This is a genomic window from Pseudomonas lutea (assembly GCF_000759445.1).
Classification (GTDB): domain Bacteria; phylum Pseudomonadota; class Gammaproteobacteria; order Pseudomonadales; family Pseudomonadaceae; genus Aquipseudomonas; species Aquipseudomonas lutea.
Genome location: NZ_JRMB01000001.1, coordinates 1,324,102 through 1,439,444, shown reverse-complemented (window position 1 = coordinate 1,439,444; position 115,343 = coordinate 1,324,102). Strand labels below are relative to the sequence as shown.

Here is a 115,343-nt window from a genome sequence, read left to right as displayed (position 1 = left end):
GTGGCGATCACCGACCATCCGGCCGGCAATCCGGGCAGCGCGGTGCACAGCTTTTGCCACGCCTTGCCGCAGCGCTGGTACACCATGGGCGCGATGCTGACGGGGGCGAGCGCCCTGCGGTGGGTGACGCGTTTGTTGGGCCAGCCCAGCGAGCAAGCGCTGCTCGATCAGGTCGGTGCCGCGCTGCCGGTGGATCAGCCGGTCAGCATCGGCAATCCGTTGTTTCTGCCCTATCTGGCCGGTGAGCGCACGCCGCACAATGATCCACTGCTGCGCGGCGGTTTCATGAACCTGGGGCATGACAGCACGCCGGCGATGCTGGGTTACGCGGTGCTCGAAGGCGTCGGCTTTGGCTTGCTGGACGCGATGAACGCAACCCTGTCGGCTGGCGCCACGATCAACGCGTGTGCGCTGGTGGGTGGCGGCGCGCGCAGCGAATACTGGGCGCAGTTGCTGGCCAACATCCTCAACCGCGAGGTTTACACCCTGCACGGCAGTGAGCTCAGTGCCTGCATCGGCGCGGCGAAGCTGGGATTCATGGCGATCGGGCAGGGCGCTGACTTGCTGGCGCAAGGGATGCCGGTGAAGACCCGCTATCAACCGATGCCGGCGGTGCAGGAAGTGCTGAGAGCGCGTTATGGCAAGTTCAAAGGATTGCTGGCAGCCGCGCAGGGACTGCGCGAGTGAGGTTCACGCGTGCTGGTGATCATTCCCACGGACTGCATGCGGTACCTTAGTAGGACCGGCTTTAGCCGGGAAGAGGCCAGTCAGGGCACCTGTGATTTCTGCTGATCGTGATGATCGTTCCCACGCTCAGCGTGGGAATGCATCCCCTGACGCTCTGCGTCAACCATGAGACGCGGAGCGTCCAGTCCGGTGTTCCCACGCAGAGCGTGCGAACGATCAGAGTCAAAAGCTTCCCGGCTGAAGCCGGTCCTACTGACTGCATGCGGTGCTGCCGATTTCCTGGGGGCCCACTGACTGCATGTGGTGCTGCTGATTGCCAAAGCTTCCCGGCTGAAGCCGGTCCCACTGACTGCATGCAGTGCTTAGTGGGACCGGCTTTAGCCGGGAAGGGGCCAGTTGGAGCACCTGTGATTTCTGTTGATTATGATGATCGTTCCCACGCTCCGCGTGGGCATGCATCCCCTGACGCTCTGCGTCAACCATGAGACGCGGAGCGTCCAGTCCGGCATTCCCACGCAGAGCGTGGGAACGATCAGAGTCAACAGCTTCCCGGCTGAAGCCGGTCCCACTGAATGCATACGGTGCTTAGTGGGACCGGCTTTAGCCGGGAAGAGGACGATGGGGGCGCTGTGATTTCCGGTGATGACTCCCGCTGACCACATGCGCTGCTCCAGTGGGAACAATTACAACGAAGGGATCAAACCTTCATCGTCGGCGGCAACTCCATCAGTTTGTCCAGCGTGATGGGCAGGTCGCGAATGCGTTTGCCCGTGGCGTGGGAAACGGCGTTGGCCACCGCTGCGGCAAGGCCGGTAATGCCAATCTCGCCGATGCCGCGTGCGCCGAACTCGTTGAGTTCCAGATCAGGGTAATCCAGCAGGATCACGTCAATCTCCGGTTGGTCGGCGTGCACCGGCACCACGTACTCGGCGTAGTTGTTGTTGACCGGCATGCCGTTGCGTTCGTCGTAATCGGTGGCCTCGAACAGCGCCATCCCTACACCCATCACAATCGCGCCTTCGACCTGATTAAGCGCGGTCTTCTGGTTGATCACCTTGCCGACGTCAATGGCGCTGACGACGCGAGCCACGCGCAGCCGCGAGATGCCCGGGTCCCAGCGCACCTCGACAAAATGCACGCCAAACGAGCGAAACGAGTGCTTGCTGGTGTCGTTCATGCCGGTCTTCGCCTCACCGAAGGCGTTGGCCTGTTTCTGTGCCTTGAGCACGTCGGCAATGGCGAACACCTTGTCGCCGCTTTTCAGCTGACCCTGCTCGAAGCTCACTTGATCCGGCTTGATCCCGGCAAAGACACCCTTGGGTGCGGTCGCAAAGGCCTTCAACTGCTCCACTGCCTGACGGGTGGCCTCGGCGATCGCCGGCAGCACGCTGGCCGTCGCCCATGATCCGCCCGAGACCGGCGCAGGCGGAAAGGACGAATTGCCGAGCTCGACCTCGATCTTGTCCATCGCAATGCCGGTAATGCTGCTGACCACCTGGGCAACGATGGTGTAAGTGCCGGTACCGATGTCCTGCACCCCGCAAATCGCCCAGGCCGTGCCGTCGGCGCGCAACGACACCTGGGCTTCTGCCGGCGTGCGGTAAGCGTCCCAGTTGCAGGCCGCCATGCCATAACCGATGACTTCCGTGCCGTCTTTCATCGAGCCCGGCGTCGGGTTGCGCTTGCTCCAGCCAAAGCGCTCGGCGGCCTGATCAATGCACTCCTGCAGGTGATTGCTCGACCACGGCAGGTTCTGGCTTTCGTCGCGCTCGGACACGTTCAGCTTGCGGAACGCCAGCGGGTCCATGCCCACCTTGTCGGCCATCTCGTCCATTGCCGATTCCAGCGCGAACAGCCCCGGGGCCGCCCCCGGTGCGCGCATGGAGGTCGGCGTGCCGCGGTTGACCTCGATGATCTTGTGGCTGACCAGCACGTTGGCGCAGCTGTACAGGCTCTTGGTCGAGGTACCGCAGTTTTCCTTGTACGGGTCGGTGAACGACGTGGTGTTAATGGATTCGTGGCGCACCGATACCAGCTTGCCCTTGTCATCGGTGGCCAGGCGCATGCGCTGGCGGGTTTCCGGACGATGTCCGGTGGTGGTGAACATCTGCTGACGCGGGACCACCAGCTGCACCGGGCGATTGAGCACTTTGGCAGCGGCGCAGGCGGCGACTGAATGCGGCCAGATCCATAATTTGCTGCCAAAGCCGGAACCGATAAACGGCGCCCGCACCTCGACCTTCTCCGGGATCATCCCGAAAATCTTCGCCAGCGAGTTGCGGTGCGCGACCACCCCTTGAGTGGCTTCGTAAACGATCAGCCGGCCATCTTCCCAACTCGCGACGGTGGCGTGCATTTCCATCGGGTTGTGGGTTTCGACCGGCGTCGAATAGGTGGCATCGATGCTGTGCGGCGCGGTATCGAAGGCGGCGGCTGCGTCACCGCGCGCGTGGCCCGGGCTACCGTCCTGCAGCTTGCCAGCCTTTAAGCCCTGTTCGAGATTGGCCACCGCGTCGGCCTTGCTGTAGCTGACCTTGATCTTGTAGGCCGCGGCCCGAGCGTGTTCAAACGTGTCGGCCACCACCAGCGCAACGAACTGGCCGGCGTAATGCACCGTGTCATCCTCGAACGGCAGTCGGCTTTCGTCGGACTTCGCCGCTTTGAGGATCTGCGCGAAGGACATCGGCAGCGTCGAGTTGTGGTACAGCGCCGGGAAATTACCGTGGTGCAGGATGTCCAGCACGCCCGGCGACTGGCGTGCAGCGTCCAGCTCAAGGCCGGTGATCTTGCCGCTGGCAACGGTGCTGAACACGCCGTAGCCGTATGCCATGTTGTTCAAGTGATGGTCGGAGGCGTACATCGCAGTGCCGGTGACCTTACGTTGGCCGTCGATGCGACGCGGTGCCGAGCCAATGATTGCGTCAGTCATGGGTGAATTCTCCGTCAGGCGGTCAGGGTGCTGAGGTTGCGCACGATCGCCTGTTGCCCCAGGGCAATCTTGTAAGCGTTATGCCGATAGGCCTTGGCGCCCTTGAGCGCGATGGCGGCGACCTTGTCGAGGGTCTGCGGCGTCAGTGGCTGGCCCTTGAGCGCCTGCTCGGCTTCCACCGAACGCCAGGGTTTGGTGCCGACGCCGCCCAGCGCCACTCGCGCATCGCGGACGGTAGTGCCCTCCATGACGACGATGATCGCGCTGGACGCCAGAGCGAACTGGTAAGACGCACGATCGCGCAGCTTCAGATAGGCCGATTGGCTCCCCGCCAATGGCTTGTCCAGCACCACGTGGGTGATCAGCTCATCGTCCAGCAGTGCGTGCTCTTTCCAGGGTGTTGCGCCGGGCAGCAAGTGGAAATCGGCGAAATCAATGCTGCGATTGCCTTTGGGGCCTTGCACCTCGACCGTCGCGCCAATCGCGACCATGGCCACGCACATGTCCGAAGGGTGAGTGGCGATGCACTGATCGCTGGTGCCCAGCACTGCATGGACGCTGCGATTGTGCCCGTCGATGGCAGCACATCCCGATCCTGGCTCGCGTTTGTTGCACGGCGAATAGCCGTCGCGAAAGTAATTGCAGCGCACCCGCTGCATGACATTGCCGGCCGTCGTCGCCTTGTTGCGCAGCTGGGTGGTCGCACCCGACAGCAGCGCCTGGGACAGCACCGCGTAGTGCTCGACGATGTACGGGTGATGGGCCAGCTCGGTATTGCTCACCAGTGCACCGATGCGCACGCTGCCGTCCTTTTGCACCTCGATCTGCTTGAGCGAGAGGTGGTTGACGTCGATGACCTGATCGGCCGGCATGATGTCGAGCTTGACCAGATCCAGCAGCGTAGTGCCGCCCGCCAGAAAGAACGCGGTCTGGCTTTTCGCGTGGGTCGCCACAGCTTGTTCGACGCTGTTGGCGCGCACGTAATCAAAGGCTCTCATCAGCTCACCTCCTGCACTTTGATCCGCGCCGACTGGATCGCCGCGAGGATGTTCTTGTAAGCGCCGCAACGGCAGATATTTCCGCTCATGGCTTCGCGCACGCTGTGATCGTCGGTGCCGATGTTTTTGTCCTGCAGCAGCGCCGCCGCGCTCATGATCTGCCCGGAGGTGCAATAGCCGCACTGGTAAGCATCGTGCTCCCAGAACGCTTCTTGCACCGGGTGCAGTTTGCCGTTGCGCGCCAGGCCTTCGATGGTGGTGATGTCGTCGCCTTCGTGCATCGCGGCAAGCGAGAGACACGAGTTGATCGCTACCCCATTGACGTGCACGGTGCAGGCGCCGCACTGGCCATGGTCGCAGCCTTTCTTGGTGCCGGTGAGCTGCAATCGGTCGCGTAGCACGTCGAGCAGCGCTGCATTGGCTGGGAGGTTCAAGGTGTGCGCCTGGCCGTTGACCTTCAGGGTCATGCGCCTTTCGTCGGCCCTCGGCGGGTCGAGGTCATCGGCGACAGCGGCCTGGGCCTCCAGCGCCTGGGTCCAGATCGGCGCGGTTGCGGCCGCGAGGCTGGAGACGCCGATGGATTTCAGAAAATTGCGGCGTGAGGGCACGGTGAACGCCTTGAGGTCACAAGACGCTTGTTCTTTATCGGGGCGATCAGGCTGATCGGTCATGAACGGGTTCCTCGTCAGCAGTGGGTCAGACCTGGCGGCCGACGGTGGGCGGACGCACGGGCAGGGACGGCAGGTGGAGCGGCAGGCGGTACGGCTGGGGGTAAACACAGTGTTTTACGTGACTGCGGCCATCAACAATAACCAATGTGCAGGCTCGGCATTCAGCCGAATCAGTGCATGCACTTGTGAGTCGTTTTCATCAATCCGTGGCGCTTATGTCAGCAGCGAGGGCTGGCGCTTTGAGGGATCAGTAAAAGCAGGCGGTGCTGGCCTTGGCACACAGTTGTGACCGAAGCGCCGGGGGATGGTTGCGGATATTTATGAAGCGAAAAAAACACCGAATGTTACGGCTGAACCGGGCCAGCCAAACCGACCCGGTTGCCTGGCGCGTCAGGCGGCGGACGCTTGCTCTTTCAAAGTCGCCATGTCGATGACGAAACGGTACTTCACGTCACCTTTGAGCATGCGCTCGTAGGCTTCGTTGATGTCCTTCATGTGGATCATCTCGATGTCTGAAACGATGCCGTGCTTAGCGCAGAAGTCGAGCATTTCCTGGGTTTCCTGGATGCCGCCAATCAGCGAGCCCGCTAGGCTGCGACGCTTGAAAATCAGGTTGAACACGGTGGGCGAGGGGTGCGGTTGATCCGGCGCACCGACCAGAGTCATGGTGCCGTCGCGCTTGAGCAGGTTCAGAAACGCGTCAAGGTTGTGAGGCGCGGCAACGGTATTAAGGATGAAGTCGAGCTGGTTGGTCTGCGTGGCCATCTCATCGGCGTTTTTCGAGACGATGACTTCATCCGCACCCAGACGCAGGCCGTCTTCACGCTTGTTCGGCGAGGTGGTAAACAGCACTACGTGCGCGCCCATCGCGTGAGCGATTTTGACTGCCATGTGACCCAGCCCGCCCAGGCCGACGACGCCGACCTTTTTGCCGGGACCGACTTTCCAGTGGTGCAGCGGCGAATAGGTGGTGATCCCGGCGCACAACAAGGGGGCGACGGCCGCCAGATTGTCGGTGTGGGAAATCTTCAGGACGAATTTCTCATTCACCACGATCTTGTCGGAGTAGCCACCGAAGGTGTTTTCGCCACCAAAGACCGGGCCGTTGTAAGTGCCGGTGAAGCCGTTCTCGCAATATTGCTCTTCGCCTTCTGCGCAGGAGGCGCAGTGCTGGCAGCTGTCGACCATGCAACCCACGCCGGCGAGGTCGCCGACCTTGAAGTGGGTGACATTGGCGCCGACTGCCGTCACCTTGCCGACGATTTCGTGGCCAGGCACTGACGGGTAAAGCGTGTTGTTCCATTCGTTGCGCGCGGTGTGAAGGTCCGAGTGGCAGACGCCGCAGAACAGAATGTCGATCTGCACGTCATCGGCGCCAGGGTCACGGCGCTCAATCTGAAAGGGTGCCAGTTTGTCCGTAGCTTTTTGCGCGGCGTAGCTGTAAGTCTTGATCATGGGGTGATCGTCTCCAGTGGGGCAAAAATTCGGGTAACCGCATTGAGTGACAGGCGAGCGCGTTCAAAGGTCAATGGCAAACGATGAAACACAGTCAAAGGGGGCGTCTGTGCATCTGTCGATCGACGACAGGGGTTGACAACGGGTGAAAGTGGCATTTTGGCATCTAGCTGCGGAGCCGCTCGGCGGATTTTCACCAAATGTCGTGGAAAGCCTTTTTTTTCGTCGCGAATGGATAGCAAATGCGAATATGGCGCTTGCAACCTTTAGTCACACCCCTTGAAGATAGCGCAGTCCGACGCTGGCAATGGAGCGCCTATGAATTCCCCACTTTTGACCCCCGCCGGGTGCACGCTGATGGCCGACGAGCGCATGCCTGCGCCCGGCATCGCGCGCGTGGTGGAGGGCGGAATTCCAACAGGCGAAAGTTCGCTTGACGGGCTGCTTCGGGCGGCGCGCCAGACGGCGCCCGGACTCAGCTGGGGCGCTTACCGCGCCGGTCAGCAAATGCACCTGCTGGGGCAGGGCACCCCGACCACCCCATGGCCCGCCCTGATTCCGCGTGAGGATTTCGACGGTTACTGCCGCAGGCACCAGTTGCAGCGTTGGGTCACCGGTCATGGCGAGTCGGCGCTGGGCTGGTTACTGACGCCCGAGGCGGATTCGGATAACGAATTTTTCGCCGAGCTGGCCAGCCGTCTTGGCCTGCGCCTGCAGACCGATGCCCTGGCGCGGGCGCAGGCCACTCAGCGCGTGCTGTATGAAATCACCTACCTGGCCAGTTCGACCCGCGACCGCTCGGCATTTTTGCAGGGTGTTCACCGGCAGCTCTCGACCCTGATCGACGCCGAAAACTTCTACCTGGCGCTGTACGAAAGCCACAGCGGCAAGATTACTTATCCGTATTACATCGACATCACCGACGTCGACGCGCTGGAAGCCGAGACCTACGAGTTTCTCGATCCCCATAGGTTGTCCATGACCGGCTATGTGCTGACCACCGAGCAGCCGCTGTTCGTCGACGGTGCAGCCATCGAGCGGGCGCAGAGCCTGGACCGTTTTCACTGTGTGGGGCATCGCCCGGAATTCTGGATGGGCGCCCCGCTGAAAAACGCCTCCGACGACGTCTTTGGCATGCTGGCGATGCAGGTCTACGACGTCGCCCGGGTGTACAGCGTTGAAGACCAGGAGCTGTTTCTGGTGGTGGCTCGCCATGTCGCGATGGCGTTGGACCGCATTCTTCATCGCGCGCAACTGGAAGAGACCGTTGCCCGCCGCACCCTTGAACTGTCCCGCCTCAACGACGCCCTGCGCAACGAAGTCGCCGATCGCGAGCGCGCCGAGCACCTGCAAAGTGCGCTGTTTCAGATCACCGAGCTGTCCAGTCAGCCCGGCGACATGGCCGATTTGTTCAAAAGCCTGCACGGCATCGTCGGCGAGCTGCTGTTCGCGCTCAACTTTTACATCGCGCTGTTCGACGACGCCACCGGCGAGGTGACCTTCCCCTATTACGTGGACGAGCGGCTGACCCGTCGACCTGACCCGCGCCGTGGCGAGCGTGGCTTTACCGAGTACGTGATCCGCCAGCGTCGGCCTTGCCTGATCGACAGCGACGAGGCCCGCTGGCTGGAGAGCATCGGCGAAATCACCTTGCAGAATGAGGTCAATCGTTCAAGCTCCTGGCTGGGCATCCCGTTGTTCGACGGCGAGGTGGTGCGCGGCGTGCTGGCGGTGCAGAGCTATACGTCCCACGTCAGTTATTCGCTGCGCGATCAGGAATTGCTGACCTTTGTGTCGCGCCATATCGACACCGCATTGTCAAGGCGCAGCGCCGCCGAAGCCATTCACACCGCCAACCTGCGGCTGGAAGCGCGCGTGCAGGACCGCACCCGGGAGCTGGACTACGCCAACGCCAAGTTGCAGCACGAAAACGCCCACGATGCGCTGACCGGGCTGCCCAACCGCAGCCATCTGCAGCAACGGCTCAAGGAAGCCTGGCAGGACTTCTGCGCACAAGGTTCAGACCTGGCGGTGATGTTCATCGACCTCGACCGTTTCAAGATGGTCAACGACAGCCTCGGCCATCACTCGGGAGACCAATTGCTGATCCAGGCCGCCGACCGTCTGCGCCAGTGCATGCGCGACAGCGATCTGTTGGCCAGACTGGGCGGTGATGAGTTCGCAGTGCTGGCCTACGCCGCGCCGCCCGACGTCACCGTGGCGATTGCCGAACGCATCCTGCTGGCCTTCGATGTGCCGTTCTACATCGACGGCCATGCCGTGTTTTCCTCTTGCAGCATCGGCGTGGTCGGCGCCGATCTGCAGTTTCACAGCGAGCCGGCTGACCTGCTGCGTGACGCCGACACCGCCATGTACCGGGTCAAACACGCCGGGCGCGACAGCTACGCAGTGTTCAACCAGGAAGTGCGCCGTGAAGTCTCCGACCAGATGGACCAGGAGACGGCCCTGCGCAATGCACTCAAGCGCACCGACGAGCTGCTGCCGTACTTCCAGCCGATCATCGATGTGGCCAGCGGACGCATTCTGGCGCTGGAGGCGCTGATTCGCTGGCGGCAGGCGGACGGCCGGATCATCGCGCCGGGCCAGTTTCTCCCGGCACTGGAAGGGCTCCGGCTGATCGGCCGCCTGGACTTCTACATGCTGCAGCAGGTGGTGGCGATACTCGCCCACCCGGATCACGCGCACTGGCCGACCGTTCACGTCAACTGCTCCAGTTACAGCATCACCCGGCCCGAGTTCTCCAGCGAGGTGCTCGGCCTGCTCAGCGAGCATGGCGTGGCGCCGTCGCGCATTTGTCTGGAGCTCACCGAAGGCGCGCTGGTGGCCGAGCCGGAACTGGCACGCCAAGCCATGAAGCACCTGGCCGACAACGGCGTATCGGTGGTGCTGGATGATTTCGGCGCGGGTTTTTCTTCACTCAGCTACGTGCATCAGTACCATTTCAGCGGATTGAAAATCGACAAGTCGTTCACCCTGGAACTCACCACCAGTTCGCGCAGCCGGGCCATCGTCCGCGCGATCGTGCGCATGGCCGAGTCCCTCGGCCTGACCGTAGTGGCCGAGGGCGTGGAAGATGCCGCGACCTTGCAGCTGCTGCGCGAGATGGGCGCAGGTCAGGCCCAGGGCTACTACTTTTCGATGCCGGTTCCCCAGGACAGGCTGGACCTCAGCACGCTGTTGTAGAAAAAACCTGGCTCATCGTTCTTGCCCGACAGTGCGTGGCGCTGGAAAAAATCACGGCAGATCCTCCAAAAACCGCCGATGACGCTTGAAGTGCTCGGTTGCCTGGATGAGCGCGCTCATGTTCCCCGGCTCGGTCGGCGCGTGGCCCGCCTTCGGGACCTGGCGCAAGATCGAGCCGGGCCACACCTCGTGTAAGCGATAGGCGGAGTTGGGCGTGGCGATCATGTCGTGCTCGCCCTGGATCAGCAGACAGGGCAGGTGGCTGATACGCTCAATGTCGCGGACCAGCTGGTCAGGTTCAAGAAAAAATCCGTGGCTGAAATACCACGCGTCCAGACGTCCCATGCCCAGCGCCAGCGCCTCATCCGCGGCCTGGCTCTCCACCGACTCGGGGTTGTGCTCAAGCAGCGCGCAGCTGCCGGAGTATTTCGTCCAGCGCCGCGCCGCATCCAGTCGGCACTCCGGGTCATCGCTGGTCAGGCGCTTCAGGTAGCCCTTGAGCAAATCACCGCGCTCGGCCTCTGGTAGCCATTCGGCGAAATCCTTGTGGACCTGTGGCAGAAAGCGCCGCATGCCATAGAGAAACCAGTCGATCTCGTCCGGCGTGCCCAGCATGATCCCGCGAAGAATGAACCCCAGGCACGCTTGCGGGTGCGCTTCACCGTACGCCAGAGCGAGTGTTGTACCCCAGGACCCGCCGAGTACCAGCCATTGCTCGAGACCGAGCATCTTGCGCAACGTTTCAATATCGTTGATGAGATGCTGGGTGGTGTTGTCCTTGAGTTCGGCAAGGGGCGTCGAGCGCAGCGCGCCGCGCTGATCGAAGAGCACAATGCGATAGGCGTCCGGGTCCCAGAAGCAGCGTTTCGAAGGGTCTGCACCTTCTCCGGGGCCGCCGTGAAAGTACACGGCCGGGATCCCGTCCGGGTTGCCGCATTCCTCCCAATAAAGCTCGTGAAGGCCATCGACCTTGAGCCGTCCGCTGGTGCGCGGTTCGGCGATGGAAGGGAACGCTGAATAAGTGATGGTAAATGATGCGTCCATGATTCTCTCCTCTCGACACACTCAACTGGGACTGAGAGGGGGACGCAGGTTTCCGCCTTCGAAGTGAAGGTCCCGCCGAGTGGCCAGGGCTTGCGATGTCGTACTCCATTGATGCTTACATCGGCAGGCAACAGCCCCCTGCACGCGCCACACAGCGGTCAATCGAGAGCTTTTAGAAACATTCCGCAACATTTCTCTTTGCAGCGAGTCAACGCATTACCTCTCTGTAAAGAATCGTTCATGAAGACGCCTCGACCCTCCGCTCGCATTAAACCGCTCAACGAGCTCCGCAACCTGAAAATGGCCCGTTCTGCCCACGCCTACGTGCGCGGCAGTACGGTGCAATTCTATGAATGGCTGCACAGCCAGTCGGGCCGGCGTTTGCCCAGCGGTCCGCCGGTGTGGATCTGCGGCGACTGTCACGCGGGCAACCTCGGCCCCACTGGCGACTCCAGAGGGCGCATCGATATTCACATCCGCGACCTTGACCAGACGGTGATCGGCAATCCCGCCCATGACCTGGTGCGGCTGGCGCTGTCATTGGCCACCGCTGCCCGGGGCTCCGATCTGCCTGGCGTCGCCACCGCCCGAATGCTCGAAGAAATGATGCAGGGGTATGAGCTGGCGTTCGAGAGTGGTGAGGATGAGGAACCCGCGCGTCCGGCGCAGGTCAAGGCCGGCATGCGCAGCGCGGTGCAACGGACCTGGAAGCACCTGGCTCAGGAGCGCATCGAAGACACCCGCCCGACCATCCCGCTGGGCAAGCATTTCTGGTCGCTGTCCCGCGCCGAGCGTGACGCCTTGAAGACGCTGTGCCTGACGCCGGAGATTCATGCGCTGGTGACGTCGCTCAAAGGCCGGTCGAAAGACGATCGCGTCGAGATGCTCGATTGCGCGTACTGGGTGAAGGGTTGCAGTTCGCTGGGCCTGCTGCGTTACGCGGTGCTGTTGAGCGTGGGTGACGACGAAGATCAGGAGTATTGCCTGCTCGACATCAAGGAGGCCGTCGCCGCCGCTGCCCCGCGCACGCCGCGTGCAGGAATGCCCCGGGACAATGGCAAACGTGTGGTCGAAGGCGCCAGGCACCTGTCGCCGGGGTTGGGCAACCGCATGATCGCCACGCGCATGCTGGATCATGGTTTCTTCGTGCGCGAGCTGCTGCCCCAGGACATGAAGCTTGAGCTCGATCAGCTGAGTGAGCGCGAAGCCATGAAAGCGGCCGGTTACCTGGCCCGGGTCGTGGGTCTGGCCCATGCCCGCCAGATGGACCTCGCCACACGCTCGTCATGGATGCGTGAATTGCAGCTCAATCGCTCGCAGACGCTGGACGCGCCGTCGTGGCTGTGGAGCAACGTCGTGAGTCTGGTGGGCAGTCATGAGCAGGGCTATCTGGAGCATTGCCGGCGGTATGCGCTGGAAAATTGATGCACTGCCGAGCGTGTCCCTTGACCTCCATCTAGGTGGAGGTTCGAGACTGGACGTCCACACGTTCAGGAACGGCTCATGACTTCTTCAACTTTTGACTTGCTTAACCCCGCTGGCTTGTACGATCCCACTCCAAACGCCTATTCCCAACTCGCGGATGTGCAGCCAGGCGCCCGATGGTTGTTCGTCGCGGGGCAGGGTGGGGAAGATCCTCGCGGTGAGTTGTCTAGCGTGTTCGCCGAGCAGGCAGCGCAAGCGATTGCCAATGTACGAACAGCCCTGCAGTCGAAAGGTGCCGATCTTCGCGACGTCTTCAAATTAACGCTACTGATTGCCGACCACTCCGAGCAGCGGCTGCGAATCTGGGTGGAGCAAGCGGACCGGGCATGGGCAGGCTGCAACAAGCCGGTCTGCACCCTGATCCCGGTGCCCCGGCTGGCGCTGGACGGCATGATGATTGAAATCGAAGCTGTGGCAGCGATTGCACCGCCAAGGGACGGGCAAGACGGAGCGTAGGAGCTTGCCCGCGAAGACGTCGGCAGGCGTGACGGGACTTCGGCGATGCACCGCAGACGGGGTACGGGCGACAGAGATGCGGCGGATTCACCGCAAGGGTACGGGCGACAGGGATGTGGCGGATTCACGCAAGGGTACGGGCGACAGAGATGTGGCGGATTCACCGCAGACTTCGGGACGGACGACAGAGATGCGGCGGATTCGCCACCGATTTCGCGGGCAAGCGCGCTCCTACAGTTGATCTGCGTTCCGCCGGCATAATTCGTAGCGGTGGCCGGGACGCCGCCTTTCGCATCTGCACCACCCTCACGCCGGAATGCATGCATCGTCAGACGTCGCGCCGGAATGCACGCATCACTCCATCGCGACCACGATCCATTGTAGGAGCGCGCTTGCCCGCGAAGACGTCGGCACGGGCGACAGAGATGCGGCGAATTCAGGACCGATTTCGCGGGCAAGCGCGCTCCTACAGTTGATCTGCGTTCCGCCGGCATAATTCGCGGCGGTGGCCGGGACGCTGTTGTTCACAGCTGCCGCAATCGTCACGCCGGAATGTATGCATCGTCAGACGTCGCGCCGGAATGCACGCATCACTCCATCGCGACCACGATCCATTGTAGGAGCGCGCTTGCCCGCGAAGACGTCGGCACGGGCGATAGAGATTCGGCGAATTCACCGCAGAATTCAGTAAGGGCGACAGGGCTTCGGCGGGCTCACCGCAGACTTCGGGACCGACGACAGAGATGCGGCGGATTTGTCGCAGACATCGGTACGCGCGATAAAGATGCGGCGAATTCACCATCGAGTTCGCGGGCAAGCGCGCTCCTGCAGGGGTTTTGCGTTTCATCGACATTGATCGGTACAACCCTGTTGCGGACAACGTTCGATGGCGCGTTGATCAGCGCTTGCTGGTAAATTGGCGCACGTTTCGCTTGTTGATCCACAATGGCCATACTCAAGGACCAGGCGTGGCGTACCCCGTCACTGCTTCGACGCCTGACGCTTATTCAATCTTCCTGCTAAAGGGATGTAAACCATGCGGCAATTTGCGGCTCTCGCCTTGTTTCTCAGTCTCAATGCGTTCGCTCAGGACACGCCCCAGCCCATCGCCAAATGGACGCTCCTGGATCAGTTCGACAAGGCGTATACGCTGGATGACCAGGCTCAAGTGCTGTTGATCGCGCGCAGCATGTCCGCGGCGAAGATGGTCAATGCCGCACTTGAAGACGGCCCCGAGGGTTATCTCGAACAGCGTCATGTGGTTTATGTGGCCGACATCGAGAAAATGCCGTCGCTGGTGAAGATGGTCGCGGTGCCGGCCATGCGCTCGGCCAAATACCGAATTTTGCTGGACCGCGATGCCCGCGTGGCGTCTGCCTATGACGGCGATCGCGACACCGTCCAGTGGCTGACCCTGAATAATGGCGCGGTCGTCCGTCAGGAGCGCTTTTCAGACGGCGAACAACTCAAGCAGGCCATCGCCCGACTCGGTTCGCAGTCCGCTAGCCGGTAAGCGCGGCCTTCTCGAAAATCTGCCGCATGTAGCCGGCGATCATCGAAGCATCGCCGTAGACTTCACGCAAATAGTGCTCAGCGCTGGACAGGTGCGAGGCCAGTTGCCGTTTGACCTTGTCTTCTCCATACAGCGACACAAAGGTCGACTTGCCGTCGTCCTTGCCCTGATCCTTGTCACTGTCGGCGCAGCGGTCGCGCAGGTCATCGTACATTTGGAAGGCCTGGCCCAACTCCATGGCGAAGTTCTGCAGCAGCGGCCGCTGTGATTGCGCAGCGCCGCTGATCAGCCAGGCCATGTCCATGATGGCGCCGAACAGCACTCCGGTTTTCAGGTTATTGGTCAGGGCGATTTCGTCGGCGTCGCGACTGCGCTGGCCGTCGCGCAGGTCCTGGAACTGCCCGCGCACCAACCCTTGCATGCCCACCGTATTGGCCAACACTTCGACCAGCTCGGTGCGAGTGGTCGCTGCCAGGTCGCTGATGGTGGCGACCACCCCGAAGGCGCGGCTGAGCAGGGCGATGGCGGTCAGGATCGCTACATCTTCACCGAACTTGAGGTGCACCGTGGGCTGGCCACGGCGCAGTGCTGCGTTGTCCATGCACGGCATGTCGTCGAGCACCAGCGAAGCCGCATGAATCATCTCGACAGCACAGCCCAGGTCGACCGCCTGCCGTGAAGCCTGGTTGTCATGGTCTCGGTTGTTTTCTGCCAGCCCTTCAGCGGCAAGGACCAGCAGTACCGGGCGCATGCGCTTGCCCGGCGCCAGCGTCGATTCGCGCATGGCCAACGCGACCAGATCGCGCTCGTTGCCAGACTCGGGCAACAGCTCGGACAGCCGCGTTTCGATGGCCGCCCGGACGTCTCCCAGTCGTCCGGCAAAGCCCGGTTTGATTGTTGTGTCGACGTTACCTGCCATCGGTCTTTCCCTATGCTTTAGCGGTAAAACTGTTCGTCGCGGAGCGGTTCGGCGTGCGAGACCGCTCATCACGGAACGACTGCTGTTTCTTAATGCCTCAAGATACGGCAAAGTTGTACATGAAAATCGGGTTTGTACAAGATTGCGTGTGCAGAAGACCGCATCGCCGGCTAAATAATTCAGAGGCATGGAGCGAGTATGACTCACACCGAGACGGGTCGTCGCAAAGACGATCATCTTGATATCGTGCTGGACAGGCGCGCCAGCGTGCGTTCTTCCTTCTCCGGGCTGGATGACATCCGGTTCGAACATTGTGCGCTGCCCGAACTTGATCTGGACGATATCAACCTGAGCAGCTCATTGCTCGGCGTCGCGTTGCGTGCGCCGCTGCTCATCAGCTCCATGACCGGCGGAGCCGATCGGGCCACTGCCATCAATCGTCATCTGGCAGAAGCGGCCCAGGAATTGGGCATCGCCATGGGCGTGGGGTCCCAGCGGGTGGCGTTGCAGCGCGGCGGCGATCAAGGGCTGACGCGTGAACTGCGGCGCCTGGCCCCGGATATCGCGCTGCTGGGCAACATCGGCGCTGCACAGTTGATAGAACCCGATGGGCTGGACATGGCCCGGCGTGCGGTCGACATGCTTGAAGCCAATGCCCTGATCATTCACCTGAACCCCTTGCAGGAAGCGGTTCAGGTGGGCGGTGACCGGCAATGGCAAGGCATCCTGGAGGCCATCCAACGCGTAGTGCGCGGCCTCGGCGTGCCCGTGGTGGTCAAGGAAGTGGGCGCGGGGCTGTCGGCGCAAGTGGCAGTGGCGCTGGTGGAAGCCGGCGTGCAGGTCCTGGACGTCGCTGGCCTCGGTGGTACCAGTTGGGCGGCGGTGGAGGGTGAGCGTGCGCAGCACCCGGCCGACCGTGAAGTGGCCATGGCTTTTGCTCAATGGGGCATTCCCACCGCCCTAAGCCTGGCGATGGTGCGGCAGGCATTGCCCGAGACGCCGCTGATTGCTTCAGGCGGCATCCGTAACGGTGTCGATGTGGCCAGGGCCATTCGCCTGGGTGCAGACATCGTCGGCCAGGCCGCTGGCGTACTGCGCGACGCGACCCTGTCTACGGCTGCGGTCATCGAGCACTTCGACATCGTCATTCGCCAGCTGCGCATCGCCTGTTTCTGCACCGGGTCTGCGGACCTGCAGGCGCTGCGCCGCGCTCGACTGCTGGCTCCCGATGCTTTGCAGTCGTTGCTGTCATGACCCATTTTGCGGTGGTTGCTCCGGCGTTCTACAGCCACTTTCAGGCGTTTCAGGCCGTGGCCGCGACGCTGATTGACCGAGGGCATCAGGTCACGTTTTTCCAGCAGGCCGATGCGCGGCGCTGGCTGACCGACCCGCGCATCGGTTTTCATGCACTGGGCGCCCTCAGTCATCCGCCGGGCAGCCTGGACGCTGCGCTGCAACGGGCCGCCTGCTCAAACAACCCGCTGCGCCTGCGGCGAGTGATTCGTGACCTGTGCGACACCACTCAAATGCTCTGCACCGAACTGCCCGCCGCGCTGGCGTCTCGGCAGATCGAGGCGTTGCTCTGTGATCAGATGGAAGCGGCAGGCGGGCTGGTCGCCGAAGGGCTGGGTCTGCCTTATGTTTCCGTGGCCTGCGCCTTGCCGGTGAACCGCGAAGCCCAGCTGCCACTCGCGGTGATGCCCTTTGCTTATGCCACCGATGAACGCAGTCAGCAGATTTTCGAGGGCAGCCGCAAAGTCTATGACTGGCTGATGCGCCCACTGGGCAAGGTCCTGCGTGAGGCTTCCCGACGCCTGGCCATCGAGCCCCGTACCGGGTTGCATGAATGCCTCTCGCCTTACGCGCAAATCAGCCAGACCATCCCCGGTTTCGATTTCCCCCGTCAGCATCCACCCGCGAGTTTCCATGCGGTTGGCCCGCTGCGCATGCCGCCTTCCGGTCGAGTCGGCGAATGGGCCATTGACCCGGCGCGGCCATTTATATTTGCCAGCCTGGGCACCTTGCAGGGCAGCCGTTACGCCATGTTCAAACGCATCGCAGCCGCCAGCCGCCAGCTGAACGCGCAACTGCTGGTGGCGCACTGCGGCGGGCTGGATACGCGACAGGAAAAGCGCTTGATCAACGCCGGAGCAACGTGGGTGACCGATTTTGCTCCTCAGGAATGGGCGCTGCAAAACGCCGACGCCGTCGTGACACATGGCGGGCTGAACACGGTGATGGACGCCATCGTCACGCGCACACCGATGCTGGTCATGCCGATTGCCTTCGACCAGCCAGGCGTCGCGTCACGCGTAACGCATGCGGGCATCGGTCTGCAGTTGCGGCGCGGCGCGGGGACGAGTCAGATCCGCGACCGGTTGGTGCAACTGCGCGGGCTGTCGGCCGAGCCATTCGAGCGTCTGGCGAGCGAGCTGTCACAAGCCGGCGGGACCGCCCGCGCCGCCGACATCATCGAAGCCGTGGTGCGCACGGGCCAGCCCGTGCTGGCGGGGCAGCTCTCATGACCTACGACCTGATCCTGGCCGGTGGCGGGCTGGCCAACGGGCTCATCGCATGGCGCCTCAAGCAGCTCAGGCCCGAATTGCGCGTGCTGTGCATTGAGGAACAGTCGCATATGGGCGGCAACCATACCTGGTCTTTCCATGAGGGCGATCTCAGCGCTGAGCAACATCGTTGGCTGCAGCCTTTGGTGGTGCAGCGTTGGGCCGCGTATGACGTGCACTTTCCGCAGCGCTCGCGACGACTGAACAGCGGCTACGCCAGCATCACCTCCGAGCGATTTGCGGACGTCATTCAGGCTGACCTGGGGGACGCGCTGCGCACCGGGCAGCGCATCACCCGCCTCACGCCGAGCGCCGTGGTGATGGAGAGCGGTGAGCAGCTTCAGGCGCTTGCGGTGATCGACGGCCGGGGCGTGCAGCCCACGGTGAACATGGTGTTGGGCCAGCAGGCATTTCTCGGGCAGCTGCTGCGCTTGCGAGCGCCGCATGGCCTGACGGCGCCGATCATCATGGATGCGCGTGTCGCCCAGTACCAGGGCTACCGGTTCGTCTACGTGCTGCCGTTCACAGCCGACACCCTGTTGATCGAAGACACCCATTACGTCGACCAGCATTCCTTTTCTGCCGCGCAACTGCGTCAGCACGTCGCCGAATACGCCGCTGCCCAAGGCTGGGAAATCGCCGAGTGCCTGCGCGAAGAGCAGGGCGTGTTACCGATCACCCTGGCCGGTGATTTTGCCGGTTTCTGGCGCGAGGCGGCGGGCCAGCCCCGGTCAGGTCTGCGCGCCGGTCTGTTTCATTGCACCACCGGTTATTCACTGCCGCATGCGGTCAGGTTGGCGGACTGGATCGCCGCTCAGCCGAGCCTGAATGCCGAGGCCCTCGACCGCGGCATCCGCGCCATGGCGCAACAGGCCTGGAACAGCCAGCGCTTCTACCGATTGCTCAACCGCATGCTGTTTCTGGCAGGACGCCCCGCCAATCGCTGGCAGGTCATGCAGCGCTTCTACGGGCTGTCCGAAGGCCTGATCAGCCGTTTCTATGCAGGCCGCAGCACGCTGGCCGACAAGCTCCGCGTGCTGACCGGCAAACCTCCGGTGCCGATCAACGAGGCGGTCAAAGCCGCTGTTCGCTACCTGCCCAAGCATTATGAGAAATTGAAATGACCCCAGCAAAAAGCGCAATTGTGATTGGTGCCGGCTTTGGTGGCCTGGCCCTGGCCATCCGCCTGCAAGCGGCAGGTGTGCAAACGACCCTGCTGGAAAAACGCGACAAGCCCGGCGGACGTGCCTACGTTTACGAGGACCAGGGCTTTACCTTCGACGCCGGGCCGACAGTGATCACCGACCCGACGGCAATCGAGGAGCTGTTCACCGCCGCCGGCAAGTCGATCAAGGATTACGTCGAGCTGCTGCCGGTCGCGCCGTTCTACCGCCTGTGCTGGGAAGACGGCACGAAGTTCGATTACGCCAACGACCAGGCCTCGCTGGACGCGCAGATCGCTGCGCTGAATCCCAAGGACGTTGCCGGTTATCAGCGCTTTCTGGCGTACTCCAAAGCGGTGTTTCAGGAGGGTTATCTGAAACTGGGGGCGGTGCCGTTTCTGTCGTTCCGCGACATGGTTCAGGCCGGGCCGCAGCTGGCGAAACTGCAGGCGTGGCGCAGCGTGTATTCGATGGTGGCGGAATTCATCGAGGACGACAAACTGCGTCAGGCGTTTTCCTTTCACTCGCTCCTGGTCGGCGGCAACCCGTTCGCAACCTCGTCCATTTACACGCTGATTCACGCCCTGGAGCGTCAATGGGGCGTGTGGTTTCCGAAAGGCGGCACCGGTGCGCTGGTGCAGGGCATGGTCAAGCTGTTCGAAGACATCGGCGGGCGTTTCGAGCTCAACGCCGACGTCGCCAGCATCGAAACCCGTGCGGCCCGCGTGACCGGCGTGCGGCTCAAGGACGGTCGGCAGATCGACGCCGACTGCGTGGCTTCCAATGCCGATGTGATGCACACCTATGCCGAGTTGCTGGGCGGGCATCCGCGTGGGGTGCAGGAAGGGGCGAGACTCAAGGGCAAGCGCTTCAGCAACTCGCTGTTCGTGATCCATTTCGGCCTCAAACGACCGCAGCCGCAACTGCAACACCACACGGTCTGCTTCGGGCCTCGCTACAAGGCGCTGATTCAGGAAATCTTCAAAGGCGCGGCATTGGCTGAAGACTTTTCACTGTACCTGCACGCACCGTGCATCACCGATCCGAGCCTGGCGCCGCCGGGGTGTTCGAGCCACTACGTGCTGTCGCCGGTGCCGCATCTGGGCAACGCCGAGATCGACTGGGAGGTGGAAGGGCCGCGCTATCGCGATCGCATTTTTGCCTACCTGGAGAAGCACTACATGCCCGGGCTGCGCGAGGACCTGGTCACCAGCCGTATTTTCACGCCGCTGGATTTTCAGGGCGAACTCAATGCGCACCTTGGGTCGGCGTTCTCCCTTGAGCCGATCCTGCGTCAGAGCGCGTGGTTCCGCCCGCACAACCGTGACGCCAAGCTCGGCAACCTGTATCTGGTCGGAGCGGGTACGCATCCGGGCGCTGGCGTACCGGGGGTAATAGGCTCGGCCAAGGCCACTGCTGGCCTGATGCTGGAGGACCTGCATTCATGAGTGCTGCCGACCAAGCGCTGCTTGACCACGCCACGCAGAGCATCGCGGTCGGCTCGAAAAGCTTCGCCGCGGCCTCGCGCCTATTCGACCCATTGACGCGTCGCAGCGCGGTGATGCTGTACGCCTGGTGCCGCCACTGCGACGACGTGATCGACGGCCAGGAAGCGGGGCATTCGGCGACCGTGATCAGTCAGCAGGAAGTCACCGCTCGGCTGGAGCGGCTGATCGCCCAGACCCACGCCGTCTACGCTGGAGCGCCGACGGACAGCCCGGCATTCGAAGCATTCAGCGAAGTGGTGCAGCGCCACGGCATCAAGCAGCGCTATGCGCTTGAGCACTTGGCCGGCTTTGCGATGGACGTCAGCCAGCGCGAATACCACAGTGTCGAAGACACGCTCGAATATTGCTACCACGTGGCCGGCGTGGTCGGCTTGATGATGGCGCAGATCATGGGCGCTCGTGACGAGCCGACGCTTGATCGCGCCTGCGACCTGGGCCTGGCGTTTCAGTTGACCAACATTGCGCGGGACATCATCGAGGACGCGTCGGTGGGGCGTTGCTACTTGCCCGAGCAGTGGCTGGATGAGGTGGGCATTCCGGCTGATCGTCTCGCCGAACCTCAGTACCGGCCAGCCGTAGCGGTGCTTGCCCAGCGCTTGGTGGACATGGCCGAACCCTATTACGAAAGCGCCAATGCCGGCCTGACTGCGCTGCCATGGCGGTCGGCCTGGGCCGTGGCGACCGCCGGGTGCGTTTACCGCGAGATTGGCGTGAAGGTCAGGCAGCGTGGGGCGCAGGCCTGGGACGAGCGTGTCTCTACCAGCAAGCTGGACAAGCTGCGCCTGGTGGCGCTGGGTGCGTGGAAGGCTACTGCGTCTCGTGGTCGGCAGTGGCCGGCACGCCCTGCGCACCTCTGGCAACGTCCGGGTCAGTCTTTTGCAGCGGACCGTCATGCAGCCGTCGAAGCTGGGCGCGCAGGCGACTGACGCTCGGCGCGTAGAGAAAACCGAATGACACGCAGCGCTCCTTGCCCGACACGGCGTGGTGCATCAGGTGCGCCTGATACAGGCGTTTGAGGTAGCCGTTGCGCGGCACGTACTTGAAAGGCCAGCGTTTGTGCACCAAGCCATCATGGGCGACGAAGTACAGGAAGCCGTAAGCGGTCATGCCCGCGCCGATCCATTCCAGCGGATGTGCGCCCTGGGTGCCCAGAGCAATCAGCACGATGGCGAAGCCGGCAAAGACCACGGCGAACAAATCGTTTTTCTCGAACCAGCCGGTTCTCGGCTCATGGTGCGAGCGATGCCAGCCCCACCCCCAACCGTGCATGATGTATTTGTGCGCAAACACGGCAAAGCCCTCCATGCCAATCACGGTCGCGAGAAATACAAGGGCGTTGGTCATTGTGTTCATCCGCAGGGAAGGTCTCAGCGTCAGACCCTTAAAAGGCCGACGGTGTTCGGTGCGTGATTGTCGCACGCCGCTGGCCCGCACGGAGCCCGGCTTGTCGCTTTGGGCGGGACCCGCTTGGCACATGCAGCGTGGCGCCCGGAGCCTTCCCGGCTAAAGCCGGTCTCACAATACCAACCGCGTTCCAATGCCGGTCCCAAAGAATCCACGCGATTGCTTTTCAGTGGGACCGGCTTCAGCCGGGAAGAGGCCCTTGGACGCACCGTCAGTTTTGCAGCGTGACGACCGACGCCTTCCCGGCTAAAGCCGGTCCTACAGAATGCACGCGATTGCTGTCAGTAGGACCGGCTTCAGCCGGGAAGAGGCCCTTGGAAGCACCATAAAATTTCGCAGCGTGACACTCAATGCCTTCCCGGCTGAAGCCGGTCCCACAGGATCCACGCGATTGCCTTTCAGTAGGACCGGCTTCAGCCGGGAAGAGGCCCTTGGACGCACCGTCAGTTTCGCAGCGTGACAACCGACGCCTTCCCGGCTAAAGCCGGTCCTACAGAATGCACGCGATTGCTGTCAGTAGGACCGGCTTCAGCCGGGAAGAGGCCCTTGGAAGCACCATAAAATTTCGCAGCGTGACACTCAATGCCTTCCCGGCTGAAGCCGGTCCCACAGGATGCACACCATTGCTGTTGGTGGGACCGGCTTCAGCCGGGAAGAGGGCATCGGCAACACCATAGATTTCGCAGCGTGACACCCCACGCCTCCCCGGCTAAAGCCGGTCCTACAGAATGCACGCGATTGCTGTCAGTAGGACCGGCTTCAGCCGGGAAGAGGCCCTTGGAAGCACCATAAAATTTCGCAGCGTGACACTCAATGCCTTCCCGGCTGAAGCCGGTCCTACAGGATGCACACCATTGCTGTTGGTGGGACCGGCTTCAGCCGGGAAGAGGCCCTTGGACGCACCGTCAGTTTCGCAGCGTGACACCCCACGCCTTCCCGGCTGAAGCAGGGCCTTCGCGTGTTCATATTGCCTTCGTCGGGTAGCGCATCGGGATGTGCGGCGGTATCTTCACGCGTCTTTTTGCCTTTCAAGGATGATTTCTCTTGCCCGCTTGCCCATCGTTTCGTCTCCCTCGTCTTCTCCCCACGTCCTTCTGCGGCCGACTCCTGATCAGCGCCGTCATGGCTGCTGCCGTTACAGGCTGCCAGTCACACCAGGTCGCCTCGCCTTCTGCGGCGTCCGCAGCTGCCGAGTCCGCGCCCAGCGCCGAAGCCACCAAAAAGCAGCGCTTCGATCAATTCGTCAGGCGTTTCCAGTCAGCTATCGGTAATGCGGCGATGGACGCCAACAGCGATGGGTTGACCGGAGAAGTGCGGCTCGTCGTGCAGATTGATCGCAGCAATGCGGTCGTCAGTTGCGACACCCACGCCACCGGCTTGTTCTCGGCGAATCCGCGGCTTGCCGAGCTTTCAAAGGCGGCCTGTTGGAGCGCCGTGTTCCCGCCGGTGCCTCCGGAACGGCTCGACCAGGACGGTTTGAAAGTCGTTGCGCCCTTGATCTTTCTTTCGATGAACGAGCGCCAGCGACTCTCCATGCAGGGCCGATATCAACAATCCGCACAGGCACGCTATTTCGCCGAGCGCACGTTGATGAAGTCACCGCCCGACAGCATGGGTGTCGTCACCTTCGAGTACCTGGCGGACAAGCAAGGCAAGGTCCAGGAGTGCGTCGTCAATCTGGAGCGTCACCTCGACAGGCTGGACGCGTTCAAATACGACAATGCGCTGCAGGCGAGGCTGACTGAACAGTGCAAGCACTTGGATCTCGCTCAAATGCCGGGGTTTGAGGTGGATGCCTCCGGCGTTGCCAGGGGCACCGTGTTCTTCAACTACAGCCCCTGGATGGGCGGCGGCCTGCGCGGTAGTCAGGCCCAGTAGTCAGGCGCAGTAGTTCGGCGCCAGCTGCGATGCGCAACGCCGTGCGTCTTCAGGGAGTGAACTGTGCCGGCCTGCTGCGGCCTGACAGTTACACTCGCTTAAGGAAGCCAACGTCATGAACAACGACGAATTCAACCAATACGACGCAGAACGGTTCCATGGTCAGGTTGCCGAGCAACTGGGCATCAGCGTCGACGAACTCAAAACCTGGATGATCAACGACATTGAGCGGGTCACCGAGGGCGGCAAGGAAGTCGGGCACATGGTGGTGTTTCGTGAATCCACGCCGGAAGAGGTCCTGGAAAAACTCAAGAATCGCCAGACCCACTTCACTGCAATGACGGGCGTCATCGAAAGCGCCTGAGACAGCCGCAATCGGCGTGCGCAGATGTCACTGCACGCCTGGAACAACGATGGTGATGCCTGCCATGGACGTGTTCAGAATCGAAGCAGACGGGCCGCAATGGAAATTGCTCAAGGCCCATGGCTACAAGGTAATCAGGGTGGCAGAGGATCAGGCCACCCTGATTGAGCATGTGCTGACCCTCACCCAGGGCCACGGCGCCGTCATCCGCTTTGAGTCCGACAGCGGTGTGCGTGAACTGCGTGTAGGAGATGTCGACACGGATGAGTACATGCCTTAGCGGCCTTAAGCCGACCCGGCTGCGCTCGACCCGTCCGATGCAAGACCTTCAAAAACAGCAGACAAAAAGAAGCCCGATCACTCGGGCTTCTTTTTTTCGCTCAACCGCCGATCATTTCGACGGCAGCGCGTAGGCGATCAGCGAATCGCCCATTTTCGTGCCGAACGAGCCGTGCCCGCCGGCCATGATCACAATGTACTGTTTGCCATTGCTCTCGTAGGTCATTGGCGTTGCCTGACCACCTGCCGGCAGGCGTGCTTCCCACAGCAAATCGCCATTGGTCACGTTGAAGGCGCGCAGGTAGTTGTCCTGCGTACCGGCGATGAACATCAGGTTGCCCGCAGTCGAGATAGGGCCGCCGAGCATGGGCACACCGATTTTCAGCGGCGGCAGTTGAATGCCTTTCAGGCTGTCGCGGATGGTACCGATGCGCTTGCGCCAGACCACGTCGTGGGTCTTCATGTCAACGCCGGCAACGTAGCCCCAGGCCGGCTCTTTGCACGGCAGGCCCAACGGCGACAGGAAGGCATTGATTTCCACGCCGTACGGAACGCCATATTGCGGCTGGATACCCATTTCGGTCCCGGTGCCGGTACCGGTCAGGCCTTCTTTAGGCCAGAGGGGATTGTTCGGACCACGAGGAATCAGCTTGGACACGAACGGCAGCGCCATCGGGTTCATCAACGCGACCTGACGATCGGCGTTCACCGAAATGCCGCCCCATTCGAACACGCCCAGGTTGCCCGGGAACACCAGCGTGCCTTGCTCCGACGGCGGTGTGTACTGGCCGTTGTAGGACAGCTGCTTGAAAATCACGCGGCAGACCAGTTGGTCGAACATGGTCGCGCCCCACATTTCCTTGTCGGACAGCGTCTGGATCGACGTCAGGTTAAGGTCCGAGCGCGGCTGAGTAGGACTGACACGATCACCCGGCGCGGCTTCACCGGCAGGCACCGGCATCTCGTGTACCGGCACGATTGGCTTGCCATCGCGACGGTCAAGGACGAACAGGTTGCCGGCCTTGGTCGGCACATACACCGCAGGCACCGCCTCGCCGGTCCCGGTCTTGACGTCAGCGAGGGTAGGCTGAGCCGGCACGTCCATGTCCCACAGGTCGTGGTGAGTGGTCTGGAAGCTCCACACCAGCTTGCCGGTGGAGCCGTTCATTGCAACGATCGAACTGGCATAGCGCTCCATCACCGGCGTGCGGTTGCCACCCCAGATGTCTGGCGTCGGATTGCCGGTCGGTACGTAAACCACGTCGGTTTTAGCGTCGTAAGCGAGCGGCGCCCAAGCGTTAGGCGAGTTGTTGACCAGTGTCTGGCCGTCGCCTGGAATGGCATTGGGGTCTTCTGCGCCCGTGTCGAAAATCCACTTCAACTTGCCGGTGTGGACGTCGTAACCGCGGATGGCGCCGGAAGGCTCATGCACCGACAGGTTGTCGGTCACCGAACCACCGATGATCACCGTAGTGCCGGTCACCACAGGCGGGGAGGTAGGTTCGAGGCCACCCGGATACGGGTAAGGCTGCAAGTGCAGCAGATCCAGCTCGCCGTTATTGGCGAAGTCGGCGCAAGGGGTGCCGTTGTCGGCATTGATCGCGAACAGACGCCCATCGTTGACCGGCAGGAACACTTTGCGCGGGCAGCTGGTGGTGGCCGGCTGCGCGCCTTCCAGGCTCTTGGCGAATTGCGCGGTGTCGGCCTGATCAAAGTAGGCAACGCCACGGCAGGTCAAGTGCTGGAAGGAGGGATCGGATTTGAGCTTGGGATCGAATCTCCACTTCTCTTTACCCGTGGCCGGGTCCAGCGCCACCAGAATCTGGTGGGTGGTGCAGATGTACATGTTGTCGCCGATCTTGATCGGCGTCAGCTCGTTGGTGGTTTCACCGGAATCGTTGGCGGTTTTCGATTCGCCGCTGTTGAAGGTCCAGGCCACCTGCAGGTCTTTGACGTTGCCTTCGTTGATCTGGGTCAGCGGAGAGTAACGCGTTCCTGACTGCGAACGGCCATAGGCCGGCCAGTCACCGTTGGCGATCCCTTCAACCGGCTGATGCTGCGCGGGTTGCGCGGTGGCCATGCTGCCGTTGATTTCCTGCGGATCGTTGAAGATCGAGTAAACCAGCACAGCAATTGCCAGGGCCAGTGTTGCAGAAAGAAAGGTCTTGCCGGGCTTCAGGCGCGCCGGAATGTCCCGCGTCACCGCCGGAATCAGCAGCCACAGGCCCAGCACCCCAAGGATGTCGAAGCGCGGCACCAACGCCCAGAAATCTGTACTTGCTTCCCACAAGCCCCAGACCACAGTGATCAGCATCAGCGCGCCGTACAGCCATAGCGAAGCAGGCGAGCGTCGCCACAACAGCGCAGCGAATACCAACAGCGCAACGCCCATAAACAGGTAATAAAAAGAGCCGCCCAACGTGAGCAGCCAGATACCGCCTACCAACAGAAACAGAGCGAAGATGCCTGCAATGATGGATGTGAAACGCCTCAGCCCTGAAGCTTTTGATAAGTCGTTCATCGATGATCCCCCCTAGGTGTAGTGCATGGACTGTGCGCCGTAATTGGGGTTCAACAATCCACCGCGTCGGAAGATGAAATGTTTCGGCGTCACTGACCACGCGCTTTTTTCAAGCATAGGTCGGATTTGCGATCTGATAGCGCGCAAAAACCATTCAGATCGGGAATCGCAAAATGCATCCCGTCAGTGCGGTTTGCGACGGGCAGGGCAGCGTACTAAAGTCATCTTCAGCATGAAGCGGCAGACAGGTCTGCAAGCACTGGCTGCTGCCGCCCTACGAAACACGGGAAGTTCACGTTCTTATGGATATGAGATTCAAACGAGCCGAAGCCGCGCTGATGCTGCTGTTGGCGGTGGGCTTGTCGAGCGCAGCGGGCTGCACATCCCCGAAGGCCAGCGGGTTGTCGCTGGTGGATTACGCCTCGGTGAGCGCCACGCCGCCGCCTGAAGACCTCACGGGTCTGTGGGCCGGGCCTCACGCTGGCGGGACCTTCTTCGTCGAGATTTTTGATGACGGTGGCTTGCGCACCTGTCTCAGCGCGCCGCCTTATTATCAGGCGCTGGACGGGAAGTATTCAGACGAGGCGCTGCACCTTGAGGATGGCGCCCGCATCGAGTTTGAGACCAGGGGCGCGCATCACATCACGATCTACTCGCCGCCCGGTAAACCCGTGACGACGCTTGCCCGCAGCGCGTTGTCGGTGTCTGCAGAAAAGTGCCTGGCGGGCGCCGCAGACGTTCAGCGCAAAGTTGCGCATTGGGCTTCGCACTAAATCAGGCTTTTCACTTGACCAGGCTTTTCACCGCTCAACACCCGGGCCTGGCGCCTGGCGCTTGGCGTATCTGCGGCCGGTGATTCGGGACACAGCGCCGGGCAGCAAGGGGCCCCACTCCAGGGCAAGGCGGGTATGATGCACCTCGCGATGCGATGCGAAGCGCCTTGCGCAGTCCAGCCACAGACTCAGGATCACCATGCTCAGCCCCACGTTCACCGTCACCCGTCTTGACACAACCCCGCCCGAATTCATCAAAAGCCAAATCATGCAAATGGTGATCGACTATGTCACCGACATCAGCATGGTCGCGATCGCGCCGAGCAACCCCCTGTACTCGCTCTATCAATACGGCGTCGGTCACGAGGTGCACCAGTACCTGCAGGCAATGGACGGTTCGCTCGGGCTCGCAGTGGAGTTGATCGTGGCGCTCGACGCCGAGGACCCTTCGGTGGTCATCGGCTTCCTGCTCTGCCTGCCGGTGACGGAAGCGGCCGCACAAGATGCCCCCTCACAGGACCGGCTGAACGAGCATCCAACCCATCAGCAGCCTGCGGTGCTCCAAGACGTTGAGCGGGCCTGCTCCGTGGCGTACATGGCGGTCCAGACGGCGCGCCGCCGTCAGGGTGTCGCGCGGGCCATGCTGAAGCTGATGACCGACCGATATCCACACGCCGAGCTCGCGTGCTTCGTCCCCAAAGTGCCGGTGTTCGAAGCGCTGGGCTTTAATGTGTTGGGCGCGCGCGGCCCACAGGTACTGATGAACACCCGGACGCGGCAGAGCGAAGGCTTGCTGGCCGTCCTGGACGTGGCGCCGATTTACAGTTCGCTGGAAGTACGCCAGATCCACAGCTACCTGCTCAAGCAGCACGGCAAGCGTGCCATGACGGATGCGGAGAAGCAGCGTGATCGCCACATCGACCACCTGACCCGTCAGGCGCGGCTGTTCGCCAACGATCGTCTGGGCGAGGCGGGCGGGCAAAAGCTAAACGGACCGCGGCTGGTGTGAGTCAAAGCACGGCTTCGGCGAGGTCGATCCCGCGGGGGTCCTTGCTCCACACCTCCAGCAGAATGTCGCGCTCCTCGTGCCGAATCGTGCGCTCCATTGCCAGGTGTCGCGCCAGCACTTGATGCACGTCGCGGCCGTCCATCGGGCAACCTTCGATGGGGTGCAGCCAATGGCAGGCCAGCACCGTGCCGTCCGGTGTCAGGCTTTCGCGGACGCGCTCGATGATTTCGGCGAAAGCCTCGGGCGTGAGGTAGTAAGCCCATTCGCTGATAACCACCAGGTCGAATGCGCCGGCCGGCCAGTCCTGCGGCAGGCAGCCCTCCAGCACCTCGACGTGGGGATGTGCGCTCAGCCGTTCACGGGCCAGCGTCACGGCCCGGGCGCTCATGTCCATGCACAGCAAGGCGTCACACCGTTGCGCCAGGCGCAGGCTCAGTTCGCCGTTGGCGCAACCCGGTTCGAAAGCTCGCGCGTAGCGCTGACGAGGGAGCATTGCCAGGGTCAGGTCACGTTTGCGGTGTTCGTACCAGCGGGTGCGAAACGCCCAGGGATCGTCGCTGTTGGCGAACAGATCGTCGAAATACTCACCAGTAATGCTCATAGAAATACCAGTTCGAATGGCTGCAGGAGACGCTCCAGCGTTACCGGGCTCAGGACCGGGGGGGCGCCGGTGCTGGGGTCGCTTTCAAGCTGGCTCAGATGAGCGCCGACTGCTTTTCGCTTGCGTTGCAGTTGCTCGTCGCTGAGCCAGAATTTACGCGCCTGCTCCCATGGAATGCGCGGGTCGTTGGGCTCGGCCCAGTGCCATGCCCAGACCGGGATTTCCACCAGCGTCGCGCCGCTGTTGGCGGCCGCCTGGGCAGCGCAGTGGCCAACCGCTTCGTGATCACAGTGGCCGTCGTGGCGCCAGGTGGTGACCAGGACATCCGAAGGGCGCAGGTCTTCGCTGAGCAGCGCTATCAGTGATTCGGCCTGCTCGGCGACCTGCCCGTCGCGCAGGCCGAGCCGTTGCCAGGACAACCGCATGACGTCGAGGCCCAGGTGTGCCACCGCGTGCTCGCTTTCCCGGGGACGCTCGGCTTGCAGGCGCTGTACGGGCCACAGCGGCGAGCCCGGATGGCTGCCCTCGCCATCAGTGACGGCGATCAGCTGCACCTCATCCTGGCGTCGAGCCATCGCGGCAAGCAGCCCGCCGCAGGTCAGCACTTCATCGTCGGGGTGCGGCGCAAGCACTACCAGGCGCGCCCCGGGCGGTACCAGTTCTTCGAGGGTAACGGGGCGCACACCGCGTAGCGCGACACTGTCTTGCCAGGCGCTCAAGGAGGTTCCGCTGACGCCAAAAGGGGATGCTTCATTCATAGAGACCAGTCCTCGGTTGCGCTCGCGGCGACTCGCTGGCCCAGGTGCGCCAGGTCCCGTTCAGCGTGACTTTGTCGGATAAACACGGGCAGGTCAGCGGCCAGCCGGGCGAAGTGCGGATCGCGGCAGAAAGGCGTCGCGCCCAGCGCCCGGCCGACATGCCGACACACCTGCTCGACGGCCATTTCAACCTGCGCACGCAGGCGCTGCACGGGCAGACTTGCATCCTGCTGCGGGTGCGCATCGATCCATCCGGCGCATTCACGCAAGGACGCTGCAGCGCCAGCCAGCGCTGCATCAACGGCCCCTAGATGGGCATCGGCGTGGGGTTCGGCACGTCCTTCTTGTCGATGCCTGCGCAGGACGTTCGCCAGCGCCACTGCCGCGCCATACCAGGCCGCAGCGATGCCGCCGCCGCCCTGCCAGAACCCGGGGCGGGAGAGGTAGCCACCACTGTCGCCGACACAAAAGCCGACTGCCCGTTCAAAATGCACATCGACGCTGGCGGTACTCGCCATGCCCACGGCCTGCCAGTGCTGACTGACAAAGCTGACGCTCTGTTGTTTGAGGTCAACAGCCACCAGGTGCGGCGTGCCATCGCTCGCCCACGCAGTCAGCAAGGCGTAATCGAGCAGTTGCGCGCCGGAGCACCAGGCCTTGCGACCGTCGAGCTGTACTTGATCGCCTTTGCGCTGACTGACGATGACCCTGGCGTCAGGCGGTTCTGCCGCCCACACCCCCCAGACCCCGGGCTTGGCAAACGGCGCTTCGACCGCCCTTCGGTCGCTCGGCGGGTTTAAGTCGGACTGCATGCCCAGTGCGTTAAATCCCAGTTCATGGAGGATGGCGAGGGCGTCGGTGTGGCCCTCATAAAGCTTGAGCAGCGGCAGGTCGATACCGGCCACGGCCGCCAGGCGCTGCCAGCGAAGCAAGGTGCGGCCGCTGCCCGGCAAGGGAAGTTGATCGAGGCCATGGTCGACGCAGCGCTGCATGGCGGCACGCAACGCGGCATCCGGCAGGTGCGGATTGTCACGCCGGGCGAACTCAGCCAGCAGTGATTCGAGTCCTTGTGCGTCGTTGTGCATGCTGAGCCCTCAATGTCCGTCGCTCATGCGCAAGACGTGAGCGTTGTGGCCCTGTTGCGCGGCCTGCTGAAGCCATTCGGCAGCGCAAGCGAAGCGGGGTTCAAACATTTCTGCGGTCACGGTCGTTGCATTGATGCGGGATGGGCTGGCCAAAAAAATGCAGCGCGTGAGGCCTGCCTGAACAGGTGTGCGGTTTTGTCGCAGCGGGCAGTCCGTTGGCACTGCGGGTCAAGGCGTTCACGGCGTTAGAATGCTGTCGGTAACAGTCGTCCGCTACGCAATCGGTGCACTTATGCGCGACACTGTCTGGCACCTGTTTTTTTCGCTTCGTCCCTCGCCGCTGCAGTGCGACTGCCAATGAACGCCTGCGGCCCGGCAAGCTGGACGAAAAAAGGCCTGGCATTGGCTGGCCGCTGCTTTCGAGAGATCGCCAGATGAATGAGTTTCTGACCCGCCGTCAGGTGGTCGCCGGCATGGGCCTGTTGGGGCTGGGCCTGCTGGCCGGTTGTGACGGTTCGACCACTGCGCTGGATTTCAAATACGGCAAAGATCTGAGCAACAAGATCATGGGCCGCACGTTCAAGCTGACCGACACCGACGGTGAGGTCAGAACCCTGTCGAGTTATCGCGGCCTGATGCCGATGGTCTTTTTCGGCTTCACCCAATGCCCGGCGGTATGCCCGACGGCCCTGGCGCGCGCCGCACAGATCAAGAAGCTCATGGGCGAGGACGGCAAGACGCTGCAGGTGATTTTTATCACCGTAGACCCCGAGCGCGACACGCCGCAGATTCTCGACGCTTACATCAAACAGTTCGACCCGACGTTTGTGGCGCTGCGCGGTTCGCTGGAAGACACCGCCCATGTCGCCAAAGAATTCGGCGTGTTCTACGAGAAGGTCCCGGCGGGCAATACGTACACCATGTCCCACACCGCCACCAGTTTCGTCTTCGACTCCCGTGGCAATCTGCGCCTGGGGCTGTCGCCATCCCTTTCCGCCAAACAATGCGCGGAAGATTTGCTCACTGTCATGGAAGTCTGCTGATGAATGCTTTGTTGAATGCTGTTTCGCGTTCGCTCGCCTCGCGTGCGTGCGGGGTCGTGCTGCTGGCGGGTGTCAGCCTGGGCGCGGTTGCCCAGACGCGGGTCGAGGACCCGTGGGTGCGTGCGACAGTGGCGGGGCAGCCGTCCTCCGGCGCGTTCATGCGCATCACTGCCGACACCGACAGCACGTTGCTCAGCGTGACATCGCCGGTGGCCAAGGACGTGCAGATCCATGAGATGAGCATGACCAATGACGTCATGCGCATGGGCCCGGTCGACGCCGTGCCTCTGCCCGCAGGCAAGACCGTGGCGCTGGACCCTGAGGGTTACCATGTGATGCTGATGGGCCTGAACGGGCAGATCAAGGAAGGCGACCAGGTGCCTCTGGCGCTGACGGTCAAGAACGCCAAGGGCGAGACCGAAGTCCTGAACGTCAGCGCCCCGGCCCGCTCGGCGGCCACGATGGACATGCAACACGACCACGGGATGACGCATTGAGCCCCCTGCGTAGATAGAGGTTCGTCCAGCCAGTGGACCGGCTGACGCCGAACAGTAGGAGCGAGCTTGCCCGAGAATGCAGGGTGTCAGGCGGTTGATTCGTCGCAGGCAGAATGCTTTCGCGGGCAAGCGCGCTCCTACAGTGGTTTTGTGTAGGGCGTACAACCTTTGGCATACGTAAGGCCCGCGCCTGCAGGTGGGTATGACAATGGCTCACCATCAACGCGATCGATGTAGGAGTGCGCTTGCCCGCGAATGCAGGGTGTCAGGCGATTGATTCGTCACAGGCAGAATGCTTTCGCGGGCAAGCGCGCTCCTACAGTGGTTTTGTGCAAGGCGCGCAACCTTGGGGGCGGCTAAGGTCGGCGCCTGCAGGTTGGTACGACAATGGCTCACCATTCAACGCGATTGATGTAGGAGCGCGCTTGCCCGCGAATGTGGGTGTCAGGCGCCTGATTCGTCACAGGCAGAATGCCTTCGCGGGCAAGCGCGCTCCTACAATGGATTTGTGTAGGGCATACAATCTTTGGCGCGGATAGGGTCCGTAGGAGCCGGGGCTTCAGTCGCCAAACGCCCCCACCAGCAGCACCACATTCAGCACGATGATCAGCAGCGCAATGCCCCAAGCCAGGCTCGTCAGCACCGGTCCGGTCACGAATGTGCCCATCAGCTTGCGGTCTGACACGAAGCGCACCAGCGGCACGATGGCGAACGGCAGCTGCATCGACAGAATCACCTGGCTCAGCACCAGTAATTTCGCGGTGCCCTGGGCGCCGTAAATACTGGTGACGACGATCACCGGAATGATTGCCAGCCCGCGGGTCAGCAGGCGACGTATCCACCCCGGCAGACGCAGGCGCAAAAAACCCTCCATGACGATCTGGCCAGCGAGGGTGGCGGTGACCGTGGAGTTGATGCCCGACGCCAGCAGAGCGACGCCAAACAGCATCGACGCCATGCCGACGCCCAGCATCGGCGACAGCAGGTGGTAGGCCTGTTCGATTTCCACCACGTCGGTCTTGCCGGCCTTGTGAAAGACCGTCGCCGCAGTGATCAGGATGGCGGCGTTGACGAACAGCGCCAGGGTCAGCGCGATGGTGCTGTCGGTAACCGCCCAGCGCAGGCCGATGCGTCGGCCTTCTTCCGTGCGCGGATAGGCGCGGGTCTGCACGATGGAGGAATGCAGATACAGGTTATGCGGCATCACCGTGGCGCCAATGATGCCGATCGCCAGGTACAGCGCCTCGGGGTTGGTCACCACCTCGGCTTTCGGAATGAAACCGGCGAACAGCTCGGCCAGGTCAGGCTGTGCAAGGACCACCTGAATGGCGAAGCAGCCGAAAATGATCAGCAGCAGCGCGATGACAAAAGCCTCCAGCGCCCTGAAGCCACGGCCCATCAGCAGAAAAATCAAAAAAACATCCACGGCAGATATGACTGCGCCCCAGATCAGCGGGATGCCGAACAAAAGATTAAGCGCGATGGCGGTGCCGATGACCTCCGCCAGGTCGCAGGCCACAATGGCAATCTCGCAGGCGACCCACAACGCGATGCACACAGGCCGGCTGTAGCGTTCCCGGCAGGCGCGCGCCAGGTCCCAGCCGGTGACGATGCCCAGACGCGCCGACAACGCTTGCAGAACAATGGCCATCAGGTTCGACAGCAGGATCACCGACAGCAGCAGGTAACCAAATTTCGAGCCGCCCGCGATGTCCGTGGCCCAGTTCCCCGGGTCCATGTAGCCCACGGCAACCATGTAGCCAGGGCCGGTGAACGCCAGCAGCCGTTTGAACCAATTGCCGGTCTTGGGCATGGCGACGCTGGCGCTGGGCATGCCGCCACCGAGCGTGTCGTCCCCGGGGCGGGCAGAGTGGTCAATGGGCGGCATCGAGAATTCCGGCTGTTAAGCGTGAGCAAGTGGGCGGGTGGTGTAGACGGCATTCTGACCGTGCCCGATGGAGCGCGGGAGCAGACGACTCTGGCCGATGCTTCCGTCAGACCGACGCAAGTGGGCGCAACCCTCAGCCCGGTATCGGCGTCGCTGCCAGCGTATTCAGATAATCGCCGAAGCCTTCCTTGCAACGGTAGTCCTTTCGCGCACTGGTGGTGACGCTGTTTGCGGATATCCACGCGATGGAAGCACCGATGCGTTGCAGATCAGCCACCAGATGCACATCTTCGTGGGCCGCCAGCGCTTTGAAGCCGCCGGCGCGCTGGTAGGCATCGGCGCTTACACCCAGGTTGGCGCCGTGAATGTGCCGATGGTCATCGACCGGCCGGTACAGGGAATCGTAGCGCTGACGCACGTGTTCGGGGTAACCGGACCAGTCGTCGACCTCGACGATGCCACAGACCGCGTCGGCCTGCAGACTGACCTGATGCGCCAGCCAGGCGTAAGGCACGACGCTGTCGGCATCGGTAAACGCGAGCCAGCGGGCGCCGCGTTCCAGCAGAATGCGCGCGCCTTCGGCCCGGGTCATGCCGACGTTGCGGTAGGCGCACAGCCGAGTACCGACGGGGTGCGCGGCCGCTACCTGCGCTGAAGCGTCGGAGCAGTCATCGAGCATGATCAGAATTTCCACGGGCTCGCCGTGCAGGCCCTCGTGGGCAGAGGCAGCGATCAGGGACTTGATGCAGTCGTGCAGAAAATCTTCCTCGTTGTGCGCGGGGACAATAATTCCAATCATCAAAAGGTCTCGTCTCGGCACCTGCGCTGATCGCGGCGTCCGTGGATGTCGACCGAAGCGGCGGAAATTTGGTTTCAAGTATTTTCGTTTCGCCGGGGCCGCTTCGTCTGTTAGCTCACCGACGTGACTTTTTTGAGGGCGCACAAACGCATCGACGCCGCTGTTCAGCGGCGTCGATGCGTCTTGCTTAGGTGAGCGCCGGGGCGCTCTGAAGCGAACTTCAACCGGCCAGCAGCGCCTGAGTGATCGCCTCATTGAAGGCCGGAATGTCATCTGGCGTGCGCGACGTGATCAACGTCCAGCCATTGGCCGGGCATTGCTTGACCTCGGCGTCCACCCAGTCGGCTGCGCCGGCGTTGACCAGGTCGGCGCGCACACTTGGGTACGACGTCAGCGTCTTGCCCTTGATGACACCCGCATCGATCAACAGCCATGGGCCGTGACAGATTGCCGCGACCGGCTTGCCGGCATCGGCGAATGCCTTGACCAGCTGCTGCGCATCGCTGTCCTGGCGCAGGGTGTCAGCGTTGACGGTGCCGCCGGGGATCACCAGCGCGTGGAAATCACCGGCAGACAGCCCGCTCAGCTTGCTGTCGGAGGTGACGGTGGTGTCTTTTTCGGTGTCGTGCAGAAACAGCTGCGCAGTGCCGCCTTCGATGGTGGCGTGAGTCACCGCAGCGCCTTGATCCTTCAGTGCCTGCAGCGGCTTGAGCAACTCATCGCGCTCGATGCCGGTGTTGGACGTGATGATCAGGACCTTTTTGCCGTTCAGTTGATTGCTCATGCTTTCGGTTTCCTCTGACGTTTACACGGCGCCCGTGTAGCAGGCGTTGTGACGTTCAGAGGAAGTCTGAAAAACAAAAGTTCAGCCCGATTGCTCAACGGGCGATGACCAATCTGCAGTGTGAACCTTGCCTCGCCGCGTGCTGGCGGGGGTTACGCCCTGCGCCGTGCGACCAAAGGGCGCAGTCTCGATTCGTTGCCGATTACAGGCAATCGCGTACGGCTTTTTCCAATGCGTTACGGCCGAAAGCGGACGACAGCGGGGCACGCTGGTAAAGGAAAACGCGGGTCTTGGGATTGCCTTTGTAGACCTCGAGGATCTCATCGGAAGCGATCTTGCCGGAGATGAGCAGCTTGTAGTGGCCCTTGCTCTCGGTCATGGTCGTGTCGGGCTTGATCTGCTGCCACTTGGGGTAAATGCACTTGGCGTAGTCAGAAGGCGTCTTGGCGGTATCAAAATCATACGACGGGTTGTTCGGCGTTGAACTGCAACCCGTCAAAGCCACGCCCATGGCGCAGCTGAGTAACAAGCTCGGTAGAAAACGGCGCATCAATTCATCCTGAATTAGAAAACGGGACAGTGATCGGCACTTTACGTGTTGGGTTGATCGGCGGCTATGTTGACCAGCAACCGCGCAAATGAAAAGCGCACGTTCGGAATAATTTCCAGGCTGCGTCTCGGGCAGCCCCAGCCTCGCTGTAGCCGAATGCCTTGCGGCCAGGGGGTCTTCGTAGGAATGCTCGATTTGCAATCCTGGTGCTCGATTATGTTGACAGTCTGCTCGATAAATATAAAGTGAGCGAAAACGAGCATAAGCATCATGCACATCCGCTCGTCAGCATCGTATCGAGGTAGGCCGCACATGAAACACCACGAGCTGCAACGGGCTGCGCGATCAGTCCTGATGCCGGCGATTGCCGGGCTGACCCTCGACGACCCGGTCCGTCGCCATCTGCATGCTGGCGGGGTATCGGTGTTGTTGGGCGAAACCCGGGACGAATATCAGGCGCGCCGCATGAGTTTTGAGCGCCGGCGTGCTGAAACCCATGTGCAGTTCTCGACCATGGCCAGGGACGCCAGGCTGTGTGCAGCGGCGCCAGTGCTCATCGCCGTGGATCAGGAACTGGGTGGCATTCAGCGCTTGCACGGGCTGGTACCGGGCATGCCAACGCCGGCTGCGCTGACGCACATGAGCGCCGTTGACATTGAGGCCCGCAGCTATGAGATGGCTGGCTCGGCCCGTGCCATGGGCATCAACCTGTTTCTGGCGCCCATCGTGGATGTAGTGACCGGGGTCAATCCCTGGCTGCACAATCGCACGCTCGGGGCCGATCCTGCCGAAGTGGCACGCATCGCCTGCGCGTTTATCCGCGGGGTGCAACGCGCCGGCATCACCGCCACCGCCAAACACTTCCTTGGCCATCACGCGCTGGCCCAAGACCCGGCGGTGGAGCGAGCTGTAGTGCCCGACAACGCTGCTGCGTTGCAAGACGGGCTGGAGGTGTTTCGTCAGGTGATCGCTGCGGGCGTCGGGGCGATCATGCCGGGCCCTGCGGTGTTCCCGGCCCTGGACCCGCATCAGTCGGCGAGTACTTCGGCGGCGGTGATCGGCCTGCTGCGCGAGGGCCTGGGGTTCGAAGGGCTGATCGTGTCCGACGACCTCGACGCCGTCTCCATACTGGCCGGCAACAGCATCGCCCAGGCCGCGATTGCGGCCCTGAACGCCGGCGCGCATCTGTTGCTGGTGTCGGCAGAGGCGGGGCTGGACGACCTTGCTGACGCGATCGAACAGGCGGTGGCGCAGGGACAACTCGACGCCCGGTGCCTGCTGGCCGCTGCACACAAAGTCCGCTCCACAGCCCAGGCCTCGCACACCCAGGTGGAGGCGGGGCTTTACGTGTCCTACCCCATCAGCGGGGGCCATCTGACACGCCGCGTGTTGCTCTAGCCGAGCCAACTTTCACCCGCGTGCAACGGCTTATCCCTTGCAGCTTGCAGCTTGCAGCTCGTTTGCCACCCATTTGTACTCCGGGCCTGCGCGTTTTACTCTCCATGACTTCGCACATGTCAGAAGGAATGCCCGATGAGCTGGTCCGCCAGGCAGTACTCCCTGTTCGAGCAACAACGCACGCGTCCGGTACGCGACCTCGTCGCCGCCATCCCGAGGGAGTCAGCCCAGACCGCTGTAGACCTCGGTTGTGGCCCGGGCAACTCCACCGAGGTGCTGGCCGAGCGTTTCCCCCAGGCCAGGGTCACGGGTCTCGACAGTTCCACTGACATGCTCGGCGAGGCGCGGCAGCGACTGGCGGCGGTCGAGTTCATCCAGGCCGACATTGGCGACTGGAAGCCTGCGCAGACCTATGACGTGATTCTGGCCAATGCCTCGCTGCAATGGGTGCCTGACCACGCGCAGCTGTATCCGCGGCTGGTCAGCCTGCTCAACCCGGGCGGTGCGCTCGCGGTGCAAACGCCGGACAACCTTGATGAACCAGCCCATCGCCTGGCGCGCGAAATTGCCGCGGGTCCGCAGTGGGCCGACAGGATCGGCGACGTAAGGCATCCCGATCGACACCCTGCGCCATATTATTTCGACCTGCTGAGGCCCCACTGCGCCGAGGTCGACGTGTGGCGCACCACCTATCATCATCCCCTCGCAGGCGGGCATCCAGCGGTGGTGGAGTGGTTCAAGGGCTCGGCCCTGCGGCCCTATCTGCAAAGGCTCGATCAGGCCGCGCAGCAGGATTTCCTCGACACGTATCTGCATGCGATCAGCCAGGCCTATCCGCTGCTCGCCGACGGCACCGTGCTGTTGCCATTCCCGCGGCTGTTTATCGTGGCGACCCGTTGACCGGGTCGATCCGCCGTGCGTGCTCCGAGGCCCGCGGACCGGGCCAGTCAATTGATATCAATTCCATGCTGGAGTGAGCCATGAGCATCGACCCTGCCGCACTGGCCGCGCGCCTGATTCGTAACTTCAACGACGTACCGCTGCAGCATGAATGCCGCGCCCCGCTGTACGAGAGCCATGCCGCACGCCTGGGCACCGGCACGGCTGCGCAAAAGCTCGGCGCATCAATGGACATCGTCGCCCCGGGCAAGCGGTCCTGCCCTTATCACTTCCACTACGCTCAGGAAGAGATGTTCATCATCCTGGACGGGCAGGGCACGTTGCGCGTCGCCGGACACATGCTGCCCGTGCGCAGCGGCGACGTCATCTTCATTCCGGCCGGCCCCGAGTACCCGCATCAATTGATCAACACCTCGGATGCTCCCCTGAAGTATTTGTCCATCAGCACACGCGAAACCCCGGAAGTGTGCGAATACCCCGACTCCGGCAAGTACCAGGCGATGGTGACGACCAACGGCGCGCGCGCCTTTGCCGCTGTGCAGCGCCCAGACGCGACCCTGGATTACTGGGAAGGCGAGCCGTGAATTTGTCGAAGCGCGCCCACATCAGCATGCCTCTCGGTAGGCCGTCCCCGCAAAGTCACATTCGGTTATAACCATAGAACGTCTCGATCTAGCGTTGATATAAGAAAACCGCCGGTCCTTAGAGCAAAATCGCTATCCTGCCTGCCGGCTTTTGAATGTGCAGTCAGGCAGAGCAATGGATTTTGGCAACGCAGGTTTCGTCGTCGCAGGGTTGGTCGTGGGTTTCATCGTGGGGATGACGGGGGTCGGCGGCGGCTCGCTGATGACGCCCATTCTTCTGTGGTTCGGCATCAATCCCGCCACTGCTGTGGGCACCGACCTGCTGTACGCCGCGATTACCAAGAGCGGCGGCGTCCTGGTTCACAAAAAGAATGACAACATCGACTGGGGCATTACCGGCTGGCTGACCCTGGGCAGCGTACCGGCAGCGGGGTTGACGCTGTGGTATCTGAGCAGTCTGCACACGGCGCCGGACGCCATGAACCTGGTCATCAAGCAGGCTTTGGGCGTGGTGCTGCTGCTGACCGCGCTGGCCATTTTCTTCAAAAAGCGCTTGCTTGCCTTCGCTCAACGCCACGCCGGGGATCGCTATCGAATGAGCGACAGGCGCCTTAACGCGCTGACCGTTCTAACCGGCGTCATCCTCGGCACCATGGTTGCGCTCACCTCGATCGGCGCTGGCGCGCTGGGCACCGTGGCGTTGTTCCTGCTTTACCCCTTCCTTGAAACCCGGCGCCTGGTCGGCACCGAGATCGCCCACGCCGTTCCGCTGACGTTAGTCGCCGGAATCGGCCATGCCAGCATGGGCAACATGGATTGGTCGATGCTGGGCTTTCTGCTGATGGGCTCGCTGCCCGGCATCTACATGGGCAGCCACTTGACGGGGCGCATACCCGATGCCGTCCTGCGCCCGTGTCTGGCGCTGATGCTACTGGCGATCGGGTACAAGCTGGCGTTTTGAGGAAGGCGTACGGCGTGTTGGCCAGCAAGCAGGCTCCTGCAACTGAGCTTTTGTCATCAGGGCTGTGAGGCATGCGCCAGATGCAGTCAGCTCAGGAACCCCTCGCCACCGGGTCAGTTACCGGAGCGGAACGGGATCGGCTCGCGCGGTGCCTCGGGAGTTGTGTGGGGCTGGCCAACCATTTCGTCGTAGACCACCGGATGGACGATGAACAGTTTCACCTCTTCGGTGGACGACAGGCACTTGCGCGCTTCATCGACCGAGGCCACGTGCAGCACCTCGCCATTGGGGCTGGTGATCGCATTGGACTTGCCGTCCATGAGCGCATGAATAACGTACGAACCCCCTTCGACCGAGACCAGATTGATCTCGGTGATCTCGCCGGCTTTGACGTGTTTGCTGAGCTTGTCCAGATCCATTACGGCACCTTAATTTGCCCGAGGGCTTTTGCTGTTCCATGAATTGAAGCGAGGCCGCCGAGGCGGCCCGCATACATTGGAAGAGGATAGCGGCGCCAAGTTCAAGGCAATTGGGCAAAGAGGAGGGCCGCCTGGCTCAGAGGTGGCTCAGGTGGCTTGTCGCTGGAGGCGGTCTTGCAACACCGTGCTGCTGCCTGCCATCGATGACAGGCAGGCAGCAGCGCATGGGATCAGCACAATCTGTCGATGACCTTCAGACCCGGCTGTTGCTGCACGGCGCCCCATTCACTGCTCAGTGTTTCGAGCACCTGACCGAGGAACTGTTTGTCCGCCGCCGCCTTCTTGCCGACATAACCATGCCCCTTGCGGTACATCTTCAGACGCGCGCGCATGTGCGGGTGCTGACTTTCGAACTGCTGCTCCTCGGTGCATGCGCCGAGGCCGTCCATGTGCACGTTGCCTTCCTCACACACCCAAAGGATGTGGTTATCCAGGGAGTCCTTGCGGGCGGCGAACAGTCGAGCCAATTGATCAATGGTAGGTTGGTTGTTCAGGTTCATAGTTGGATACCCCTTTTTGACCACTGGTTAATCTATCGAGTGAGTTCAAACGCTTTGGCGAACCGGTCGTCGATTCGCAGTCCTTCACACGCTGACAGGCAAGGTCCGTCGGTACACAGAGCCGGTGCCGGGCTGTCGGTGCGTGGCTATCGATGAGGGCTGAGAACATGATCAAAACGGGTGAAGCGTAAGGCGGACGCCTGGTGACACGGGCAACTGGAAGGTTGACCACAAGTGTCATGAGGACGTGTCGCCAGCGCTCGGCCAGGTGGTCGATCATGCCGGTTCGGCTTCATCAATCTGCCTTGTGGGCAGCACACATCCAGAGTGGGTTCGACGGCTTTGTCGAACATGCCCGGAGTACATTTGCCAGCTCTCCCGATCGGGGAGACGCTTGAACTATGCCGCCGCCAAACAGGCCCGTCAACAGGTTTGTAGTGAATATTTTCAAGCACTACATAAGTTGTAGTGTGGGAACACTCAGGTCCATTTGTGACTACAAAGTCAATGAAACCGGGCGTGGCAGCGAAGGTGAGCAATAGCGTGGTGGAAAAGTGCGAGTATAAAACGACGCTTGCCCGCGACCCGGTCAACCGGCCCTGTATCTGGCTGGCTGACCCGGTCGCGGGCAGGCGGTTGTCGCTAGCAGTCGGGCGCGTTGTGCTTACGCCTGATCTTCCTTCTGCAGCTTGAACAGCAGCAGCGAACGAGGCGTCACCGTGTACTCGGTGCCGAATTCAAACTCGTCCTTGCCAGTGATTTCCGGCTGGTTGGTGTCAATCAGGCTGGTCCAGTTGCGGCCTTCAGGCACTTCCGGCAGCGTGAAGTTGACGCCGTCATGGTGCGAGTTGACCACCAGCAGCAGCGTCGCTTCCGAACCGCGACGACGGATACCGGTTTCCTGAGCACGACCGTCCAGCAGCATGCCCAGGCAGCGGCCGTTCGGGTCTTCCCATTGCTCGGTGCTCATCTCGTCGCCACTTGGCGACAGCCAGGTAACGTCCTTGACGCCCAATTCCTCGTTGTAATCGCCCACCAGGAATCGGCTGCGACGCAGGATCGGATGCGATTGACGCAACTTGATCAGACGTTTGACGAACGTCAGCAGCGCCTTGCCGTCTTCGTCGAGGTCCCAGTTGACCCAGCCAATTTCGCTGTCCTGGCAGTAGGCGTTGTTGTTGCCGTGCTGGGTACGGGCGAACTCGTCACCGGCAACCACCATCGGCGTGCCTTGGGCGAACAGCAGCGTGGCGAAAAAGTTACGCATTTGGCGCAGGCGCAATGCGTTGATTTCAGGATCGTCCGTCGGGCCTTCTACGCCACAGTTCCAGGAACGGTTGTCGTTACTGCCGTCCTGGTTGTTTTCGTCGTTGTCCTCGTTGTGCTTGTCGTTGTAAGACACCAGGTCATGCAACGTAAAGCCGTCGTGGGCAGTGATGAAGTTGACCGAGGCGTATGGGCGTCGGCCACGCTGATTGAACAGGTTGCCGGAGGCCGTCATGCGATTGGCAAAGTCGGCCAATTGGCCTTCATCGCCTTTCCAGAACGCGCGGATGTTGTCGCGGAATTTGTCGTTCCACTCGGCCCAGCCCGGCGCGAAGTTGCCGACCTGATAGCCGCCTGGACCACAGTCCCACGGCTCGGCGATCAGTTTCACTTCACGCAGCACCGGATCCTGGCGGCAGGCCACGAGGAAACTGTGACGCTCGCTAAAGCCGTCATGGTAACGACCAAGGATAGTCGCCAGGTCGAAGCGGAAGCCGTCGACGTGCATGTCGGTCGCCCAGTAGCGCAGCGAATCGGTGACCATCTGCAGCACACACGGGTGGCTCAGGTCGAGCGTGTTGCCGGTGCCGGAGTCGTTGATGTAGTAGCGCTTGTCGTCAGGCATCAAGCGATAGTACGAGGCGTTGTCGATCCCGCGCATGGACAGGGTAGGGCCGCGCTCGTTGCCTTCAGCGGTGTGGTTGTAGACCACGTCCAGAATCACTTCCAGACCTGCATGGTGCATGTGCGCGACCATTTCCTTGAACTCGGCAATCTTGCCGTGAGCCAGGTAGCGCGGGTCAGGCGCGAAGAACGCCAGGGTGTTGTAACCCCAGTAGTTGGTCATGCCTTTTTCCAGCAAGTGCTGGTCATTGACGAAGGCGTGGATCGGCAGCAACTCGATGGACGTGACGCCCAGACCTTTGATGTGCTGGATCACGTCGTCGACCATCAGGCCGGAGAACGTCCCTTTGACTTCGTCAGGCACCGAAGGGTGGCGCATGGTGAAACCGCGAGTGTGGGTCTCGTAGAAAATGGTCTTGTCCCACGGCACGTTGACGCGCTGCTCGCGGCCCCAGGTATAGGCAGGGTCGATGACCTTGCACTTGGGCACGAACGGGGCGCTGTCACGCTCGTCGAAGCTCAGGTCGTCATCGGGATGGCCGATGGTGTAACCGAACAGGGCTTCAGACCACTTCAGCTCGCCGACCAGTTGCTTGGCATACGGGTCGATCAGCAGTTTGTTGTGGTTGAAACGGTGGCCGTTCTTTGGATCGTACGGACCGTACACGCGATAACCGTAGACCAGGCCCGGGTGGGCGTCAGGCAGGTAGCCGTGGAAAATCTCGTCGGTGTATTCCGGAAGCTCGATGCGCTCCAGCTCGACTTCGCCGGCGGAGTCGAACAGACACAGCTCGACCTTGGTGGCGTTGGCGGAAAAGATCGCGAAGTTGACGCCGAGGCCGTCCCAACTGGCACCCAACGGGAAGGGCAGGCCTTCACGAATGCGCGAGGCCGTGACTTCGGGGGCGCCAGCGTTGCCGGATTCATTCTGTGTAGCGGCTTTCTTATCTTGCGTGCTCATGTGTATTCCTGACGTTCGAATGAGTTCCTGAAGGCGAACAAAGCCGTGGCCGCAGTTCCAGGACTGCGCCAGCGATGCAACAGGGTGGCTATTACAGGGTTGAAAGTTGCCGCAGGGTCGCTGTAAACGCGAGTCCTGCGGCAGGGGTATTGGCTGTGCGACGGTGTTGCGTCACACCAACGGGTCAGGGCGCGGGAGGCTTGGCTGCGGCTGGCTTCTTCGCGGAAGACTTGGCAGCGGGTTTTGCCGCTTTGGCACCCGAGTCAGCGCCACTGGCAGCGGCTTTGGGCTTGGCAGCAGGCTTCGCTGCGGCCTTGGCGGCTGGCTTGGCACTGGGTTTGTCAGCTGGCTTGGCATCGGCTTTCGCTTCAGCCGGTGCGGCCGACTTTTCAGCAGACTTGTCAGCAGGCTTTGCCGCCGCTTTGGCAGCGGGTTTTGCAGCCGGCTTGGCCGCAGACTTGGCAGCGGGTTTCGCAGCGGCAGCCTTGGGCTCCGCTTTGTCGTCAAGCTTGGACTTCGCCGTCTTCGCAGCGGCCGGTTTCTTAGGCGACTTGGCCTCGGCTGCTGCCAGCTTGCGCGCCATCTCCCAGTGGCGGGCGTCCTGCCCATGTGGCTTGCCTTCCGTTTCCCAGATCTGGTGGGCAAGTTCGCTGATTCTTTTCTCGTCGGCACTCATCTCGACACTCCCGGTATCACAAGGTTTGTATAAGCAGGTTTACAGAAATTTCCTTGAGCGCTGCGCTGAGCAACATTTCCTTGCTGGATGTGACTGTAGCCTGTGAAAAAAGTCCCTTCCAATTTGGATTTGAATCAGCGAACGGCAGGTTGATTCGTGTATCGCCCCAATTTACTGCACTGATGAATGGAGTTTGCGCAGTGCCTAATAGTTCAGCCGGCAAGCGCGGAACCACAACAATAGCTCGCATTTCCTCCGTCACTCGCGCAAAAGCGAGGACATGTTCCGCCTTTTCTCCTACCACTTCGAGCGGCAGGTATTCGCCTTCGGCAAACACAGCGGGGTACTGGTTGCGCAGCTCAAGCACCTGAGCAATCAGCGCCTGCTTGATACGGCCGTCCTGCCAGTGGGTCAAAAGCTCGGCAACCGGAACGGATTCCGCCAGTGCGCGTTCCCGTGCGGGATAGTCCACTGGGCGACGGTTGTCCGGGTCTACCAGGCTGAAGTCCCAGAATTCAGTGCCCTGATACAGGTCCGGTACACCCGGCGCAGTCATGCGCAGCAAGGTTTGCGCCAGACTGTTGATTGCACCGGCGGCAGCGATACGGTGCGCTGTCGCACCAATCGACTGGCGCAAGGCCAAGCCTTCCTGGCTCAGCAGCAATTGCTGCAGGAACTCACGGCACGCTGTCTCGTACGCTTCATTTGGCGCGCTCCAGCTGCTGTGCAGCTTGGCTTCGCGCAGGGCCTTTTCCTGCCACTGGGTCAGACGCTTTGCATAAGCCTCGAACGCCGGCTCTCCCTCCAGATCCAGCGGCCAGCTGCCGATAATGGCCTGATACAGCATCAGCTCGTCGCCGGGGCTAATGGGGGTGTCGCCCGTCTTGAGTGGCGCCGACAGCTGCTGCCAGCGCTCTACCTGCTCGGCGTACCACGGCGCCAGTTCACTCAGCACGGCAAGGCGCGTACGGGTGTCTTCGCCGCGCTTGTGGTCATGGGTCGCGGTGGTCAGCAGGTTATTGGGGAATGATGCATGACGCTCGGCACTGACCTGGTGAAACGCCTCGACCGGCGCACTGAAATGTTGCGGATGGAAGCCCACGTCGTTACGCGACAGCAGCACGGCAGAGCGATAGAAGGACGTGTCTTCCACCGACTTGGCCGCTACCGGCGAGGTCAGCTGCTGAAATCGGTTACCGGCTTTGCGGCGCATTTCGCGCAGCGGGCCGGTCGGGTAGTCGCGCAGTTTCTCACCGCCGAGCCACAGCTTGAGCGAGTCCAGGACCGGCCAGTCGCCTTCACTGAGCATCTCCCGGGCGCCATCCATTGCCTGCTGGAAGAAACGCTCGTCTTCAGCCGAACGTCCACAAGCGGTCAGGTAGGTACGGTAGACCGGGAAATTACTCACCAGCGCCAACAGCGCGCGGCGGATGGCCCCCAGGGTCATGTCACGGGTCATGACGTCGCTGCGAGCCACTTGCAGCAGCGCCTGGGCGAGGTTCTCGAAATCGCCGGCCAGGGTGCCATGCAGAACCAGATCACGGGCCTCCAGCACTTCCTGATTGAAATCCGCCGTGCGACCGCTGACGCGGCTCCACAGCTCGCCCAAGACCGCTTCGCCTTTCGGGTCATGCTGCAGCAGCGAGACCTGGTTCATGAACTCGTAGCCGGTAGTGCCATCGACGTTCCAGTCAGTTCGCAGTTGTTCGTCCGGGCCGAGGATTTTTTCCACGAAAATCGGCAGACGGTCCAACTCCGTGCCGGCCGGACGCAGCTTCATCAGGCTGTCGACGCGACGACGCAATTTGCGGCAATACCCGCGCGGGTCGGCAAGGCCATCGATGTGGTCGATGCGCAAGCCGTCCACAAGCCCCTCGGCGATAAGCTCGAAGATTTTGCCGTGGGTCGCCTCGAACACCTGCGAGCGCTCGACCTTGAGGCCGCCCAGCTCATTGATATCGAAGAAACGGCGCCAGTTGATGTCATCGCCAGCGGTACGCCAACTGGCCAGACGGAAGTCCTGCTGCTCCAGCAAACGGTGCAGCCGAGTGAAGCCTTCCGGCGTGCTGGAGTCGAATTGCGCCAGCCCGTTCTCGACGGCCTTCACCAGGTCCGGATTGGCCTTGACGCTCGCTGCCAGGTCCGCCTTGGCCTGACGTGCGCGTTCGTATGCCTGCGGGAACTCGTCCAGCTTGGCGAAGCGCTGAGCCAGCTCGTCGAGTTCGGGACGTTTCGCTGCACTGAGCAGCGGCCCGTAAGTGCCCGGGTTGATCGGGAAGTGGTGCTGATAATGCTCGGCGTAGAAGCTGCCGTTTTCGGCGTCGAAACGCAGGGGGACTTCGCCGTTCTGCAGGACGGTGCCGTAGTCGGTGCTGAGGAAGGGCAACAGCAGTTGGCCCTTTAGCAACGGATCCGGAGAATTCCACTGAATGTCGAAGAACTTGGCGTATGGGCTGCGCTGGCCCCACTCGATCAGGTCGAGCCACCACGGGTTATCGTTACCGCCCACGGCCATGTGGTTGGACACGATGTCGAGAATCAGCCCCATGCCGTTTTCGCGCAGAGCCGCGACGAGGCGCCGCAACGCTGGTTCGCCACCGAGCTCCGGATTGATCACGCGCGGGTCAACCACGTCGTAGCCGTGCATTGAACCTGCGCGTGCTTTCAACAGCGGCGAAGCATAGATATGGCTGATACCCAGACGGGCAAAGTAGGGCACCAGCTTGGCCGCATCGTCCAGCGTGAAGTCTTTGTGGAACTGCAGGCGCTGTGTTGCCCGCAGAGATTTAAGGGGGGTTGTCATTGATCACGCTCCGCGGCTTGTTTGCGTGCCGCTGCCAGAATTTCAAGACGTCGCGCCGCATCGGCGTTATTCAGCAGAGAACCGCTGTCGCCGTTGAGCCGACGTCGCCAATTGGGATGACTGTCGATGGTGCCGGGGAAGTTGGCCTGCTCTTCGAGACCGAGAGCATCCTCGATGGGGAGCAAAACCAGCGGCGCCGGGGTGTGGCCGAGGTAGGCGATGCTGTGGTCGATGATGTCGCTGGCAGACTGCCCTGGCATTGTGTAGTTCTGCTTGAGCGCCTTCACCAGGCCTTGCCGCTCGCGTTCGCGATCGGCGCGCATTTTTTGCGCGGCGGCCTCGTCGGCAAACCCGAGGGTTTGGTTCCATTTGACGTCCAGTTCGCTTAACCAGCCTGTCAGTGTCGGCAGGTCATGGGTGCTGGTTGTGGCCAGCGCGTCTTTGGACCACTTCATGATGGGCTTGAACGTCGCGTTGTCCTGTTCGAACAACAACACGCGCATGCCGAGAATCTCGCGCTCGGACAGCTTTTCATGCAGCCCTTCCGGGACAGTGCCCAAGTCTTCGCCCAGTACGATTGCCTTGTGCCGCCAGGACTCGAGGCTCAACAGCCGCAGCATGTCGTCCAGCGGGTAGTTCAGGTAAGCACCCTCATTGGGCGGCGAGCCCATCGGGATGACCCACAGGCGCTGCAGGCCCATGACGTGGTCAATGCGCAGGCCGCCGGCGTGCGCAAAGTTGGCCCGCAGCATTTCGATAAACGCCTGGAAACCGTTGCGCTTGAGGCCCGTTGGTGAAAACGCCGAGATGCCCCAGCTCTGCCCGGCACGGTTGAGAATGTCCGGCGGTGCGCCGACTGTCAGTGCCGAAAGCAACTCGTCCTGACGACTCCAGGCCTGGCTGCCGGCACCGTCCGCGCCAACGGCCAGGTCACCGATCAGCCCTACGCTCATGCCACTTGTGCGTGCTGCGGTCTGGGCGCGCTCAAGGCCGCGTGCAATCAGCCACTGAGCAAAGGCGTGAAAGCCAATCTCGTCGCTGTGCTGCGCCGCGAACTCATCGAGGGCAGCATGGCGCGGATCCTTGTACTGCTCGGGCCAGTCATGCCAGTTGCCGCCAATGCCCAACGTGTCGCCTGCGTCGCGCAGCGCTTCAAAGCGGCAGTGATTTTCCAGCGCTTCGCCGCCAGCGCGACGGAAGCTCTTGAAGTCCTCATGAAAGGGGTGATCGCTGCCGGTGAAGTCTGCATACAGCGTGCGCAGCAGTGTCCATTTGGCCGCCGCAGCCGCTGGCCAGTCGATCAGCGGCAGGTCTTCGAGGCGTTTGAACTCTGCCGCGAGCCCGGCTTTCTCGATGGCCTGTTCAACCGCGCCGTCACCGAGAATGGTGCCGGGCGCGGCGTACAGTGCGTTGAGAAACAACCGACTGGACGGCGAATACGGGCTGTAGCGCTGGCTGTCGTTGGAAAACATGGCATGGACCGGACTGATCGCCACGGCACAGGCACCACGCGTCCCTGCTGCACGGACGAAAGCCTCCAGGCCTTGGGTATCCCCGATGCCGCCATCGCCCTTGCGACGCAAATAGTACAACTGCGTGGTGAGGCCCCAGTCACGCGCGATCGGGGTATTGCCGGCCATGCCCAGGCTGTAGCAGGTCTTGGGCGCCACCGCGATGGTCAGTGACTGGCCATCGATTTCCAGCGCGTGATAACCCACTGCTTCGACGCCCGGCATGTGCGCCTGGGCGGTCAGTTTCCCTTCCTGCGCACGCCCGTCTTCCTGCTTGAGCGTGAAAGGGCTCGCTGGCGCGAACCACGCCGACAGGTCCACAGACGTGTTCTGGTCCACGGTGATCAGCGGTGGCGGGGTGGCCGGCTGGCTGTCCTTGCGCAAACGCTCAAGACTGGCCTTGACTTCGTCCTCTGTGTCAGCGGGGTAACCCAGACCGCCGAGGACCTTGCGCAGGACCTCGGGGCTTACGCGTTGCGGCTTGGCGTTGGCGTCCTTCCAGTCGACCGACAGGCCTGCTTCGGCCGCCAGCGTTTCCAGTTGCTCATTGCTCATCCTGTTCCTCCACAGCATCACTCGATTTCAGGCTGACAACGGCCGTGTATTGATTGAGAGTGCCGTGTGAGGAAAGTTCTGCGGAGTTTGGCTGCGATTGATAAAGGATTCTGCTGGCGGTGAGGTCGTCGGTCGAGACGGCTTCAGTGCCCAGGTTCAGATCGATGCGCAGTTCGCTGCCGTCACCCAGTTGCCAGCGGGCGCTGACCGCTTTGTCGCCCAGTTCGGTGACGCCCAATGCCTTGGCGCCGGCCAGGCGAGGGAACAGCTCTGTGCGGCGAATTTCCAGCAGCTGCTTGTATAGGGCCAGCCAGTTGCGATGGTCCTGGCCCTTGTCGGTTTCCAGCAGCAACGCATCGAAGGCCGGGCGCGACGCTTCAAACGTCTTCAGGGCGTTCGGGTCCGGGATCTGCTCACGCTTGGCCGGGTCTTTGAACGCCGCGAAGTCCTTGAACTCGCCGCGGCGACCTTCACGCACCGCATCCGCCAGTTCGTCGTGGAAGTCAGTGAAGAACAGGAACGGTTCGCTCGCGCCCCATTCGTCTCCCATGAACATCATCGGGATCATCGGCGACAGCAGCAACAAGGCCGTGGCCGCCTGCAAGGCCTGCGGCGGGCTCAGCTGGATCAGTCGCTCGCCAAACGCACGGTTGCCGATCTGGTCGTGATTCTGCAGGAACAACACGAAGGAGGTGGGCGGCAGATGACCGCTCGGCTCGCCTCGGGTGTGACCGTGGCGGGTGGCTTCGCCCTGATAGACAAAACCCTCGCCCAGCAGGCGGGCCAATTTCTGCGTAGGCTTTTCCGCGAAGTCGGTGTAGTACGCGTCGGTCTCCCCGGTCAGCAGAACGTGCAGCGTGTTGTGGCCGTCGTCGTTCCACTGCGCATCGTAGCCCTGCGCCATGCGCGTGGCCTCGTTGTGCTCGTTCTCCAGCGTCAGCCATACGTGGCGCTCGCTGCCAAGGGTGTCGCGGACCTGGCGGGCGAGGTCTTCGAGGAACGTCGGGTCTTCGATGGCATGCACGGCGTCGAAGCGCAAGCCGTCGAAGCGATAGTCCTGTAGCCACATCATCGTGTTGCCGATGAAGAAATCGCGCACTTCGTCACGACGGAAGTCGATCGCGTCGCCCCACGGCGTCTTCTTGTCGCTGCGAAAGAAGTGTTTGGCGTAGGCACCCAGATAGTTGCCGTCCGGGCCGAAGTGGTTGTAAACCACGTCAAGAATCACCGCCAGGCTGAGACCGTGGGCGGTGTCGATCAAATGCTTGAGCTGATCGGGTGTGCCGTAGGAGGACTGCGCGGCGTAGGGCAGGACACCGTCGTAGCCCCAGTTGCGATCGCCGGGAAACTGCGCAATCGGCATCAGTTCGATGGCGGTGATGCCGGTATCGACCAGATGCTGAAGACGCTGCTCGACGCCTTCGTAGCCGCCCAGCACGCCTGCGTGCAGTTCATAAATGACCGCTTCGTGCCACGGGCGACCTTGCCAACCCGGGTTTTGCCATTGGTAGGCTGACTGATCAACGACGATGCTGTAACCGTGCACATCACCGTCCTGCGCCCGGGAAGCCGGGTCAGGTACGGTGAGGGTGTTTTCAGGGTCGAGGGTAACGCGGTAGCGGTAGCGCGTGCCGGCGGCACAGGCCGCGTCGAGCACAAACCAGCCGTATTCTTTAGGCTGGAGGACCTGGGCTGGCCCGTTTTCGAACTCGACGCTGACTTCTTTGGCGTCCGGTGCCCAGAGGGCAAACCGGGTGTGTTGCTGATCCAGCATGACGGCGCCGTGGCGCCAGTTTTGATCCGTGCGCGATGGCATCCGAAACTCCTGATCAGTGGTTTATCAATAATGCAGCGCCACGGCTGCGTTTTTCTTCAGCAGCTCCTGGTACAGATCGGCGTACGGTTCAACCGCCTTGTGCCAATCGAACGGAGCAGCCATGGCGCGGCAGCGCATGGCGTTGAGCAACAGAGGGCTTTCGAAGACCTTGAATGCGCGGGTCAGGGCTTCGGTGTAGCTTTCTACGGTGGACTCATCGAACAGGAAGCCAGTGCAACCGTCTTCGATGGTGTCCGCCAGGCCACCGGTGCGGCGGGCGATGGGCAGGGAACCGAAGCGTTGCGCATACATTTGGCTCAAGCCACAAGGCTCGTAGCGCGAAGGCATGAGCAGGAAGTCGCTGCCGGCAAACATGCGACGTGCATCGGTTTCGTTAAAGCCGACACGCACGCTGATCTGGCCCGGGAAGCGCGCCGCGAGCTCGCGCATGGCCTCTTCTTCGTCCGGCTCGCCACGGCCGATGATCGCGATCTGCCCACCGTTATTAACGATGTGCTCGGCCACGCCGATGGTCAGGTCCAGACCCTTCTGGTACACCAGCCGCGAGACCACGGCGAACAGCGGGCCGGTCGATGGCTCCAGTTCAAACAATTCGCGCACGTAGTCAGCGTTGATTTCCTTGCGGGTCCACTCGTTCGGCGCGAAGCGGCAAATCAGGTGCTCGTCGGTCGCGGCATCCCAGCTCTCATCGATCCCGTTGGGGATCCCGCTCAGTTGGCCGCGATCAGCCTTGCTTTGCAGGAAACCTTCCAGACCACAACCGAAATCCGGGGTGGTGATTTCCTTGGCGTAGGTCGCGCTCACGGTGGTGATGTGGCTCGAGTACGCCATGCCAGCCTTGATAAAGGACAACTGGCCGTAAAACTCCATCCCCTCAGGGCTCAGCGCTTCGTCCGGGATGCCCAGCTCGCGGCTGGAAGCAACGCTGACGAAGCCTTGATAGGCGAGGTTGTGGATGGTGAAGATCGACGGGGTGGTTTGCCCGCGCCATTTCATATAGGCCGGTGCTAGGCCTGCTGGCCAGTCATGGGCATGAACCAGCTCGGGGCACCATTGGGTCTTGACTGCGCCGGCAGCGAAGTCGGCAGCGGCCAGGCCCAGGCGGGCAAAGCGAATGTGGTTGTCGGACCAGTCGCGTCCTTCGTTGTCGCCGTAAGGAGTGCCCGGGCGCTCATAGAGTTCAGGACAGATCAGCACGTAGATGACCAGGCCATCTTTCATGTCCATTCGGCCAATCTTGCACGGCGGCAGCGCAGCGTGGCCGTTCAGCTCGCTGATGATGTGAATCGGGTTACCGCTGTTGATCACTTGCGGATAGCCGGGAATCAGCACGCGTACATCGTGCAGGTGGCGCATGGCGCGCGGCAGTGCGGCAGACACATCGCCCAGGCCACCAGTTTTCACCAGGTCGGCCATTTCTGAAGTCACGAACAGGATTTTCTTGCGGGTTACCGAAGAAATCGCCGGTTGAACAGGAGGCAGTTGCAGCACGGGTGCGCTCGTCGTTGCGAAGACCGGCAGATGGGTCAGCTCGCTGGCCGGCTGATTAAAACTCTCTCCCTTCTGGGTTTTGACAGCGGCACTAATCATCGTTTTCTCCAGTTCGATATGCAGTGTTGGTACAGCAATGGTGCAATTTGTAATTGCAGCGGCCATTTCCTATGGCCAGGCACACAAGACCTACGCAAAATCGATACCCATTTACCGACTGCACATACAAGGACCAGGTGAAGCGGACTTTGCTTGATTTTTTTCAACAGCATAGTTGCTCTATTCACATGACCTCGCGGGCTGTGAAGAAGTTTCGACTATTTTTCAGGGCGATGTCTGGCTGGCGGGGTAGCGGGGCGGCTGCCGCTGGTATTCGCTGCGTCGGATCGATCTGCACGCGTGTGAACGCGCAGGCGTGGAGCATGGGCGCTCCGCGATTATCGCGGGGTGCCGCCGGTCGGATTGTTTGACAATCTTTCAACAAGTGGTCTACTCCGACGCTGCTGCCGCGCTGTCCTGGACCAAAAACCACCCCTTTTTAATGGTGTGCCTTTTCTCGGTGCGTGACGGCCAAATTCCTGCCCGATCAGAGACATTTCCTACTTCCGTATAAAGATAATTTCCCGATCCCGGGGTTAGAATCTGCGCCACGCGGCGCACCGGCATTGTTCAGCCTGGCGCCTGTTCAGTTTTTTTGCGGGTCGAGGAAGTCAATGCAAGCTCCTGAGGTTCTGGTACTGCAGGCGAGTTACAGCAATGCGGTTCATGCTGAAGCCATCGGGTTTCTGCTCAACCAATACGCGGAAGACGCCATGGGCGGCGGGGAGTCTTTATCGATAGACACCCGCCAGCAGCTGGCAATCGAACTGGCCAAGCGGCCCCATGCCTTCAGCGTGCTGGCGTTCATCTCAGGCGAACCGGTCGGCCTGGTGAACTGTTTTGAGGGGTTCTCGACCTTCGCTTGCCGCCCCCTGATCAACGTCCACGATGTAGTCGTGATCGCCTCGGCGCGAGGCATGGGTATCAGTCAAAAGATGCTGGCGAAGGTCGAAGAGATCGCCCGTCAGCGCGGTTGCTGCAAAATCACCCTTGAAGTGCTGGAAGGCAACGAAGCCGCCAAAGGCGCCTACCGCAAGCTAGGCTTCGCCGACTACCAGCTGGATCCGCAAATGGGCCGTGCGCTGTTCTGGCAGAAGGCGTTGTAGCTAAATCGCGCCCAATGCCCTGCGCTTGATCAAATCTGTAGGAGCCGGCTTGCTGGCGAAGGCGTATGGTCAGTCGACACACTCACCGCTGATTCACCGCGCTCGCCAGCAAGCCGGCTCCTATGTATGGACTCGCCTCCACTGTCTACCCGCTTTTAAACACTGCTACCCGGTTGCATCTATGTATAAGGCCTGTTCGAGGAAGCCGCTCTGGGCTTCTGGCCAACATTGGTTGAGCTCGCGGTATGCCCATTACATTCAGGCCTCAAGGGCCAGTAGGAGCCAAGGCATCAATCCGCGACGGTCTTACCTGGGGTCAATGTTTTCAGCAGGGGCAGGAGCGCCTTTGCGCCCCGGTGGCAGAACTTTTTGGGTCAGTGACTCATCGCCGTCTCCTGCCTGTTGGACGGTTCACGGCGATAAGTCTGATCATTCTGTAAAAGCGACCAGATGATGCGCAGGTTGCGGTTTGCCAGCCGTACCGCAGCTTTTTTGCTCCCCAGGTGGTTCAGCCATTGCAGCAGCCGACGGTCATCCGGCTGATCGGAATCGTGCCGCAGCTGCCGCAACACCGCATGAGCGCCCTGTATCGCCAGGCTGCGAATGTAGCTATCACCCCGCTTGGTCATTCGACCCAGCCTAACCCGCTCTCCTGAGCTGTTTTGATCAGGCACCAGGCCGAAGTAAGCTGCAAACATGCGGGCATCGGCGAATCGCTCGGGCCGGGTTTGCTTGGCCACTATCGCGGTGGCAATGATCGGCCCGACACCCCGTATGGTCATCAACCGCATGGTAGTTCTGTCCTGTTTGGCTGCCTCCTCCAGACGCCCGGTTAAGCCCCTGATCCGTTCGCCCAGATGACACCATTCGGCCAGCAACTCATCGATCAATTCGCGGAACATATCCGGCAATGGTTGGGTGGCATCTTCCAGAACCCGAGGTACTTTCTGAATGATCGCAGCTTCGCCTTGGGCCATGGCCACACCGTGCTCAAGCAGTAAACCGCGCATCTGGTTACCCACCGCCGTGCGTCGACGTACACAGCCTTGCCGGATGCGGTGCAGTGCCTGCATGGCCAACTCTGCAGCATTTTTGATAGGCACCGCCGAAATTCTGTCGTCGCGACCGGCACGCAAAATTGCGAGTGCATCATTGCGATCATTTTTGGCGCCGCTGCGATGATCGGCCACACGACCGGCTGGAAGTATTCGCGCCAGATTGCCCTGATCCTGTAGCTGACGCGCCCAGGCCTGGGCGCCCGGACCGGTTTCCATGAGAACGACAACGTGGGGTTCTAGCTTGCAGAGAAACGCCTGGAAACCTTCACGCGACTTGATGCGCTCTTCATAAAGCACTTGGCCCAGCGCATCTTCGCCGGCGATCTGGAAGACCCGCTTGGCCAGATCGGCCGCCACCGTAGTGCAAGCCGCAGGATCGGATGGAGACAAAGACTGATTACCCGTCGTATGCTTTTTCATGGACTCGCCCTCGCTGTCGTTGGCTGTTTAGACTGCCACCGCGGCGCACTGACGCCTCGGCCTGGGCGAGTCCATCCAATTACAGAGGCGACGCCGTGCGAAGGTGCTCATTCAGTTCGCCGCCGAGTTCATGTGTGCGTGGCCTGTAGTTGTCGCGCCAGCAACACCTCTCAAACTATTTGTAACAGTTGTGTCCTGTAAGGCGATTCCGAGAGCGCGATAGGATCGCCTCCCGTATTGCCTTCAGGACTCACATGTCGCCCTCTCTGGAACCTCCCAGTCTTCCACTCCCTTCAAGCCGACTCTTTTTAAAAAGCGTCGCAAGCCGTCACCTCGCTGTTACGCCCCCGCACTCAAACCCCGCCAGCCGCGCGTTGCCCGACCGTACGGCCGGCATTCGCGTGGCTGTCTACCTGCCCGTCATGGAGGGCTGACCCATGGAGTGGATCGCTGACCCCACGGCCTGGCTTGGCCTGTTGACCCTGATCGTGCTTGAGCTGGTGCTTGGCATTGATAATCTGGTGTTCATCGCCATCCTGGCTGACAAACTACCGCCCGAGCAGCGTGACCGCGCGCGGGTGCTGGGCCTTTCCCTGGCGCTGATCATGCGGCTGGGCTTGCTGGCGAGCATCTCGTGGATGGTCACCCTGACCGAGCCGTTGTTTGAAGTATTCGGGAAGAGCTTCTCGGGCCGTGACTTGATCATGCTGTTCGGCGGGGTGTTCCTGCTGTTCAAGGCGACCATGGAACTGCACGAGCGCCTCGAAGGCCACGTCGCACAGCGCTCGGGCAGCACGACCTATGCACTGTTCTGGCCCATCGTCGCGCAGATCGTAGTCCTCGACGCGGTGTTCTCTCTGGATGCCGTGATTACTGCCGTGGGCATGGTCGACGAATTGTCGATCATGATGATCGCCGTGGTGTTCTCGATCGCGATCATGATCATCGCCAGCAAGCCGCTGACCGCATTCGTCAATGCTCACCCGACCGTCATCATGCTGTGCCTGGGCTTTCTGATGATGATCGGCTTCAGCCTGACCGCCGACGGCCTCGGTTTCCATATTCCCAAGGGCTACCTGTATGCAGCCATTGGCTTCTCGATCCTGATCGAAGTGTTCAACCAGATCGCCCGGGCACGGCGCAAGCGCAGCGTAAAGGGCGATCTGCCGCGCCGCGAGCGCACCGCCCATGCCGTGTTGCGTCTGCTGGGCGGGCGCAAACCCAACGCCGAGGAGGTTGGCGACGAGATCGCCGACATGCTCGACGGCGACGCCGACAGCGGCGAAGTGGTTTTCGACCGCCGCGAGCGGGTGATGATCAGCGGCGTGCTGCAGTTGGCGCAACGGCCGGTGCGCAGTGTGATGACAGTGCGCAACGACGTCGACGTTATTGACCTGGACGAGACACCAGAGGGCATTCGCCAGCGGTTGCTCAGCTCCACCTATTCGCGGTTGCCATTGATACGCGGTGGGCGTATCGATGAGCCGCTGGGCTTCGTGCATAAAAAGGAAATGCTCAACGCGTGGTTGTCTGGCCTCGAACCGAACGTCGAGCACCTGGCCCGGCCAACACTGAACCTGCTGGACAGCTTCTCTATCCTCAACGCCCTTGAGCAGATGCGCGCGCAGTCCACGCACATTGCTTTCGTCATCAACGAATTCGGTGACTTCGCCGGTATCCTCACCATGACCGACATTCTCGAATCCATCGCTGGCGAATTGCCGGACGCCAGCGAGATCGAGGGGCCGGATCTGGTCGAGGAGGGCGATGGCGTGCTGGTCAATGCCGCGATGAACCTGAGTCATCTGCGCGAGCGTGTCGGGTTCAAGGCGCGCGCCACTGACGACTATCAGACTCTGGCTGGCCTTGTCATGAGCCTGCTTGACCGTCTGCCGGTGATCGGGGACGAACTTCAGTGGCAGGGCTGGCACATGAAGGTGGTACAAGTGCAGGAACGTCGTGTGACACGGGTGCTGTTGCGGCAAAATCCTTCGCCATGAAAGGCCTGATCCCTTGACCCCGGCAGGCAGAAATTGACCCACCACACGCCCAAACAAAAGGCCCGCAGTGTGCGGGCCTTTTGTTGAGTAGCGTTTCAACGGGCGGTTATTTCTGCACAACGTCAGCTTTGCCCTCAGCCTGGCCGGCAGCTTTCTCCATGTGCGCGAAGTCACTCAAGCCCTTCTGCGCGTACGGGTCGCCGATCATGCGCGGGCGCGCCTTGAAATCCAGGCTGACCAGGCTTTTGGTGCTGTCAAGCTCATCGAAGCTCAGTCCTGCCAACTGCGACCAAGTGTGAATCAGGTTTGAGCTGGTGTAAGGCCGATCATGAATGCTGTCGAAATTCCAGTCATGGGTCTGCCGCCACTTGGGCGAGGCGTAGGCTATGAACGGCACGGTGTACATCGGAATGGTCGGCTTGTTCTCGTTTCGCCCCAGGGTGCTGCGCCCGGGTGAATCGTAGACGTCTTCGCCGTGATCGGAGAGGTACAGCAGAAAGCCGTTCGGATCAGACTTGCCGTATTCCTTGATCAGGCTGGACACCACGAAATCGTTGTACAGCACGGCGTTGTCGTAGCTGTTGTACAGCTCCAGCTTGCTGTCATCGATGTCGGCCGGGACGCCATCACGTCCGCTGAATTTGGCGTACTCCTCAGGGAAACGGTACTGGTAGGCCATATGCGTACCCAGCAAGTGCACCACGATCAGTTTTCGGGGCGCTGCGTCGGTCAGCGCTTTGGCGAACGGTTCCAGCACATCGCCGTCGTACTGGCGGGCGTTCTGGTTGCGGTTGTTGTTCAGGTAGACCTGCTCGTCCGCTTGCTCGGAAAACGTCGTGAGCATCGTGTTGCGCTTGGTCATCGTCTGCTGGTTGGTGATCCAGAAGGTTTTGTAACCGGCCTGCTTCATCACGCTGACGATCGACGGCGTCTTCAGGTAGAGGTCCGGGTTTTCTTCGTCAGCGAAGGTCAAGACCTGCTGCAGGGCCTCGATGGTGTAAGGCCGCGGCGTGATCACATTGTTGAACACCTGCAGCTGGTCCTTCATGGCATCCAGGTTCGGCGTGGTCTGGCGCGGATAACCGTACAGGTGCATGCGCCCGCGGTTGGTCGACTCACCGATGACCAGCACCAGGGTCGTTGGCAGGTTGGCCTGCTGGTCCTGTAGGTTTTTCAGCGGGGGGATATTGCTGCTGCTGGTCAACATGCCTTGCATGCTGTCCAGCTGCTGAGTGTAACGGTGATAGGCAACCAACATCTGCCATGGCACTGCGGGCTCGATCCGTGACTCGAAGGCTTCGAGCGCCGAGGCGGTGTCGTCGTGGCGAGCGAACTGCTTGGCGAGCGGGTAGCCGATGATGCCGATCAGCAATGCGGCGGCCACGGCGTAGGCGCGTGCGCGTGGCATGTACACCGGACGCAGGCGTGTCCAGAGAAAGATCGCGAAGGCGGTGTGGGCAATGAATGCCAGCACGATCCACCACGCAAAATACTGGGTCATGTATTCGCCGGCTTCAGAGATGTTCGACTCGAACATGATGAAGATGACGCTCTGGGAAAACTCCTGCTGATAAATGAAGAAGTAGCCCAGGCTCGCCATGGAGCAAGCCCACAGCACAACGCCGATAACGGCGGCCATCGCGCGGGTCTTTTTAGGGAACATCAACATCGGCGCCAGCCAGATACCACTGATCACGAACGCCTGGCGGAAGCCGGCGAAGCCGGTGATGCCGGTCAGCTGGATCAGCAGCTGGGTGATGCCGGAGAAGTACCAGAAAAATATAAACAGCCAGACGATGCCCGCCCAGTCGAATCTTTTCGGAGTCGTGGTGCTCCGTTCAGTCGTTGCCATCAAGCGCTCCGCTATAGACTTTTCGGGCGGCTGAACGCCGTCCGATTTCATTCAAATGCCAGCAATTGGCCAGCAGCTAACAGGTTGAGGGTCGGGATTATGTTTTCAGGCGGGTGAAAATTTTGTCAGCAGGTAAGTTGCACGGCAGGAAAAATGAGCTAAGGCACCTGCATGAATGCAGTCAGGGGAACGGAACAGTGCTTGCCGGGTCCGACGCAGGGTTGAAATTGGCGGTGGACGGTGCGCAAGGCGCATCAGGCAGGAGGGGATAAGCGAGGCTCAGGCAAGCCGGTTGAAGGGCTTGCCCTGGCAGGGTGAAGCGCGGTGGTCAGGCGTGCAGAGCGTTGCTGCTGCCGATCAACTGAGCGTGCTGCATCATCGAGGTCAGTTGAGCGACCTTCTTCTGCAACAATGCGCGTTCTTCCCTGAGCTGGCGCAGCTCGTCACGGCGGATTGTGACGTAGAGCGTTTGTGGAGCGTTGGCTGGTAGTACTGTGCCCATTGGACACCTCGCAATGGCGGATTCAACTTCAAAGGTCCAGGCAATGGCGGGTTGCTGCTCGCCACGTCCTGCTCAGTACCTCTATCGGCCGGGATTCTGATTTCTTTTGCAGAAAAAAGGAACTTTTTTATTTTTGATGGTCAGCCGCCGTTCAGGATCGCGGAAACCGGCGCCATAGGGCAGTCTTGCAAACCCCATGTGCGTCTGCACATGAAAGTTTTTTCACCGGGAAACCCTAGTTTGCCTCCCCGGACTAACCCACTATGCGGCACTGGGCTATAAAATGAGGCACCTCTGAATTTGATTAAGGAGCACCTCTACATGCAACTCGGGATTGTTGGACTAGGCCGCATGGGCGGCAACATCGCACGTCGACTGATGCTCAATGGCCACACGACTGTGGTTTATGATCGCGATGAGACCTCTCGTACCGCGCTCGCAAATGAAGGTTCGACCCCGGCCCATGACCTCGCGTCGCTGGTGGCCGGGCTGGAGAAGCCGCGGGCTGTCTGGGTCATGTTGCCTGCTGGCGCTCCAACCGAAGACACCATCAACGAACTTGCAGGTTTGCTCGACGCCGATGACGTGATCATCGACGGTGGCAATACCTTCTATAAAGACGACGTGCGCCGTTCGGTGGCATTGAAAGACAAGGGCCTGCACTACGTGGACGTCGGTACTTCGGGCGGCGTCTGGGGGCTGGAGCGCGGCTATTGCATGATGATCGGCGGCGAGACAGAGGTCGTTACCCGACTCGACCCGATTTTCAAGACGCTGGCCCCGGGCATCGGCGAAATTCCCCGCACCAAAGACCGCGCCAAAGACGCCGATCCGCGCGCTGAACATGGCTACATCCATGCCGGCCCACCGGGCGCCGGTCATTTCGTCAAGATGGTCCACAACGGCATCGAGTACGGCATGATGCAGGCCTTCGCCGAAGGCTTCGACATCCTCAAGACCAAAAACTCTGACAACCTGCCGGCCGACCAGCGCTTTGACCTGAACCTGGGCGACATCGCCGAAGTGTGGCGTCGCGGCAGCGTAGTGTCCTCCTGGCTGCTGGACCTGACCGCTGATGCACTGGCGACCGATCCGCAGCTCAATGCCTATTCGGGCTCGGTGGCCGACAGCGGGGAAGGCCGCTGGACCATTGAAGCGGCCATGGAGCAGGCGGTACCGGTTCCGGTGCTGTCCACGTCGCTGTTTGCCCGCTTCCGCTCCCGTCAACAAAGCACGTACGGCGACAAGATGCTGTCAGCCATGCGTTTCGGATTTGGTGGTCACAAGGAACCAAAATAATGGGTTTATCGCGCAGCAAGCAGAATGCTCCGGTCGCTCCGGCGACCACGCTGTTCCTTTTCGGCGCCCACGGTGATCTGGTCAAGCGGCTGCTGATGCCCGCGCTCTACAACCTGTTCCGCGACGGGCTGGTGGGCGAGGACCTGCACATCGTTGGCGTGGACCACAACACCGTCAGCGACGCCGACTTCGCCAAAAAGCTTGAGGATTTCATTCGTCAGGAGGCGGCCAGCAAGGTCGCCCAGGGCGGCGAAGACCCTCTGGACCCAGCGTTGTGGGGCAGCTTGTCCAAGCGCATCACTTACATCACCGGTGATTTTCTCGACGACTCCACGTATGCCGACATCAACGCGAAGATCCAGAGCACCGGCACCCGCAATGCGGTGTTCTACCTCGCGACTGCGCCGCGTTTCTTCAGTGAAGTGACGCAGCGCCTGGGCTCTTCCGGGCTGATGGTCGAGGACGACGAGAGCTTCCGGCGCGTGGTGATCGAGAAGCCGTTCGGCCATGATCTGCCCAGCGCCGTGGCCCTGAACAACTGCTTGCTCAAGGTCATGAGCGAGAAGCAGATCTACCGCATCGACCACTACCTGGGTAAGGAGACGGTGCAGAACATTTTGGTGAGCCGTTTCTCCAACGGTTTGTTCGAGTCGTTCTGGAACAACCATTACATTGACCACGTGCAGATCACCGCAGCTGAAACTGTCGGTGTCGAAACCCGTGGCAGTTTTTACGAGACCACCGGCGCGCTGCGGGACATGGTGCCCAATCACCTGTTCCAGTTGCTGGCCATGGTCGCCATGGAGCCGCCGGCTGCATTCGGTGCCGACGCCGTGCGTGGCGAGAAAGCCAAGGTGGTCGGCGCAATCCGCCCCTGGTCCGAAATGGAGGCCCTGGCCAATTCGGTGCGCGGTCAGTACTCGGAAAGCAGCATCGAGGGCAAGGCCGTGACCGGTTACCGCGAGGAAGACCGCGTTGCCCCCGACAGCAACACCGAAACCTACGTCGCGCTGAAAGTGATGATTGATAACTGGCGCTGGATGGGCGTGCCTTTTTATCTGCGCACCGGCAAGCGCATGAGCGTGCGCGATACCGAGATCGCCATCTGCTTCAAGCCCGCGCCCTATGCGCAGTTCCGTGACACCGATGTCGACAGCGTTGCGCCGAACTTTTTGAAGATTCAGATCCAGCCCGACGAAGGCATGTGGTTCGACCTGCAGGCGAAAAAGCCGGGGCCGACCCTGGACATGCAGACCATCGAGCTGGGCTTTGCCTACAAGGACTTCTTCGAGATGCAGCCGTCCACCGGCTACGAGACCCTGATTTATGACTGCCTGACCGGCGATCAGACGCTGTTCCAGCGCGCAGACAACATCGAGAACGGCTGGCGCGCGGTGCAGCCTTTCATCGACGCTTGGGCCAAGGATCCGCAGGTGGAGCTTTACCACGCCGGGGAGGATGGTCCAGCGGCCGCGGATGAATTACTGGCCCGCGATGGCCGCACCTGGCAGCGTCTGGGATGAGTGATGCTTCGCTACCCCTCATCCGATTCATGCTGTCAGACATCGACGGCACGCTGCTGCACCCCGATCACAGCCTGAGCCAGGCCAACATTGACGCTGTGCGTAAATTGCAGGAGGCCGGGATTCATTTCTCGGTCGCCAGCAGCCGTCCGCCGCGCGCCATGCGTCAGCAGATCGAAGCCTTGGGCATCAAGCTGCCGACGGTGGCCTTCAACGGCGCCAACATCATCAACCCTGACGGCAGCCTGTTGAAAGCTCACCGCATTGATGCCGCAGCCGCGCGCACCAGCCTTGAGCTATTCGCCGGCGAGGCGGTGGCCGTCTGGGTTTTTGCCGATGACCAGTGGCTGCTGCTCAATCCCGAAGGGGATTACGTCGATCACGAGCGCAACACGCTGGGCTACGATTTCGTTCAGGTCGACAGCTTTGACGAGTACCTGGACCGCATCGACAAGATCGTCGCGGCGAGCAAGGACTTCGAGCTGCTCAAGCGCCTTGAGGTCAAGCTCAATCCACTGATCGCTGTGTCTGCGCTGGCGGCGCGCTCGCAATCCTATTACCTGGACGTCACTGCGCTGGACGCCAACAAGGGCACCGCACTGGCGACGCTGGCTGAAACCCTGGGCGTGCCGTTGGCCCACACTGCTGCGATTGGCGATGCGGGCAACGACGTGGCGATGTTCCTGCGTGCCGGGTTGTCGATTGCGATGGGCCAGGCCGAGGTAGGCGTCAAGACTCACGCCAATTACGTGACCGACAGTAACGCGGAAGACGGTCTGGCCAAGGCCATCGAGCGCTACATTCTGCCTCGTTGAACGATGCGGGGTGTGCGTAGCGTTGGCGGGACTGCTGCAACGCAGCAGGCGCTATCCACCTAGAGGAATAACCGCTCGATGGCTGCATTGATCGAAGATTACGCGCTGCTCGGCAACTGCCGTACCGCAGCGCTGGTGGCCCGCGACGGGTCACTGGACTGGCTGTGCTTCCCGCGCTTCGACGCGCCCGCCTGTTTCGCCGCGCTGCTGGGCGACAGCAACAACGGGCGCTGGAAGCTGGCACCGGCCGACGCCAACGCGCAGTCACGCCGCAGTTATCGCGACGGTACGTTGATTCTGGAAACCCTGTTCACCACTGAAACAGGGCAGGCGCTGCTCATCGATTTCATGCCCATGGACATCGATAGCAGCGTGGTCCGTCTGGTTGTCGGTGTGCAAGGGCGAGTCGACTTTGCAATGGATCTGGCGATCCGTTTCGACTACGGCAGCAGTGTCCCGTGGGTCGAAAAGCGCAACTTGCACACGATGACTGCCGTGGCTGGACCCGACATGCTGGTGTTGCGCACGCCTGCGGATCTGCACCCCATGGATCACCACACCGAAAGCCTCTTTACCGTCCAGGCGGGGCAACGACTCGGCTTTGCCCTGTCTTGGCAGGTTTCTCACGAGCCGGTGCGTGCAGGGTTCAATATCGAGTCGGCGTTGCAGCAAACCGAGTCGTTCTGGCAAGATTTTTCCGGGCGTTGCCCGGACGTCGGACCGTGGACTGATCAGGTCAAGCGCTCGTTGATTACGCTCAAAGCGATGACCTACGCGCCAACCGGCGGCATCGTCGCAGCGGTCACGACGTCGCTGCCCGAGCAGTTGGGTGGCGAGCGCAATTGGGACTACCGGTTCTGTTGGCTGCGTGACGCGACCATGACGCTGCTGGCGTTCATGAACCTCGGCTACTTTGAGGAAGCCACTGCCTGGCGCAACTGGCTGCTGCGTTCGGTCGCGGGCAATCCGGAGCAGGTGCAGATCATGTACGGCCTGGCCGGGGAGCGACGTTTGCTCGAGTACGAACTGACGTGGCTGGCAGGGTACGAAGGGTCGCGTCCGGTACGGGTGGGCAATGCTGCGGCAAGTCAGGTCCAGCTGGACGTTTACGGCGAAGTCGCCGACGCAATGACTCAGGCGCTGAAAAGCGGCCTGCCAGTGCTGCCGCGCAGCACGGAAATCCAGAAAGTGATCATGCCGTTTCTGGAAAAAGTCTGGCACCAGCCAGACGCCGGTATCTGGGAGATTCGCTCGGAGCCTCGGCACTTCACCCACTCCAAAGTCATGGCCTGGGTGGCCTTCGACCGTACCGCAGGAGTGCTCGCGCTCAGTGAAAACCCGGAAGATCGCGAGCGCGGGGAGCATTATCGTGCTGTTGCCGAGCAGATCCATGCCGACGTGTGCGCCAACGGTTTCAACTCAGTGCTGGGCAGCTTTGTGCAGACCTACGGCGGTACCGAGCTGGACGCCAGCCTGTTACAGATTGCCCTGACGGGGTTCCTGCCGGTCGACGATCCTCGCGTTACAGGGACGGTCAGGCACATTGAAGCGTCTTTGATGAAAGACGGCCTGTTGCTGCGCTACGACAGCGAACGCAGCACCGACGGCGTGGCTGGCAGTGAAGGGACGTTCCTGGTGTGTTCATTCTGGCTCGCGGACGTCTACGTGCTGCAAGGCCGAGAGGAAGAAGCGCGCATTTTGTTCGAGCGGCTGTGTGGGTTGTGCAATGACGTCGGCCTGCTCGCCGAGCAATACGACCCCCAGCAAGGCCGCATGCTCGGCAACTTCCCCCAGGCCTTCAGCCACATCGGCATCATCAACACCGCCCTGAATCTGCACCGCGCCGTATGCCCGGTAAAAAGCCGCGCCGCTGCGGGGCTCTAGCGAGTCGAGCGTTAGCGTCCGTTGGTGATGGGGCGAGACCAGACCAGACCAGACCTGGTCACGCCCCGTCAGCAAAGGTGCCCATGCCGGCCTCTTCCCGGCTGAAGCCGGTCCTACAAAAACACCGCGTGCGGTCAGCAAACTGGTGTCGCCAGCAAGCTTGGTCATGCCGAAATACCGAGGCTGCTCACACCGGCCTCTTCCCGGCTGAAGCCGGTCCTACAAAAACACCGCGTGCAGTCAACCGAACGGGTTTCGCCGACAAGGGACGCGGAGCGTCCCGGGATGCATACCCACGCAGAGCGTGGGCACGATCGTGCAAGGAACCCGTTCTCACGCTCGGCGTGGGCACGACCGTGCATCGCATACACTCTGTGGACCGGCTTCAGCCGGGAAGCTTTTGATCTGCTCCTGATCTGCTCCTGATCTGCTCCTGATCTGCTCCTGATCTGCTCCTGATCTGCTCCTGATCTGCTCCTGATCTGCTCCTGATCTGCTCCTGATCTGCTCTTGATCCGCTTTTGATCTGCTCTTGATCTGCTCTTGATTTCCAGCACAGAAAGCCAAACACCGCCAAACGCGACCTGGGTGCAGGCTGAACGCAGGTCTTGCGCAGTGGGCCGAGCGGCATGGATGCCGCGAGAGCCGCCCCCCGCCATGGATGGCGGATGGCGGCGGGGCCACGGAGCAAGACCGGAGTGAAGGAACCCGACGAAGGAGGGCCAAACCGAGAGCAGGCACTTTTGGTTACTTTTGGTGCTGTTCAAAAGTAACTCGCCGAAGGCGAAACAGTCTGCCCCCAGGCAGACGCTTCTGATCTTGATCTTGATGCTGACCCCGACCCCGCTGGAGACCCCAATCACCGCGCCTTGCGAAAAGTAAAATTGATCCGCTGTTCACCCAGCAAAGAATGCTCCCCCTGCCGGACCGGCATCACCCCGTGAAAGCGCAAGCGGTCAACCCCGCCCCAGACCACCACGTCGCCATGCAGCAACGGCACGCGCTGACTGGAATCGCTGCGCTGGTGCCCCCCGAACAGAAACATCGCCGGCAGCCCCAATGAAACCGACACCACCGGCCATTCATAACCGTGCTCGTCCTTGTCCTGATGCAGGCTCATCTTCGCGCCAGGAATATACCGGTTGATCAGGCACGCATCCGGAATGAACCCGACAAACCCCGCTTCACGGGCGGCGGCCAGCGCAAGCTCCATAAACACATCGGGCATCGCCGGCCAGGGCTGGCCAGTCTGAGGATTGATCCGCGTGTACTGATAGCCGCTGCGATCCGTGGTCCAGCCGAACTCACCGCAACTGCTGAGTGCCACCGACATCGTATGCCCGCCCGGGGTCACCATGTTGCGAAAGGGCGCCTGAATCAGCACCGACTCAAGCGCTGGCAACAGCCGATCAACCAACGGCAGGGCGAAGCCGCGAAGCACGAACGACGCCGGGCCAATCTGTTCAACTGCCGGTGGCTGCAGCGGCTCATCGGCGAACAGATCAAACGTCGCCGGGCTCGTGCCTTTGCGCTGTATCGCCATGGGCTCCTCCGCGTCGTGATGCACTAGAGCGCTTTGCTGACCTTTACGTCGCTGATGACATCGTCATCGCTGCCGTGCATCTTCTGCAAGGCCGCCAGCGCTTCCTCGGCCGAAGGCGACTGCAACAGGGCGAATTCAAAGCGACGTTCGCCATTGAGCTTGTAGCTGATTGCGTATTTGATGACGGGGGCAGGGGTGGTCACAATTGGCTCCTTGATAACGCTGGCCGGATGCTCGCGAAAAATACAAAGCTTTCACGCCAGCCGGTGTTCAATGATGGGCAGTGGCGGGTCAGCTCAGGCGCGAAGACGAACGGCGGACGATCTTGATGGAATGGGTGAAGGCGGTTTTGCGCCCACCGTGGCTGTCCAGCTTGCGTCCGGCCGTGTCGATGGTGATGTTCCAGAAACCGGTGCTGGGCACCGCGATCTTCGCCGGGAAGCGGTCGAAGGCGCCGCCGTGGTAAGTGTGGCGGCCGCCGTTTTTGAAGCTGCGGAAGTTGGCATCACTCATCAGGCGGATGTTGCAGAGCTGGGAGCACTCGATGACGACCATGTCGTCTTCGTTGAGGTGCTCGCGCTGGTGGACGAATTTCATGGGTGTCTCCGGAGACAGGCATTCGCGAAAACCCGAAACGATAGCACGGCGGGCCTGAGCATTGATCACCGCGCGGGTTTTTATTGTGCTGCGGTGAGCGCGGCAGTCACGCTAAAAATCGGGCGCGCGGGATTTAATCAGGGTCAGGCTTGTCGTAAGCACCTTTACTGGAGGGATTGTATGAAATTGGCGGTTGTTATTCTGGCGCTGGCGATGACCGGTTGCGCCACAGTCACAGACATCGAACACACCCCGGCGACGATGAGCGTGATGTCCGGCAAGTCGCCAAAGGATTACGCCGCGTGCTTCGTCGGACGCATCTCCGACAGCCGCAAGCCGCCACAGATCGAGCCGCACCATGAGGGGCTGCGCATCATCGTTCCGCAAAAACTGCTGAGCACCGATCCGGCCGCCATCGTCGACATCGAGACGCGCTCCAGCGGCAGCTCGATCAAACTGTTCGAGCGCATGTCGAACAACCCGCTGCGGCCGAAGGATGTACAGCATGCCGTGACGGCGTGCATCTCGGGTGAGTGACGGGTGTCGCGTTACTTGCAGACGACCAGCACGGTGCGGTTCTTGTAGTTGCCCACGTCTACGCCCAGGGTCTTGTCGTCTTCCTTGGGTTGCGGGGTGCCGTTGGTGCTGACGATGTTGTAGCCGGTGCCCGCGCACGAGGCGTCGGCTTTTTCATAGCAGGCGGCCCACGACATCGCTTCGCCTGAACAGTCGATGCTCAGCGCTTCTTTGCCGTTTTTCAGATACGTATTCTGCGCAGTCGCGCACCCGGTCAGGGCCAGTACAGCAATGACGGACAGGATTTTGATCATGGTGGAGAGCTTCGCGATGAGGGGCGGTGTGGAAATTGCTCTGTTGAGACTGGGGCGCAGTGCCATCGTTCCGGCATCACCCGACATTTTTTTCAGAAATCGCGCACGGGAGCTACGTCCGGCCTGTCCACCCGCCGACGGCCCCCTCCCTTGCAGAGGCGGCCGCATCCGCAGTCAGTCTTTCTTGTCAGCCTTGCGGCGCGGGGCCGGGGTGTCTTCAAACACCGCCGCAACCTCTACAGCGCTGCCCTCGCTGGGAAACGGGCCTGCAACCGCCTCGTCATCATGACCGACCAGCCACCACTGGCCGTCCTGCAGTTTTTTTATCAGGTAACCGTTAACGTTTTTGACTTCAGCCATCGACTTATCTCGATCAGTAATTTCAGGCGGCCATGATAAAGCCAAATGCCGTTGGGGAATCGCACAATTTCACACGTGCCGCAGCGAATCGGGCTACGCTTGCCGAGTCATTGAACGGCCGTTGCAAGGCGCTGGATGCCCTTGTACCCAGGACAGGATGGAATTCACATAATCAGTGGGTGAAGCGTGGCACGTTCGCGGCGAATAATGCTTTTCACGTGAAGATTGACCTTCTGCACGCTCCAGCAGCGCTATGTGCGGAACTATCTGCGTCAGTGTTCCTCTACCTAGGCAGCGAACGGCCAGTAGCGGGCATTGTAAGGTTATCGCCGCCTCATTAGACTGCGCCGCAACACCCCCAGCCTCATCAAGGATTTATATGATCAAGAAATGCTTGTTCCCTGCAGCCGGTTACGGCACTCGCTTTTTGCCAGCGACCAAGGCCATGCCAAAAGAGATGCTGGCGGTTGTCAACAAGCCACTGATCCAGTACGGCGTGGAAGAAGCACTTGCTGCGGGTCTGAATCAGATTTCCATCGTCACCGGCCGCGGCAAGCGCGCGCTGGAAGATCACTTTGATATCAGCTACGAGCTGGAGCACCAGATCAAAGGCACCGACAAGGAAAAATACCTGGTTGGTATCCGTCGCCTGATCGACGAGTGCAGCTTTTCCTACACTCGCCAGACCGAAATGAAAGGCCTGGGCCACGCGATCCTGAGCGGTCGTCCGCTGATCGGCAACGAAGCATTCGCCGTGGTGTTGGCGGATGACTTGTGCGTAAACCTGGACGGTGACGGCGTCCTCGCGCAGATGGTCAAACTGCATCAGCAGTACAAGTGCTCCATCGTTGCGATCCAGGAAGTCGATCCGAACGAAACCAACAAGTATGGCGTGATCGCTGGCGAAGAGATCAAGCCGGGCCTGTTCCGCGTCACCGACATGGTTGAAAAGCCAAAGCCGGAAGACGCCCCGTCGAATCTGGCGATCATCGGTCGCTACATCCTGACGCCGGACATTTTCGATAAAATCGAAAACACCGAGCCAGGCAAAGGCGGCGAGATCCAGATCACCGACGCCCTGATGAAGCAAGCCGCCGAAGGCAACGTGCTGGCCTACAAATTCCAGGGCAAACGTTTCGATTGCGGTGGCGCTGAAGGTTACGTGGAAGCGACCAATTTCTGCTTCGAGCACTTCTACAAGACCGGCAAATCGACGCAGTAATCATCTGTACCGGCAGCCGCCTTTCAGCTGCACTGCCACACAAAGCCACCTTCGGGTGGCTTTTTCGTTTATGCCTTGCAGCCCTTGCCGAGCGCGCTCAAGCGGTTATGCTTACGCTTCGCTCAGGAGAACCACATGCGCTACGATTTTGACCTTTTTGTAATTGGCGCGGGCTCGGCCGGCGTACGGGCGGCGCGTTTCTCCGCCGGTTTCGGTGCGCGCGTGGCCGTCGCCGAGAGCCGTTATCTGGGGGGCACCTGCGTCAACGTGGGTTGTGTACCGAAGAAGCTGATGGTCTACGGCGCGCATTTTTCCGAAGAATTCGAGCAAGCCAAAGGCTATGGCTGGAACAGCGGCGAGGCGCATTTCGACTGGCCCACGCTGATCGCCAACAAAAATCATGAAATTAACCGTCTCAATGGCGTCTACCGCAACCTGCTGGCGAACAGCGGCGTGACATTGATGGAAGGCCACGCTCGCTTGCGCGGCCCTCATGAAGTCGAGATCAATGGTCAGGTGCATACCGCCGAACACATCATGATTGCCACCGGCGGCTGGCCGCAGATCCCTGAGATCCCGGGTCGCGAGCACGCCATCACCTCCAATGAAGTGTTCTTCCTCGAACAGATGCCCAAGCGCGTCGTCGTGGTCGGTGGCGGTTACATCGCGGTGGAGTTCGCTTCGATCTTCAACGGCCTGGGTGCGGAGGTGTCGCTGATGTACCGCGGCGAGCTGTTCCTGCGCGGTTTTGACGAGAGCGTACGCACTCATCTGCACGAAGAACTCGCCAAGCGCGAGATGGACATTCGCTTCAAGACTGAAATCAATTCCATCGAGAAGCTGGCCGACGGCACCTTGCAGCTCAGCCTGAACGACGGCACCACATTCAACACAGACTGTGTGTTCTACGCCACCGGGCGACGCCCGATGCTCGACAATCTGGGCATGGAGACGGTCAACGTCGAACTGGATGACAAAGGTTTCATCAAGGTCAACGAGGACTATCAGACCACCGAGCCGTCCATCATTGCCGTCGGCGACATCATTGGTCGCGTGCAGCTCACGCCCGTGGCGCTCGCCGAGGGCATGGCGGTTGCGCGGCGGCTGTTCAAGCCTGAACAGTTTCGCCCGGTGGATTACCGCCACATCCCGACCGCTGTCTTCAGCCTGCCGAACATCGGCACCGTGGGGCTTACCGAAAGCGAAGCGAAGAAAGACGGGCATGATGTGCAGGTGTTCGAGAGCCGTTTCCGGCCCATGAAGTTGTCGCTGACCCACAATCAGGAACGCACCCTGATGAAGCTGGTGGTCGATGCCAAGACCGATCGCGTGCTGGGTTGCCACATGGTCGGGCCGGACGCGGGGGAAATCATTCAGAGCCTGGCGATTGCCTTGAAAGCCGGCGCTACCAAACAGATTTTTGATGACACCATCGGCGTGCACCCAACAGCGGCGGAGGAATTTGTCACCATGCGCACGCCAACGCGCTAGGCTCAGGCTGCGCAATCGCACCAATCGCTACACATGAAGGGCCGGTGTCCATGGAGGGAGCCGGGCGGCAACAGATTTCAGGGACGGACCCATTCTTTGACCAGCACGAGTTTTTTGGCAGCCATGCCTTTGAATCCAGCAGGACCCGACGACCAGGCGTTTTCCAGAACCGAAACGCTTGAAGAAAGTGAGCGGCAATTTCGCACGCTGGCCGACAACATGAGTCAGCTCGCCTGGATCGCCGAACCCGCCGGGCGAATCTATTGGTACAACGAACGCTGGTACAGCTACACCGGCACCTCCCATGAGGCGATGATGGCCCTGGGTTGGCGGTCCTTGCATCACCCCGACCATCGCCAGCGGGTCGAGTCGCGGCTGCAGCGTTGCTTCGCCACCGGTTCGCTGTGGGAGGACACCTTCCCGTTGCGTGGCAAAGACGGGCAGTACCGCTGGTTCCTGTCCCGCGCGCTGCCGATTCGCGATGAGCGCGGCAACATCACCTATTGGCTCAGCACCAGCACCGATATTACCGCGCAGGTCAGCGCCGAAGACGCACTGCGTGAGCTCAACGAGAGCCTTGAACAGCGCGTGGCGGAGCGCACGCGAGAGCTTGCTCAGAGCAACGAGCGGCTGCAGATCGAGATCAGCGAGCGCGCTCAGGCCGAGGAAGCGTTGCGCCACGCGCAGAAGATGGACGCCATTGGCCAGTTGACCGGTGGCATCGCCCACGACTTCAACAACATGCTGACTGGCGTGCTCGGCGCGCTGGACCTGATTCAGCGGCGGGTCGCGGCGGGGCGTGTCTCTGAAATCGACCGCTACATCGAGGCCGCCATGAGTTCGGCCAATCGGGCCGCTTCGCTCACCCATCGCCTGCTTGCGTTCGCCCGCCGTCAGTCGCTCAACCAGCGCCCGGTGGACGTCAACCAGATGGTGATGTCGATGGAGGAATTGTTACGCCGCACCATCGGCGAAAGCATCGAGCTGGAGGTCGATCTGCACACAACCTCCTGCCTGACCAACACCGATGAGCACCAGCTGGAAAACGCTTTGCTCAATCTGGTCATCAACGCCCGTGACGCCATGCCCGATGGCGGCCGGCTGCTGATCCAGACCGAACTGACCCATAACGCGCTGCTTCAGGATGCGCTGGCGCCCGGTGATTATGTGCGCCTGCGTGTGCAGGACACCGGGCTGGGCATGTCCAGCGAGGTCATCGCGCGGGCGTTTGATCCATTCTTCACGACCAAGCCAATCGGGCAGGGCACCGGGCTGGGGTTGTCCATGGTGTACGGGTTTATCAACCAGACAGGAGGAAGGGTCAGCATTACCAGCGAGGAGGGCCGGGGGACACGCATCGACTTGCTGTTGCCGGTTCATCATGATGCCGCCGAGTCGCCCGTGCCGGTAGACCGCAGAATCGAACCGCCCCGTGCCAGCCAGGGTGAGCGGGTGCTGGTGGTGGAAGACGAGCCTGACGTGCGGATGCTGGTGGTGGATGTCCTCAAGGAGCTGGGGTATCGGGTTGAAGTGGCCTGCGACAGCCATGAGGCCCTGCCGGTGTTGCAGGGCGCCGAGCCCGTAGACTTGCTCGTGACGGACGTCGGCCTGCCGGGCTTGAACGGCCGCCAGCTTGCCGAGGTCGCTCGACAGCACCGCCCGCAGCTCAAGGTGCTGTTCATGACCGGCTATGCGCGTGAAGCCGAGGTGCGCGGCGACTTTCTGGACCCCGGTATGGATTTACTGACGAAGCCCTTCAGCATCGACGAGCTCGCCCAGCGGGTGCGTCAACTCATTGAATCCATTTGAAAGATTGCGGCACTATTGTCCCCGGACCAGAATGGCCGCCTTCGCGCGGTCTTCTATTCATAAAGCGCTTTTATAGTGAAAACCAATCGTTGGCATGAGCTTTGGCAATGAGCCCTTGTCGATGATTGTGGGTAGTATCCTCCCCATCGAATTTGTAGCACCTCATTTCACAACCCTAAGGAGATTCACCGATGCCTATCATCAACAGCCAAGTAAAACCGTTCAAGGCTACTGCTTACAAGAACGGCAACTTCGTAGAAGTGTCGGACGCCGACCTGAAAGGCAAATGGTCTGTGGTGTTCTTCTACCCGGCTGACTTCACCTTCGTTTGCCCAACCGAGCTGGAAGACCTGGCCGACAACTACGCTGCATTCCAGCAGCTGGGCGTCGAAATCTACAGCGTCTCCACCGACACCCACTTTGCTCACGCTGCCTGGCACAACACCTCGCCAGCCATCGGCAAAATCCAGTACACCATGATCGGCGACCCAACGCTGACCATCTCCCGCAACTTCGACGTGCTGATCGAAGAAGCTGGCCTGGCTGACCGCGGTACTTTCGTGATCAACCCGGAAGGCGAGATCAAAATCGTCGAACTGAACGACGGTGGTGTTGGCCGTGACGCTACCGAGCTGCTGCGCAAAATCAAGGCTGCTCAGTACGTCGCTGCTCACCCCGGCGAAGTTTGCCCAGCCAAGTGGAAAGAAGGCGAGGCTACCCTGGCACCGTCCCTGGACCTGGTTGGCAAGATCTAAGTCGTCATGACCGGATCGGGGGCGATGAGCCCATAAGCACGTAAACCGCATCGCCCCCAAAAAACGCCCGGGCGGTCATCGCCTGGGCGTTGTTATTTCCAGAACCTGCAAGTGTTAGATAAAGGAAGCCGAATCATGTTGGACGCCAATCTTAAAGCTCAGTTGAAATCTTACCTGGAGCGGATCACTCGCCCGATCGAGATCGTTGCGTCCCTCGATGACGGCGCGAAATCCCAGGAAATGCTGGCATTGCTCAACGATATCGTCAGCAGCTCCGACAAAATCACCCTCGACACCAATGGCAGCGATGCACGCACGCCGTCCTTCGCCCTGAACAGCCCGGGTCAGGACATCAAGCTGCGTTTTGCCGGCTTGCCAATGGGTCACGAATTCACCTCGCTGGTGCTGGCACTGCTGCAAGTCGGCGGCTACCCGTCCAAGGCCACCGAGGACACGATTGAACAAGCCCGCAGCCTGACCGGCGAGTTCAAGTTTGAAACGTACTTCTCGCTGACCTGCCAGAACTGCCCGGACGTGGTCCAGGCCCTGAACCTGCTCGCCGTGCTTAACCCGAACGTGCAGCACGTCGCGATTGAAGGCAGCCTGTTTCAGCAGGAAGTCACCGACCGCCAGATCATGTCGGTGCCCAGCATCTACCTTAATGGCGAGCTGTTCGGCCAGGGCCGCATGAACCTGGAAGAGATCCTGGCAAAGATCGACACCAGCGCCGGTGACCGTCAGGCCGAGAAGCTGAACGCCAAAGAAGCGTTTGAAGTTCTGGTCGTCGGTGGTGGCCCTGCCGGTTCCGCTGCGGCCATTTATGCAGCGCGGAAAGGTATCCGCACCGCCGTGGCGGCCGAGCGTTTCGGTGGTCAGGTGCTGGACACCATGGCGATCGAAAACTTCATCTCCGTGCAGCACACCGAAGGCCCGAAACTGGCCGTTGCCCTTGAAGAACACGTCAAGGAATACGAAGTTGACATCATCAACCTGCAGCGCGGCGAGCAGTTGATCCCGGGCAAGAACGGCGAACCGCATCAGGTGAAGTTTGCCAGCGGTGGCGTGCTCAAAGGCAAGACGGTCATTCTGGCCACCGGCGCACGCTGGCGTGAAATGAACGTCCCGGGCGAACAGCAGTATCGCAACAAGGGCGTGGCTTATTGTCCGCACTGCGACGGTCCGCTGTTCAAAGGCAAGCGTGTCGCGGTCATCGGCGGTGGTAACTCCGGCGTGGAAGCGGCCATCGACCTGGCCGGTATTGTTTCCCACGTAACGCTGCTGGAGTTCGACGCCAATCTGCGCGCCGACGCGGTGCTGCAGCGCAAGCTGCACAGCCTGCCCAACGTCACGGTGCTCACCAGCGCCATGACCAGCGAAGTCACCGGCGACGGTCAGAAGGTTAACGGCCTGCGCTACAAGAACCGCCTCACCGGTGAGGAAATCACCGTTGAGCTGGAAGGGATCTTCGTGCAGATCGGCCTGTTGCCGAACACTGAATGGCTCAAAGGCACCATCGAGCTGTCGCCACGCGGTGAGATCATCATCGATCAGCGCGGCGAGACGTCCATCCCCGGCATCTTCGCGGCGGGCGACGTGACCACCGTGCCGTTCAAGCAGATCGTGATCGCGGTCGGCGAGGGCGCCAAAGCTTCGCTTAGCGCGTTCGATCACCTGATCCGCAGCAGCGCCCCGGCTTGATGGTTTAACGAGTGGGACCGGCTTCAGCCGGGAAGGCGTCGGTAGCCCCATCATCGGACCGATGCCGGGAAACAAAAAAACCTCATGAGCAATCATGAGGTTTTTTTTGATCCATATTTGGCTTCGGCATGAGAACCCGGCGTTGCCCTGCTCAAACGCCGTGATACTCTCGCGGCCGTTTTGATAACTGCTCTGGAAACGCCGTGAAATTTATCCATCAACGCGAACACCTCAACGAAGGCGACATCGTGGTGATCGAGTCCTCGAATCCCTGCAATATCCGGCTGATGAGCGATGCCAACTTCCGCAGTTTCAAGAACGGTGGACGGCATACCTACCATGGCGGCGCGTTCGACCGCTTTCCTGCCAAGATCGTCGTGCCCAGCACCGGCTTCTGGAACATCACGCTGGACACGGTGACGCAACGGGCGATCAGCGTGACGCGCAAGCCCAACTTGAAACACTCCATCAAGATCGTCCGCCGTTCGGGCTCGACGCTTCAGCACTGAAGTGCCGGGAACGGGGAACGGTCAGGGCGGCAGAGTCGGGCCCGTCATTGCAGCGGGCCCGGGGCAAGCGGTCAGAGCTTCGGCAGCTGACCGATACGGCCCATCATCTCCGTGACGATTTGCAGGTCCAGCAAGAACTGCTCCGTGGTCTTGAACTCGGCGTCCGTGTGCCCGGTGTATTTGACGTCCGGCTTGGCCAGCCCGAACTGCACACCGTTTGGCAGCTCATGGACCGACGTGGCGCCGGCTGATGTGCCGAATTTGTGTTCCATGCCCAGGTTTTCGGTGGCGACGGCCAGCAGCGCCTTGACCCACTCGCCTTCCGGGTTGCGGTACATCGGCTCGGCAATGGAATACGTGAACGCAGGGGCAATGTGGCTTTGCTGGCTCCACGCGGTGAGCTTCTGCTCAATCTGCGCTTTCAGGGCTTCGGGCGACTTGCCCCTCGGCACCCGCAGGTTGACCGCAAGCTTGAAGGCTTTGTCGTCCATTGCCACATAGGTCAGTGAGGCCGTCAATGGGCCCATGAATTCGTCGCTGAAGCCCACGCCCAGTTTGCTCCCCAGGTAATCCAGCCCCCAGTTTTCAGCGGCGTAGCGAGCGGCGTCGGTAACGGCGTTGCGCTTGAGCGCAACCTTGCCGTCCAGGCCGTTGATGAAATCGAGCATACGCGCCACCGGGTTGACCCCCGACTCAGGCTCCGAGGAGTGCGCCGAAACACCCGTGACCGTCAGCTTCACGGCCTTGCCCGCCACTTCAGCAGCCACTTGAAAATTTGCGCCGTTGCGTTGCGCATACTCGGCACCGGCTTTCTGCAGCTCGGCCGCCAGTTCGGCAGGGCGGTCAGTCACCAGCGTGGCGACGGACTTCGACGGAATCTGGTTGGTCGCCATGCCGCCGGTCATCGAGGTGATTTCCGCGCCGGTGCCCTCGGCGGTTCGGCGTGGGAAACTGGCCATCACCGTTCCGTAACCCTTCTCGGCGATCACTACCGGGTAGCTACCGTCGAGCGCCAGGTTGTAGGCCGGCGTCGGGTTGCGTTCGAAATAATAGGGGATGGCGTCGCCGGAGGTTTCTTCGGTGGTGTCGATCAGCAGCTTGAAATGGCGCGCCAGTGGCAGCTTCTCTTCCTTGATGACTTTCATGGCGTACAGCGCCACAACGATGCCGTTCTTGTCATCCTCGGTACCGCGGCCGTACATGCGGTCACCGATCAGTGTGACCTTGAACGGATCGAGCTTGGTGCCATCGGCCAGCACCCAGTTGTCCGGGGTGACCGGGACGATGTCGGCGTGGGCATGGATGCCGACCACTTCCGGGCCTGAGCCTTCAAGGGATATCTCGTAAACGCGGTTGTCGATGTTGCGAAAGCTGAGGTTGAACGACTGCGCGAGGGTTTTGATCTTCTCGGCCATCTTGATGAACGCAGGGTTGTCGTGCTGCGCTACGCCCTCGGTTTGCACCGTCGGAATCGCGACCAGCTCGCGCAAGGTGTCAGTGGCCGCGCTGCCATATTTGATCCGCGCGTATAGGCCCAGCAGGCGGTGGATATCATTCTGCTCGTCAGCTGATAGCTTTTTATCGGCGAGGAAGGCGCTGATGGCGGGTTCAACGCCAGCCGCTTTGATCACATCGGTGTTGCTGACAGTCTTGAGAAACTGACGGAAATCGGTGACCGATTTTTCCTGGAAGCTGCCGATCAGCGCGCTGCTCTGTTGCGCGCTGAGATTGGCGTTGGCTGCAGGCGCAAACGCCGAAACGCTGGCGAGCATCAGGGTAGTGGCGGCGAGATGCTTGAGTGAAAAATCCATACGTGGGGCATTCCTTGGCAATCATGGCGAGGGAAATGTCTGACCGTTTGATCAGAAAACACCGCACGCTACCATCGCCGGAGAGGCAGGGGGAGCCCTTGGCGGGAGATCTGTCGCCTTGCAAGGCGAAAGCGGCGCAGATACGAAAATCATCTCGGTATCGGGCGAGCCGACGTGTTCGTTGCGGCGACGCAGAACGGCATGAATCTGCCGCACGCGGCAACCTCCCGTCGTTCCTTCGGCCCGGCTCCGGCCCCGATATTGGGTCACAAAACCGAGCTCACCCTGCCGGGCGGACGTTACCGGCGGTCATCCCGCACGTGGCATCGTTTTTGCTGATCTACCGGGACATCGGACAACTTGAATAAGGAGGTGGATGATGATCATCGGCAACAGTGCCATTCAGCACATGGTCTCGAAGGCCGTAACCCGGACGCACTTCGACCCGGCGGCCACGGACGCGTACACCAGCGCCATCGCCGGCGCCACCACACCTGTGGCGGCCATTGCGAGTAACGCGGACGGTGTCGACCAGGGCAGTGACAACAGTAAGCAGGGCTATAATGAGTCGTTCGCCAAAATGATGGTGAACCTGAAAGCTGCGGCGGCCAACACGGCGGCGTCGCTGACAGATGACGACAAGGCGGCCGCGGCGAAGTTCGTTTCCAGCTCGGACAAGCAAGTCGCTGCATCGGACAGCGTCAGCAAAACCGTCTCCGACACGCTGGCGGTGGGCGATGGGGCTGGGGACACTGATAGCGTTGGCTCGGCCAAGGACCAGTTCCTGTCCTACATGAACCAGACCGATGCCGAGAAAGTGCGGCAGCAACTCACCGGCGTCAGCAAAGACGAATATGACGCCATGACCCCGCAGGAACAGGCGGCGATCGACAAACAAGTGACCGAGCTGCAGAAACAAAAGATGGATCAGCAAGTGGCCGAGCAGGACGTGAAGACCAAAATCGCGATGGCCAAGGCTGAAATGGTCTGATTGGTTATTCACCCAGCATGTTTGTTTACACAGCAATAGAAGAACGCTTGGCCGCTACCGGGGTGTACCAGCAGCTCTGATGCAGCTGGGCCATTGCGTTTCGCGGGCAAGCGCGCTCCTACAGACGGGCGTTGCGCTCAAATATGAATCGTTCCCACGCTCCGCGTGGTAACGACAGTTGGCAAGCAGCGTCCTCCGGCCGCCAAAAGCTTCCCCGTTAAAGCCGGTCCCACAAAGGCATCCCAACCAGCCCTTAGGACCTGCTACCGCCAAAAGCTTCCCGGTAAAGCCGGTCCCACAACGGCATCACAACCAGCCAGTAGGACCGGCTTTAGCCGGGAACCCTGATCTGCTTGAGATCTGCTGGAGATCTGCTTGAGATCTGCTTGTGATCTTCTGCACAAAAGGATCAAACACCGCCAATCGCGACTTGGGTGCAGGCTGAACGCAGGTTTTGCGCAGTGGGCCGAGCCGCATGGATGCGGCGAGAGCGCCGTCAGGACATGGATGTCCGTTCGGCGCGGGCCCACGGAGCAAGACCGGAGTGAAGGAACCCCGACGAAGGAGGGGCCCAACCAGGAGCACAAGCCCTTGGTTACTTGGGGCTTTATCAAGTAACTCGCCGAAGGCGAAACCCGAGGCCGTTAGGCCGACGCCTTTGACCTTGATCTAGATCCCGCCACTAACGATCTCGATCCCGCCACTAACGAAAAACTCTCAGCTAACCACCTCAGCCCGATAGGGCAAATCCGGCCCCTCCCGCGTACACGTGACCGCCGCTGCCGCCACCGCAAACTCCAGCATCTTCGTCAGCGTCTCGCGATCAACCCCGGCCAAATGCCCAGGCGCATCCAGACCCCGCTCCGTCAGAAACGTAATCAACGCCGCCTGAAACGTATCACCGGCGCCTACCGTATCCACCGTCTCGACCTTGCGCGCCGCCGCCGACCAACTCCCCAACTCCCGAGTGAATATCGTCGCGCCCTGGCGACCGCGGGTCATGATCACCCACTGGCAATTGTCCTTCAGCCAACCCTTTGCAACCGTTTCCGCGTCCTTCTCTGGATACAGCAACTCCAGATCCTCGTCACTGACCTTGATGATGTGCGCCTGCTCGGCAAACTTCGTCACCTGACTGCGCCACAGATCGATGCTCGGCGCAGGATTAAGGCGAACGTTAGGGTCGAAAGTGATCAGGCGCTTGCTGCTCTCCCGGCGCACCAGCGCGAGCAGGGTATCGGCGACCGGTTGCACCACCAGCGAAAACGATCCCACATGCAGCCCGCGGACGCTGTCGTCCAGCGCCGGCAGGTGCTCGGCGGTCAGCATCCGGTCGGCGCAGCCCTCGCCGCGAAAGCTGTACTGCGGGGAGCCGTCCGCGCCCACCGCGACCATCGACAGGGTCGTCGGTGCGTCAACGTGGACGAGAAAATCATCGCGTACACCTTCGTGCGCCAGCACGTTCGCCAGTCGCTTGCCCAGATAGTCACTGGAAATCCCGGAAAAAAAGCCGGCGTCAATCCCCAGCCTGCGCAGCCCGACTGCTACGTTGAACGGCGAGCCGCCCGCGATGGCCTGATAACCCACCTTATTGCCTTGTCCGCTGTCCGGCTGACAGAAAAAGTCGAACAGTGCTTCGCCACAGACCAGATACATAGTTGCTCCATAAAGGCCGACGGGGCTTGTCCGTCAGACGCCCTGCAATTGATTGCGATAGTGCTGATAAACCGAGTGGTACGCCGCTACGTTTTCAGGCAACGGCCGGGTTTCACTGGCCGGATCGAGGCTTACGCAGCGCGCGCAGAGTGCCTGCAGCGATTGGGCATCGCCGCTGGCGTGAGAATGACACCACGCCGCCTGAATCGCCGCACCCAGCGCCGCCGCTTCGGCACCGGTGGTGCAGATCACCGGGGTGTCCATGATGTCGGCCACGATCTGCCGCCAGACAGCACTTTTGGCGCCGCCACCGATGAGGCGAATGTTATCGCTTTTGATGCCGCTGTCACGCAGCAGATCAAGGCCGTAACGCAGACCGAAGGTGGTGCCTTCGACCACCGCGCGGCACAGGTTGGCCTGGTTAAGATTGGTGCTGTCCAGACCCAGTATGCTGCCGGTGGCGTGGGGCAGGGCGGGCACGCGCTCGCCGTTGAGGAACGGCAGCATGAGCACACCCTGAGCGCCGATGGGGGAGGACGCAACGGCCGTATTGAACGCGCCGATGTCCAGCGCAAACAATTCGCGCATCGCGCTGGTGGCGTTGGTCAGGTTCATGGTGCAGATCAACGGCAGCCAGCCTCCCGAAGAGGAACAGAAGGTCGCCACCGAGGGCTGGCTGTTGACATTGCCTTCCTCGGCGAAGGCGTAGACCGTGCCCGACGAGCCCAGGCTCATGGTGATCGAGCCCGGCGCGATATTGCCGGTGCCGATCGCGCCCATCATGTTGTCGCCACCGCCACTTGAAACGATGGCATCCGGGTTCAGGCCCAGCCGCTCGGCGATGGCAGGCAGGATTTTGCCGACCGGCTGATGCGCCTCGATCAGCTCCGGCAAAGCCTTGACCAATCGCCCGCTGGGGTCAATGTGCTGAAGAATCTCCAGGTCCCACTCGCAGGTGCGGACGTTGAAGTAACCGGTGCCCGATGCGTCGCCGAATTCGCTGCAACTGCGCCCGGTCAGCCAGTAGTTGAGGTAGTCATGGGGCAGCAGGATCCGGTCAATGCGAGCAAACAGCTCGGGAAACCGTTCCTTGCTCCAGAGCAATTTGGAGACCGTGTAGCCCGGCGCGATGGCAATACCGAGGCGCTCCAGCGATCCCGCTTCACCGCCCAGATAGGCCAGCAGCTGATCGTTTTCCGGGGTCGATTCGGTGTCGCACCACAGCTTGGCCGGGCGCAGCACCTGGCCTGATTCGTCGAGCATGACCAGGCCATGTTGCTGCCCGGACACGCCGATGGCCTGGATGTCCTTCCCGGAAACCCCGGCCTGCTCCAATGCCGCTGCCGTCGCCTGCTCGAACGCATCGAGCCATTCCTGCACGTCCTGCTCACGGCGCCCGTTGGCGCCGCTGATCATGTGGTGGGCGCCCGAGCCTTCGCCCAGCACCTTGCCGCTGACCGCGTCCAGAACAATCGCCTTGGTGCCTTGAGTGCCGCAATCGATGCCGAGAAACATGTTCACCTCTTTACGCTGAGCTCAGACGGTTTTCGCCAGCAGGTTTTCCAGGGTTTTGCTGACGCCCAGTTGCTTCAGGCTGTTCAGGTTGTGCTCGAACGATGCCACGAACTCGGCAGACTGTGGAATCGCCGCGCCGAATATCTCTTCCACTTCCAGCAGGCGCTGGGTGACCAGCACGTCATCTGCCACCAGCGCCTTGCAAAAGTCGGCGCGTGGATCGACGACGGTGTAGGGCACGCCGTTCTCCCCGGTGAAGTCGCGGTTGCGGTTGCCCTGCAGGTACAACGCCCAGGCAGCGACCACCAGCGAAGCGCGGTCCATGTTGCCGCTGTCGAGGATCAGGCGGTTGATCGTCGGCACGGTGAATTTAGGGAATTTCGAAGAGCCGTCGGAGCACACGCGTTCAAGCTGGTCGGCAATCGCCTGGTTGGAGAAACGGTCAATCAGCGTCTGCTTGTACTCGGTCAGGTCGATGCCTGGCACAGGTGCCAGTTGCGGGGTAACGTCCAGGTCCATGTAGGTGCGAATGTAGTCCACGAACAGCGGGTCGTTCATGGTTTCGTGAACGAACCGATAGCCCTTCAGCGCGCCCAGGTAGGTCAGTGCCAGGTGGCTGCCGTTGAGCAGCTTGATCTTCATCTCCTCGTACGGCGTGACGTCGTCAGTGAACTGCACGCCGACCTTTTCCCAGGCCGGGCGGCCGTTGACGAATTTGTCTTCCAGCACCCATTGCACGAAGGGTTCGCAGACCACCGGCCAGGCATCGTCGATGCCTTTCTGGTCGTGCAGTTGCAAGCGGTGTGCGCTGCTGGTCATGGGCGTGATGCGGTCAACCATGGCGTTGGGGAAGCTGACGTTTTCGGCTATCCAGTCATGCAGCTCCGGGTCACGCAGCTTGGCGAAAGCCAGCAGCGCCTTGCGGGTGACGGCGCCGTTGTGCGGCAGGTTATCGCAGGACATCAGGGTGAAGGCTGGCGTGCCTTCGGCGCGGCGGCGGGACAGCGCCGCGCACAGGTAACCGAAAACGGTTTTCGGGGTGGCGGGGTGCGCGAGGTCGTGCTGAATCTGCGGCAGATGGCTCATGAACTCGCCAGTGCTGTCGTCGATGCAGTAGCCGCCTTCGGTGATGGTCAGCGAAACAATGCGGATGTCTGCGCCGGCGAGCTTGTCGATGAGTGCGATGTCACTGTCGGTGGACATGAGCATCTGGCTCATGGCGCCGATGACGCGGGTCTCGGTGTCAGGCGTGTCGCCCAGTTCGAACAGCGTGTAGAGAAAATCCTGTCCCTTCAGCGCCTCGAAGTTGCCGCGGTCTTCCTCGCGCAGGCTGACCCCGCAAATGGCCCAGTCCAGCCCTTCGGCGGTGTTGTCGCGGGCGCCCAGGGACATCAGCGCGTCGGTGTAGAAGGCCTGGTGGGCGCGGTGAAAACCGCCGACGCCGATGTGCACAATGCCCTGGCGCCGCTCATCGAGTGAGTAGGCGGGGATGGCGATGCCGTCGCCCAGATTGGAAAGGTTTTGCTTGTTCAGTTTCATGACTGCGTTCCCGGATTCTGATGGAAGCAAGGGCTCAGGCGGCGGCCTGCAGCGCTCTGCGGATGACCTGCCCCTGAGCGTCGAACAGGTGGCAGTGCGCGCTGTTCAGGTGCAGTTTCAGTGTTTCGCCATACTGGCTGGCCAGGTCGCCGCGTATGCGCATGGTCAGCGCTTCGCCGGAGGTGGTGCGCACGTGGCAGTAGGTGTCGCTGCCCAGACGCTCGCTGACGTCGGCAATCACCGTCAGTTGGCAATCGCCTTCGTTGGCCAGTTCAAGGTGCTCGGGACGGATACCCAAAGTAACCGCATCGCCGACGCGCTGTTGCGCGTTGGTGAAGGGCAGCAGCACTTTCGTGCCGGCGTCGAGGGTGACTTCACAGGCCGACGCTTCGACGCGGCTGAGGGTGCCCTTGAGAAAGCCCATCTTCGGCGTGCCGAGGAACCCTGCGACGAACAGGTTGGCCGGGTGGTGATAAAGCTCCAGCGGCGATCCGACTTGTTCGACGCGACCGCCGTTGAGCACCACCACCTTGTCGGCCAGGGTCATGGCTTCGACTTGATCGTGGGTGACGTAAATCATCGTCGCCTGCAGCTCCTTGTGCAGGCGCGACAGTTCCAGTCGGGTCTGCACGCGCAAGGCAGCGTCAAGGTTGGACAGCGGTTCGTCGAACAGGAAGATTTTAGGGTTGCGCACAATGGCGCGGCCGATCGCCACGCGCTGGCGCTGGCCGCCCGACAGCTGCTTGGGTTTGCGTTCCAGCAGCGGGCCGAGTTCGAGAATGCGCGCGGCTTCGTCGACCTTTTTCTTGACCTCGTCCTTTGGTGTACCCGCCAGGTCCAGCGCAAAGGACAGGTTTTTGCCGACGGTCATGTGCGGGTACAGCGCGTAGGTCTGAAACACCATCGCCAGGTCGCGCTTGGCCGGGGTGACCTGGGTGATCTCGCGGCCATCGAGTTCGATACTGCCGCTGGTGACGTCTTCCAGGCCGGCGATCAGGCGCAGCAGGGTGGATTTGCCGCAGCCCGACGGGCCAACGAAAACCACGAACTCGCGGTCTTTCACGTCCAGGTCGATGCCTTTGATGATCTGGTGGCCATCGAAGCCTTTTTGCAGATTTCTGATTGTCAGGTTAGCCATGATGGGCTCCAGTTTTTGTTCTTCGGAATGCCGTAGTGCGTCGTTCTGTAGGAGCCGGCTTGCTGGCGAAGACGGTGGGCCGTTCAGGCCGCGATGTCTGAACGGACGCATTCGCCAGCAAGCCGGCTCCTACGGGGCTTGTGTCATTTCACGGGAATAAATGAGAGGCCCGCTAACCCTCCTGTTTCATTTATTTCACGGCACCAAACGACAGGCCGCGTACAAGTTGTTTCTGGCTGATCCAGCCGAAAATCAGGATCGGCGCACAGGCCAGCGTGGACACCGCCGACAGCTTGGCCCAGAACAAACCTTCAGGGCTTGAGTAAGAGGCAATCAAGGCCGTCAGCGGTGCCGCATTGGACGACGTGAGGTTCAGCGACCAGAACGCCTCGTTCCAGCACAGGATCAGCGACAGCAGCGCCGTCGAGGCCAGACCGCCCTTGCAGATCGGAATCAGCACCTTGAAGATCTCCTGGCGAGTGGTCGCGCCATCCAGCCGTGAGGCCTCGAGAATCTCGCCCGGGATGTCCTTGAAGTAGGTGTAAATCATCCACACCACGATGGGCAGGTTGATCAGCGTGTAGATCACGATCAGCGCAATGCGCGAATCCAGCAGGCCAAAGGTCTTGGCCAGCAGGTAGATCGGCATCAGCACGCCCACCGGCGGCAACATCTTCGTGGAGAGCATCCACAGCAGCGTGCCCTTGGTGCGCTTGGTCTCGAAAAACGCCATGGAATAGGCCGCCGGCACGGCGATCAACAGGCACAGGATCGTCGCGCTAAAGGAAATCAGAATCGAGTTCCAGGCGAAGTGGAAGTAGTCGCTGCGTTCCTGAATGTGCAGGTAGTTTTCCAGCGTCGGCGTGAAGATGAACTGCGGCGGCGTGGCAAACGCGTCTAGCTCAGTCTTGAAGCTGGTCAGGACCATCCAGAAGATCGGAAAGAAGATCAGCGCCGCGATCAGCCACGACAGGGTGCCGAGCATGGCACTTTGCAGGCGCCGGGATTGTTTGAGCGTCATCATGGCCTTGCCCTCAAGACTTGTCGGTGAGGTTTTTGCCGATCATCCGTACCAGGATGATGGCGGCAATGTTGGCGATCACGACGGCAATCAAGCCGCCCGCCGATGCCATGCCCACGTCGAATTGCAGCAGCGCCTGGTTATAGATCAGGTACGCCAGATTGGTGGAAGCAAACCCCGGCCCGCCGTTAGTGGTGGTGAAGATTTCGGCGAACACCGAGAGCAGGAAGATGGTTTCGATCATCACCACCACGGCAATCGGACGCGCCAGGTGGGGCAGGGTCAGGTGCCAGAAAATCGCAATCGGGCCGGCGCCATCCAGGCGTGCTGCTTCTTTTTGCTCCTGATCCAGCGACTGCATGGCGGTCATCAGAATCAGAATGGCGAACGGCAGCCACTGCCACGACACGATGATAATGATCGACAGCATCGGGAAGTTCGCCAGCCAGTCGATGGGTTGGGCGCCGAACAGCTTCCAGACCCAGGCGAGGATGCCCGAGACCGGGTGGAAAATCAGGTTCTTCCAGATCAGCGCGCTGACCGTGGGCATGATGAAAAACGGCGAAATCAGCAGCACGCGGACGATGCCACGGCCGAAGAACTCAGTGGCTTCCAGCAGTGCCGAAATCAACACGCCCAGGATGACGCTGATGGCCAGCACGCTGCCCACCAGCAGCAGGGTATTCATGGCCCCTGGCAGAAAGCCTGCGTCGGTGACAAAAAACTCGAAGTTCTCCAGGCCGACAAATTCGTTTTCGCCGGGATTGAGCAGGTTGTAGCGAATCAGCGAAAAATAGATGGTCATGCCCAGTGGCACGATCATCCAGACCAGCAGCAACAGCACCGAGGGGCTGACCAGAAACCAGCCGGGCTTGGTGACGCTGCCTTTGGCGGCTGATTTATCGTCGGCCGCTGTAGTGCGCGGGGTGAGGGTTGAGGTGTTCATGTCGACTCCGAACCGGGCGAAAGCGTGAGCGTCGGCGGCGGGCTAGCAACGCCTGCCGCCTTGAAGCAGCGGGTGTCAGCCTTTTTTCGGGTAGCCCGCTCGCTTCATTTCACGTTCCGCCACGCTCTGCGCGCTGGTCAGCGCCTGGTCAACACTGGAAGTGCCCACCAGAGCCGCCGAGAATTGCTGGCCGACCGAGGTGCCAATCGACTGGAACTCGGGGATGGTCACCAACTGGATGCCCACGTACGGGACCGGCTTGAGGGTCGGCGCTTTGGGCGTGACCGCCTTGAGGGATTCCAGCGTGATGTCGGCAAACGGCGCGGCTTTTTTATAGGCGTCGGTATACGTCGATGCGCGGGTGCCCGGCGGTACGTTGGACACGCCATCCTTCTCGGCAACCAGTGAGGCGTACTCTTTGGACGTGGCCCACTCAGTGAACGCGCGCGCGTCCTTGTCGTTCTTGGCGCTGGTCGGGATCGCCAGTGCCCACGAATACAGCCACGCCGAGCCTTTGTCGGTGACTTCGTGAGGCGCGTAGGTGAAGCCCACGCTGTCGGCCACTTTGCTCTGGGCCTTGTCGGTCACGAACGAACCGGCGACGCTGGCATCCACCCAGATGGCGCATTTGCCGCTGTTGAACAGTGCAAGGTTCTCGTTGAAGCCGTTGCTGGAGGCGCCCGGCGGGCCGTCTTTCTTCATGACATTGGTGTAGAAGGTCAGCGCGTTCTTCCATTCAGGCTGGTCGAACTGCGGTTTCCACTGCTCGTCGAACCAGCGGGCGCCGAACGAGTTGGCGACGGTGGTGATCAACGCCATGTTCTCGCCCCAGCCGGCCTTGCCGCGCAGGCAGATGCCGTACTGCTCCTTGGATTTATCGGTGAGTTTGTCGGCGAATTCGGAAATCTGTGTCCAGGTCGGGCGCTCCGGCATGGTCAGCCCGGCCGCTTTAAAGAGGTCTTTGCGGTAGTAGGTGATCGAGCTTTCGGCGTAGAAGGGCAGGGCGAACAGTTTGCCGTCTACTGACAAGCCGTCGCGCACGGAAGGGAATACGTCGTCGAGGGCGTAGGACGCAGGCAGATTGTCCATCTCTTTGAGCCAGCCCTTGGCGCCCCAGAGTGAGGCTTCGTACATGCCGATGGTCAGCACGTCGAACTGGCCGCCTTTGGTGGCGATGTCGGTGGTCAGGCGCTGACGCAGGACGTTTTCTTCGAGCACGACCCATTTCAGCTTAATGTCCGGATGCTGTTCTTCGAAGGTCTTGGACAGCCGCTGCATGCGGATCATGTCGCTGTTGTTGACCGTGGCGATGGTCACGTCGCCCGCTGTGGCGGTGTTGCACAGGGACAGGAGGGTCAGACAGGTACCGGCAACGAGAACTTGTGCAGAGGTCTTCATTTATCACTCCTCTTCAGCGCCCCGAGGGACGACAGAAGCTTGGTTATTGTTTTTGTTTCTTCCGGAGGCCAGGAAGAATGTCGCCTGATTACAGCCCTAAGCGCACGCGCTGACAAATCCTGCGGCGCACTGGAACTGATACTTTCTTGCACTGAGCTTTGAGAGGGCCACACGGGGGAACTGCGCCAGCGCACGGCGCAGGGCAGTTCCAGCGTAGCTGAAGGGCGGGAATGGGCAACGAATCAGTACAGGTTTTGTTCGGTCAGGCGCTGCACGGCCAGGCGGCGATAGTGCGAAGGCGTCATGCCCTTGAGTTGCTGGAACCGGCGGTTGAAGTTGGAAATGTTATTGAAACCCGACTCGAAGCAAACGTCGGTCACGGGGCGGTCCCCGTCGGCGAGCAGTTCGCAGGATTTGCTGATGCGCAGCCGATTGACGAATTCGACGAAGCAGCGCCCGGTCGCCTGTTTGAATACGCGGGAAAAGTACGTCGGCTTCATGCCCAGGTACTCCGCCACTTCTTCCAGCGGCAGCTCCCGGGCGTAGTGGGCGAAGATGTAATCCACGGCCTTGTTGGTGCGCTCCACGGCGTGATCGTCTGACAGCTGTGAAGCAGTGGTGCCGGACAACAGCTGGAAGTCGTCACTGGCGGCCAGCACTTCCAGCAGAATGAAGAAATGCCCCAGGCGGGTGATGCCTGAAGTGTCGGCGATCTTCTGCATCAGTCGGGTGGCCTGACGGATCGTGCGCTTGCAACGAAATTCGATGCCGTACTGGGCGCGTTCAAGCAGCGGCGCCAGGGTCTTGAGCTCGGCAAATACCTGATTGCCGCTGTCGAGCAGCTCCTCGGTGAAATTCACCAGCATGTCGCGCTTGGGCACGACTTCGTCCTCGTCGATCTGACTGATCCAGTTGTGTGGCAGATTCGGGCCGGTGAGAAACAGCGATTCGGGGTGGAAATTGCCAATGTAATCGCCGACAAACACTTTGCCCGAGCTGGCCACGATCAGGTGCAGCTCGTATTCCTTGTGGAAATGCCAGCGGACCAGCGGACAGGGAAATCCGTGTTCGCGGTAGATGATCGACAGACCGTTATGGTCGTCCATCAACTCGTAGGACGGGTCGGTGACTCTTGTTGTTTTGATCATGCGGGTGCCGGTCTGGAGAATGGCGTGTGGGGGGTAATGTGCACTATTTGTCGGGCGGAATACAGACGCGGGGTTTACCAGAATGTAGCGGTGCGCGTGACTTCAGCAGGGCCGTCTTTAGCCGGGAAGAGGCAGTCTCAGGACCATCAAACCCCGCGGCGAGACGCTCGACGCCCTATCAGCTGAAGCCGGGCCCACTAAAACGCCTGCAGTGCGTCATTGGGATGTCTGCGTCAAGATCGCGACGCGCTGAAGGTTGTCTCGGGATGACGTTACATACCGTCACTTATGAACTTTCCCGCGCGGTGGCGCAAGAAACTGCGGTGTGTACTATCCACATCAGTCCACAAAGGGATAGGCTGATGCGCAGCAGGGAGATGATCAGGATGATTGAGGACGATGGCGTGGTATCTGGTCGAGATCAAGGGGAGTCATCGCCAGTATAAGCACCCGATCAAAGCCGGGCGTGTCACGGTTCCTCATCCGAAAGATGACCTGCCCAGGCACCGTTCACAGCATATTGAAGCAGGCTGGCGTGAGGTAGACGGTGTGAGGCAGTAGGCTTGGGAGGACGAGGAAATGAAGTTACCTGTTGTATTACACAAGGATCCTGAATCGGTGTACGGCGTGACTGTGCCGGATATTCCAGGATGCTTTTCCTCCGGCGCTACCTTTGGCCAGGCGCTGGATAACGTGAAGGAGGCGTTGGCGCTGCACTTCGAAGGGCTCGTCGCGGATGGTGACCCGTTGCCTACAGCCTCGGATATCGATGCCCACGTTCATAATCCTGACTTACAGGGGGGCGTTTGGGCCGTGGTTGAATTCGACGTAACTCCCTATTTCGGCCGCTCGGTACGGTTCAACGCCACGCTGCCGGAAGTGCTGCTTGAACGCATCGACGCACGGGTCAGGAGCGATCAGCGCTACCGTTCACGCTCTGGATTTTTGGCAACGGCAGCCTTGCGCGAGCTTCATGAATAGCGGCGATCAACCTTGATTTGCGCAGGGCGTCAATGCACTTTCACTTGGACGATCAACCACCACCATGAAAACAATCCTGATCATCGGCATCGGCGCGGGCAATCCCGAGCACATCACTGTTCAGGCGATCAAGGCGTTGAACCGCACCCAGGTGTTTTTCATTCTCGACAAGGGCTACGCCAACGATGATTTGCTCGCGCTGCGGCGGGACATTTGTACGCGCTACATCGAGGGGCACGACTACCGCCTTGTGCAGGTCAGCGACCCCAGACGCGACAGCGATTCGCCGTCCTACCGCAGCGGCATCGAGCATTGGCATGAGCAGCGCGCCGCGCTATTCGAGCAACTGATCAGTGACGAGCTGAAGCCAGGCCAGACCGGGGCGTTTCTGGTGTGGGGCGACCCGGCGCTGTACGACAGCACGCTGCGGATTCTCGATCACGTCCTCGCGCGGGGCGGTGCATCGTTCAAGTACGACGTGATCCCCGGCATCACCAGCGTGCAGGCGCTGGCGGCGGCGCACCGCATCGGCCTGAACCGTATCGGAGAGCCTGTCGACATCACCACAGGTCGGCAGATCGCGGCGCAGCAGGGCGGCGACATTCACAACAGCGTGGTGATGCTGGACGCACATTGCGCCTTCGAACGTTTTGTCGATCAGGCGCTGCACATTTATTGGGGCGCGTACCTGGGCACTGCTGACGAAATCCTCATTTCAGGGCCGCTGCATGAGGTCGGCGCGCAGATCCGTGAGGCGCGGGAAACGGCGCGTGCGCGCAAAGGCTGGATCATGGACACCTACATCTTGCGCCGCGCCGTGAGCTGACGCGGTTGGCTGCACAGGTCAGCCGTTTTTATTCTTGGCTTCGATCCATTGGGACATGTATTGCGTGCTCTTGTGCTGGTGATGACGAAGCATGGCCCCGGTGAAGTTGGCCAGCCGGTGCGCTGCCAGCCCTTCACGCAGCGCAAGAATACGCGCTACCAGCGCCTGGCAATGCCGGGCGTGGTCATATCGCGCCAACAGCAGTTGCCGGCCATCGCGCTGCGCCTGTCCCCAGCGCTCGGCGTCTGTGTAAAAGCTGACGGCTGCGTCGGCCAGCGCTTGCGCCTCGCACGCCACCGCCCCGGGAAAGGCCAGCTCGCCGTGCATGGCCTCGGCGCCGATGGGCGTTGTCACCGTGGGCGTGCCGCAGAGCATGGCGTCGATAATCTTGCCCTTGATGCCCGCGCCGAAGCGCAGCGGCGCCAACGAAACCCGCGCCGCGCTCATCACCTCCAGCGCATCTTCGGCCCAGTTCATGATGTGAAAGCCCTGCGCGGCGTTGTGCAGCGCGGCTGCCTTGGGCGGTGTGTACGCGCCGTAGACATGCACCTGCGCGGTGGGCAGCTGAGCGCGGATCAGCGGCCAGACGGTGTTCTTCAGCCACAGGACCGCATCCCAGTTCGGCGCGTGGCGAAAATTGCCGATGGTGATGAAATGCGCGCGGTCTTCGAAGGCGCCGTCGTACTCGGGCACATCGCGCACCAGCAAGGGCACCCAATGCAACTGGGCAGCCGGAACGGAAAAACAGTCGACCAGCAGCTCGATTTCAACATCGGAGACCATGAGGCTCAGGTCACTGCGGTGGATTGCGGCGATTTCGCGCAGGGCCAGATCCGAGGCGGCCATGCGGTTGAAGAGCTGTTCGCGGGGCATGTTGAAACACTCGGTCAGGTCGGCGTCGGGTTTGCCGCCCAGCCATTCCTTGACGGCCTGATGACGGGCATGCCGCAGGCTCTGCAGATCAGAGGTTTCCAGCACGCGCAGCGCATGCGGGCTGTGCTTTTCGACGCGCCAGCCGAACTGTTCTTCCATCAAAAACTGGTCGAACAGCACCACGTCAGGTTGCAACGCGCTGATGAATGTATCGAAGCTGTCGTGATTGAGGGCGATGGTGGCTTCGGCGATCCCCAGTGTGGCCAGATCAGCCTTGTGCTCACCTTCATTGGCGGCGCTGGCGAAGGTGACCTGCCAGCCTTGCTCAAGAAAACAGTCGATCAGCTGCATCACATGGCCACTGGCCGCAGACGAGCGTGGCTCGGGCCAGACATAGCCAATGATCAGCACATGGATCGGGGGTTGCTGCACAGGGTACTCAGTTGCCAAGGATGCCGTTTACCTTGTCGCGCAGCTGATCGATGGAAAACGGCTTGCCGATATTGTGCATGCCCTCGGGTACATCGACAGTGTCCGCATAGCCGCTGGCGAACAGCACTGGTATGTCGGCACGGATCTCACGCGCCTTCTGAGCCAGTTCGCGACCGTTCATGTCTGGCAGGCCGAGGTCGGTCATCATCAGGTCGATGGTCTGACCGCTGTTTTGCAGAAAGGTAATGGCCTCACCGGCGTCGGCTGCTTCAAGCACGCTGTAGTCAAGCTCCTCGAGGACGTCGACGATCAACATCCGGACGATGTTGTCATCTTCAACCACCAGAATCGTGCGGGGTGAATCGGACATGAAAGGTTCCTTTAATAGGCAGGGAGCACAGCGCAATGCGTGAGGTTCTAGCGCGTTTCGCCGGGGGCGCAATTGTGCCAACTTCCGCGCTGCAACAACACGATTCAATTGAGTGTAGTGGCTTTTGGGTTGCACTCAAACGTATAGTGCAGGCCCTGCTGCACCTCATCTAATGTCAGAAAATTCAACCTTCTATGTGTGAAGCTGGAGTTTTAGCCGAGCTTTACGGCAAACTCCGTCGTTTAGACGAATCCGCCTGAGCCCTTGCGATGATCCCCACCTCTGCAGTCGATGAGCAACGTTTCCGCAAACTGTTAAGCCGCAACGTCAGTTTACCCCTGGCTGTTGGCGTGCTCAGTGCCGCCTTCTTTGTCATCCTGATTTCCTATCTGTTGTCGGCCATCCAGTGGGTCGAGCACACCGACCGGGTCATCAACAATCTCAACCGTTCCCTCAAGTTGTCGGTGGACATGGAAACCGGCATGCGCGGCTTTCTGCTGACCGGCGATGAGCGCTTTCTGGACCCCTATGAGGTCGCCAAGCCAGCCATCAGCACCGAGCTTCAGAACCTGGAGGAGCTGGTCGCCGACAACCCGACTCAGGTTGACCGCTTCAAGCGGCTGGCCGCCCTGCAGTTGTCGTGGAACGAGTTTGCGCAAGAGATGATTACCTTGCGGCGTACCGGGGGCGACTACCAGACGCCGATCCAGAACCGCCGCGGCAAGCGCCTCTCCGACGAGATGCGTGACCAGTATGAGCAGGCGGCCAACGTCGAGCATCAGCTGCGGCTGACCCGCAACACCGACGTCACCCATACGACGGTGGTGTCGGTCTCGCTGTACATCGCGTTCATCCTGCTCGTCAGCGGTGTCCTTGCCTGGGTCGGGCGTCGCGACATGACCACCTTGTCCGAGACCTACGCATCCAATCTGCGGGCGCAGCAGGCCGATGCCGAGCGCCTTTCCCACGTCGCCTGGCTGCGCAACGGCCAGAGCGAACTGGCCGAGCAGGTGATTGGCCAGCTGACGCTCAACCTTTTGGGCCGCAACGTGCTGCAGTTCTTTGCCCAATACCTGGGCGCGGTGGTGGCGGCCGTGTACGTGCGTCAGGAGCACGGTGGTCTGGTGCGGGTGGCGTCGTACGGCTTCTCACGCGAACAGGAATTGCACGAACAGTCGATCTACAGCGGTGAAGGGATCGTCGGCAAGGCCGCCGAGCTGGACCAGATCATCCGGCTGGACGACGTGTCGCAGGACTATTTCAAAGTGTCTTCCGGCCTGGGTGAAGGTTCGCCACGCAGCGTCGTGGTAGTGCCGACCAGCAACGATGACAACGTCAACGGCGTGATCGAGCTGGGCTTCCTGCGGGAACTCACGGCGCGCGATCTGGAATTCCTTGAACTGGTCGCCGAGAACGTCGGGACCTCCATTGAGGCCGCCCGTTATCGTCAGCGCTTGCAGGAAGTGCTCGCCGAAACCCAGCAGCTCAACGAAGAACTTCAAGTGCAGCAGGAAGAACTGCGCACCGCCAACGAAGAGCTCGAAGAGCAATCGCGGATACTCAAGGAATCTCAGGCGCACCTGGAAACCCAGCAGGCGGAGTTGGAGCAGACCAACGAGCAGTTGGCCGAGCAGGGCAAGGCGCTGGCGGATCAGCGCGACGCCCTGGACCGTAACAACGAAGAGTTGAACATCGCCCAGGTTGAACTCGAAGCCCGGGCCGAAGAGCTGCAGCGCTCCAGCAAATACAAGTCCGAATTCCTTGCCAACATGTCCCATGAGCTGCGCACGCCGCTCAATAGTTCGTTGATCCTGGCCAAGCTGCTGGCGGAAAACCCGCAGGACAACCTGACCGCAGAGCAGGTGAAGTTTGCCGAGTCGATCTACTCGGCCGGCAATGACCTGCTGAACCTGATCAACGACATTCTGGATATCTCCAAGGTCGAGGCCGGCAAGCTCGACATGCGCCCGGAAAACAGCAGCGTCAGCCGACTGGTCGATGGCTTGCGCATGACCTTCGAACCGCTGGCCGCCGACAAAAAACTGGAGTTCTCGGTGGAGGTCCAGGCGGGCACGCCGGTGTCGCTGTACACCGACCGCCAGCGCCTGGAGCAGATCCTCAAAAACCTGCTCTCCAATGCGATCAAGTTCACCGAAGCCGGCGCGGTCAGCCTGACCGTTTCACGCCAGCCGGGCGAAGGTGTGGCCTTCACCGTGCGCGACTCCGGTATCGGGATTGCCGAAGAGCAGCAGGAAAGCATTTTCGAAGCGTTCCGCCAGGCCGACGGCACCACCAACCGCCGTTATGGCGGCACCGGTCTGGGGCTGTCGATCTCTCGTGACCTGGCCCGCCTGTTGGGCGGCTCGATCAGCGTGACCAGTGCGCCGGGGCAGGGCAGTATCTTCACCCTCGTGGTGCCTGAAGAATACGTCGAGCAAGAGCCGTCGCAATACGTCGACGCCCCGGTGGTGGCCGTTCAGCCTGCGCCACTGCCGGTCGCGCGCGTGGCGCCGCCTGCGCCAGTGGCCGCCGTCGCTTCGCCGGCCGCCGAGGCCATCCCGCGCTTTGCCGACGACCGCGACAAGGCGCCGTTCAGCAAGCGCTGCATTCTGGTCATTGAGGATGAAGTGCGCTTTGCCCACATCCTTTACGATCTCGCGCACGAGCTCGGCTACAACTGCCTGGTGGCCCATGCCGCTGATGAAGGCTTCGACCTGGCCTCCTCGCTGGTCCCGGACGCGATCCTGCTGGACATGCGCCTGCCGGACCATTCCGGTCTCACGGTGCTGCAACGCCTGAAAGAATTGCCGAGCACCCGACACATTCCCGTGCATGTGATTTCCGTGGAAGACCGTCAGGAAGCCGCGCTGCAAATGGGCGCCATCGGTTATGCAGTCAAGCCGACCACGCGCGAAGAGCTCAAGGACGTGTTTGCCCGGCTCGAAGCCAAGCTTACCCAGAAGGTCAAGCGCATCCTGCTGGTCGAAGACGATGCCTTGCAGCGCGACAGCATCGCGCGCCTGATTGGCGACGACGACATCGAGATCACGGCGGTCGGCTTTGCCCAGGATGCGCTCGAATTGCTGCGAGACAACGCCTATGACTGCATGATCATCGACCTGAAACTGCCGGACATGCTCGGCAACGAGCTGCTCAAGCGCATGTCGATCGACGAAATCTGCGCGTTCCCGCCGGTCATCGTCTACACCGGGCGCAACCTGACCCGCGACGAGGAAGCCGAGCTGCTGAAGTACTCGCGCACCATCATCATCAAGGGGGCGCGTTCGCCGGAACGCTTGCTCGACGAGGTCACGCTGTTCCTGCACAAGGTCGAGTCGCAGCTGTCCAACGAGCGCCAGAAAATGCTCAAGACCGCGCGCAGTCGCGACCGCGTGTTTGAAGGGCGCAAGATTCTGGTGGTTGATGACGACGTGCGTAACATTTTTGCCTTGACCAGCGCGCTGGAACATAAAGGCGCGATCGTTGAAGTCGGGCGCAATGGTCTGGAAGCCATCGAAAAGCTCAACAGCGTCGATGATATCGACCTGGTGTTGATGGACGTGATGATGCCGGAGATGGACGGCTACGAGGCCACGATCGAGATTCGCAAGAACCCGCGCTGGCGGAAATTGCCGATCATCGCGGTGACCGCCAAGGCCATGAAAGACGATCAGGATCGCTGCCTGCAGGCGGGTTCCAACGACTACCTCGCCAAACCGATCGATCTGGACCGGCTGTTCTCACTCATTCGCGTGTGGTTGCCAAAGATGGAACGTATCTGAGTGGATTGGATCAATTGACCACGCCCGCTCCCCAACCGGAATTGCCGATGCACCCCGAGAGAGACGCCGATATCGAGTTGCGCTTGCTGATCGAAGCGATCTACTTGAAGTACAGCTACGATTTCCGCGATTACTCAGGCGCGTCGGTCAAACGACGCGTCATCCACGCGCTGCGACAATTCGAACTCAAGACCATTTCCGCGCTGCAGGAACGGGTGCTGCATGACCCGTCGGCGTTCATGCAGCTGCTGCAGTTCCTGACGATTCCGGTCAGCGAGATGTTTCGAGACCCGACGCATTTCCTGGCGATCCGCGAAGAAGTCGTGCCGCTGCTCAAGACCTACCCGTCGCTGAAAGTCTGGATCGCGGGCTGCAGCACCGGGGAAGAGGTCTATTCGATGGCGATTCTGCTGCGCGAGGAAGGTCTGCTTGAGCGCACGATCATTTACGCCACCGACATCAATCCGCATTCGCTGGAGAAGGCCAAGCAAGGCATTTTCTCCATGGAAAACATTCGCGGCTACAACGAAAACTACCTCAAGGCTGGCGGAAAGCGGCTGTTTTCGGAGTACTACACGGCGGCCTACGACTACGCGATCTTCGACAAGACCCTGCGTGAGAACGTGACCTTCGCCGACCACAGCCTGGCAACCGACAGCGTGTTCTCCGAGACGCAGTTGATTTCCTGCCGCAATGTGCTGATCTACTTCAACAAGAAGCTGCAGGACCGGGCGTTCGGGCTGTTTCACGAGTCGCTGTGCCATCGCGGCTTTCTGGTGCTGGGCAGCAAGGAAACCCTGGATTTCTCGGGTTACAAGAATCAGTTCGAGCCTCTGGTCAAACAAGAGCGGATCTACCGCAAATCATGAGAACGATTTTTCCCGACCCCTCGTCCGAACACCCGGCCTTGCCGGTGGTAGATGCCATTGTGGTCGGCGCATCGGCCGGCGGCGTCGAAGCCTTGCTGAAAATCTACCGCACGCTGCCCAGAGGCTTTCGCTTGCCCATCCTGACGGTGCTGCATGTGCCGGATCAGCGCCGTAGCCATTTGGCTGAGGTGTTCGCTCAAACTTTGAAGATCCCGGTCAAGGAAGCGGACGACAAGGAGACCATCGCCCCAGGCACGCTGTACTTCGCCGGGCCGAGTTATCACCTGTCGGTCGAGAACGATTTCAGCCTGTCGCTGAGTCAGGAAGAACGCGTGTTCCATTCGCGGCCGAGCATTGACGTACTGTTCGAGTCGGCGGCCGACGCCTATGGCGATCGCCTCGCCGGCGTGCTGCTGACCGGCGCCAACAATGACGGTGCCCGCGGCATTGCACGAATCAGTGAATACGGTGGTCTCACCGTGGTCCAGGACCCGGCCCAGGCGCTCGCGCGAACCATGCCCGACGCAGCGCTTGCCCTTCATACGCCGGATTTTTTATTGCCTTTGCCCGACATTGGGCTGTTGCTTGTCGAGCTGGAACGAATTGCATGTTGAGTGATATCAAAGCCAAGCTGCTGATTGTCGACGATCTGCCAGAGAACCTGCTGGCCCTCGAGGCGCTGATCAAGCGCGAGGACCGTCAGGTGTTCAAGGCGTTGTCCGCCGATGAAGCATTGTCGTTGCTGCTCGAACATGAGTTTGCGATGGCCATTCTTGACGTGCAGATGCCTGGCATGAACGGCTTCGAGCTTGCCGAGATGATGCGCGGCACCGAGAAAACCAAGAACATCCCCATCGTCTTCGTCAGTGCGGCAGGGCGCGAGCTCAACTACGCGTTCAAGGGTTATGAAAGCGGTGCGGTGGATTTTCTGCACAAGCCCCTCGATATTCATGCGGTCAAGAGCAAGGTCAACGTCTTCGTTGATCTGTACCGCCAGCGCAAGGCGCTCAAGCAACAGCTTGAAGAGCTCGAACGCAGCCGCGCGGAGCAGGAAGCGCTGATGCGCGAGTTGAAATCGACGCAGAGTGAGCTGGAACGCGCGATCCGCATGCGTGATGACTTCATGTCCATGGTCTCCCACGAGGTGCGCACGCCGCTCAACGGGCTGATTCTGGAAACCCAGCTGCGCAAGCTGCACTTGGCCAAGGACAACGCGTCGGCGTTCACCATGGAAAAGCTGCGGGCCATGGTTGACCGCGATGAGCGGCAAATCCAGAGCCTGATTCGCCTGATCGAGGACATGCTGGACGTGTCACGGATTCGCACCGGCAAGCTGTCTATCCGCACCAGTCCGTTTGACCTCTCTGAACTGGTGGTCAATCTGGTGGAAAGCTATTCCGCGCAGATCGCCGCCGCCGGCAGTGTGGTGACGTTGCATGCGCCGGCGCCGGTGATCGGCGTGTGGGATGAGTTTCGCATCGAGCAGGTGGTGGCGAACTTGCTGACCAATGCGCTGCGCTATGGCGCGCGCAAGCCGATTGAGGTGCAGGTTTACGCTGAGGGCGGTGAGGCGCGGGTTGATGTGCGCGACCATGGCATTGGCATCAGTGCGGAAAACCAGAAGCGCATTTTTCAGCAGTTCGAGCGGGTCGCGGCAAGCCATGCGGTGGCAGGGCTTGGACTGGGGCTGTTTATTTCCGAACAGATCATTACCGCCCACAGCGGGCGGATCAGCGTCGAGAGTGAAGAGGGGGCAGGGTCGCTGTTTCGCGTGTCGTTGCCGCTTTGATTGGCTGGAATGCTGGGATATCTGGATCAAGGGCGTCTGCCTAACGGCCTCGGGTTTCGCCTTCGGCGAGTTACTTGGAAAAGCACCCCAAGTAACCAAGGGTGCTTGCTCCCGGTTTGGCCCTTCCTTCGTCAGGGTTCCCTCACTCCGGTCTTGCTCCGTGGGCCCGCCGCCATCCGCCATCCATGGCGGGGGGCGGCTCTCGCGGCATCCATGCCGCTCGGCCCACTGCGCAAAACCTGCGTTCAGCCTGCACCCAAGTCGCGATTGGTGGTGTTTGGGCTTTTTGCGTATGAACATCAAGATCAAAAGCGCGTTTAGAGCAGATCGACAGCATAGAGCAGATCAACGGCTTCCCGGCTGAAGCCGGTCCTACAGTCGAGGTCGCTGCCGCTGTCTCCGATCAAGGTGTTTTCGTGATCGTTCCCGCTGACTGCACGCCCCGTGGGACCGGCTTCAGCCGGGAAGCTTTTGATTTGCTTTGAGCGCGCTCTTGATCTTCATACACAACTATTCCAAGCCACGAAATCGCGACGTGGGTGCAGGCTGAACGCGGGCCCACGGAGCGGGACCGGAGTGAGGGAACCCGACGAAGGAGGAGCCAAACCAAGAGCACAAGCCCTTGGCTGCTTTTTGAAACCAAAGCGGGGCTTTATCGAGTAACTCCCCGAAGGCGAAACCGGAGGCCGTTAGGCCGACTTATCCCACCCCGGAATCCTCCCAATCAAATAACTCAGTAATCGGCGCAACCTCCAGCGCGGGCCATGGTCGTAATGGCAGCTATCTATAAGATCAAAGGCGTTCAAATGAGCTCTGATGCAGAAAATGTCGTACTCATCGTCGAAGACGAGCCGCTCATTCTGATGCTGCTGTCCGATTACCTGTCGGGCGAAGGCTATCGGGTGTTGCAGGCGGAGAACGGGGAGCAGGCATTCGAAATTCTTGCCACCAAGCCCCACCTCGATTTGATGATCACCGATTACCGCCTGCCGGGCGGGGTCTCCGGCGTCATGATTGCCGAGCCCGCCGTAAAACTGCGGCCGGAGCTCAAGGTTATTTTCATCAGTGGTTACCCGGCAGAGATCGTCGAGTCCGGCAGCCCGATTGCCAAGAAGGCCCCGATCCTTGCCAAGCCGTTCACCATGGACACGTTGCATTCGCAGATCCAGAGCCTGCTTAACTGATTTTGGCCAACAAAAAAAACCGGCGTCTGCCGGTTTTTTTGTGCGCTGGGGTTTTCACCCGACCAACGTTTCAGCTCTCGATCATCTCCCGGACCTTCGCCGTCAGCTGATCGAATGCGAAGGGCTTGGTGATCATCTGCATGCCCTCCTCAAGGAAGCCCGAGCGCGCACTGGCATTCTCTGCGTAGCCAGTGATGAACAGCACTTTCAAGTCCTCGCGGAGCTGCCGGCCGATGTCCGCCAGCTGCCGGCCATTCATGCCGGGCAGGCCTACGTCGCTGATCATCAGGTCGATACGCTGTGAGGACTCGAGGATCGGGATCGCCCCCACGGCATCGCCCGCTTCGACATAGGCATAACCCAACTCGCTCAATACCTGGCTGACCAGTGCTCGAACCGCCGGGTCATCTTCGACCAGCAGAATCGTTTCACCCTCACGCGCCTGCGCGGTGTCGGAGGTCGGCGCAGGATGATCGTCCTGGGCTTCGCCGAGGTAGCGCGGCAGGAACAACTGCACCGTGGTGCCATCGCCCACCTGGCTTTCGATGGACACATGGCCATGCGACTGCTTGGTGAAGCCGTAAATCATCGACAGACCCAGCCCGGTGCCTTGGCCAATGGGCTTGGTGGTGAAGAACGGGTCGAAGGCGCGGCTGATGACGTTCTCCGGCATGCCGCAGCCAGTGTCGCGGACGCTGAGCACCACGTAATCGCCAGGCAGCAGGTTTTCGTAGGCGTTGGTGTAGTCCCGCTCAAGGCGGCGGTTGAAGGTCTCGATCATCAGCATGCCGCCATCGGGCATCGCGTCGCGCGCGTTGAGCACCAGATTGAGCAGGGCGCTCTCGAGCTGATTGGGGTCGGCTTCGGCGGTCCACAGTTCAGGGTCCAGGCACATGTCCAGACGGACGCTCTCGTTGACGCTGCGGTTCAGCAGTTCGCCCATGGAATTGACCAGGTCATTCATCAGCACCGGCTTGGGGTCCAGCGATTGTCGACGCGAAAACGCCAGCAGACGGTGGGTCAGGGCGGCTGCGCGATTGGCCGAACTCACGCCCAGATCGATCAGGCCGTCGAGGTCGTCCAGACGTCCCCGTGATACGCGTCGCCTGAGCAATTCGAGGCTGCCGATGATGCCGGTCAGCATGTTGTTGAAGTCGTGGGCGATACCGCCGGTGAGCTGGCCCACCGCCTCCATCTTCTGCGACTGGCGAAGCACTTCTTCGTTGTGGCGCAGCTGGGAGGTGCGTTCCTCGACCTGCTGTTCCAGCGTCTCGTTGAGGCGGCGCAGCTGATGCTCGGCCAGCTTGCGCTCGGTGATGTCGGAGGTCACGCCGGAGAGCAGGCTGACCCGGCCGTTACGCGCTCTGATCGCCCGGGCACGGATGTCGACCCAATGCACCGAACCATCCGGCCACACGTTACGAAACTCGATGATGAAGTCGGCACCGGTGTCCAGCGTCTGCTGCAGGACAGACTGCATGCGCGGCTGGTCTTCGGGATGCACCGAGGCGAGCCAGTCGTGGTAAGTGAGCGGATCACGCTCATCGCGACCGAAGTGCGCGCGCGTGATAGCCGAGCACTCCAGCACAAGAAACTCGGTGTCCAGCTGCCACGAGCCCAAACGCCCGGCCTTCAACGCATGCTGCAGGCGCTGCTCGCTTTCGAGCAGATCTTCCAGCCGCGTGCGCGCTTCATATTGTCGCCGGCGGCCTCGCACCGCGGTGCTGACCAGGCTCATGAGCGTCGCGGGATGGAACGGCCGCTCCAGAAACGTGACGTTACCGAGCATTTTGCCAAAGTGCGCCGAGGGGTTCTGTTTACCGCCGTGATGAGTCAGCAGCACGATGGGAAAGTCCGACCAGGCAGGCTGGTTGGCCAACAGACTCAGCAACGGATTGACGTCCGCACCCCGCAGGGCCTCGTCCGCAATAATGGCCAGCCCTGCGCCGGATATCAGCTCACTGCACAGCTGCGCCAGATCATGGGTAATGATTGCCGGATAGCCGCCTTCCTGAAGCATGGTCAGGGCGATCTGGCTGTCCCGTCCGTGGGGGGCCAGAATGATGGCCCGCTCCGATAGTTGTCCGGGGATGCTCACTCGTTGGGGTCCAGAAGCAACGGATTATTCTCGCCGTGGTATTGAGGGACGCCGCGCAGAACACCCTGAAAGGCGTCCAGCGGCTCGCCGATGGTCATGCCGGACGCACTGATCCGGTATTCGCGAATGGTGGATTCGTGGGTGCCGGTGCGTTTCTTGATGATGGAGATAGCGCGGCGCACTTTGCCCAGCGCTTCGAAGTAGCGCAACAAAATGACCGTGTCAGCCAGGTAGGTGATGTCCACCGGCGTATTCATGTCACCGACCAGGCCGTGTTGGGCAACGGTCATGAAGGTCGACGCGCCCTGGCGATTGAGGTAGAGCAACAGCTCATGGACGTGCAGGACCAGAGAATTTTCTTCTGGCATCGCAGCCTGATAGCCATTCAGGCTGTCGAGGACGACGGTCTGGATGTTCAGCTCATCGACACTGCGGCGCACCCGATGGGTGAACTCACCCGGCGACAGTTCTGCGGCGTCCACCTGTTCGATCACCAGATTGCCGGTTTGCACCAGCGCCTTGAGGTCGATGCCAAGCTTCATCATGCGTTCGTGCAGCAGGCCGATCTCTTCATCGAATACGAACAGCGCAGCTTTCTCGCCGCGCTCCACGGCCGCCACGGCGAACATCAGCGCGATAAGTGACTTACCCGTGCCCGACGGGCCCAGAATCAGCGTGCTGGAGCCGCTGTCCAGACCGCCGCCAAGCAGGGAGTCAATTTCCTGGATGCCGCTGCTGAGCTGCTTGCTGACGTAGCCAGTGCGGTGCTCGGCGGCCACCAGGCGCGGAAACACCTGGATGCCATCGGGCATGATATTGAAGTCGTGGTAACCGCCGCGGTACTTCTGGCCACGGTATTTGACCACGCGCAGGCGTCTGCGCTCTGCGCCATAAGCCGGGGTCTGCATCTCCAGGCGAATCACGCCATGGGCAACGCTATGAACGGTCTTGTCCAGTGATTCGGTGGTGAGGTCGTCCAGCAGGACGACCGTCGTGTCGTAGCGCGCGAAGTAGTGCTTGATCGCCAGGATCTGGCGACGGTAGCGCAACGAGCTCTGCGCCAGCAGGCGGATCTCCGACAGGCTGTCGATGATCACACGTGCGGGCTTGACCTTCTCGACGATCTCGAAAATCTGCTTGGTGGCTTCGCCCAGTTCAAGGTCGGAGGAATACAGCAGGCTCTGTTGGTGTGCAGCGTTCAGCAGGTCTTCAGGCGGGGTGAGCTCGAACACCGAAATGTGCTCGTCCAGCTCCCAGCCATGGGAACGGGCGCCATCGCGCAATTCCCGTTCGGTTTCAGAAAGCGTGATGTATAGACCCCGCTCGCCTGCCGCAGCCCCTGCCAGCAGGAATTGCAGTGCGACGGTGGTCTTGCCGGTGCCGGGTTCTCCCTCAAGAAGGAACACATGGCTGCGCGAAAGACCACCCGCGAGGATGTCGTCCAGGCCCACGATACCGGTTGCCGCTTTTGATGTAGTCAAGAATCGCCCTCTTGCGACCTGAGAAAAGAGTGGGCGCCGAATCTGACCTGGCTGCCCTGACGCACACATCGTCGGTAGATTCCGTACGCGTGACGCCATCACAGTCTGGACAGTTGCCCGCCGTGACCGTTCAGTTTATTCACCCGTAACGCCCCGTCTTTACAGGCGAAACGGCAGGTCCACGGTCCGGCATATGGCGCAACAGTGGCCTGCGACGGCACATACTGACTTGCTATGATCCGCCGTCAAGGAATAAACCTCGTCTGGCCCATAAAAGGATCCAACGCCGTGTCTGACTACAGCGCTTTCAAGGTGGAACTGACCGACCATATTGCCCACGTCCAGATCAATCGCCCGGACAAGGTCAACGCCATGAACGCTGCGTTCTGGTCCGAGATCATCGATATATTCGCCTGGGCCGAGGACACCGACGATGTCCGCGTGGTGGTGCTCAGTGGCGCGGGCAAGCACTTTTCCTCGGGCATCGACCTGTCCTTGCTGGCATCGGTCGCCAACGAGATGGGCAAGGACATTGGTCGAAACGCGCGTTTGCTGCGGCGCAAAATCCTGCAAATGCAGGAGTCGTTCAACGTCGTGGACCGCTGCAGCAAGCCCGTGCTGGCGGCCATTCAGGGTTATTGCATCGGCGGCGCGATCGATCTGATCAGTGCCTGCGACATGCGCTATGCCGCGGACGATGCGCTGTTTTCCATTCGCGAAATCGACATGGGCATGGCCGCAGACGTCGGCACCCTTCAGCGCCTGCCGCGGCTGATCGGTGATGGCATGATGCGCGAAATGGCCTACACCGGGCGTAACGTGGGGGCGCAGGAGGCGCAGCGCATTGGTCTGGTCAACCGCACGTTTGCGGACCTGCCGCAGCTGCTCGAGGGTGTCATGGCGATTGCCCGGGACATCGCGGCGAAATCGCCGATCGCGATCAGTGGCAGCAAGCGCATGATCGGCTACATGCGCGACCACAGCGTGGCGGACGGGCTCGAATACGTTGCCACCTGGAACTCCGCCATGTTGCAATCGGCAGACCTGAAGCTGGCGATGGTCGCTCACCTGAGCAAACAGAAGCCGGTCTTCGACAATTGACTGACCCATTTGAAAGCGTTTTCGCTTGCGGCTTTCGGGCGTGATCCTCGCGCAGAAGTGGCAAACGGCACGCACAGGAGTTGATGCATGACACGCCCGAGGCGTTGGACCACCGCCGTGCTTGACGTCCAGGCAGCCGGCGGCTGGGCCGTGGTTCAGAGTGACCAGGGGTTTTTGCAGGACAGCAACGGCGTGCTGTTTCCCCGTGAATGGCTCAAGCACCAAGACCTGGATTTAGTGCATGAGCACGGTATCGGCCATTTTGACGGCGAGCCGGTCTACCTGCAGACGCTGCGGGATTCGCACGCGCTGGAAGGCATGCAGTGGCAGACGCTGCGCCAGTTCATGCTGGCCGATGACGCGGACGTGTTTCAGATGCTTGGCTACGCCGCGCAAATCAGTACCTGGGCGCGCGAACACCGTTTTTGCGGCAGATGCGGTCAGCCGACGCAGCAAGTACCGGGTGAGCGGGGAATGCACTGCGCGCACTGCGACCTGCGCGCTTATCCGCGTATTTCCCCGAGCATGATCGTGTTGATTACCCGTGGCGATGAGGTGCTGCTGGCGCGCTCGCCGCGCTTCGTCACGGGGGTGTACAGCACGCTGGCCGGGTTCGCCGAACCGGGTGAGTCGGCCGAAGATTGCGTGCGCCGCGAGGTCATGGAAGAGGTGCAGGTGACCGTCAAGAACATCCAGTACAAGGGCAGCCAGTGCTGGCCGTTTCCGCACTCGATGATGCTGGGCTTTCATGCTGAATACGACAGTGGCGAGATTGTGCCCCAGGCGGACGAGATCGAGGACGCGCAGTGGTTCAGCATCCATGACCTGCCGCCGTTGCCGGCCAGTCGCTCGATTGCGCGCTACCTGATCGATTTGTATCTGGCGCAGCGCTCGGGCTCAGTTGAACCAGTGCTGCCAGGCCAGGCGGACGGTTAAGCCCAGCACCACGGTGATGAAGACAGGGCGGATGAATTTGGCGCCGCCCTTGATCGCGGTTTTCGCGCCGATAAAGGCACCGGCCATCACCGCCACGCCCATGGTCAATCCGATCACCCAGTCCACCGAACCGTTGAGCGCGAAGATCATCAGCGCAGCGGCATTGCTGACGAAGTTCATGCTACGGGCGACGCCGCTGGCTTTGACCAGGTCAACCGGGTAAATCAGCAACGTGCTCACCGTCCAGAAGGCGCCAGTGCCGGGGCCGGCGACGCCGTCATAAAAGCCCAGCCCTAGGCCCTGAGGCAGCTGCCATTTGGTTTTGATCGGGGCGTTGCTGTCCAGTGGCGCCTTGGGTGTGCCGCCGAACAGCAGGTACAGGCCGCAGCCAAACACGATCACCGGTAGCATCTGGTTCAGTAATTCGGCCGGCAGGTAATGGGCGACCACTGCGCCGATCAGGGCGCCTGCTGCCGTGCCGACCAATGCGCGTTTCCACTGCGCCGGATGAAACAGCTTGCGCCGATAGAAGGTGAAGCTCGCGGTGGCAGAGCCGAAAGTCGAACTGAGCTTGTTGGTGCCCAATACGAGATGCGGCGGCAGGCCGGCGGTGAGCAAGGCAGGCGTGGTCAACAGGCCGCCGCCGCCGGCAATGGCGTCAATGAAACCGGCAACGAAGGCCACGACAGCCAGCACCAGCAGGGTGAGAGGTTCAACGGTGAGTTCGAAAGGCATGGGGAGGGCGCTTATCGGGCAGATGGGCAGAAGGGCTGCCCGCAAGCGCAGCATTCTACTCGCAAGGCGCTGGGCGTTGCAGCAGCGCGAACCGTGAATTGTTGATCCCGGGCAGGCGGTGTGGCTGGCTGGGTTGAAACCAGTCCTGCTGCCCGCATATGCGGTGTGTCTGGGTGTACGCGTACTGACTGTGGGAGCGCGCTTGCCCGCGAATGCGGTGTGTCAGGACCAATTAAATCGCCTGACCCAGCGCGTTCGCCAGCAAGCCGGCTCCTACAGATCATCACCCACCCGCCATTTCGCGGTGCGATTGCTGCCTTCCCGGGTAAAGCCGGTCCCACATACGGCAGGTGCGGTCTGTCTGGGTGGGCTGAAGCTGGTTCTGCGCCCGCATGCGGTGTGTCTGGGTGTACGCCTAAAGACTGTAGGAGCGCGCTTGCCCGCGAATGCGGTGTGTCAGCGACATTTACGTCACCTGACCCAACGCGTTCGCCAGCAAGCCGGCTCCTACAGATCGTCACTCGCCCGCCATTTCGCGGTGCGACTGCTGCCTTCCCGGCTAAAGCCGGTCCCACATACGGCTGACGCTTTCCCGGCTAATGCCGGTCCCACATACGGCGGTTGCGGTGTGTCTGGGCGGGCTGAAGCTGGTTCTGCGCCCGCATGCGGTGTGTCTGGGTGTACGCCTACAGACTGTAGGAGCGCGCTTGCCCGCGAATGCGGTGTGTCAGCGACATTTACGTCACCTGACCCAGCGTGTTCGCCAGCAAGCCGGCGCCTACAGATGTCCGCCTGTCACCAATGTTGCAGTGCGACGCCTGATGCTTTCCCGGCTAAAGCCACTGTTCAAACATCCGACATCGTTACCCAGCGCATCTCTTTCGCCGCGAGGCGAATGGCGGTGGCCAGGCGCTCGACTTCCATGGCTTCGGCGAAATCCGTTCCGTTGCCGCCATTCCCTTGCAGCGCCTGAATCAGTTCATGGACTTCCAGCGCTTTAAGTTCGTTGTACCCCAGTTGATGCCCGGGTGCCGGGCAAAACGCGGCATAACCCGGTTGCTGCGGGCCGGCGAGGATGCGCTGAAACCCGTCCCGTCCCGGCGCGCCGGCGCGATACAGCCTGAGTTCGTTTAACCGTTCCTGATCGAACGACAGGGTGCCCAGCGTGCCGCTGATTTCGAAGCTCAGGTGATTCTTGTAACCGTGTTTGAGCCAACTACTGCCGAAGGTGCCGCGCGCGCCGTTGGCGAAGCGTAACAATGCGTAGGTCTGGTCATCAATGTTGATCGCCCGCTGATCGTTGCTGCCACGTGCGGCCGGGCGCTGCGGGTGCACGGTTTGGGAGTCGGCGCACACCGCTTCGACCTCACCCAGCAGATGACGCGCCATGGCCAGCAAGTGACTGCCGAGGTCTGCCAGCGCGCCGCCGGCGTGGGCTTCCTCGCATCGCCAGGACCACGGCGACAGTGCATCGCCCATGAAGTCCTCGCTGAATTCGCCCTGGAAGCTGATGATGCGCCCCAGCTCGCCCGCCTCGATCATTTCCCTGGTCAGCCCGATCATCGGGTTGTGCTGGTAGTTATAACCCACGCGGGTCACGACCCCGGCCTTGCGCGCGGCGGCGTGCATCTGCCGCGCCTGCCCCAGGCTCACCGCCAGCGGCTTTTCGCAGTACACCGCTTTGCCGGCTTCAAGGGCCGCCATGGCCATCGGAAAATGCAGCAGGTTGGGCGTAGTGATCGCGACAAGATCGACGGCAGGGTCGCTGATCAATTGCTGCCAGTCGGCATGACTGCGCTCAAAGCCCCAACGCGAGGCGCAGTCTTGTGCCCGCGCGGCGTCGGCGTCTGCCAGCGCGGCCAGCTTGAGGTTGATCGGCAGCTCAAACGTGGTGCGTGCGTTGTGGAAGGCCAGGGCATGCGCCCGGCCCATGAAGCCTGTGCCGATCAGGCCGACGCCCAGATCTGGAAGGGAATTCCCGCGCATGACAGCGTGTCCTTGTAGACGTGTTGTTGTGCGGAAAATGTAGGCGTTGGCGGTGGCTGATGGAATCTTTATTCCATCAGAAGCACCTCAGTTTCACCTCACGCGCGGACGCTGCAGAAGTGCTTGCCCGCGATGGCGGCGGGTCAGGCTGCCGAGGACAACCCGTCCCCCAAGCTCGCGGACAACCCGTCGCTCAGTGAAAAATCTGGTTCAAGGCTTCAGGACAGAAAACCGCCATCCACATTCAGTGCGACGCCGGTGGTATAGCTCGAGGCATCGCTGGCCAGGTACAGCACCGTGCCCGCCATCTCGCTGGGAGCCGCAACGCGTTTTAGCGGTATTTGCGCCAGCGCTGTGTTAAGGATCTTCTCATTGCTCACCAGCGCCGAGGCGAACTTGGTGTCGGTCAGGCCTGGGAGAAGGGCGTTGCAACGAATGCCGAACTGAGCGCATTCCTTGGCGAAGACTTTGGTCATGTTGATGACGGCCGCCTTGGTCACCGAGTAGATGCCCTGAAAGACACCCGGCGATACCCCGTTGATCGACGCCACGTTGATGATGCTGCCGCCGCCGTGCTCGCGCATCAGCTTGCCGGCTTCGACCGACATGAAGAAGTAGCCCCGGATGTTCACATCGACGGTTTTCTGGAACGCGCCAAGGTCGGTGTCCAGCACATTGCAGAACTGCGGGTTGGTCGCGGCATTGTTCACCAGAATATCCAGCCGACCGAATTGCTCGCGGATCTGTGCAAACACCGCCGTGATCTGCTCCATTTCACCGATGTGACAGGCGATGGCCGTGGCTTTGCCACCGTCGGCAATAATGGCCTCGGCCACGTGCTGGCAGCCTTCGATCTTGCGGCTGGAGACGATGACATGGGCGCCCTGTTGTGCCAGTAGCCTGGCGATCGCCTCGCCGATACCGCGGCTGGCGCCGGAAACGAAAGCGATCTTGCCATCGAGGTCGAACAATTGTGTTTTAGGCATTCCGAGTTTCCTTGTCGTGACGCAATCAAAGGGCAGAACGGCCGATCACCTGCAGGGCCATGCGCTCCAGCAGCGTGTTCATGTGGATGAACTGCGCGAAGCGCTTGTCCCGGGTCTGGCCGTGGAAAAAGCGGTAGTAGATTTGCTGAACGATGCCGGCGAGGCGAAACAGGCCGTAGGTGTAATAAAAGTCGAAGTTGTCGATGCGGATGCCCGCGCGCTCGGCGTAGTACGCTACAAATTGCTCTCGGGTGAGCATGCCCGGCGCATGGCTGGGCTGGCGTCGCATCAATTGCACCGGCGCCGGGTCGTCCGCCTGAATCCAGTACGCCAGGCTGTTGCCCAGGTCCATCAGCGGGTCGCCCAGGGTGGTCAGTTCCCAATCCAGCACGCCGATGATGCGCATCGGGTTATCCGGGTCGAGAATCACGTTGTCGAAGCGGTAATCGTTATGGACCAGGCTGGCAACGGGGTGGTCTGCGGGCTTCTTGTCGTCGAGCCAGCGGGCGACTTTCTCCCAGCTCGGCGCATCGTCGGTGCGCGCTTTTTCGTAGCGTTCGGTCCAGCCGCGAATCTGGCGCTCGACGTAGCCCTGAGGTTTGCCCAGATCGCCCAGCCCACAGGCGCGGTAATCGACCTTGTGAAGCTCAACCAGCCGTTCGATAAAGCTCTTGCACAGGGCCTCGGTCTTGGCGGCATCCAGCTTCAGCTCGGCCGGTAACTCAGAGCGCAGGATGATGCCCTTGACCCGTTCCATCACATAGAACTCGGCACCGATGACCGCCTCGTCGGTGCAATGCACGTAGGCCTTGGGGCAATAGGGGAAGGCGTCGCGCACCTGATTCAGGATGCGGAATTCGCGGCCCATGTCATGAGCGCTTTTTGCCTTGTGACCGAAAGGCGGGCGGCGCAGCACAAATTCCTGCTCGGGGTACTTCAGCAGGTACGTCAGGTTAGACGCGCCACCGGGGAACTGACTGATCTGCAGGCTGCCGCGCAGACCGGAGATATGGGACTTCAGGTAGGGATCGATGAGTGCGGCGTCCAGCTCTTCGCCTGATCGAACCTCGGTGGACTGGTCGGTGAGCGGCATGCTTATCCCTGCAGGTTATTTTGGTTGGCCAGGATCATTGGCTAATCTAATGCGTCCCCCGCGCGGCGAACAAGGGCTATTGGCCTGCGTGTTAGCGGGGAATCATCAGCCTTGATTCGGTGCGTTGACGGCAACCCGCGCCAATGCGCGGACGAAAAAAAACCGAAGCCGGGCAGCTTCGGTTTTTTGCACAGCCAGGCTTGCTCAGGAAGGGAACAGCTCGCTCAGTTTCATCGCCAGCATCATGTCGCCTTCAGCGCGCAACTTGCCGCCCATGAAAGCCTGCATGCCGTCGGTCTCGCCGCTGACGATGCCTTCCAGGGTTTCACCGTCCATCACCAGCGTTACTTGTGCGTCCGGGTTCTCGCCTTCCTGCAGCTCGCAGGTGCCGTCCTTGACGATCAGCGAGAAGTTCTTGGTGTCGTCGATGCGGAACCCGAACACCAAGTCCAGGCCTGCAGCGGCGGATGGGTTGAACTTGGCTTTCATTGCTTGGACGGCGTTTTCTACGGAGCTCATGGTGTGATCCTTTTATAGGAGTGATTGCAGGCACTTTGCGGGTGCGATTGGCCGGGCTCAGCGATAGGTGATGAGCTCCGGCGCCTTCATCAGTTGCAAGTGTGCGTAACTGTTGAAGGAAGCCAGCGACACCTCGCGGTCTCGAAACTTCAGTTGATTGAGCGAGGTGTTGACGATATGCCAGTTGAGCTCGAAGGCCTGGGTGGCGGGCATTCTGGTGATCAGGTGGAGCAGGGCGGTGATGGTGCCGCCCGAGGTGAACACAGCAATCCGGTCATCAGGACCGGCGCTGTCGAGAATGCTGCTCAGGCCTGCTTGCACCTCTTCGACAAAAGACTCCCAGCTTTGCAGCGCGGCGGCATCGTGTCCGCCGCCCAGCCAACGGGCGATGATCGCCGCGAACAGGCGCTGAAACTCGGCGCGGTTGTTGCCGGCGTCACGCATGATGTCCAGCGCCTGGGGCTCATCTTCGAGCATCGCGGGGAGCAGCGCGCGGATCACGCCCTCGGCGTTGAACTCGTTGAAGGCGATGTCGGTTTCAAGCTCGGGCGTGGCAATGCCGGCTGCGTTGAGTTGGGCAATGACCGTCTCCGCTGTGTGGCGCTGGCGAAAGAGCGCGCCGCTGATGCACCGGTCGAAGGTCAGACCGAGTTGCGCAAGGTGCGCGCCGAGAATTTCCGACTGGCGAAAACCGGTGGGCGACAGAACGTCGTAATCGTCTGCACCAAACGAGGCCTGACCATGTCGTATCAGATAGATGCTGCCCACGACTGCGTCATCCTGGCACGTTGAAAGTGCTGCGAGGTTATGAGCAGCGCGCGGGGTCTGTCAATAAAAAAACATACGCTTGTTTGAATTCGCGCTCACCCCTCCGATCCGGACTTTTCGGTTCTGAGAGGGGCGCTGATCGTGTCACTGGCCCGGCGCCCGACGCGCCGGTATGCTGAGCCCCATTCGCGATCCTCTGCCGAGGATCTGCTGTACCGGTAAGGAGTTTTTGTGGAGTTCATTTTCGATTACGCCAGCTTCCTGGCAAAGACCGTCACCATCGTGATTGCCATCATTGTAGTGCTGGTGATGATTGCCTCGATGCGCGGCCGCGGCCGTCGCAGTGCGGGCGGTCAACTGCATGTGACCAAGCTCAACGACTTCTACAAAGGTCTGCGCGACCGTCTCGAAGGCTCGCTGCTGGACAAGGCCCGCCTCAAGGCGCTGCGCAAGGCCCAGGCCAAGGATCTGAAGAAAGACAAGAAATCCACCGAAACCAGGCAGCGCGTCTATGTGCTGGACTTTGACGGTGACATCAAGGCGTCCGCCACTGAAAACATGCGCAATGAGATCACCGCGCTGCTGACCCTGGCGACGCCCAAGGATGAAGTTGTCCTGCGTCTGGAAAGCGGTGGCGGCATGGTGCACAGCTACGGACTGGCGTCATCGCAACTGGCGCGGATTCGTCAGGCGGGCATCCCGCTGACCATCTGTATCGACAAGGTTGCGGCCAGCGGCGGCTACATGATGGCGTGCATCGGTAATCGCATCATCAGTGCGCCGTTCGCGGTGCTGGGGTCTATCGGCGTGGTTGCTCAGTTGCCCAACGTCAACCGCCTGTTGAAAAAGCACGACATCGACTTTGAGGTGCTGACCGCCGGCGAGTACAAGCGCACGCTCACGGTGTTTGGCGAAAACACCGAGAAGGGCCGCGAGAAGTTCCAGGAAGACTTGGACATCACCCATGAGCTGTTCAAGAACTTCGTTGCCAGTTATCGCCCGCAGTTGCAGATCGACGAAGTCGCCACTGGCGAAGTCTGGCTGGGCCTGGCCGCCAAGGACAAACAGCTGGTGGACGAACTCAAGACCAGCGATGAATATCTGTCCGAAAAAGCCAAAACGGCCGACGTGTTCCATCTGCACTACGCTGAGCGCAAAAGCCTGCAGCAGCGCGTCGGTCTCGCGGCAACCGCCTCGGTGGACCGGCTGGTGACGGGCTGGTGGGCAAAGCTGACGCAACAGCGATTCTGGTAATTGCCGGGCGGCCAGGCTGCCTGTCCGCAGATTAGAAGTGTCTGGCGGAACCCGATCTGTGGCTGTCTGGCTGCTGATCAGAAGTCGCTGGCGGAGCCCGATCTGTGGCTGTCTGGCTACAGACCAGAAGTCGCTGGCGGAGCCCGATCTGTGGCTGTCTGGCTGCAGATCGGAAGTCGCTGGCGGAACCCGATCTGTGGCTGTCTGGCTGCTGATCGGAAGTCGCTGGCGGAGCCCGATCTGTGGCTGTCTGGCTGCAGATCGGAAGTCGCTGGCGGAACCCGATCTGTAGGAGCCGGCTTGCTGGCGAACCGATTTTTGATTCTCCTTCGTACCGCATGATCCATCGCATTCGCCAGCAAGCCGGCTCCTACGGACGCGGGAGTGCCAGGGCATACAGCTTCATAGCCACGCGGCCCGCGCTCGAATATGTTTGACCAGACAGCATCAAAAAAGCCCCGACTTCGCAGGAAGCCGGGGCTTTTTGTTATCTGTTCAGCGATACCTCAACGATAACTTAGCGATACCTCTGCGATACCTCAGCGACGTCGAAACAGCGGCAGCGGCTCGTCGGTCGCCGCCTGATAGGTCACGGAGAAATCCTTCAGGCCTTCCAGCGCTTCGTACGGGTCTTTGTCAGGGCGAATGGCAAAGGCGTCGAAGCCACAGCGGCGCAGGTAGAACAGCTGATCGCGCAACACGTCACCGATAGCGCGTAGCTCGCCCTTGTAGCCGTAGCGATCACGCAACAAGCGCGCGTTTGAATAGCTGCGCCCGTCGGTGAACGCCGGGAAGTTCAAGGCGATGACCTGGAACTGGCTGGCGTCGTCGCCAATTTCCTCGGCTTCTTCGTCGCTGTCCAGCCAGACGCCGAGGCCGCCGTCGCGGGCCTTGAGCGCATGGGCGTGCTCGCGCCACAGGCTCAGCGGCACGATCAGATCGTCGCAGTTGGAGAGGCTGTCAAAGGTCGTGTCCTTGGGCAGCAAGTGCCAGGTTTCGTCGATGACCTCGTTGTTCTTAATGATTCGCTGCATAGACGCGCTCCTTGAAAGGGTCGATGCCGATACGCTGATAAGTGTCGATGAAGCGCTCGTCTTCGTTGCGTTTCTCGACATAAACGTTGATCAGCTTCTCGATAACGTCCGGCATGGCGTCCTGTGCGAAGGACGGACCCAGGATTTTGCCCAGGCTGGCGTCGCGACTGGCGCTGCCGCCCAGCGACACCTGATAGAACTCTTCGCCTTTCTTGTCCACGCCCAGAATGCCGATATGGCCAACATGGTGGTGGCCACAGGCGTTCATGCAGCCGGAAATATTCAGGTCCAGCTCACCAATGTCGAAGAGGTAATCCAGGTCATCAAACCGACGCT

The 115,343-nt window shown here is 61.1% G+C and carries 96 protein-coding genes and 2 pseudogenes (2 of these 98 only partly in view); 46 read left to right on the top strand and 52 right to left on the bottom strand.

The features are described from left to right. Positions 1-687, top strand: the 3' portion of a protein-coding gene (gene xylB, locus LT42_RS05905) for a xylulokinase (RefSeq protein WP_037010711.1). 798 nt of this gene lie to the left of the window's left edge; 687 of the gene's 1,485 nt are visible here — the last part of the coding sequence; the start codon falls outside the window, past its left edge; its stop codon occupies positions 685-687. A gap of 697 nt (positions 688-1,384) precedes the next feature. On the opposite strand, the gene LT42_RS05895 is transcribed toward xylB (LT42_RS05905), so the two are convergent. From LT42_RS05895 to LT42_RS05880, 4 genes are all read right to left on the bottom strand, one after another. Beyond that, entirely contained in the window at positions 1,385-3,616 is a 2,232-nt protein-coding gene (locus LT42_RS05895) for a xanthine dehydrogenase family protein molybdopterin-binding subunit (RefSeq protein WP_037010709.1), read from the bottom strand. A 14-nt stretch (positions 3,617-3,630) separates the two neighbouring features. Then, positions 3,631-4,614, bottom strand: a complete 984-nt coding sequence (locus tag LT42_RS05890) for an FAD binding domain-containing protein (protein WP_037010707.1) — start codon at positions 4,612-4,614, stop codon at positions 3,631-3,633. Then, positions 4,614-5,285 carry a (2Fe-2S)-binding protein gene (locus tag LT42_RS05885; RefSeq protein WP_037010705.1) on the bottom strand — a complete coding sequence of 224 codons (672 nt, stop codon included), beginning with the start codon at positions 5,283-5,285 and terminating at the stop codon, positions 4,614-4,616. The genes LT42_RS05890 and LT42_RS05885 overlap by 1 nt, the downstream gene beginning before the upstream one ends. Positions 5,286-5,675: 390 nt before the next feature. Beyond that, positions 5,676-6,740, bottom strand: coding sequence for an NAD(P)-dependent alcohol dehydrogenase (locus LT42_RS05880; RefSeq protein ID WP_037010703.1), 1,065 nt, complete (start codon positions 6,738-6,740; stop codon positions 5,676-5,678). Positions 6,741-7,112: 372 nt separating this feature from the next. Between LT42_RS05880 and LT42_RS05875 the strand changes: the two genes are divergently transcribed. Next, a complete protein-coding gene (locus LT42_RS05875) occupies positions 7,113-9,944 on the top strand; it encodes a sensor domain-containing phosphodiesterase (protein ID WP_052075257.1) in 2,832 nt (943 codons plus the stop codon). Positions 9,945-9,995: 51 nt separating this feature from the next. On the opposite strand, the gene pip is transcribed toward LT42_RS05875, so the two are convergent. Beyond that, on the bottom strand, positions 9,996-10,988 hold the full coding sequence (gene pip / locus LT42_RS05870; protein ID WP_037010701.1) for a prolyl aminopeptidase: 993 nt from the start codon (positions 10,986-10,988) through the stop codon (positions 9,996-9,998). 240 nt (positions 10,989-11,228) lie between these two features. Between pip and LT42_RS05865 the strand changes: the two genes are divergently transcribed. The 3 genes from LT42_RS05865 to LT42_RS05855 all read left to right on the top strand — a co-directional run bounded on the left by LT42_RS05865 (position 11,229) and on the right by LT42_RS05855 (position 14,442). Next, entirely contained in the window at positions 11,229-12,413 is a 1,185-nt protein-coding gene (locus LT42_RS05865; RefSeq protein ID WP_037010699.1) for a DUF2252 domain-containing protein, read from the top strand. 78 nt (positions 12,414-12,491) lie between these two features. Further along, positions 12,492-12,929, top strand: coding sequence for a RidA family protein (locus tag LT42_RS05860; RefSeq protein WP_037010697.1), 438 nt, complete (start codon positions 12,492-12,494; stop codon positions 12,927-12,929). Between the two features lie 1,036 nt (positions 12,930-13,965). Beyond that, complete coding sequence (locus LT42_RS05855; RefSeq protein WP_037010695.1) at positions 13,966-14,442, top strand: hypothetical protein; 477 nt, start codon at positions 13,966-13,968, stop codon at positions 14,440-14,442. Here the strand turns inward: LT42_RS05855 and LT42_RS05850 are convergent. Beyond that, a complete protein-coding gene (locus tag LT42_RS05850; protein ID WP_052075109.1) occupies positions 14,432-15,361 on the bottom strand; it encodes a polyprenyl synthetase family protein in 930 nt (309 codons plus the stop codon). The genes LT42_RS05855 and LT42_RS05850 overlap by 11 nt on opposite strands. A 198-nt stretch (positions 15,362-15,559) precedes the next feature. On the opposite strand from LT42_RS05850, the gene fni reads away from it, so the two are divergent. Genes fni through crtB form a run of 5 tightly spaced genes read left to right on the top strand, consistent with a single transcriptional unit; the run spans position 15,560 to position 21,522 of the window. Next, a complete protein-coding gene (gene fni, locus LT42_RS05845; protein WP_037010693.1) occupies positions 15,560-16,615 on the top strand; it encodes a type 2 isopentenyl-diphosphate Delta-isomerase in 1,056 nt (351 codons plus the stop codon). Beyond that, positions 16,612-17,886, top strand: coding sequence for a glycosyltransferase (locus tag LT42_RS05840; RefSeq protein ID WP_037010691.1), 1,275 nt, complete (start codon positions 16,612-16,614; stop codon positions 17,884-17,886). The genes fni and LT42_RS05840 overlap by 4 nt, the downstream gene beginning before the upstream one ends. Then, on the top strand, positions 17,883-19,049 hold the full coding sequence (gene crtY, locus LT42_RS05835; protein ID WP_037010689.1) for a lycopene beta-cyclase CrtY: 1,167 nt from the start codon (positions 17,883-17,885) through the stop codon (positions 19,047-19,049). Before LT42_RS05840 ends, crtY begins: the two co-directional genes overlap by 4 nt. Further along, complete coding sequence (locus LT42_RS05830; RefSeq protein WP_037010687.1) at positions 19,046-20,536, top strand: phytoene desaturase; 1,491 nt, start codon at positions 19,046-19,048, stop codon at positions 20,534-20,536. Before crtY ends, LT42_RS05830 begins: the two co-directional genes overlap by 4 nt. Next, complete coding sequence (gene crtB / locus LT42_RS05825; protein ID WP_037010685.1) at positions 20,533-21,522, top strand: 15-cis-phytoene synthase CrtB; 990 nt, start codon at positions 20,533-20,535, stop codon at positions 21,520-21,522. The genes LT42_RS05830 and crtB overlap by 4 nt, the downstream gene beginning before the upstream one ends. Here the strand turns inward: crtB and LT42_RS25170 are convergent. Next, complete coding sequence (locus LT42_RS25170; RefSeq protein ID WP_081955325.1) at positions 21,404-21,949, bottom strand: sterol desaturase family protein; 546 nt, start codon at positions 21,947-21,949, stop codon at positions 21,404-21,406. The genes crtB and LT42_RS25170 overlap by 119 nt on opposite strands. A 1,173-nt stretch (positions 21,950-23,122) precedes the next feature. Here LT42_RS25170 and LT42_RS05820 point away from each other — a divergent pair. From LT42_RS05820 to LT42_RS05810, 3 genes are all read left to right on the top strand, one after another. Beyond that, positions 23,123-23,878, top strand: a complete 756-nt coding sequence (locus tag LT42_RS05820) for a hypothetical protein (RefSeq protein ID WP_037010683.1) — start codon at positions 23,123-23,125, stop codon at positions 23,876-23,878. Between the two features lie 115 nt (positions 23,879-23,993). Beyond that, a complete protein-coding gene (locus tag LT42_RS05815; RefSeq protein ID WP_037010681.1) occupies positions 23,994-24,242 on the top strand; it encodes a hypothetical protein in 249 nt (82 codons plus the stop codon). Between the two features lie 64 nt (positions 24,243-24,306). Further along, positions 24,307-24,522, top strand: a complete 216-nt coding sequence (locus LT42_RS05810; protein ID WP_037013011.1) for a hypothetical protein — start codon at positions 24,307-24,309, stop codon at positions 24,520-24,522. Between the two features lie 111 nt (positions 24,523-24,633). Here the strand turns inward: LT42_RS05810 and LT42_RS05805 are convergent, their stop codons facing one another. Beyond that, complete coding sequence (locus LT42_RS05805; protein WP_037010679.1) at positions 24,634-27,042, bottom strand: glucose/quinate/shikimate family membrane-bound PQQ-dependent dehydrogenase; 2,409 nt, start codon at positions 27,040-27,042, stop codon at positions 24,634-24,636. A 308-nt stretch (positions 27,043-27,350) separates the two neighbouring features. On the opposite strand from LT42_RS05805, the gene LT42_RS05800 reads away from it, so the two are divergent. Together LT42_RS05800 and LT42_RS05795 are read left to right on the top strand one after the other, a co-directional pair. After that, positions 27,351-27,815 (top strand): hypothetical protein, encoded by a 465-nt coding sequence (locus LT42_RS05800; RefSeq protein WP_152597596.1) that lies wholly within the window; start codon positions 27,351-27,353, stop codon positions 27,813-27,815. Between the two features lie 199 nt (positions 27,816-28,014). After that, complete coding sequence (locus LT42_RS05795; RefSeq protein ID WP_037010675.1) at positions 28,015-28,824, top strand: GNAT family acetyltransferase; 810 nt, start codon at positions 28,015-28,017, stop codon at positions 28,822-28,824. Position 28,825: 1 nt separating this feature from the next. Here the strand turns inward: LT42_RS05795 and LT42_RS05790 are convergent, their stop codons facing one another. The 3 genes from LT42_RS05790 to LT42_RS05780 are packed head-to-tail and all read right to left on the bottom strand — an operon-like array spanning position 28,826 to position 31,268. After that, positions 28,826-29,425: an SAM-dependent methyltransferase gene (locus tag LT42_RS05790; RefSeq protein ID WP_037010673.1), complete on the bottom strand. Its 600-nt coding sequence runs from the start codon at positions 29,423-29,425 to the stop codon at positions 28,826-28,828. Beyond that, on the bottom strand, positions 29,422-30,183 hold the full coding sequence (locus tag LT42_RS05785; RefSeq protein WP_037010671.1) for a PIG-L deacetylase family protein: 762 nt from the start codon (positions 30,181-30,183) through the stop codon (positions 29,422-29,424). The genes LT42_RS05790 and LT42_RS05785 overlap by 4 nt, the downstream gene beginning before the upstream one ends. Then, positions 30,180-31,268, bottom strand: a complete 1,089-nt coding sequence (locus tag LT42_RS05780) for an acyl-CoA dehydrogenase family protein (protein WP_037010668.1) — start codon at positions 31,266-31,268, stop codon at positions 30,180-30,182. The genes LT42_RS05785 and LT42_RS05780 overlap by 4 nt, the downstream gene beginning before the upstream one ends. A 434-nt stretch (positions 31,269-31,702) precedes the next feature. On the opposite strand from LT42_RS05780, the gene LT42_RS05775 reads away from it, so the two are divergent. Together LT42_RS05775 and LT42_RS05770 are read left to right on the top strand one after the other, a co-directional pair. Next, positions 31,703-32,311, top strand: coding sequence for an SCO family protein (locus LT42_RS05775; RefSeq protein WP_037010666.1), 609 nt, complete (start codon positions 31,703-31,705; stop codon positions 32,309-32,311). Continuing rightward, the gene (locus LT42_RS05770) at positions 32,311-32,808 is read left to right on the top strand and encodes a copper chaperone PCu(A)C (RefSeq protein WP_037010663.1); all 498 of its coding nucleotides are present in this window, start codon (positions 32,311-32,313) and stop codon (positions 32,806-32,808) included. Before LT42_RS05775 ends, LT42_RS05770 begins: the two co-directional genes overlap by 1 nt. Before the next feature lie 559 nt (positions 32,809-33,367). On the opposite strand, the gene LT42_RS05765 is transcribed toward LT42_RS05770, so the two are convergent. The 4 genes from LT42_RS05765 to LT42_RS05750 form a co-directional block, all read right to left on the bottom strand. Continuing rightward, positions 33,368-34,642: an Nramp family divalent metal transporter gene (locus LT42_RS05765; RefSeq protein ID WP_208855902.1), complete on the bottom strand. Its 1,275-nt coding sequence runs from the start codon at positions 34,640-34,642 to the stop codon at positions 33,368-33,370. A gap of 187 nt (positions 34,643-34,829) precedes the next feature. Beyond that, the gene (locus LT42_RS05760; RefSeq protein WP_037010659.1) at positions 34,830-35,495 is read right to left on the bottom strand and encodes a glycosyltransferase family 2 protein; all 666 of its coding nucleotides are present in this window, start codon (positions 35,493-35,495) and stop codon (positions 34,830-34,832) included. Positions 35,496-35,715: 220 nt separating this feature from the next. Next, entirely contained in the window at positions 35,716-36,279 is a 564-nt protein-coding gene (locus tag LT42_RS05755; RefSeq protein WP_037010658.1) for a type 1 glutamine amidotransferase domain-containing protein, read from the bottom strand. A gap of 202 nt (positions 36,280-36,481) precedes the next feature. Further along, positions 36,482-36,829 (bottom strand): hypothetical protein, encoded by a 348-nt coding sequence (locus LT42_RS05750; RefSeq protein ID WP_037010656.1) that lies wholly within the window; start codon positions 36,827-36,829, stop codon positions 36,482-36,484. 312 nt (positions 36,830-37,141) lie between these two features. Here LT42_RS05750 and LT42_RS05740 point away from each other — a divergent pair, with 312 nt between their 5' ends. The 4 genes from LT42_RS05740 to LT42_RS05725 all read left to right on the top strand — a co-directional run bounded on the left by LT42_RS05740 (position 37,142) and on the right by LT42_RS05725 (position 40,672). Further along, the gene (locus LT42_RS05740) at positions 37,142-38,227 is read left to right on the top strand and encodes a glycoside hydrolase family 3 N-terminal domain-containing protein (protein WP_070356509.1); all 1,086 of its coding nucleotides are present in this window, start codon (positions 37,142-37,144) and stop codon (positions 38,225-38,227) included. Positions 38,228-38,362: 135 nt separating this feature from the next. Then, complete coding sequence (gene tam, locus LT42_RS05735) at positions 38,363-39,127, top strand: trans-aconitate 2-methyltransferase (RefSeq protein ID WP_037010648.1); 765 nt, start codon at positions 38,363-38,365, stop codon at positions 39,125-39,127. A gap of 80 nt (positions 39,128-39,207) precedes the next feature. Continuing rightward, entirely contained in the window at positions 39,208-39,711 is a 504-nt protein-coding gene (locus tag LT42_RS05730; protein ID WP_037010646.1) for a cupin domain-containing protein, read from the top strand. A gap of 175 nt (positions 39,712-39,886) precedes the next feature. After that, on the top strand, positions 39,887-40,672 hold the full coding sequence (locus tag LT42_RS05725; protein WP_037010645.1) for a sulfite exporter TauE/SafE family protein: 786 nt from the start codon (positions 39,887-39,889) through the stop codon (positions 40,670-40,672). 113 nt (positions 40,673-40,785) lie between these two features. On the opposite strand, the gene LT42_RS05720 is transcribed toward LT42_RS05725, so the two are convergent. The 8 genes from LT42_RS05720 to glgA all read right to left on the bottom strand — a co-directional run bounded on the left by LT42_RS05720 (position 40,786) and on the right by glgA (position 53,474). Then, entirely contained in the window at positions 40,786-41,091 is a 306-nt protein-coding gene (locus LT42_RS05720; RefSeq protein WP_037010644.1) for a DUF6482 family protein, read from the bottom strand. 230 nt (positions 41,092-41,321) lie between these two features. Beyond that, positions 41,322-41,651 (bottom strand): hypothetical protein, encoded by a 330-nt coding sequence (locus LT42_RS05715; RefSeq protein WP_037010642.1) that lies wholly within the window; start codon positions 41,649-41,651, stop codon positions 41,322-41,324. Between the two features lie 664 nt (positions 41,652-42,315). Continuing rightward, positions 42,316-44,502, bottom strand: coding sequence for a glycogen debranching protein GlgX (gene glgX, locus LT42_RS05710; protein ID WP_037010640.1), 2,187 nt, complete (start codon positions 44,500-44,502; stop codon positions 42,316-42,318). Positions 44,503-44,686: 184 nt separating this feature from the next. Further along, positions 44,687-45,178 (bottom strand): DUF2934 domain-containing protein, encoded by a 492-nt coding sequence (locus tag LT42_RS05705; RefSeq protein WP_037010639.1) that lies wholly within the window; start codon positions 45,176-45,178, stop codon positions 44,687-44,689. Between the two features lie 16 nt (positions 45,179-45,194). Next, the gene (locus LT42_RS05700; protein ID WP_037010638.1) at positions 45,195-47,981 is read right to left on the bottom strand and encodes a malto-oligosyltrehalose synthase; all 2,787 of its coding nucleotides are present in this window, start codon (positions 47,979-47,981) and stop codon (positions 45,195-45,197) included. Beyond that, positions 47,978-50,047 (bottom strand): 4-alpha-glucanotransferase, encoded by a 2,070-nt coding sequence (malQ, locus tag LT42_RS05695; RefSeq protein WP_037010636.1) that lies wholly within the window; start codon positions 50,045-50,047, stop codon positions 47,978-47,980. Before malQ ends, LT42_RS05700 begins: the two co-directional genes overlap by 4 nt. Continuing rightward, positions 50,037-51,863, bottom strand: a complete 1,827-nt coding sequence (gene treZ / locus LT42_RS05690; protein WP_037010634.1) for a malto-oligosyltrehalose trehalohydrolase — start codon at positions 51,861-51,863, stop codon at positions 50,037-50,039. The genes malQ and treZ overlap by 11 nt, the downstream gene beginning before the upstream one ends. A gap of 24 nt (positions 51,864-51,887) precedes the next feature. Then, positions 51,888-53,474, bottom strand: a complete 1,587-nt coding sequence (glgA, locus tag LT42_RS05685) for a glycogen synthase GlgA (protein WP_037010632.1) — start codon at positions 53,472-53,474, stop codon at positions 51,888-51,890. 614 nt (positions 53,475-54,088) lie between these two features. Here glgA and LT42_RS05680 point away from each other — a divergent pair. Further along, positions 54,089-54,580 carry a GNAT family N-acetyltransferase gene (locus LT42_RS05680; RefSeq protein ID WP_037010630.1) on the top strand — a complete coding sequence of 164 codons (492 nt, stop codon included), beginning with the start codon at positions 54,089-54,091 and terminating at the stop codon, positions 54,578-54,580. 374 nt (positions 54,581-54,954) lie between these two features. Here the strand turns inward: LT42_RS05680 and LT42_RS05675 are convergent, their stop codons facing one another. After that, positions 54,955-56,058 (bottom strand): IS110 family RNA-guided transposase, encoded by a 1,104-nt coding sequence (locus tag LT42_RS05675; protein WP_037010629.1) that lies wholly within the window; start codon positions 56,056-56,058, stop codon positions 54,955-54,957. 437 nt (positions 56,059-56,495) lie between these two features. On the opposite strand from LT42_RS05675, the gene LT42_RS05670 reads away from it, so the two are divergent. Continuing rightward, positions 56,496-58,058 (top strand): TerC family protein, encoded by a 1,563-nt coding sequence (locus LT42_RS05670; protein WP_037010627.1) that lies wholly within the window; start codon positions 56,496-56,498, stop codon positions 58,056-58,058. Between the two features lie 106 nt (positions 58,059-58,164). Here the strand turns inward: LT42_RS05670 and LT42_RS05665 are convergent, their stop codons facing one another. Next, positions 58,165-59,910 (bottom strand): phosphoethanolamine transferase CptA, encoded by a 1,746-nt coding sequence (locus tag LT42_RS05665; protein ID WP_037010625.1) that lies wholly within the window; start codon positions 59,908-59,910, stop codon positions 58,165-58,167. Positions 59,911-60,238: 328 nt separating this feature from the next. Next, positions 60,239-60,412 carry a DUF6026 family protein gene (locus LT42_RS25635; protein WP_152597594.1) on the bottom strand — a complete coding sequence of 58 codons (174 nt, stop codon included), beginning with the start codon at positions 60,410-60,412 and terminating at the stop codon, positions 60,239-60,241. A gap of 321 nt (positions 60,413-60,733) precedes the next feature. Between LT42_RS25635 and gnd the strand changes: the two genes are divergently transcribed. The 4 genes from gnd (at position 60,734) to LT42_RS05645 (ending at position 65,933) form a co-directional block, all read left to right on the top strand. Next, positions 60,734-61,711 carry a phosphogluconate dehydrogenase (NAD(+)-dependent, decarboxylating) gene (gene gnd / locus LT42_RS05660; protein WP_037010623.1) on the top strand — a complete coding sequence of 326 codons (978 nt, stop codon included), beginning with the start codon at positions 60,734-60,736 and terminating at the stop codon, positions 61,709-61,711. Further along, on the top strand, positions 61,711-63,234 hold the full coding sequence (gene zwf, locus LT42_RS05655) for a glucose-6-phosphate dehydrogenase (RefSeq protein WP_037010620.1): 1,524 nt from the start codon (positions 61,711-61,713) through the stop codon (positions 63,232-63,234). Before gnd ends, zwf begins: the two co-directional genes overlap by 1 nt. Continuing rightward, entirely contained in the window at positions 63,231-64,049 is an 819-nt protein-coding gene (locus LT42_RS05650) for a Cof-type HAD-IIB family hydrolase (RefSeq protein WP_037010619.1), read from the top strand. Before zwf ends, LT42_RS05650 begins: the two co-directional genes overlap by 4 nt. 78 nt (positions 64,050-64,127) lie before the next feature. Beyond that, positions 64,128-65,933 carry a glycoside hydrolase family 15 protein gene (locus LT42_RS05645; RefSeq protein ID WP_037010618.1) on the top strand — a complete coding sequence of 602 codons (1,806 nt, stop codon included), beginning with the start codon at positions 64,128-64,130 and terminating at the stop codon, positions 65,931-65,933. Between the two features lie 859 nt (positions 65,934-66,792). Here LT42_RS05645 and alkB read toward each other — a convergent pair. The 3 genes from alkB to LT42_RS05630 form a co-directional block, all read right to left on the bottom strand. Beyond that, the gene (gene alkB, locus LT42_RS05640; protein ID WP_037010617.1) at positions 66,793-67,476 is read right to left on the bottom strand and encodes a DNA oxidative demethylase AlkB; all 684 of its coding nucleotides are present in this window, start codon (positions 67,474-67,476) and stop codon (positions 66,793-66,795) included. A 23-nt stretch (positions 67,477-67,499) separates the two neighbouring features. Continuing rightward, positions 67,500-67,679 (bottom strand): hypothetical protein, encoded by a 180-nt coding sequence (locus LT42_RS05635; RefSeq protein WP_037010616.1) that lies wholly within the window; start codon positions 67,677-67,679, stop codon positions 67,500-67,502. An 88-nt stretch (positions 67,680-67,767) separates the two neighbouring features. After that, on the bottom strand, positions 67,768-68,073 hold the full coding sequence (locus LT42_RS05630) for a DUF1883 domain-containing protein (RefSeq protein ID WP_037010615.1): 306 nt from the start codon (positions 68,071-68,073) through the stop codon (positions 67,768-67,770). Between the two features lie 180 nt (positions 68,074-68,253). On the opposite strand from LT42_RS05630, the gene LT42_RS05625 reads away from it, so the two are divergent. Next, positions 68,254-68,610, top strand: coding sequence for a hypothetical protein (locus tag LT42_RS05625; RefSeq protein ID WP_037010614.1), 357 nt, complete (start codon positions 68,254-68,256; stop codon positions 68,608-68,610). An 11-nt stretch (positions 68,611-68,621) separates the two neighbouring features. On the opposite strand, the gene LT42_RS05620 is transcribed toward LT42_RS05625, so the two are convergent. Next, positions 68,622-68,903, bottom strand: coding sequence for a hypothetical protein (locus LT42_RS05620; RefSeq protein ID WP_037013008.1), 282 nt, complete (start codon positions 68,901-68,903; stop codon positions 68,622-68,624). A 174-nt stretch (positions 68,904-69,077) separates the two neighbouring features. Continuing rightward, entirely contained in the window at positions 69,078-69,263 is a 186-nt protein-coding gene (locus LT42_RS05615) for a hypothetical protein (RefSeq protein ID WP_037010612.1), read from the bottom strand. A 379-nt stretch (positions 69,264-69,642) separates the two neighbouring features. Between LT42_RS05615 and galU the strand changes: the two genes are divergently transcribed. The 6 genes and pseudogenes from galU (at position 69,643) to LT42_RS05585 (ending at position 76,747) form a co-directional block, all read left to right on the top strand. Further along, positions 69,643-70,485, top strand: a complete 843-nt coding sequence (galU, locus tag LT42_RS05610) for a UTP--glucose-1-phosphate uridylyltransferase GalU (protein WP_037010610.1) — start codon at positions 69,643-69,645, stop codon at positions 70,483-70,485. Positions 70,486-70,620: 135 nt separating this feature from the next. Then, the gene (gene gorA / locus LT42_RS05605) at positions 70,621-71,976 is read left to right on the top strand and encodes a glutathione-disulfide reductase (protein WP_037010608.1); all 1,356 of its coding nucleotides are present in this window, start codon (positions 70,621-70,623) and stop codon (positions 71,974-71,976) included. 150 nt (positions 71,977-72,126) lie between these two features. Beyond that, positions 72,127-73,785, top strand: a pseudogene (locus LT42_RS05600) (hybrid sensor histidine kinase/response regulator); the annotation flags it as partial. A 191-nt stretch (positions 73,786-73,976) separates the two neighbouring features. Continuing rightward, a complete protein-coding gene (gene ahpC, locus LT42_RS05595; RefSeq protein WP_037010606.1) occupies positions 73,977-74,540 on the top strand; it encodes an alkyl hydroperoxide reductase subunit C in 564 nt (187 codons plus the stop codon). Between the two features lie 135 nt (positions 74,541-74,675). Continuing rightward, positions 74,676-76,238, top strand: coding sequence for an alkyl hydroperoxide reductase subunit F (ahpF, locus tag LT42_RS05590; protein WP_037010604.1), 1,563 nt, complete (start codon positions 74,676-74,678; stop codon positions 76,236-76,238). A 203-nt stretch (positions 76,239-76,441) separates the two neighbouring features. After that, positions 76,442-76,747: a DUF1883 domain-containing protein gene (locus LT42_RS05585; RefSeq protein ID WP_037010602.1), complete on the top strand. Its 306-nt coding sequence runs from the start codon at positions 76,442-76,444 to the stop codon at positions 76,745-76,747. Between the two features lie 71 nt (positions 76,748-76,818). Here LT42_RS05585 and LT42_RS05580 read toward each other — a convergent pair whose 3' ends face one another. Further along, positions 76,819-78,558, bottom strand: a complete 1,740-nt coding sequence (locus LT42_RS05580; protein WP_037010600.1) for a dipeptidase — start codon at positions 78,556-78,558, stop codon at positions 76,819-76,821. A 379-nt stretch (positions 78,559-78,937) separates the two neighbouring features. On the opposite strand from LT42_RS05580, the gene LT42_RS05575 reads away from it, so the two are divergent. Then, a complete protein-coding gene (locus LT42_RS05575) occupies positions 78,938-79,549 on the top strand; it encodes a hypothetical protein (RefSeq protein ID WP_037010598.1) in 612 nt (203 codons plus the stop codon). A gap of 717 nt (positions 79,550-80,266) precedes the next feature. Here LT42_RS05575 and LT42_RS05570 read toward each other — a convergent pair. The 8 genes from LT42_RS05570 to LT42_RS05535 all read right to left on the bottom strand — a co-directional run bounded on the left by LT42_RS05570 (position 80,267) and on the right by LT42_RS05535 (position 89,910). Next, on the bottom strand, positions 80,267-81,205 hold the full coding sequence (locus LT42_RS05570) for a carbohydrate kinase family protein (RefSeq protein WP_037010596.1): 939 nt from the start codon (positions 81,203-81,205) through the stop codon (positions 80,267-80,269). Positions 81,206-81,238: 33 nt separating this feature from the next. Then, positions 81,239-82,720 carry a xylulokinase gene (gene xylB, locus LT42_RS05565; RefSeq protein WP_037010594.1) on the bottom strand — a complete coding sequence of 494 codons (1,482 nt, stop codon included), beginning with the start codon at positions 82,718-82,720 and terminating at the stop codon, positions 81,239-81,241. A 21-nt stretch (positions 82,721-82,741) separates the two neighbouring features. Then, positions 82,742-84,259 carry a mannitol dehydrogenase family protein gene (locus LT42_RS05560; RefSeq protein WP_037010592.1) on the bottom strand — a complete coding sequence of 506 codons (1,518 nt, stop codon included), beginning with the start codon at positions 84,257-84,259 and terminating at the stop codon, positions 82,742-82,744. A gap of 34 nt (positions 84,260-84,293) precedes the next feature. Beyond that, positions 84,294-85,397 carry an ABC transporter ATP-binding protein gene (locus LT42_RS05555; RefSeq protein WP_037010590.1) on the bottom strand — a complete coding sequence of 368 codons (1,104 nt, stop codon included), beginning with the start codon at positions 85,395-85,397 and terminating at the stop codon, positions 84,294-84,296. 190 nt (positions 85,398-85,587) lie between these two features. Further along, a complete protein-coding gene (locus LT42_RS05550) occupies positions 85,588-86,421 on the bottom strand; it encodes a carbohydrate ABC transporter permease (RefSeq protein WP_037010588.1) in 834 nt (277 codons plus the stop codon). Between the two features lie 10 nt (positions 86,422-86,431). Further along, the gene (locus tag LT42_RS05545; protein ID WP_037010586.1) at positions 86,432-87,364 is read right to left on the bottom strand and encodes a carbohydrate ABC transporter permease; all 933 of its coding nucleotides are present in this window, start codon (positions 87,362-87,364) and stop codon (positions 86,432-86,434) included. A 75-nt stretch (positions 87,365-87,439) separates the two neighbouring features. After that, the gene (locus LT42_RS05540; RefSeq protein ID WP_037010585.1) at positions 87,440-88,762 is read right to left on the bottom strand and encodes an ABC transporter substrate-binding protein; all 1,323 of its coding nucleotides are present in this window, start codon (positions 88,760-88,762) and stop codon (positions 87,440-87,442) included. Between the two features lie 242 nt (positions 88,763-89,004). After that, the gene (locus tag LT42_RS05535) at positions 89,005-89,910 is read right to left on the bottom strand and encodes an AraC family transcriptional regulator (RefSeq protein WP_037010583.1); all 906 of its coding nucleotides are present in this window, start codon (positions 89,908-89,910) and stop codon (positions 89,005-89,007) included. A gap of 362 nt (positions 89,911-90,272) precedes the next feature. On the opposite strand from LT42_RS05535, the pseudogene LT42_RS25165 reads away from it, so the two are divergent. From LT42_RS25165 to cobF, 3 genes and pseudogenes are all read left to right on the top strand, one after another. Further along, positions 90,273-90,454, top strand: a pseudogene (locus LT42_RS25165) (type II toxin-antitoxin system HicA family toxin). Positions 90,455-90,489: 35 nt separating this feature from the next. Continuing rightward, entirely contained in the window at positions 90,490-90,891 is a 402-nt protein-coding gene (locus LT42_RS05530) for a type II toxin-antitoxin system HicB family antitoxin (protein WP_037010582.1), read from the top strand. Between the two features lie 64 nt (positions 90,892-90,955). Beyond that, entirely contained in the window at positions 90,956-91,717 is a 762-nt protein-coding gene (cobF, locus tag LT42_RS05525; protein ID WP_037010581.1) for a precorrin-6A synthase (deacetylating), read from the top strand. A gap of 18 nt (positions 91,718-91,735) precedes the next feature. Here cobF and LT42_RS05520 read toward each other — a convergent pair whose 3' ends face one another. Further along, complete coding sequence (locus LT42_RS05520) at positions 91,736-93,022, bottom strand: glycosyltransferase (RefSeq protein ID WP_037010580.1); 1,287 nt, start codon at positions 93,020-93,022, stop codon at positions 91,736-91,738. 7 nt (positions 93,023-93,029) lie between these two features. Then, a complete protein-coding gene (locus LT42_RS05515) occupies positions 93,030-93,392 on the bottom strand; it encodes a response regulator (protein WP_037010579.1) in 363 nt (120 codons plus the stop codon). 269 nt (positions 93,393-93,661) lie between these two features. Between LT42_RS05515 and LT42_RS05510 the strand changes: the two genes are divergently transcribed. The 5 genes from LT42_RS05510 (at position 93,662) to LT42_RS05490 (ending at position 101,016) form a co-directional block, all read left to right on the top strand. Beyond that, positions 93,662-97,174: a response regulator gene (locus LT42_RS05510; RefSeq protein WP_037010578.1), complete on the top strand. Its 3,513-nt coding sequence runs from the start codon at positions 93,662-93,664 to the stop codon at positions 97,172-97,174. A gap of 47 nt (positions 97,175-97,221) precedes the next feature. Then, positions 97,222-98,043 (top strand): CheR family methyltransferase, encoded by an 822-nt coding sequence (locus LT42_RS05505; protein WP_037010577.1) that lies wholly within the window; start codon positions 97,222-97,224, stop codon positions 98,041-98,043. Beyond that, the gene (locus LT42_RS05500; protein WP_037010576.1) at positions 98,040-98,657 is read left to right on the top strand and encodes a chemotaxis protein CheB; all 618 of its coding nucleotides are present in this window, start codon (positions 98,040-98,042) and stop codon (positions 98,655-98,657) included. Before LT42_RS05505 ends, LT42_RS05500 begins: the two co-directional genes overlap by 4 nt. Continuing rightward, positions 98,651-99,832, top strand: a complete 1,182-nt coding sequence (locus LT42_RS05495; protein WP_037010568.1) for a hybrid sensor histidine kinase/response regulator — start codon at positions 98,651-98,653, stop codon at positions 99,830-99,832. The genes LT42_RS05500 and LT42_RS05495 overlap by 7 nt, the downstream gene beginning before the upstream one ends. Positions 99,833-100,638: 806 nt before the next feature. Then, positions 100,639-101,016 carry a response regulator gene (locus LT42_RS05490; protein WP_037010566.1) on the top strand — a complete coding sequence of 126 codons (378 nt, stop codon included), beginning with the start codon at positions 100,639-100,641 and terminating at the stop codon, positions 101,014-101,016. A gap of 70 nt (positions 101,017-101,086) precedes the next feature. On the opposite strand, the gene LT42_RS05485 is transcribed toward LT42_RS05490, so the two are convergent. Both LT42_RS05485 and LT42_RS05480 read right to left on the bottom strand, forming a co-directional pair. After that, positions 101,087-103,114, bottom strand: coding sequence for a response regulator (locus LT42_RS05485; protein ID WP_037010564.1), 2,028 nt, complete (start codon positions 103,112-103,114; stop codon positions 101,087-101,089). Continuing rightward, the gene (locus tag LT42_RS05480; protein WP_037010562.1) at positions 103,111-104,595 is read right to left on the bottom strand and encodes an ATPase domain-containing protein; all 1,485 of its coding nucleotides are present in this window, start codon (positions 104,593-104,595) and stop codon (positions 103,111-103,113) included. The genes LT42_RS05485 and LT42_RS05480 overlap by 4 nt, the downstream gene beginning before the upstream one ends. Positions 104,596-104,883: 288 nt before the next feature. Between LT42_RS05480 and LT42_RS05475 the strand changes: the two genes are divergently transcribed. Both LT42_RS05475 and nudC read left to right on the top strand, forming a co-directional pair. After that, positions 104,884-105,696: a crotonase/enoyl-CoA hydratase family protein gene (locus LT42_RS05475; RefSeq protein ID WP_037010561.1), complete on the top strand. Its 813-nt coding sequence runs from the start codon at positions 104,884-104,886 to the stop codon at positions 105,694-105,696. Positions 105,697-105,783: 87 nt separating this feature from the next. After that, on the top strand, positions 105,784-106,632 hold the full coding sequence (gene nudC / locus LT42_RS05470) for an NAD(+) diphosphatase (RefSeq protein ID WP_037010559.1): 849 nt from the start codon (positions 105,784-105,786) through the stop codon (positions 106,630-106,632). Here the strand turns inward: nudC and LT42_RS05465 are convergent. From LT42_RS05465 to LT42_RS05440, 6 genes are all read right to left on the bottom strand, one after another. Then, positions 106,594-107,367, bottom strand: a complete 774-nt coding sequence (locus LT42_RS05465) for a TSUP family transporter (protein ID WP_037013004.1) — start codon at positions 107,365-107,367, stop codon at positions 106,594-106,596. The two genes, nudC and LT42_RS05465, sit on opposite strands and share 39 nt — an antisense overlap. 846 nt (positions 107,368-108,213) lie before the next feature. Beyond that, positions 108,214-109,353 carry a Gfo/Idh/MocA family protein gene (locus LT42_RS05460; RefSeq protein WP_037010558.1) on the bottom strand — a complete coding sequence of 380 codons (1,140 nt, stop codon included), beginning with the start codon at positions 109,351-109,353 and terminating at the stop codon, positions 108,214-108,216. A gap of 218 nt (positions 109,354-109,571) precedes the next feature. Further along, on the bottom strand, positions 109,572-110,339 hold the full coding sequence (locus LT42_RS05455) for an SDR family oxidoreductase (protein ID WP_037010556.1): 768 nt from the start codon (positions 110,337-110,339) through the stop codon (positions 109,572-109,574). Between the two features lie 25 nt (positions 110,340-110,364). Next, positions 110,365-111,432: a phosphotransferase family protein gene (locus LT42_RS05450; protein WP_037010555.1), complete on the bottom strand. Its 1,068-nt coding sequence runs from the start codon at positions 111,430-111,432 to the stop codon at positions 110,365-110,367. A 204-nt stretch (positions 111,433-111,636) separates the two neighbouring features. Then, positions 111,637-111,951, bottom strand: a complete 315-nt coding sequence (locus LT42_RS05445) for an SCP2 sterol-binding domain-containing protein (protein ID WP_037010553.1) — start codon at positions 111,949-111,951, stop codon at positions 111,637-111,639. A gap of 57 nt (positions 111,952-112,008) precedes the next feature. Then, complete coding sequence (locus tag LT42_RS05440; RefSeq protein WP_037010552.1) at positions 112,009-112,719, bottom strand: histidine phosphatase family protein; 711 nt, start codon at positions 112,717-112,719, stop codon at positions 112,009-112,011. 231 nt (positions 112,720-112,950) lie between these two features. Between LT42_RS05440 and sohB the strand changes: the two genes are divergently transcribed. After that, positions 112,951-113,973, top strand: coding sequence for a protease SohB (sohB, locus tag LT42_RS05435; protein ID WP_037010550.1), 1,023 nt, complete (start codon positions 112,951-112,953; stop codon positions 113,971-113,973). A gap of 539 nt (positions 113,974-114,512) precedes the next feature. On the opposite strand, the gene LT42_RS05430 is transcribed toward sohB, so the two are convergent. Both LT42_RS05430 and LT42_RS05425 read right to left on the bottom strand, forming a co-directional pair. Then, positions 114,513-115,007 carry a DUF934 domain-containing protein gene (locus tag LT42_RS05430; RefSeq protein WP_037010549.1) on the bottom strand — a complete coding sequence of 165 codons (495 nt, stop codon included), beginning with the start codon at positions 115,005-115,007 and terminating at the stop codon, positions 114,513-114,515. Beyond that, on the bottom strand, positions 114,991-115,343 hold the final stretch of the coding sequence (locus tag LT42_RS05425) for a nitrite/sulfite reductase (RefSeq protein ID WP_037010548.1). The gene runs 1,306 nt beyond the window's last position; 353 of the gene's 1,659 nt are visible here — the last part of the coding sequence; the start codon falls outside the window, past its right edge — the gene reads right to left on this strand; its stop codon occupies positions 114,991-114,993. The genes LT42_RS05430 and LT42_RS05425 overlap by 17 nt, the downstream gene beginning before the upstream one ends.

Bases quoted from the DNA above. Each gene is read 5' to 3' on its own strand.
- LT42_RS05895 (WP_037010709.1), bottom strand. From the start codon at position 3,616: ATGACTGACGCAATCATTGGCTCGGCACCGCGTCGCATCGACGGCCAA.
- LT42_RS05890 (WP_037010707.1), bottom strand. From the start codon at position 4,614: ATGAGAGCCTTTGATTACGTGCGCGCCAACAGCGTCGAACAAGCTGTG.
- LT42_RS05885 (WP_037010705.1), bottom strand. From the start codon at position 5,285: ATGACCGATCAGCCTGATCGCCCCGATAAAGAACAAGCGTCTTGTGAC.
- LT42_RS05880 (WP_037010703.1), bottom strand. From the start codon at position 6,740: ATGATCAAGACTTACAGCTACGCCGCGCAAAAAGCTACGGACAAACTG.
- LT42_RS05875 (WP_052075257.1), top strand. From the start codon at position 7,113: ATGCCTGCGCCCGGCATCGCGCGCGTGGTGGAGGGCGGAATTCCAACA.
- pip (WP_037010701.1), bottom strand. From the start codon at position 10,988: ATGGACGCATCATTTACCATCACTTATTCAGCGTTCCCTTCCATCGCC.
- LT42_RS05865 (WP_037010699.1), top strand. From the start codon at position 11,229: ATGAAGACGCCTCGACCCTCCGCTCGCATTAAACCGCTCAACGAGCTC.
- LT42_RS05860 (WP_037010697.1), top strand. From the start codon at position 12,492: ATGACTTCTTCAACTTTTGACTTGCTTAACCCCGCTGGCTTGTACGAT.
- LT42_RS05855 (WP_037010695.1), top strand. From the start codon at position 13,966: ATGCGGCAATTTGCGGCTCTCGCCTTGTTTCTCAGTCTCAATGCGTTC.
- LT42_RS05850 (WP_052075109.1), bottom strand. From the start codon at position 15,361: ATGGCAGGTAACGTCGACACAACAATCAAACCGGGCTTTGCCGGACGA.
- fni (WP_037010693.1), top strand. From the start codon at position 15,560: ATGACTCACACCGAGACGGGTCGTCGCAAAGACGATCATCTTGATATC.
- LT42_RS05840 (WP_037010691.1), top strand. From the start codon at position 16,612: ATGACCCATTTTGCGGTGGTTGCTCCGGCGTTCTACAGCCACTTTCAG.
- crtY (WP_037010689.1), top strand. From the start codon at position 17,883: ATGACCTACGACCTGATCCTGGCCGGTGGCGGGCTGGCCAACGGGCTC.
- LT42_RS05830 (WP_037010687.1), top strand. From the start codon at position 19,046: ATGACCCCAGCAAAAAGCGCAATTGTGATTGGTGCCGGCTTTGGTGGC.
- crtB (WP_037010685.1), top strand. From the start codon at position 20,533: ATGAGTGCTGCCGACCAAGCGCTGCTTGACCACGCCACGCAGAGCATC.
- LT42_RS25170 (WP_081955325.1), bottom strand. From the start codon at position 21,949: ATGAACACAATGACCAACGCCCTTGTATTTCTCGCGACCGTGATTGGC.
- LT42_RS05820 (WP_037010683.1), top strand. From the start codon at position 23,123: ATGGCTGCTGCCGTTACAGGCTGCCAGTCACACCAGGTCGCCTCGCCT.
- LT42_RS05815 (WP_037010681.1), top strand. From the start codon at position 23,994: ATGAACAACGACGAATTCAACCAATACGACGCAGAACGGTTCCATGGT.
- LT42_RS05810 (WP_037013011.1), top strand. From the start codon at position 24,307: ATGGACGTGTTCAGAATCGAAGCAGACGGGCCGCAATGGAAATTGCTC.
- LT42_RS05805 (WP_037010679.1), bottom strand. From the start codon at position 27,042: ATGAACGACTTATCAAAAGCTTCAGGGCTGAGGCGTTTCACATCCATC.
- LT42_RS05800 (WP_152597596.1), top strand. From the start codon at position 27,351: ATGAGATTCAAACGAGCCGAAGCCGCGCTGATGCTGCTGTTGGCGGTG.
- LT42_RS05795 (WP_037010675.1), top strand. From the start codon at position 28,015: ATGCTCAGCCCCACGTTCACCGTCACCCGTCTTGACACAACCCCGCCC.
- LT42_RS05790 (WP_037010673.1), bottom strand. From the start codon at position 29,425: ATGAGCATTACTGGTGAGTATTTCGACGATCTGTTCGCCAACAGCGAC.
- LT42_RS05785 (WP_037010671.1), bottom strand. From the start codon at position 30,183: ATGAATGAAGCATCCCCTTTTGGCGTCAGCGGAACCTCCTTGAGCGCC.
- LT42_RS05780 (WP_037010668.1), bottom strand. From the start codon at position 31,268: ATGCACAACGACGCACAAGGACTCGAATCACTGCTGGCTGAGTTCGCC.
- LT42_RS05775 (WP_037010666.1), top strand. From the start codon at position 31,703: ATGAATGAGTTTCTGACCCGCCGTCAGGTGGTCGCCGGCATGGGCCTG.
- LT42_RS05770 (WP_037010663.1), top strand. From the start codon at position 32,311: ATGAATGCTTTGTTGAATGCTGTTTCGCGTTCGCTCGCCTCGCGTGCG.
- LT42_RS05765 (WP_208855902.1), bottom strand. From the start codon at position 34,642: ATGCCCAGCGCCAGCGTCGCCATGCCCAAGACCGGCAATTGGTTCAAA.
- LT42_RS05760 (WP_037010659.1), bottom strand. From the start codon at position 35,495: ATGATTGGAATTATTGTCCCCGCGCACAACGAGGAAGATTTTCTGCAC.
- LT42_RS05755 (WP_037010658.1), bottom strand. From the start codon at position 36,279: ATGAGCAATCAACTGAACGGCAAAAAGGTCCTGATCATCACGTCCAAC.
- LT42_RS05750 (WP_037010656.1), bottom strand. From the start codon at position 36,829: ATGCGCCGTTTTCTACCGAGCTTGTTACTCAGCTGCGCCATGGGCGTG.
- LT42_RS05740 (WP_070356509.1), top strand. From the start codon at position 37,142: ATGAAACACCACGAGCTGCAACGGGCTGCGCGATCAGTCCTGATGCCG.
- tam (WP_037010648.1), top strand. From the start codon at position 38,363: ATGAGCTGGTCCGCCAGGCAGTACTCCCTGTTCGAGCAACAACGCACG.
- LT42_RS05730 (WP_037010646.1), top strand. From the start codon at position 39,208: ATGAGCATCGACCCTGCCGCACTGGCCGCGCGCCTGATTCGTAACTTC.
- LT42_RS05725 (WP_037010645.1), top strand. From the start codon at position 39,887: ATGGATTTTGGCAACGCAGGTTTCGTCGTCGCAGGGTTGGTCGTGGGT.
- LT42_RS05720 (WP_037010644.1), bottom strand. From the start codon at position 41,091: ATGGATCTGGACAAGCTCAGCAAACACGTCAAAGCCGGCGAGATCACC.
- LT42_RS05715 (WP_037010642.1), bottom strand. From the start codon at position 41,651: ATGAACCTGAACAACCAACCTACCATTGATCAATTGGCTCGACTGTTC.
- glgX (WP_037010640.1), bottom strand. From the start codon at position 44,502: ATGAGCACGCAAGATAAGAAAGCCGCTACACAGAATGAATCCGGCAAC.
- LT42_RS05705 (WP_037010639.1), bottom strand. From the start codon at position 45,178: ATGAGTGCCGACGAGAAAAGAATCAGCGAACTTGCCCACCAGATCTGG.
- LT42_RS05700 (WP_037010638.1), bottom strand. From the start codon at position 47,981: ATGACAACCCCCCTTAAATCTCTGCGGGCAACACAGCGCCTGCAGTTC.
- malQ (WP_037010636.1), bottom strand. From the start codon at position 50,047: ATGAGCAATGAGCAACTGGAAACGCTGGCGGCCGAAGCAGGCCTGTCG.
- treZ (WP_037010634.1), bottom strand. From the start codon at position 51,863: ATGCCATCGCGCACGGATCAAAACTGGCGCCACGGCGCCGTCATGCTG.
- glgA (WP_037010632.1), bottom strand. From the start codon at position 53,474: ATGATTAGTGCCGCTGTCAAAACCCAGAAGGGAGAGAGTTTTAATCAG.
- LT42_RS05680 (WP_037010630.1), top strand. From the start codon at position 54,089: ATGCAAGCTCCTGAGGTTCTGGTACTGCAGGCGAGTTACAGCAATGCG.
- LT42_RS05675 (WP_037010629.1), bottom strand. From the start codon at position 56,058: ATGAAAAAGCATACGACGGGTAATCAGTCTTTGTCTCCATCCGATCCT.
- LT42_RS05670 (WP_037010627.1), top strand. From the start codon at position 56,496: ATGGAGTGGATCGCTGACCCCACGGCCTGGCTTGGCCTGTTGACCCTG.
- LT42_RS05665 (WP_037010625.1), bottom strand. From the start codon at position 59,910: ATGGCAACGACTGAACGGAGCACCACGACTCCGAAAAGATTCGACTGG.
- LT42_RS25635 (WP_152597594.1), bottom strand. From the start codon at position 60,412: ATGGGCACAGTACTACCAGCCAACGCTCCACAAACGCTCTACGTCACA.
- gnd (WP_037010623.1), top strand. From the start codon at position 60,734: ATGCAACTCGGGATTGTTGGACTAGGCCGCATGGGCGGCAACATCGCA.
- zwf (WP_037010620.1), top strand. From the start codon at position 61,711: ATGGGTTTATCGCGCAGCAAGCAGAATGCTCCGGTCGCTCCGGCGACC.
- LT42_RS05650 (WP_037010619.1), top strand. From the start codon at position 63,231: ATGAGTGATGCTTCGCTACCCCTCATCCGATTCATGCTGTCAGACATC.
- LT42_RS05645 (WP_037010618.1), top strand. From the start codon at position 64,128: ATGGCTGCATTGATCGAAGATTACGCGCTGCTCGGCAACTGCCGTACC.
- alkB (WP_037010617.1), bottom strand. From the start codon at position 67,476: ATGGCGATACAGCGCAAAGGCACGAGCCCGGCGACGTTTGATCTGTTC.
- LT42_RS05630 (WP_037010615.1), bottom strand. From the start codon at position 68,073: ATGAAATTCGTCCACCAGCGCGAGCACCTCAACGAAGACGACATGGTC.
- LT42_RS05625 (WP_037010614.1), top strand. From the start codon at position 68,254: ATGAAATTGGCGGTTGTTATTCTGGCGCTGGCGATGACCGGTTGCGCC.
- LT42_RS05620 (WP_037013008.1), bottom strand. From the start codon at position 68,903: ATGATCAAAATCCTGTCCGTCATTGCTGTACTGGCCCTGACCGGGTGC.
- LT42_RS05615 (WP_037010612.1), bottom strand. From the start codon at position 69,263: ATGGCTGAAGTCAAAAACGTTAACGGTTACCTGATAAAAAAACTGCAG.
- galU (WP_037010610.1), top strand. From the start codon at position 69,643: ATGATCAAGAAATGCTTGTTCCCTGCAGCCGGTTACGGCACTCGCTTT.
- gorA (WP_037010608.1), top strand. From the start codon at position 70,621: ATGCGCTACGATTTTGACCTTTTTGTAATTGGCGCGGGCTCGGCCGGC.
- ahpC (WP_037010606.1), top strand. From the start codon at position 73,977: ATGCCTATCATCAACAGCCAAGTAAAACCGTTCAAGGCTACTGCTTAC.
- ahpF (WP_037010604.1), top strand. From the start codon at position 74,676: ATGTTGGACGCCAATCTTAAAGCTCAGTTGAAATCTTACCTGGAGCGG.
- LT42_RS05580 (WP_037010600.1), bottom strand. From the start codon at position 78,558: ATGGATTTTTCACTCAAGCATCTCGCCGCCACTACCCTGATGCTCGCC.
- LT42_RS05575 (WP_037010598.1), top strand. From the start codon at position 78,938: ATGATCATCGGCAACAGTGCCATTCAGCACATGGTCTCGAAGGCCGTA.
- LT42_RS05570 (WP_037010596.1), bottom strand. From the start codon at position 81,205: ATGTATCTGGTCTGTGGCGAAGCACTGTTCGACTTTTTCTGTCAGCCG.
- xylB (WP_037010594.1), bottom strand. From the start codon at position 82,720: ATGTTTCTCGGCATCGATTGCGGCACTCAAGGCACCAAGGCGATTGTT.
- LT42_RS05560 (WP_037010592.1), bottom strand. From the start codon at position 84,259: ATGAAACTGAACAAGCAAAACCTTTCCAATCTGGGCGACGGCATCGCC.
- LT42_RS05555 (WP_037010590.1), bottom strand. From the start codon at position 85,397: ATGGCTAACCTGACAATCAGAAATCTGCAAAAAGGCTTCGATGGCCAC.
- LT42_RS05550 (WP_037010588.1), bottom strand. From the start codon at position 86,421: ATGATGACGCTCAAACAATCCCGGCGCCTGCAAAGTGCCATGCTCGGC.
- LT42_RS05545 (WP_037010586.1), bottom strand. From the start codon at position 87,364: ATGAACACCTCAACCCTCACCCCGCGCACTACAGCGGCCGACGATAAA.
- LT42_RS05540 (WP_037010585.1), bottom strand. From the start codon at position 88,762: ATGAAGACCTCTGCACAAGTTCTCGTTGCCGGTACCTGTCTGACCCTC.
- LT42_RS05535 (WP_037010583.1), bottom strand. From the start codon at position 89,910: ATGATCAAAACAACAAGAGTCACCGACCCGTCCTACGAGTTGATGGAC.
- LT42_RS05530 (WP_037010582.1), top strand. From the start codon at position 90,490: ATGAAGTTACCTGTTGTATTACACAAGGATCCTGAATCGGTGTACGGC.
- cobF (WP_037010581.1), top strand. From the start codon at position 90,956: ATGAAAACAATCCTGATCATCGGCATCGGCGCGGGCAATCCCGAGCAC.
- LT42_RS05515 (WP_037010579.1), bottom strand. From the start codon at position 93,392: ATGTCCGATTCACCCCGCACGATTCTGGTGGTTGAAGATGACAACATC.
- LT42_RS05510 (WP_037010578.1), top strand. From the start codon at position 93,662: ATGATCCCCACCTCTGCAGTCGATGAGCAACGTTTCCGCAAACTGTTA.
- LT42_RS05505 (WP_037010577.1), top strand. From the start codon at position 97,222: ATGCACCCCGAGAGAGACGCCGATATCGAGTTGCGCTTGCTGATCGAA.
- LT42_RS05500 (WP_037010576.1), top strand. From the start codon at position 98,040: ATGAGAACGATTTTTCCCGACCCCTCGTCCGAACACCCGGCCTTGCCG.
- LT42_RS05495 (WP_037010568.1), top strand. From the start codon at position 98,651: ATGTTGAGTGATATCAAAGCCAAGCTGCTGATTGTCGACGATCTGCCA.
- LT42_RS05490 (WP_037010566.1), top strand. From the start codon at position 100,639: ATGAGCTCTGATGCAGAAAATGTCGTACTCATCGTCGAAGACGAGCCG.
- nudC (WP_037010559.1), top strand. From the start codon at position 105,784: ATGACACGCCCGAGGCGTTGGACCACCGCCGTGCTTGACGTCCAGGCA.
- LT42_RS05465 (WP_037013004.1), bottom strand. From the start codon at position 107,367: ATGCCTTTCGAACTCACCGTTGAACCTCTCACCCTGCTGGTGCTGGCT.
- LT42_RS05460 (WP_037010558.1), bottom strand. From the start codon at position 109,353: ATGCGCGGGAATTCCCTTCCAGATCTGGGCGTCGGCCTGATCGGCACA.
- LT42_RS05455 (WP_037010556.1), bottom strand. From the start codon at position 110,339: ATGCCTAAAACACAATTGTTCGACCTCGATGGCAAGATCGCTTTCGTT.
- LT42_RS05450 (WP_037010555.1), bottom strand. From the start codon at position 111,432: ATGCCGCTCACCGACCAGTCCACCGAGGTTCGATCAGGCGAAGAGCTG.
- LT42_RS05445 (WP_037010553.1), bottom strand. From the start codon at position 111,951: ATGAGCTCCGTAGAAAACGCCGTCCAAGCAATGAAAGCCAAGTTCAAC.
- LT42_RS05430 (WP_037010549.1), bottom strand. From the start codon at position 115,007: ATGCAGCGAATCATTAAGAACAACGAGGTCATCGACGAAACCTGGCAC.